Source organism: uncultured Polaribacter sp. (assembly GCF_947497695.1).
GTDB lineage: Bacteria > Bacteroidota > Bacteroidia > Flavobacteriales > Flavobacteriaceae > Polaribacter.
Map to the genome: position 1 here is coordinate 57672 of NZ_CANMHM010000001.1, position 115343 is coordinate 173014.

The window sequence follows — 115343 nt, forward strand, 5'->3', positions numbered from 1 at the left end:
TAAAAACCTTTTTGAGGTTGATGAGTTTATAGTTAATGGTTTTTAGTTGATGGTTTATGGAAAATTCTTTTTCTTAACCAACAACTAAAAACCAACAACCAATAACTACTTTTCTTCGTTAAAATATACTTTGTAATATTTCATTTTCTTTTCTTCATCATAGCCTCTTTCTAAATATTCTGAAGCTGCTTCTGGAGCATCGACATCTAACTTAATGTTGATGTTGGTATCTAATTTTATCTCTGTTTTTAATTTGTTTTTTTCTTTCTTTAAAACAACACCTGAAACATCAAAATTATTTCTAATTAACACATCGTTTAACTTTTCGAAGTGATTTTTATATTCATCAAATTTTTCTTTGTGCTTTTCCTCTTCAAAAACTTCGTCTTTAAAATTAGCATAATCTACTTCTTCATTTTCTTTAAAATAATCTACAGTATTTGCTAAAAAATTTCCTTGTTCATGCATCCCTAATTCTGGCTTTATCACTTCTTCAGAAAACTCTTTACACATTTCTAAATAGTTTTGTGTATGAGAATTGTAATCGTCTGCTAATTTTACAGACAAGAAATTTTTAACCCAATATTGTGCATCATAATTGTTATTATCTACAGAAAAAACAACAGTTCCTTCTTGGTCTGAAGTGTTTAAAACCAAACATCCTTTATCTAGCCTTTTTGTTGATATTCCTTTTTGAACAACAACATCAAAACTCTCATTATCATCTAAATAGGTTTGAAAAAAATCTACTTTATTTTCTATTTTAAAAACACCAATTGCTTCTGTTAAGATATCTTTGTATTCAATCCCTTCAATAAAAACAACCAACACATCGCCTGTTTTTATTTGTGCAGAGTTGGATTGTTCAAACAAATGATTTACGATACTTTTTGAATATTCTACAAAACTTTCTTCGTCTTTAAAAACTTCTGTAGCAAACTTATTTACATCATTTAAACGCACGTCTTCATGATTGGTAAAACGGTAACTTTTGGTTAAACTGCCAAATGGTTTTAATAGAAAACCTTTCATTAAATCGTAACTTTCTTGATCGAAACGAATTAAATCTTCAGAAAAAACATTTTGTCCGCTATTAAATTTATTGGCAACTTTATGTAAAATACATTTGGTAATTTCTGCTTTGGTTTTTCTAATCATCTTTTAAAATTTTTGGAACGTAAAAGTAAATAAAGTTTTTGTGTATTAATTCTTTTTCTTTTTTAAATTGATAAACATGGAATTAAATAATGAAAGATTCTAAAAATTGACAAGTAATTGTATCCCTAATTGAATCTTTCGACTCCGCTCAAGACAGGCTAACTGTTTGAGCTCTTTTTTGTCTTTTTAGGAAAAAAAAGCGAGTAGTGAAAGCAGTAAATAGCTTCAAAAAAACAACCTACAAATCTAACTTTATCTGTTCTGGCAGTAACTTAAATGTTTTTCTGTGGTACTTTGTTGCACCAAATTCTCTAATTCCATTTCTGTGTTCTTTGGTAGGATAGCCCTTGTTTTTTGCCCAATTATACATAGGGAATTCTGAGTGAATCTTAGCCATATATTCATCTCTATAGGTTTTTGCTAATACAGAAGCTGCTGCAATACTCAAGTATTTTGCATCACCTTTTACAATAGTTTTATGAGGAATGTTTGGGTATTTTCTAAACTTATTTCCATCTACAATAATAAATTCTGGTTGGGTTTTTAGCATTTCAATAGAACGATGCATACCAGTAATTGAGGCTTGCAAAACATTAATCTCATCAACCTCTTTTTGCCACACAAAAGCAACTCCAAAAGCAATAGCGTTCTTCTCAATAAAAGGTCTTAATTGCTCTCTTTTTTTTTCTGATAATTGCTTAGAATCATTTAAAAAAGGGTGGGTAAAATCTTTTGGCAAAATAACTGCTGCTGCAACAACAGGGCCACACAAACAGCCTCTACCTGCCTCATCTGTACCTGCTTCTAAAGTAAAACCACTATAATTTGATGCTAACATTTTACAAAGAAAAGAAAACTTTTTCTATTAATTTTTTATTGATGAACGAAGTTAAAAGTAAATTAAATAGTATTGATAATTCGTTAAATCTTAAAAATATAGTTTAATTAACAGATTTGATGATACTTATTATTGATTGTTTTCGTTAAATTATTTTACATTTGCCATTGCATAAGTTATCTATGAACAAACCTTTATTTTTTATATTAATACTTGCTTTTTTTGTTGTAAACACAATGTTTTCACAAAGAACTTTTAATCCTACTCAACAAGGAAATGGATTTAATGGTGTTGAAAATGATTCTATTAACAACTCAGGTGAAATTACTGTAACTTTATCTGGTAAAACTAAATATACAGATTATAAAATTATTTCTCACAAAAGGGATACTACTTTTATTGACACCACTTTAACCATACAAAAAGAGTACAAATTTAATTTTTTAAGAACTGATAATTTTGAATTATTAGGGTTTCATAATCAAGGGCAAACGTTTACTAATTTAGGGTATGATTATAGCAATGTTAAATTATTTTCTGATATTGGTTTTACTGCTAAACAATTTAATTATTTAGATATTGATGAGATTAAATATTACGAAGTACCAACACCAACTACAGAAATAACCTATAGAACTGGTTTGCAACAAGGGCAAGTTTTAGATGCAATTTTTACAGTAAACTTTTCTAGAAGATTAAATGTTTCGTTATCTTATAAAGGGCTTCGTTCTTTGGGTGCTTACAGAAGATCTTTGGCTAGTAATGTTAACTTTAGAGGTGCTTTTAATTATAGAACAGAAAATAATAGGTATGAAATTCGTGGGCATTTAACTTCTCAAAAAATTTTTAATCAAGAAAGTGGCGGTTTGCCAGCAACAGAAATTGAAAAGTTTACAAGCGATAATCCAGAGTTTGAAACTAGAGCAAGGTTAGATGTAAATTTAAATGATGCTGAAAACAACTTTGAAGGCAGAAGGGTATATTTTGATCACAGCTATAAACTACTTGCAAGTAAAGATACCATCAATAAAAAAGATTTTAGTAATTTAAAAGTGGGGCATGTTTTTACAAATGAAACTAAAGATTATAATTTTAACCAAACCTCAACAACTACTGCTATTTTTGGGAATGAAGGTGCTTCTGGAGCTAGAAATAACCAAGTAGAAAACACGATTACTAATAACGAACTGAATTTAGAATTTAATTCTAAATATGTACTTGGTCAAATTAAAGCAAAACTAAATATCACTAGTTATTCTCATGGATATGATACCATTTTAAATACAAATAGTGATATTTCTAAAATAAAATTAACTGGTAATGCTATTTCTGTTGGTGCAGATTGGAATGCTAGAATTAAAAACTTTCAATTAAATGCTACAGGGAATCTCTCTCCTGGAAATGATAGATTGTCTGGAAGTTTTTTAAAAGGTGAAGCTCTTTACAAAAAAGACAGTCTTTTTATGGTAAAAAGTAGTTTATTACTAAGTTCTAAATCGCCAAATTTTAACACTTTATTACACCAAAGTAGGTATGATGAGTACAATTGGTATAATGAATTTAATAATGTAAACACTAGAGATTTAGGTTTTGTATTAAATTCTAAATGGCTAAATGCAACTCTAAATTTAACCAATATTGATAATTACACTTATTTTGATGAGAATAATAGACCTCAACAATTTGAAGATCAGATTGTATATTTAAAAGCAAAAGTAAATAAAGAATTTAAGGTTCAAAAATTTGCTTTAGATAATACTGTAATGTACCAAAATGTAAGTAGCGGAAGTTCTGTCTTTAGGGTTCCTGACTTAGTTACAAGAAATACGTTTTACTATACTGATTATTGGTTTAAGGGAAAACCAATGTTGGTAAATATTGGACTAACTTTTAAGTATTTTACAGCATACCAAATGAATGCTTACAACCCATTATTAGCTGAATTTACGCTGCAAAACAATCAAGAAATTGGTTTTTCTACAATAGATGTTTTTTTTAATGCACAAGTGCGAAGAACACGTTTGTTTCTAAAAATAGACAATGCAACTTCTAGCTTTACAGAAAAAAATTATTTTTCTGCTCCTAATTATCCATATCGAGATTTTGTAATTCGTTTTGGATTGGTTTGGAATTGGTTTATTTAAAAGTAGAACCTAAATCCTTCCCAAAGGAAAACTTTTGAGTAAGTTTGAATATTATTTCTAAAATAAAAATCAATTATGAAATATGCTTACACCATACTTTATGTAGAAAGTGTTGTTAAAACTGTTGAATTCTATACAAAAGCATTTGGCTTCTCTAAAAAAATGATAACTCCAGAAAATGATTATGCTGAATTAATATCTGGCGAAACTACGATTGCTTTTGCTTCGATTGAATTAGGAAAATCGAACTTTAAGAGCGGAATTAATATAGCTAATACAAAAGATAAACCATTTGGAATTGAACTTGCTTTTACATCAGAAAAAATTGATGACGATTTTAAAAAAGCAATTGATGTGGGAGCAAAAATATTTGAGCCATTAACAGAAAAACCTTGGGGACAAAAAGTTGGGTATCTACTTGATAATAATGGTTTCTTAATTGAAATTTGTACGCCTATAAACTTAGGGGATTAACTTTACCAATTGGGTTTTATAATATCGTATAATAATCTAGCCTCTCTAAGGATGTTAAAACATTATGAAAAGTCATCGAAAAACTGAGACTGCAAAACATTATTAGACTTGTAATTGGTTAAAAACTATAAAAATATTGATGAAAAATCAACTTAAAAACAACTGGAAACTTTTTCTATTAGCAAGTTTCACTTTAGGGTTAGCTCCTTTTAATCCACCACATATTTTAGGAAAAATTAAATGGATTTTAGGAGGAAATGCTTTTTTTGGTGCAAATGCAATGCAATTAAAAGATTGGTTTGATGTTTTATTGCATGGAACTCCTTGGCTACTTTTAGTAATTTCTGTTGTTTTAAAGCTTTATGATTTAAAAATAAATAGAAATACTACATCTTAACGAACTGTTTAATTTTAATATTTAAAGCGGCAAATAACAATGTTGTAAACGGACTTAAATAATTAAAAACTGCATAAATAGCATAATCAACAACATCGACTCCTAATACTGAAGCTTGGTAAGCTCCACAAGTATTCCAAGGAATTAAAGCAGAAGTTACAGTACCAGAATCTTCTAAAGTTCTACTTAAATTTTCTGGCGATAAACCTTTGTCCTCATAAGCTTTTTTAAACATTTTACCCGGAATTACAATTGCTAAATACTGGTCTGATGCAACGATATTTAATCCTAAACAACTTACAACTGTAGTTGCAAACAAACCAAAAATAGAAGTTGCAATAGCTAATAAACTCTTTGTTATTTTTGCTAACGCACCAATTCCATCCATAATTCCGCCAAAAACCATGGCAGAAATAATTAACAAAATTGTCCAAATCATTCCATTCATTCCACCAGAAGAAAATAATTTTGACAATCTTTCATCATTAGTTTCTATCTGAATATCATTTAAAATTGAATTAAGAACCGCAGAAAAATTAGAACTTGATAACGTTGACAATACATCACTTTGAAAAATAAGAGCAAAAAAGGCCGCTAAAATCACACCAATCCCCAAAGCAAATAACGGTTTTGTTTTTAGTAAAATCATTACAATTACAAGTCCTGGAATAATAAACAACCAAGGTGAAATATAAAAAGTATTGTTTATTGTAGCTAATAAATTACTAATATCTGCATTTCCTGTTGTGTTTACTGTACTACTTAAAATTGCAAAAACAATTAAAGTAATTATAATTGTTGGCACAGTTGTAAATGTCATGTATTTTATATGTGTAAACAAATCTGTACCTGCCATTGCAGGTGCTAAATTTGTAGTATCTGAAAGTGGCGACATTTTATCGCCAAAATATGCTCCAGAAATTACAGCTCCAGCTATCATTCCTGATGATATTCCTAATGCACTTCCAATACCAACTAATGCAATACCAACTGTTGCAGAAGTAGTCCAAGAACTACCTGTTGCAATAGAAATTATTGCTGCAATTATTACTGAAGCTGGTAAAAATATTTCTGGACTTAAAACTTGTAATCCATAATAAACCATGGCAGGAATTATACCACTAACCAACCAAGTACCTGCTAAAGCACCTACTAAAAAAAGAATTAGAATTGGTACAAATACACTTTTACAGTTTTCCCAAATTTTTGCAATCATTTTTAATAAAGAAACTTTATTTAATAAACCTATAATTGATGCAACTGAACCTCCTATCAATAAAATGTACTGATTTGTATAACTACCAAGCCATTCTTGCCCATCAACAAAAAAAATATTGTACGCCAGCAAGCTTATTAAAATAATTATAGGTATTAAAGATTCAAAAAAGTTTAGCTCTTTGTTTTCTATAATTTTCTGTCCTTCAATTTTAATTACTGATCTATTTTTATGCTCTTGCATTTTATAAGGTTTATTCTATAATATTACAATTTTATTGATACTTATACAAAGTAAGAAATATAAGAAACAAAAAACACTCCAAAAGGAGTGTTTAGTATGTAATTTAAAAAAACATGGATATTATTCTATTATAAATTCTGTTCTTCTATTTAACTGATGTTCTTCTTCAGTACAAGGTACATCATCATAACAATTATTAACAAACATAGTTTCTCCATAACCATTATAAGTAATTCTAGAAGGATCTATCCCTTTAGATATAATATAATCTGCTGTTCTTTTTGCACGTCTTAAAGACAACCATTGGTTATATTTATAGTCTGCTCTAGAGTCTGTATGTGAAGCACAATTAATCTTTGTTCCTGGATTATTTCTAATAACACGTACTATATCATCTAAAATAAACTTAGCACTTGGTCTTAAATAAGAAGAGTTTAAATCAAAATAAATAGGCTCATGATCTATTACATATACTTGATTATTAGAATAAGTATCAACTGTATTAGAATTAGAGTAATTAGGTTGTTGTTTTACTATAATTTCTGGCGAATCTAAAAACAACGTTTTTTTAATTTTTGTTCTATCTTCTGTAGTTTTAAAACTGTAGGTTTCAGGTAAATATTGACTATGTTTAACGTTGATTGTATAGTCTTCTTTCGTTTCTAATTTAAAATTGAAAATTCCATCTTTAGTGGTTGTTGAAGTACCTATAATGCTGTCTTTGTTAACAAGTGTTACTTCTGCATTTTCTACTAAATCTAGTGTTTTTCTAACTTTTATAAGACCTTCAATTAGTAGTGGTCTAGGAGCTTTTTTAAACTTATAAATATCATCTCCACCTTTTCCTCCTTTTCTATTAGAAGAAAAATAACCTAATTCTGTTTGATCGTCTAATACAAAACCAAAATCATCTAAATTACTATTAATACCAAGTTGTAAATTTTCTGGTTCTGTAAAACCATCGTCAGTTTTATAACTTTTAAAAACGTCTAATCCTCCAAAACCTAAAAACCTATTTGAAGAAAAATACAAAGTATCTTTACTGTAAAAAGGGAATTGCTCTAATTGTTCTGTGTTTACACTTGTTCCTAAGTTTCTTGGGGTACCATAATTATTTGGACCATTGATATCTACTACAAATAAATCAAAAGAACCTATAGTACCTGGCATATCAGAAGAAAAATATAATTCTTTATCATCTTTACCTAATGCTGGATGCATTGCAGAGTAATCATCTCCATTAAATGGTAATTCTTTTACATTTTTCCAAACATTCCCTACAAGCTCTGCACTATAAATTTTTAAATGAGTTACTTTTTTGTTGTCTTTACCTTTTTTACCATCTAAATAATTATTTCTTGTAAAAAACATGGTTCTACCATCTTTTGTAAAGACTGCACTAGATTCGTGTAATTCTGTATTGATGGTCTTTGAAAAATTTTGAATATTTACCAAGTTTCCTTGATCATCAATGTCTGCTTGATACAAATCTAAATAAGGTTCTTTATTCCAATCATATACATCTCCTCCAGATCTTGTAGAACTGAAAATCAATTTATTTCCACGAAATCCACCCCCAAAATCAGATGCTGCTGTGTTGGTTTCTAGGTTTGAGATTGTATATACACTTTTAGCTTTTTTATCAAACACTAAGTTTGATTTCATCTCTTTAACATCAGTTCTTTCAATTTCCTCATTTTGATATTTACTAAACCAAAGATCGGCGTTATCATAATCTTCAATTCCTTTTAATGCTTGTGCATATCTAAAGTAATAAGCTGTTGCTGTAGTTGCTTCGTGCTTTGCCATTAATTCTGCATACCATTTAACAGCTTCTTCCATTTGGCTATTGTAATAGTAAGAATCAGCTAAATTCTCATAAACCGATTGAGATTTATTTTCTATTTTCTCAAAAAGTTTAATCGCTTTCTTGTACGACTTTTTTTGAAATAAACGATTTGGTAAGTCTAAATTTTGTGCTTTTACAGAAACCGAAAAAAGCAACAACCCTATAATACAAATTCTTATTTTGCTCATAATTAGTTTTTTAAAAAAATCTTGGAGATTTGTTAAATCCTTTGCTAAACACATTTAAATCATAGATTAAAAATAGCTCATGAGAACCATTACTAAACGTGTTTAAATTTGTTGATGTATAATCATAAGAATACCCAATTCTTAATTTATCATTTACTTTTATATTAAACATTGCAATAAAAGCATCGTTTAAACGGTAACCCAAACCAAACTCTACTCTATCATTATACAATGCGTTTACATTCATATCAACTATTAATGGTGCTCCTACTACTGCTTTGGTTAAAATACTTGGTTTTAATCTTAGCATTTCGTTTACTTCAAATACATAACCTGTAGTGAAGAAATAATGTCTTTCTTCTTCAATTTCATACAACCCATTTGTTTTGCTTAAATATTTTGTATTGATAAGGTTGGGTACAGATAATCCTACGTAAAAGTTATCAGAAAAATAAAAGGCTCCAGCACCAATATTTATAAAGTTGTTATTAATATTTTCACTAAAGCTTGGGTCTGAAGAAAATTGACCACTTTGAAGATTAAAACCGCTAAAATCTGTGTTAAAAAGGTTTACCCCTGCTTTTAAACCAAAAGATAATTTACTGGTATAACTTAAATCTATTTTATATGCAAAATCTACATTAAAATTATGTTCTTTTATAACATTTCCAATCTGATCTGTTTGCAAAGTTAAACCCACTTCTATGTTATTACCTAAAGGTGTGTGTGCAAAGAAGCTTCCAGAAGCAGGTGCTCCATCTATTCCAACCCATTGTTGTCTATAGATAAGCCCTAAGTTTAAAACGCCAGGATTGTCTGTAACGTAAGCAGGATTTACAACACTCATATTATACATATATTGAGTATATTGTACTTCTTGCTGCGACCAACTAAGGGAAGCTAACATACATAAAAAATAAAAAAATAATTGATTTTTCATACTTTAGGGGTAATTTAATAAATGATAAATTTATACGATTTTAAAAATTATGTTTTGTTTATCTGCTTAAATAGACTGTTCCTTGTTTTGGTTTTCTATCATTATTTTTAAAATCTATACTATAAAAGTAAACTCCTTGTGGCAATAATTCTCCTGAACCTTTTAACTTTCCGTTCCAAGGATCTTTATCAGCACCTCCTTCATAAACAATATTTCCCCAACGATTGTAAAAAGTAATGGTATAATCTGGAAATAATCTTAGAAGATTGTCTGTGTTGTAAACATCATTTATACCATCATCATTAGGTGAAAATCCGTCAAAAATACCTAAGTCATCATCAGAACAAGCTTCTAAATTTACTGGTAATATTAATGGAATTAAACTTTTACAGCCTTCTACATCTTCTGAATATGCATAGTAGATATTGCCAGTTATTAATGGTTCACTTAAATCGATAACATTTCCTGCTGGATAAACATCATCATACCAAACTATAGTAGTTCCTAAAGGTGCAACAACTCTATCATTTAAATCTGAAAGCGTATAGTCTCCATTTAACAGACAAAATTCTTCTGCATTTTCTACTGATAATGATGGAAGTTCTACACCAGTTACAGTCACTGAAATTTCTAAACGTGTTTCACTTTCACAACCATTTGCACTTACTTGCGTTGCAAAATAACTTGCACCATCTACTAAAGAAGTTGTGTTTTCTAAAGGAATTGTTGAATTTGCTGAATCATACCATCTTAAACTTGTTTCATTAACATCTAAACTATCTAAAGTAGGTGCATCAATACCACAAAATGCTTGAGTACCTATAATACTAGTTGTAGGTGCAGGAGGAATTTCTCCTATAATTACAGTAACCATTGCTCTTTGTAAATTTGCACAACCAAGAGCTGGATTTGCTTCTTGTGTTGCATAATAATCTTCTCCATCTACCAACACTTCTGTTGGATTTAAGGCAACTGTTGATGTTTCTGATTCATACCATTGTACATTGGGTTCTAAAGCAATTAAATTAGACACAATAGCATTATTTGCATTACAAAATACTTGAGTAGGTCCGTTTGTTGTTGGTGCCGCAGTAGAGACTACAATAACATCTACTCTTGTTCTTTCTTCACTTTCACAACCAGTTACACCACCGATTGTTTGTGTTGCATAATAATCTCCTGTAGTAAGTAAATCTGTATTATTTAATACTTCCGTTGATGTTTCTGTATCATACCATCTTATAGTAGTTCCTGTAATGTTTAAGTCTGCAATTGTTGCCAACTCATTATCACAAAAAGACTGACTTGTTGAAGTAGTTGTAGGAGGCTGAGTTGCATCTAAAACTACAGTAACCTCTAATCTTGTATTACTTTCACAACTCTCACCAGCTGTTTGAGTTGCATAGTAATTTTTAGCTTCTAGAATATCTGTAGAGTTTAATGGCACTGTAGCTGTTGCTGAACTATACCATTGTATACCTGTACCTGTAGCTTGTAAATCTGCAACTGTATTAATGTCATTTTCACAAAACGATTGTGTAGTAGAACTTGTGGTTGGTTCTGGTGCTACATCAAACGTTACTAATACTTCTAACCTTGTTGCACTTTCACAACCAGTTGTTGCATCTGGTGTTTGAGTTGCGTAATAAATATTTCCATCTATAAGTTCATCTGTTGGGTTTAAAGCAACGGGAGCTGTTGCTGAGCTATACCATTGTATGCCTGTTCCTGTAGCTTGTAAATTTGCAACTGTATTAATGTCATTTTCACAAAAAGTTTGTATAGCTGAAACTGTTGTTGGCTCTGGAACCGTTTCTATAACTACAGAAACTTCAAGTCTTGTATCACTTTCACAAGTATTTATATTACCTGTAATTTGTGTTGCATAATAATTCCCAGCAACTAACTCTTCTGCTGCATCTAAAGCAATTGTAGAAGTTGGTGTGGCATACCATCTTATATTTGGCTCATTTGCTTGTAAATCTGCTATAGTATTTACATCACTTTCACAAAAGGTTTGTATCGTTGAATTTGTTGTTGGTTCTGGCGCTTCATTTAAAACTACAGTAACCTCTAACCTAGTTGCACTTTCACAACTATTTATTGGTGCTTGTGTTGCATAATAAGTACCTGTAACCAATGGAGTAACATTATCTAAAGCATCTACAGATGTTGCTGTGGCATACCATATTATATTGGTTTCATTTACCTGTAAATCTGCAACTGTATTCACTTCATTTTCACAAAACTCTTGAGTTGTAGCATTGGTTGTTGGTTCTGGCACAGCTGTTAATTCTACCAAAACTTCTAATCTTGTTGCACTTTCACAACCAACTATTGCATCTGGTGTTTGGGTAGCATAATAAGTAGTATTATCTATTAGTTCTTGGGTAAAAGGTAAAGGAGTTGTTGATGTTTCTGAAGCATACCATTGAATACCTTCTCCTGTTGCTTGTAAATCTGCAACGGTATTTATATCGTTTTCACAAAAGGTTTGTGTAGCTGAAGTCGTAGTTGGTTCTGGAGGTGTTTCTAGTTCAACAAAAACCTCTACTCTTCCAATACTTTCACATAAGCCCTGTAATTCTGAAGCCCAATAACTTTTTTGATCTACTAAAAGCTCTGTAGCATTTAAAGGTTCTACAGCTGTTGCTGAAGGATACCATAAAACTGAGTTAGTGGCACTTTTTAACTGAACTGCTAAATTAGCGATGGTTGGCTGATCTGCCTCACAAAAGGTTTGCAAACTTTCTAAAACTATAGGAGCTCCTGGATCTTCTAAAACAACTGTTGTTGAAGAGCGTTCACTTAAACAAGTTCCATCTGTTTGTTCTGCCCAATAGGTAAAACCATTTTGCAGAGGATCTGTTGGTGCTAACTGATTACCACCAAACTGAGCATCAAACCACCTGATTTCATTACCTAAATCTCCCATTGCAAAGAGTACAGAAACTGTAGGTTCATCAATAGCACAGTCAATAATTCCATTAACTGTAACTGGTGGATTACACTGAGCAAAAATAGTTTGAATAGAGCTTAAACAGACGAAACAAAAGAATAATAATTTTTTCATAAAGGGGATAACTTAATTATAAACCAAAAAAAAATAATATTTTAGAATACGTTATACACAAAAATAAAGAATTAGGCAACTAAATAAATAAAATTTAAAAAAGTTAATAAAAAGTTATAAACGTATCAAAAACCTCGATTTTACTTACAATATATAACTTTAAACACCTGTTTATGAGCTAAAAATAAAAAATGTGTTGATAAAAAAATCTTCCATTTTAATGTATATATAAAAATAAAATGGTTCACTACATTTGTATTTATGGACTCATTAACGCAAATTATTCTTGGTACAGCTTGTGGAGAACTTGTACTTGGAAAAAAAATTGGAAACAAAGCATTGTTATTTGGTGCAATTGGTGGCACAATACCAGATTTAGATGTTTTTGTAGGAAGATTACTATATAATAATGAAATACAAGCAATGGTTTTTCATCGTGGTTTTATGCATTCAATAGTATTTGCAATTCTTGGTAGTTTTTTCTTTGGATGGATTACACACAAAATATATAACACAAAAAAAAGAACGAATTCTACAAATTTAAAAGATTGGATTCTATTATTCTTTTGGGCAATTTTTACACACCCACTTTTAGATTGCTTTACAGCTTATGGCACTCAATTATTTAACCCTTTTTCAGATTACAGAGTAGCCTTTAATACTATTTCTGTAGTAGATCCTTTGTATACAGTGCCTTTTTTAATTTGTATGTTAATAGTGCTCTTCTTTAAAAGAACAAATAGAAAACGTTTAAAATGGACTAAAGCAGGAATTTACGTTAGCAGTGTTTATCTGATTTTTACGGTTGGAAATAAGTTTTATATAGACACTGTTTTTAAAAATTCTTTTAAAAAAGCTGGAATTTCTTACCATCGTTTTTCTGCACAACCAACTATTTTAAATAATATTTTATGGTATGCTGTTGCAGAGAGAGATACTCAATATTATATTACTTTTTATTCCTTATTTGATAAAAGCAATATTACAGATAAAATTATTTCTATTAGTAAAAACCATGGTTTGTTAAATATGAAAGATGAAAACCTAAAAAAACTAGCTTGGTTTAGTGATGATTATTTTAATATTGAAAAAAAAGATAAAATTGGCACTTATAAATACATAGACTTAAGATACCCAATGATGAACCCTGATGATATAAATACCTCTGTATTTAATTTTACAATTTTCTTTAAAAAAAATGAGTGGGATATTTTACCCTTTAAAGGAAACGCTCCTAAAAAAGAAAATTTTAAGAAGTTTACTACACGTATAAAAGGTATTTAAACATGCAAACTATCCGCTATAAGTTTTTAGAACTCGTGTTAATTTTTATTGTAATACCAATAAGTTTTACATTCAACTATACCCCAATATTAAAATTAATAACTGGTGTTTTGGGTTTTACCTATATTCTATATGTTTTATTAAGAGTTAAAAAAATAAAACTTCACATTGATAAAAATATCAATTGGAAAAAATTTTGGAAAGATACATTTTTAAAATTTCTTGTATTTATTGTTGTTACTTCAATTTTTTTTTATGTAACAGATTAAGAAAATTTTTTTTAGTAGTATACAACAAACCTCTATTGTGGATACTCATTATACTCTTTTATTCTATATTTTCAGTATATCCACAAGCACTTATTTACAGAACTTTTTTCTTTCAACGCTATCAAAATCTATTTAAAAATAAGCTATTTTTTATTTTAATAAACGCCACTTTATTTTCATTAGCTCATCTATTATTTAAAAATACATTTGCACTATTTTTTACTTTTATTGGAGGTTTTTTATTTGCATATACCTATTACAAAACAAAATCAACATTACTTGTTTCTATTGAACATGCTATTTATGGTTGCTGGTTATTTATTATTGGTATGGGAAATATAATTGGTTTTCCTTCGTAACCCTTTTTCTTACATAATTATTTAGAGAGCTAAATAATTTATTCCTACTTTTTTATCAAGGCAATTCTTAAATTCTCATATTTAGCAATACTTCTTCTAAAGCTTCTATAATTTTTATACTCTTCTTTAGGATAAACACCTTCTTTAATTATTATTGTTTTATGATATTTAAAAGTTGTATCATTTATTTTGGTAAAGTTAACTTTGTAAGTACCAAAGTTGGTAGTAAGTATTTTTTCTGATGGTAAAATACTTAAAACATATCCTTTAGGAAGTTGAAACTCATATTCATCTACATCTTTATAACCTCTTTTAATTTTTAAGGGTAATTTTCTACTTCTATACCTTTTTGGCACAAAACTTTCTTGATTAAAAATATTTACCCTAAACAAATATTCTTGTTCATTTACAGTTGCATAATTATTGATATTGATTTTTAAATCCTCCTTAAAAACCACGTTTTCTTTATCATTAACCAAGTTTACATTTTCAATTTCTAAATTATTATTATAACTCCAAACACTCGATTTATATTTTTTAATCAACTCTTCTTCTGTATTTCTGTCATAGTAAGATTTATCATCATACTGCAATCCTTTTGAAACTCTTATTAAACTAGCAGTTAAACTACCATTTTGTTTTAATTGAATTTTAGCATTTATTTCTTGAAGATTTGTTTCGTTTTTATAAGCAGGTGTTCTTTTAATAACTCCTCCTTCTGGGGTTACAACCAGTACATTTCTATCATCTGTAAAATCGCCTAAAAAACCAAAAGGTATGGTTTGACTGGTACACTCTAACCAAATATCATTTCCGTTATTTGGTATATTTAGAATAATATGATTGCCTTGCATAGAAGAAAAACCTTTATCAATATCTCTTTTTTGTTGAGCATAAACTATTGTGTAATAAGAAGTAACACCAACAATATCTAACAAGGCTTTTGTGTAATTAGACAAGCCCTTGCAATCTCCATAACCAACTTTATCTACATCTAATGCAGCTATTGGTTCCCAACCTCCAATACCAACTTGCACACTTATATAACGTGTTTTATTCTGCACAAAATGATACACTAATTTTGCCTTTTCTATAGGATTATCTATTCCTTTAACTAAATCTAAAACTTTAGCTTTTGTAGTTTCACTAACTACATCTCTACCTTTTAATAGCTCATTGTGCATCCATTTACCAAACTCGTTCCAATTTGTATATTCGCCTGAAAAACCTTTTAAGTAAGAGCTACTTAAAGATATTTTTGCTTTGGGTAATATTTCTCTATAATGAATGGCATTATCTTCATAATCTAACGCTGGTTAGTTTGTTGTAGCATATTTTATTGTAGCAACTGTATTTTCTTTTTCAATAGCAAAATCCTTAAAATTAATTTCTTTTTGTCTCCAAGGAATTTCCTTTGGATTTTCTATCTGATAAGTACTTTTTTCAACAGAAATATGATATCCATTAATAGGAAACCAACTAGGTATAAAACCAGTTGTACCTGTTTTATATTCAGATTCAAAAACTAAAGTGTAAGGATAAGAAAGAGGTTTATAATCGATATATTTATACCTTGCATCTGAGTACAAAGTACCTCCACCAACTGCACTAACATCTAAAAAATCGTTCTCTTTATATTTTTTTATTTGATTCCCTAAAGCATCATAAATGTAGGCTGTAAGTGCTGTTATTTTGGTATCTTTATCATAGCTTGCTCTTATACGTGCATCTACATTGCCTGCACTATTTAAAACAGTAACTACTTCTCTTTTGTAAACCACCATTTTATCTACATCATCAATAGTAATTTCAGTAGCATTATCTCTCACAACAGCATTTGCATTCTTTTTTAATTCTGGTGGTATTAACAAAGAAGCGTAATTTAATTTTTGACTAAAAATTGAAATTACAGATAATAAGGAAAGTAAAATAGGTAGGTAAATAAACTTTTTCATACAATTTTAATATAGCTCTCCAAAGTTTAAAAAAAGAACATAAAAAAAGACTAAAAACAATAGTTTTAGCCTTTAAAATAAAAGTTGAATGATTTTAAAATTATGCTTTTGTTTTTACTACAAAAGAAATTTCCATTAAATCGTTTATAAATTTGTCTTTTAAAGCTGCATCAAACTTTTTAGAACTATATGTAATTCCAAAATCTGTTCTATCTACACTAAAAGTTTCGCTAGTAAAAGTTGTAACACCATTTTCTGATGAAATGGTTGCAGGTATTGTTATGCTTTTTGTAGTTTCTTTTAATGTTAAATTACCTGTAACATGTATTTTGTTTTCTTTGTTCTCTACATTTGTAATTACAAATTTTGCAGTAGGAAAAGCAGCAACATCAAAGAAATCTCCAGCAGATAAATGTCCTTTTAATTTTCCATTTCCTTCATTATCTTCAGGTATGTCTAAAACTTTAATAGTAGCCATATCAATGATAAAGTTACCCCCTTTTAAAGTTCCGTTATCTAAAACTAAAGAACCTTCTTTTAACATAATTGATCCATTATGAGTTCCTGTTGGTTTTGAACCTAACCAAGAAATTACAGAATTGGCAACATCTACATTGTTTAAAGCAGTAACTTTTTCTACTTTAATTGCCTCTTTAACTTCTACTTTGTCTTTTTTATTCTCTTTACAAGCAGTTAAAATAGTTGCAACTACTACTAATGATAAAATTATTTTTTTCATTTTTTTTATTTGATTATTAGTTAAATTAATATTTACACAACAAATATATATTATTTATTTTCCTTGGAAACTATTTTCTTAACATTTTCTGATAATATTAACATTTTAAAAAAATTACGCTTTTACTTTAGAATCTATAATAATGGTAACAGGACCATCATTTAACAACTCAACTTGCATGTCTGCACCAAATTGACCTGTTTGTACTTTTTTACCTAAAGAAATTTCTAACGATTTTATAAAAGTTTCATACAAAGGAATTGCTATATCTGGTTTTGCAGCTTTTATATAACTGGGTCTGTTTCCTTTTTTGGTACTTGCATGCAAAGTAAACTGACTGACAACAATTACTTCTCCATCAATATCAATAAGCGATTTGTTCATTACCTTATCTACATCATTAAAAATTCTAAGATTTGTAATTTTTCTAACTAAATAATCAATATCATCTTGAGAATCGTCAACAACAACACCTAACAAAACTAAGAGTCCGTTTTTAATAGTTGCAACTTTAGTAGTATTGATAGTTACACTTGCTTTTGAAACTCTTTGAATAACAACTTTCATAAGTTACTTGTTATCTTCTTCATTCCAAACATCTGTTCTAAAATGTTCAGTTTCATCTTCTCCGCTTAAAATTTGCAAATAACTTTTATAACGAGACCAAGAAATTTCTTCTTTTTCTAAAGCTTTTTTTACAGCACATTGAGGTTCTTTTGTGTGAATGCAATTATTAAATTTACAGTCTTGTTTTAAAGCAAAAAACTCTGGAAAATAATCTCCAAGTTCATATTTATCGATATCTACAACACCAAAACCTTTAATACCTGGGGTGTCTATAATTTTGGCATCAAAAGTTAAATCGAACATTTCTGCAAAAGTTGTAGTATGTTTTCCTTGGTTGTGTTGGTCTGATATTTCTTTGGTTTTTAAGTTTAAAGTGGGTTCAACAGCATTTACTAAAGTAGATTTTCCAACACCTGAATGCCCTACAAACATAGAGGTTTTACCAGTCATTAATTCTTTAACCTTATCTATATTTTTATTTTGGGTTGATGAAACTTCTACACAACGATAACCAATTGCTTGATAAATATCTTTTAGATATAAAATTTCTGCTTTTTCTTCTATTTGATAAGCATCTATTTTATTAAATACTAAAATAGTATCTATTCTATAAGCTCTTGTGGCTACTAAAAAACGATCTATGAAAGCAGTAAATGTTGGTGGATTATTAATGGTAATTAGCAAAAAAACTTGATCTATGTTTGCTGCAATAATATGTGTTTGCTTAGATAGATTTACAGATTTTCTAACAATAAAATTATCTCTGTCAAGTATTTTTTTAATAACGCCTGTTTCTTCATCTCCTTTTTTTTCTACATCGAAAACAACTTTATCACCAACTGCAATTGGGTTGGTACTTTTAATGCCTTTAATTCTGAATTTTCCTTTGATTCTACATTTGTAAAATTCTCCGTTATCAGATTTTACTTGATACCAACTTCCAGTAGATTTGTATACGATTCCTGTCATTAGTACAAAGATGCAGAATTAATATTGATTTGAGAAAAAAAGCCACGAATTCACGAATTTAAAAAAATAACGCCCAAAAATTTCCACACAGTTTGTCTTTTCGACCTTTTGGGAGAAATCACATAAAAATGCTCTTTTTTTGTTTTTAGCTATATGACTTTTCTTAATTTATTATACTTTCTGTTAGTTACTTTATGTGACTTCTCATTGCATTCGAAATGACAAGATTGGAGATAAAAAATACCTTACAGGTTTTAAAAAGCTATGAGGTCTGTGAGGTTTATAAAAGTAATTTTTAAGAACTTCCTTTTCTGAGTTGCAATACGCGTTAAGGATTGAAACGGCAGCTTTTTTATTTTTTTTCAAAATAAAAAACTATAGTGGAAAGCCTGACCAAGCTTTTTTTGCTTGGGAACGCCCAAAAAAAATACCTTCAAAATATAAAATATTGAAGGCATTTTTAGGTTATAATAGATACTGAAACTAGTTCAGCATTAGAATCTTAAAGGATTTTATCCGTTGATTACTTTTTCTTGGTGATTGATAGATTCTTGATGAACTGCTTTAAACATTTTTAAAATAAATTCTTCACTTAATCCTTTACTTTCCCCTTCTAAGATCATGTTTCCTAAAATCTCATTCCAACGTTTAGATTGTAAAACGGCTACGTTTTTGTCTTTCTTTAAGCCACCAATTTGGTCAGCAACTTTCATACGTTTTCCTAATAAGTCTACTAATTGACCATCTACAACGTTAATTTGAGCACGTAAATTATCTAATTCACTTTGGTATGCTGCTTCAGTGTTGGTTTCTTTTTTAACTTTTAAGTCTCTCATTATTTGCTTTAAAGAGTCTGGCGTTACTTGTTGTGCAGCATCAGACCAAGCATTTTCTGGGTCAAAGTGAGTCTCAATCATTAAACCATCAAAGTTTAAGTCTAAGGCAGTTTGACAAACATCAAAAATCATGTCTCTTTTTCCTGTAATATGAGAAGGATCGTTAATTAATGGTAAATCTGGGAATTTATTTTGAAACTCAATAGCCAATTGCCATTCTGGAGTATTTCTATATTTGGTTTTCTCGTAAGTAGAAAAACCTCTGTGAATAGCTCCTAAATTTTTGATTCCTGCAGTGTACAATCTTTCAATACCACCTAACCATAAAGCTAAATCTGGATTTACTGGATTTTTAACCAATACAATTTTGTCTGTTCCTGCCAATGCATCTGCAATTTCTTGCATGATAAAAGGCGATACTGTAGAACGTGCACCAATCCATAATAAATCTACATCATGCTCTAAAGCTAACTTTACATGGGCTGCATTTGCAACTTCTGTACAGGTTTTCATGCCTGTTTCTTCTTTTACTTTTTTTAACCAGTGTAAACCAATTTCACCAACACCTTCAAACATTCCTGGTCTTGTTCTTGGTTTCCATATTCCTGCTCTAAAATAGCTTACATCAGAATCTTTTAGTTCGTGTGCAATTTTTAAAACCTGTTCTTCGGTTTCTGCACTACAAGGCCCTGCTATTACTAGTGGATGCTCTAACTTCATATCATCCAACCATGTTCTTAATTCTTTTGTATTCTCCATTTTTCTACTTGTTTTGGCTTTTATTTTATGCCGTTTAAAATTTGTTTTATATAATTTGTATTCTCCATTTCGTTAAAAATTTCAGAGAAATTATCTTGTTGCATCAACTCTTTAAAGTGTTGTAAATTGTTAATGTACTCTTCTAATGTTTCAATAACATTACTTTTGTTTTGTTTAAAAATTGGTGTCCACATTGCTGGGCTACTTTTTGCCAAACGCACTGTAGATGCAAATCCTGAACCAGCCATATCAAAAATATCTTTTTCATTTTTCTCTTTGTTGATAACTGTTTTTCCTAACATAAATGCACTTATGTGAGAAAGATGCGAAACATACGCAATATGTTTGTCATGAGAAACTGGATCCATGTATCGAATACGCATTCCAATGTCTGTAAAAAGCTGTAAAGCTTGTTCTTGTAATTTAAAAGTTGTTTTTTCTACTTCGCAAATAATATTCGTTTTCCCTTTATATAAGCCAGAAATTGCTGCTGTTGGTCCAGAATTTTCTGTTCCTGCAATTGGATGACATGCTAAAAAATTACGCCTTTTTGGATGATGTTCAACTGCCTTACAAATTTCTTCTTTTGTTGATCCTGCATCAATCACTAAACCAGTATCAGCTATTTTGTCTAAAATAGTTGGTAATAATTTTACAGTTGCATCTACAGGAATTGATACAATAACTAAGTCTGCATTTTCAATATCATCTAAAGTTGCTTTTTTGTCAATTAGTTTTAATTCTAAAGCCTTGTTTAAGGTTTCCTCTTTTCTACTAATTCCATGAATTATAGTATTTGGATTGTTCTTTTTAATGTCGATAGCAAAACTACCGCCAATTAAACCAATACCAATCATGTATATATTTTTCATTTCTTTTACTTTTTGCTTTTAGCTTTTTGCTATTAGCTGTCGCACTCTTGCTAATGGCTAATTACCAACAGCTGAAAACCTATTAATTGCTTCTTTAATAACTTCTGTTGTTACACATAAAGAAAACCTGATATAACCTTCTCCTTGAGAACCAAAAATAGTTCCTGGTGTTATAAAAATATCGTTTTCATATAATACTTTATCTGTTACTTCTTCAGATTTTTTTCCTTCAGGAATTTTTGCCCAAACAAATAAACCTGTCGCATTTTTATCATAAACTGCATTTAATTTATCTGCCAATTGCCAAATTAGTTCTCTGCGTTCTTTATAAATTTTATCTTGTACTTTAAACCAATCATCAGATAATTGTAAAGCTTCAATAGCTCCTTTTTGAATTCCGTAAAACATACCAGAATCCATATTAGATTTTACTTTTAAAACTTCGTTGATATAATTTTCTTTTCCTAAAAGCATACCAACTCTCCAACCTGCCATGTTAAAGGTTTTACTTAAAGAGTTTAACTCTAAAGCAATATCTTTTGCTCCATCAACTTGTAAAATACTAATAGGATTTTCATTTAATATAAAACTATAAGGATTGTCGTTTATGATTAAAATATTGTGCTTTTTACCAAAGGCAACTAATTTTTGAAAAGTTTCTAATGTAGCATTTGCACCTGTTGGCATATTTGGATAATTGACCCACATAATTTTTATATTATCTACATCATCAGAAAACTCTTGATTTTCTATTTTATCTAAATCTGGCTGCCAATTATTATCTGCATCTAAATCATAAAAAAGTGGTTCTGCACTAACTAATTTTGTAACAGAGGTATATGTTGGATATCCTGGATTAGGAATCAATACTTTATCACCTTCATTTAAAAAAGCCATTGAAATATGCATAATTCCTTCTTTACTACCCATTAAAGGCAACACTTCACTTTCTGGATCTGAATCTACAGAAAACTTGTTTTTATAAAAAGTAGCAATTGCGTTTCTTAATTCAGGTAAACCTTGATAAGATTGGTATTTATGTGCATTAGCATCGCCTAAACTACCTTGAATTGCTGCTACAACTTGAGTTGGTGGTTGCAAATCTGGTGAGCCAATTCCCATATTGATAATTGGTTTTCCTGCAGCAAGTAAACTTCTAACTTCTCTTAATTTTTTAGAGAAATAGTATTCTTGAACGGTATCTAATCTTTTGGCAGCTTTAATCATTTTCTCCCATTTTTATAAGTCCCTAAAATCTTGAATTCTTCTGCCATTATTTCTATAATTGCTTTTGCTTTTTGATACTCTTTGTATTCATCAAAAGTAACATCTACAAAAAATGAATATTTCCAAGGAGTTTCTATCACTGGTAGTGATTGAATTTTAGTCAAATTCATTTTACAATCGCTCAACACATTTAAGATGGCTGCTAAACTGCCTCTTTTATGATTTAGTTGAAATTTTATAGATGCTTTGTTTACTGCTGTATTTTCCTTTGGCTCTTCAGTTTGTACTACTACAAAACGCGTAGAATTGTCTTTAATAGTCTGAATTTCATCTTCTAAAATTGCTAAACCAAAAATTTCTGCTGCTATTTTTGGAGCTATTGCTGCAATTCCTATTAAATTTTCTTTGGCAATTCTTTTAGCAACTTCAGCTGTATCTACATCTTCTACCATTTTAATATGCGGATATTTTTTAAAAAACTCCTTACATTGCAATAATGCCATTGGATGTGACCAAACTTCTTTGATATCTTCAATTTTCTGACCTTTTAAAGCCATTAAATGATGATGAATATTTAAATACTCTTCATCTGTAATGTGTAAATTATGCTTGTCTATTAATGCATAATTAGGAATAATTGAACCTGCAATAGTATTTTCTAGTGCCATTACGCCCAAATCTGCAGAACCATCTAACAAACTAGCCACCAAAGCATCAAAAGACATACACTCATTTAACTGAATGTTATCTCCATAAAAGTCTAAAGCAACTTTATGATGGTTTGAGCCTTCTGCTCCTTGTATGGCAACTATTTTACTCATTAATTAGGTAATATCAAAAAAAAAGTCTCGAAGTAAATTCGAGACTTTATATATTATGTATGGTTTAACAACATTTTACAAAGTCTCATCTCTTACTAAAAAAGTAAAAGTAAAAATAGAAACCAGTAAAATTGTTATTTAACATTTGTATTCTCTTTATTATAAGCTGCAAAGCTAAAGATTAATTTGAAATAAAAAAATTAAATATCCTTTTTTATATTAAAAATGATGAATTATTGAATATTTAGTGAAAAAACTGAAAAATAAACCTTGCTTTTAAGTATGTTGTTTCCAAAATACTTATTGATTATGCTATTTCAATATTCAGTTGTTTTCCAAGTCCTAACTCTATTAATTTATAATAAGTAGAAATCTGAATATCACTCAAACCACGTTCTATTCGTGATATATAGCTTTTTTTTGTTCCAGTTCTATCGGCAAGTTCTTCTTGCGTTAAATTTGCTTCTTTCCGAGCTTCTTTTAGCATAACTCCTAATCGAAAAGCAAGAGAGTCAGCATCAAATTTGTCACGCTTTTCAGTTCCTTTTTCCCCGTATGTTTGAATGAGTATTTCCTCAAAATCATTTACATTCCTCATAATTCGTTACTTTTGTCTTTTAAGTATTTATTTTTTAATTTCTCTGCAAGTTTGATTTCTTTTTTTGGAGTCTTTTGAGTTTTCTTAACAAAACAATTTGCAAGAACTACTAAGTTTCCTTCATCAAAAAAGCATAAAATTCTTATACTTTTAAATGTTGTTATCACACGTACTTCATAAATTCCGTCAGTATTTTCGAGAAACTTGAAAAATTTTTTCGGAACTTGTCTTTCAAACCTTACTAAATCTAAAACATATCCTATTTTTTCTTGAACTTTTTCGTCTTGAGCTTTATAAAATTTTGCGAAGTAATCTCTATTATCACATCACAAAGTTAACTAATTAGTTTACTAATTCAGGTAAAAATTAGAAAATATTAATTAAAAAACAAGTTTTTATTAAAAATTGAGGTTTTATAAACTAAGTCTTCCTGAAGAAAACTCAAAGTTTTGAGTGTATAAAAAAAAATATTTTATACAAAAAGTGATTTTAAAACAAATATTGTAAACAGTATTTAATTTATATTATTACTAAATTAATTATCTCCTCTACCCCTAAAAACCTCTAAACCACATTCTAAAAATTGAGCATAATCGTTTTTATCTGGAGTATAACCCACAGCTTGATTTAAAATTTCAGTTCCGTTTGAATTCAATAATACATAATAGGGCTGGGAATTTGTTTTGAAAAACTGCGTTTGAAAGTTTGCCCATTTATGTCCATAACTATCTAACTTTCTTGTTCCTCCGTTAATTCTGTTTACCAAAATTTGTTCTTCTTTTGGCAACGCTTTCTTATCATCAACATATAAAGAAATTAACACATAATCGTTTCTTAAATAATTATCAATGGTTGAATTTGGCCAAACATGTTCTTCCATTTTTCTACAGTTTACACAGGCATAACCTGTAAAATCTAATAGAATTGGTTTGTTTACTTTTTTAGCATATTCAATACCTGATTTTAAATCTTTAAAACAATCTAAATTATTTGGGCAATCGTTAGGATATAAAAAACTATACCCAACAGGAGGTGCTAAACCACTTAATAAGGTTAAAGGTGTAAAGGTATTTGTTTGTTTATTTACCCTAAACCCTGATGCTAAATAAATTACAAAAGAAGCCACCAAAATACCACCTGCAATTCTTGAGAATGATAATTTTTTGATTGGAGAATCGTGTGGGAATTTAAGCTTACCAAATAAGAATAAAGCCAAACCTGCAAAAATTAAAATCCAAAGAATTAAAAAAGGCTCTATTTTTAAAAGATTCCAATGGGCAACTAAATCTGCATTTGATAAGAATTTAAAAGCTAATGCCAATTCTAAAAAACCTAAAATTACTTTGGTTGTAGTTAACCATCCACCAGATTTTGGCAAGGCATTCATTAAATTAGGAAACATTGCAAATAAAGCAAATGGTAAGCCTAAAGAAACGCCAAAACCAGCCATACCAGCTGTTAATTGCCAAGCACCTCCATCTGCAGTTAAAGAACCTGCTAATAGTGATCCTAAAATTGGCCCTGTACAAGAAAAAGACACAATTGCAAGCGTTAATGCCATAAAAAAGATACCTACAATACCACCAGAAGTTTCTGCTTCTGTTGTTTTGTTTGTCCAGCTTGCTGGTAATGTTAACTCATAATATCCAAAGAATGAAAAGGCAAAAAACACAAACACCACAAAAAAGATAATGTTTAGCCAAATGTTGGTTGAGATTTCATTTAAAATATCAGGATTTACAGAATCTAACAAATGAAAAGGAATGCTTAAAATAATGTAAACTGCAAAAATAAAGAAGCCATATAACAACGCTTTAGAAATTCCTGAACGATTATTTTGTCCGTTTTTCTTGGTAAAAAAACTAACTGTTAAAGGAATCATCGGAAAAACACAAGGGGTTAATAATGCTAATAATCCGCCTAAAAAACCGAGTGCAAATATATTCCAAAGAGACTTCCCTCCTTTTTGTATTGTTGTAGCATTATTATTATTTATCTCATTTTCACATTTTTTTAAAGAAAACCCAATATCATCAGTATCCATTCCATAAAGAAAATTATTTACCCTTGAGTTATCAACTTTAGTTGTAATGTTTACAGCTGTTTTTTCTCCGTTTAAAGAAAATGTAAAATTTTTATCTATTTGTATGCAAGATTTTTTACAAACCTGCCCTGTTAAATTTAAAGTAACCTCTGTAACATCAGTATTATTTAGGTGTATTCTTTGTTTTAGTATACCTTTTTTCTTGAAAAATGTTTCCTCAACATCAAACATTTTGTTAAACTTTTTAAAGGTTTCGCTTTCTGTAGCTTTTCCTTTTAAATCAAACCCATTTGTGTCTGCTGCTTTTTTGATAATAATTGGTAAAGATCCATTTGCAGCAGTATGCTGAGAATATAAATGCCAATTTTGTTCAATATCTGCTTCTATGATTAAGTCATACTCATTATTAGAAATTTTTTCAACGGATTTTTTCCATTTTATTGGGTTGATGATTCCTTCTTGAGGATTAAAAAAATTACTGGTTTTATTAGAAATATCAAATATCAACTCAGTTTCTGTAGGTGCTAAACATTTAGTATCATCACAAACCATAAACTCAACAACTCCATTAATTGTTGATGTATCTGAAGTAATAGTAACTTTTTGTTGAAAAACAGCCGACTTTTCAAAGAATTTGATTTTCATTTCAAAAACAGGATCATCTACTGTAACGCCCTTTTCTTCTGTAGTGCTTTCTTCTAAAATAAAATTGTTATCAGAATTATTATAGGTAAATGTTGTGGGTATTGGCCCATCTTCTGGCACATTTTGCGAATACAAATGCCATCCTTTTTGTAAAGTTGCTTCTGATATAAGTAGGTATTCTGTGTCAGAAATTTTCTCTACAGATGTAGACCACTCAATAGGATCTTCAATTTGAGAATACAATCCGATACTAAAAGTTATAAATAAAAAAAATAATATGTTTTTCATAAGATAAAATCTATCACTGAGGATTTCTTAAAAGATGCTTTTAAGTGAGCATACTTTTACTTTTCAAATGTAATTAATTCAATAATACAAAAATTGATATTAGTTACATTTTAACAAAACATAGCCGCTTTTTTAACTTAAATAGTAAATTTTATTTCTGCCATTAATATTACAATATTATAATCATTTATTTTATTTAATAAATACATGTACATTTAGCTTACTAAACTTGTTTACCAGTTTTATCAAGTTGTAAAATATCAACTTTTATAGGGCAAGATTTAAAATTGGTTTGCATTTTTATTCGTTGTTAAAATATTTAATTTTTATAAAAAACTTCTTTAACACCTATAATTGTTGTAGTTTTTTATACTTTAAAGTTAGTGCTTAAGAAATTACAGTATCAAATATTACTGAGTATAATACTGCTATTAAAACGGCAAAAACTGGTACTACCATTATCTTAAAAAACGGTATTTGGAAAGACGTAAAACGTAACGCTTATGGAAAAAGAGAAAAAGGAAACCCGTTTTAATTAATGCAGAAACTCCTAGCAAAGTTATATTAAATAGCAATTCTACGTTAAATGTTTATTGCAATTATATAATTGTAAATGGACTTTGGTTTAAAGATGGAGATAATGCCATGTAAAATAATATAAGTAACTCTAATACCTATTTAATAAGCTACAATTCTATCATACTAAAGAATTGTGGCTTTTTTTGTGATAAAAAGAAAAAATATTCAATTTAGCTTCTATAAATATTTTATCTTAGAATCAGATTTTTAGCTTTAAATTTCCTCAGCTCAAATTAAGTATCTATATTTGGTAAACCAAATTGGTTTACCAATTTAACACGACCAATATTAATGTATTCTATTAAAGTTAAATACACGAATCGTTTTATGAAAAAAGCATTCTTAATTATCAATATATTTTTAACATTCATTTCTTGTAATCAAAAAATTACAAATGAAATTTTAGTAAGTGATACATCAGAATTAATAAAAGCAACAAAAAATACAAAATCTGGTGATGTTATAGTTATTAAAAATGGAACCTATAAAGATGTTGAAATTATTTTTCAAGGAAAAGGAACTGAAAAAGAACCTATCATTTTAAAAGCAGAAACTGCTGGTAAAGTTTTTATTGAAGGGGTTTCTAGTTTACAACTTAGTGGAAATTATTTAACGGTTGAAGGATTATTTTTTAGAAACGGATATTCACCTTCTAAAAATGTAATTGCATTTAGAACAAACGAAAAAGAGGTAGCAAATTATTCTAAAGTTACCAATTGTGTTATTTTAGATTTTAACAACCTAGAGCGTGATCAAGATAATCTTTGGGTACAATTATATGGTACTCATAATGAGTTAAGTAATTGTTATATTGCAGGTAAAACAAATGGAGGGCCAACAGTTAGGGTAGATTTAAAAGGAAACCAAAGTATTAGAAACTATCATAAAATTATAAACAATCATTTTGGACCTAGACCAAGAAAAGGTGGCGCTAGAGGAGAAACAATTCAATTAGGAAGCAGTTTTACTTCTATGAGCCCAAGTAATACAACTATTGCAAATAACTTATTTGAAGAGTGTAATGGTGAGGTTGAAATTATTTCTAGTAAAACAAATTTCAACTTAATAAAGAACAATGTTTTTTATAAAAGTGAAGGTTCTGTAGTAACGCGTCATGGAAATTACGCTACAATTGATGGTAATTATTTTATTGGTGATGGGGTAAACAAACAATTTGGAGGAATTAGAATTGTAAACACTGGTCACTGGATTATCAATAATTATTTTTACAATATTATAGGTGAAAATTTTAGAAGTCCATTGGCTGTAATGAATGGTATTCCAAAATCGCCTTTAAACAGATACAATCAAGTAACAGATGTTGTGGTTGCTTATAATACATACATAAACTGCAAATCGCCTTGGCAATTTGGTGTTGGTACAAACATTGCACAAGCAGCTGTTTTACCAAAATCTGAAATACGTTCTGCAAGGGCTTTAAGATCTATAGTTGCAAACAATGTAATATTTAATAAAAATGGTGATGAAAACCCAATTATTGAGCACGATAAAGCTGATGGTGTAGATTTTCAAAACAATATTATTAACAACCAAGGTGTAACATTTAACAATCCTGAAAGAATTAAGGAAACTGAATTTATATTGACAAAATTGAGTAACAATGTATACATACCTAAAATTCCAGATAATTTAAATGTTTTTGAAGGTTTTGGATTTGATACTATTAAAAATGATCTTTTTGGAAATTCTAGAGCAAAATCAAATTCTATTGGAGCAACTGTTAATAAAAAATTAGTAGATCCATCAATTTTAGATAAAACAAAATATGGTGCAAATTGGTATTCTAATATCGTTAAAGCTAAAGAACCTAATATTATTGAGGTTACAAACGCAAAAGGTGATTTAGCAAGTAAAATAACAACAGCTGATTCTGGAGATATAATTGCCCTAAGACCTGGAAAATACACTATATCAAAATCTTTAGTAATAAATAAAAAGATTACAATTCAATCTAAAAATAATGAAAAAGCAGAAATAGTTTTTACAGGAACTGAAAACACTCCTGCATTTGAGTTAAATCCTTATGGAATTTTAAACATTAAAAATGTGCTTCTTACAGGTAATGGTAAAAATCAAGCTTTTGCAAACTTAAAACAAAACATGTCTAATCACTTTGGATTAGCAGTTTCTGATTGTGAAATAAATAACTTCAATTATGTTTTAAAAGCCTACAAACAAACATTTGCAGAGAGCGTTACTTTTAAAAATACTTTAATCTCTAATTGTGAAAACGGTATAGAATTATCTGAAGAAACTAATGATAGAGGTGATTATAATACCGAATATTTAACCCTAGAAAATTGTACATTTAACAACGTAAAACAAAATGTGATTGATTATTATAGAGGTGGTTATGATGAATCTACAATTGGAGGAAACTTACTAGTTGCTAATAGTACATTTATTAATTGTGGAAGCAAAGAAAAAAATAGAATGCTTCTTAATCATAGAGGTATTGTAAATGTAAACATTACAAAAAACACCTTCAAAAATAATAAAGTACAGTTTGTTGCTATTTTATGGGGAGCTAAAAACAACGTTGAGTCTGAAAATACATTAATTAATTCTGGAAAAATAAAAACAGAAGAAAACTTAGTTATGAAATTGATGTACTAATAATTAAATTTTATTTTATACACTGATATCAAAGTTAAAAACGTATTAGTATAGCTAAAAATCTTTGTTATCCGTGTTTTTTTTTATAGAAGGTAAATTTGGCAAATATATTTCTACAAACAATCAAAGAAAAAAACTATTCTCAATTAAAAAACCTATTATTATCAACTAAAAGTCAATTTTAAAATATTTTATAAAAAAAATAAATACTAAATATTTGTTTGCAGTTTTGGTTAACCAGTTTGGCTCACTGAATTTACTTGCTCATTAATTGGTGAAAAAAGTAATTGATACTTCAAACCTAAAAAATAACAACTTGAACGTTTCAAACCTAGCTAAAGACCTGCATATCTTAAAAGTGATAAGTAACAAACTAGTAGGTTCTAGAAAGATAATTATTGAGTAATACTTTAATTGTACACTTTAATAAAAGTCCAATTAATTAAAAATGGACTTTGCTACGTTACTATTTTAACTTATAAATACTTTTTATTATAAAAAGTGTTAAAAACACTAATTTGTATCCTATTATTTTGTTAAAATACCAAATAACCTTACATTTGGTCTACCAATCTGGTTAACCAATTTTGAATTAGATTTAATATGAAAAAAAACACCTTAAAAATTGCAGGATTTTTCTTAATAAGTGTCTTAATTTTTTCTTGTAATAATACAAAAAGCACTAAAGATAAATCAAACAATAAAAATTCGCATCCAAAATTAATTTTAACAGCACAAGGTGTTAAAGAAATTAGAGCTCAATTAGGTAGTGTTCCTATTTTCGACAATACATTAAAAGCTGTAAAAGAAGAAATTGATGCAGAAATTGCAGCAGGAATTGAAACACCGATACCAAAAGATTATTCTGGTGGCTACACACATTCAAAACACAAACGTAATTTTGTTGTTTTACAAAAAGCGGGAGTTTTATATCAAATTTTAAACGATGATAAATACGCCAAATATGTAAAAGATATGCTAATGCAATATGAGGCAATGTATAAGACTTTGCCATTGCATCCTAAGACTAGATCGTATGCAAGAGGAAAATTATTTTGGCAATGTTTAAACGACTCAAATTGGTTAGTATATGTGAGTCAGGCTTACGATTGTATTTATAATTATTTATCCGAAGAAGAAAGAAATAAGTTAGAAACCAATCTTTTTAGACCTTTTGCAGATCATATTTCTGTAGACAGTCCACAGTTTTACCAAAGAGTTCACAATCATAGTACTTGGGGTAATGCAGCAGTTGGTATGATAGGTTTGGTTATGGATGATGATGATTTAATACAACGTGCTTTGTATGGAATTAAAGATCAAAAAATAGATAAAACTGCAAAAGATGATGATGGAGGTTTTATTAATAAAGATGGTAAAGCTGGTTTTTTAGCAAATATAGAAGAACCTTTTTCTCCTGATGGATATTACAATGAAGGTCCTTATTACCAACGTTATGCAATGTATCCTTTTTTAATTTTTGCGGAAGGTTTACACAATGTAAAACCCGAATTAAAAATATTTGAATACAAAGAAGGTGTACTTTTAAAATCAATCAATGCTCTTTTAAATTTAACAGATGCAGATGGTGAATTCTTTCCTTTAAACGATGGCCAAAAAGGAATGTCTTATTACACAGCTGCATTAGTTTCTGCTGTTAATATTGCGTATAAATTTGGTGGAAAAAACCCCGAATTATTAAGTATTGCAGAAAAACAAAACAGAGTTGTTTTAGATGATACAGGTCTAGCAATTGCAAAAGGAATTAAAGACGGATTAGCAAAACCTTTTACCAAAAAATCTATCAATTTATCTGACGGTAAAAACGGAGATGAAGGTGGTGTTGGAATTTTAAGAAACGAAAATTTAGAATTAGTTTTTAAATATGCTTCACAAGGTTCTAGTCATGGGCATTATGACAAATTATCTTTTTCTTTATATGAAAACGGAAACGAAGTAATACAAGATTATGGACTATCTCGTTTTGTAAATATAGAGCAAAAAGGTGGTGGTAATTATTTAAAAGAAAACAAAACTTGGGCAAAACAATCCATTGCTCATAATACACTTTCTGTAAATGAAGAGAGTCACTTTAAAGGAAAGTATGAAATTGGTAGCAAACATCATTCAAACTTATATTTTTATGATGATAAAGATGCAAACGTACAAATAATTAGTGCTACAGAAGTAAATGCATATTCTGGAACAGAAATGCTAAGAACCTTTGCTTTGATAAAAGATAAAGATTTTGAGAGACCTATTACAATAGATCTTTTCAAAATAAATTCGCCAACTAAAAATCAATATGATTTACCATACTATTATTTAGGCCATATCATGAAAACTAATTTTGAGTATGAATCATATACTCAATTAGAAACTTTGGGAACAAAAAATGGGTATCAACATTTATGGAAAGAAGCGTCTGGTAAACCATCAACAGATAATACTGTGTTTTCTTGGAAAAATAATAACATATTTTATACTTTAACCACTACTTCTAATAATTCTGATGATTTAATTTTAAGTAGAATTGGAGCCAATGATCCAGATTATAATTTACGTAAAGACCCAGTTTTTATTGTGAGTCGAAAAGAAACAAAAAATACAACTTTTGCTTCAATTATAGAATCTCATGGAAGTTATAGTCCTGTAAATGAACTTGCATTAAATGCTTATTCAAATATATCTAGCATAAAAATCATTTTAGATTCAGACAATTACACTGCAATTCAAATTGTAACTAAAAGTGATAAAATTAAGACGTTAATTATCTCAAATAAAGATAATTCAGAAAGCAAAAAACACAACATCAAAATAAACGATAAGGAGTATAATTGGAACGGTTCTTATTATTATAATTAAGTTAATTATCAAAAAAACAAGTAAAATGAATAGATTTAGTGAAAAGTACGTTTTAGCAAAAGACATAGAATGGGAAGAACTTGGTGGAGGAGTATCAAGAAAATTTTTAGGTTACGATAACCAAATAATGATGGTAAGTGTAAAATTTGATAAAGGTGCATTAGGTTCTCCACATCAGCACTTTCATACACAAGCTACTTATGTTGTTTCAGGTAAATTTGAATTTGAAATAGATGGGATAAAGCAAATTGTAGAAGCAGGAGATGGTGTATATATTGAACCTAATTTATTGCATAGTGCTATTTGTTTAGAAGAAGGTCAATTAATTGACACATTTAGCCCAGTAAGAGAAGATTTTTTAACTGGCAATGGTCCTTCTTATTTTGGTGATAAATCATAAATAAATATACTCACTATCATTTTTAATTTAACATTAATAGTGGATATGTGTTTTTAAATTAAAAAATAAAATAATATCTTCGTTAAATATTGTTTACAAATTATGAAATTAGATATAATAAAAAAATCAGAAAACCCTTCTACTCAAAAGGAAATTATATCTAAAATTAAAGAGTTCATAAACTTAAAAAACTTAGAACCAGGAGATAAACTTCCATCAGAAAGAATGCTTTCTGATAAATTTGAAGTTTCAAGAAGTAATATTAGAGAAGCAATTCAAAAATTAGAGTTTTACGGTCTCCTAAAATCGATTCCTCAAAGTGGTACTTTTATTGCTGATATTGGTGTTATTGCTCTTAATGGCATGATAGAGGATATTTTAAGACTTGATGAACCCGATTTTAAATCGTTAGTAGAAACAAGAATTCTACTAGAACTAAAAACGGTAAGATTAGCAGCTCTAAGAAGAACAGATGAAGATTTATTAAACCTAAACAAAGCTTTACTTGCCTATAGTAATAAAGTTAATAATGGTGAAGATGCAGTACAAGAAGATTTGTTATTTCATCTAGCTATAGCAAAAGCAAGTGGTAATAGTACAATGAATACATTTATGCTATCTATAATTCCAGAAATTATTACCAACTTTCAAAAACACCATGTTTGTGATGCAGGCTTAACAAAAAGAGGCATCACAGATCATCAAGCAATTTTTGATGCTATTAAAGAACAAAACCCACAATTAGCAAAGCAAAAAATGAAAGAGCATTTTAAAGAATTGTATAATTATTGTTATAATGTTTAATTAAACAAATTAAAATTTAAACTCCATTTACCAACCTTATTTGTAAATTTTCTAAAAATAAAATTTTAGATAGTAAGATTCTAATATAAAAACACTAAATTTGGTAAACCAATTTGGTAAACCAATTTAGAAGCGAATTTGAATCAAACAATATGAAAACTAAAGGATTAAGATGGTGGGTAGTAAGTTTAGTTGCTCTTGCAGCAGTTATTAATTATATAGATAGACAAGCATTTGGTGCTCTGTGGCCAGATATTGCCAAAGAATTGTTTCCAGAAATGACTTCTGATGAAACAAAATTGATATATGGTACTATATCTGCTGTATTTATAATGTCTTATGCTTTTGGACAAACAATATTTGGAAAAATATTTGACTGGATAGGTACTAGAATAGGTTTTGCTTTATCTATCGGTATTTGGTCTATAGCAACTATGATTCATGCATTTGCGCAAGGAATTTTAAGTTTTTCTATTTTTAGATCTATTTTAGGAATTGCAGAAGCAGGTAATTGGCCTGGTGCCGCAAAAGCAAATGCAGAATGGTTTCCAACTAAAGAAAGGGCTTTAGCACAAGGTATATTTAACTCTGGTGCAGCTGTAGGTGGTATTGTTGCATACCCAATTATAGGTCTTCTTTCTATTTACTTATCTTGGCAAGCCATTTTTGTTTGTGTAGGTTTGGTGGGTTTATTATGGTTAGTACCCTGGTTATTTATCGTTAAATCTTCGCCAGAAAAACATCCTTGGTTAACAGAAGAAGAAAAAACATATATCCTTACAGGACAAAGAACTGAAGATGATAAAGGAAATTTAATAGAAGAATACAATCCTCCAACCGCAGAATTATTAAAAAGAAAAGAAAGTTGGGGCGTAATTATAGCTTCTGCTGCCATAGACCCAATTTGGTGGTTGTTTATAGTGTGGATTCCTATTTACCTTAATGAAGTTTTTGGTTTAGATGTAAAAGAAATTGCATTTTCTGCTTGGGTACCTTATGTTGGTGCTATGCTAGGTGCATGGGCAGGTGGTCTTTTAGCCCAAAATAGATTATCAGCAGGTTGGTCTGTAAATAAAACACGAAAAATGGTAATAACTTTAGGTTGTTTAATGATGATTCCTTGTTTTATTTTATTGAGAACACCCGGAACTGCAATTAACGCAGTTATAATTATGGCTGTATTATTATTTGGATTTCAAGTAGCTATTGGAAACGTACAAACATTACCAAGTGATATGTTTAGTGGCAAAGTTGTAGGTACTTTATCTGGTTTTGCAGGTACAGCAGCCAAACTAGGTGCTTTTGGCTTAACCATATTAATACCATTATTAACCACTGGAGGTAATTATACACCTGCATTTTTAATTGGTGGTGCATTAGCAATTATAGCTTTGTTAGCCGTTTGGATTTTATGTCCTAAAATAGAGCCCCTAAAATCAAAAAATTAAATAAAAATTATTAAAGAATAAATTATTAAATATGAGTAATGCAAATAGTAAAGTAGCAGTAATAACAGGTGCTACAGGAGGTATAGGTTTTGAAGCAGCTAAAAGATTAGGTAAAGATGGTTTTACAGTAATTTTAAATGGTATAAATGATGAAGCTGGTGCTGAGAAATTAGCTGAATTAACTGCGACAGGAATTTCTGCAGAATATTATGGTTTTGATGTTACTAATGAAGATGAAGTAACAGCAAATATAAATACCATTGGAAATAAATACGGTAAAATAGATGTACTTGTAAATAATGCAGGTGGTTTAGGGGGTAGATCTCGTTTTGAAGAAATGACAACAGAATTTTATAAATCTGTAATGGCTTTAAATTTAGATTCTACATTTTATGCATCAAGAGCAGCCATTCCTTTTTTAAAGAAAAGCGATTATGCTTCTATAATTAATTATACATCAAATGCAGGTTGGAATGCTGGTGGACCTGGAGCAGGAATTTACGGAACATCTAAAGCAGCAGTGCATGCAATTACAAGAGCACTCGCTAAAGATTTAGCTGAATATGGTATCAGAGTAAATGCAGTATCTCCTGGTACTATTGATACTCCCTTCCATGCACAAATTAAATCAACCAAGCCAGAAGTTTTTGCATCTTGGGCAAATAGCATTATGTTAGGTAGATTGGGTAAACCAGAAGATGTAGCAGGTGTAGTTGCTTTTTTAGCAAGTAAAGATGCAGCATTTATAACAGCAGAAACGATTCAAATAGGAGGAGGCCAAGCATTAGGTATTTAATAAAAGTATTTTTGAGTTATTTTTATTGTGAAAAGCCGTTTTGTAATATTACAAAACGGCTTTTTTTTGTAAAATCTGTCTAAATAGATTAATCTAAAAAAAAATGTAATCTCTAATTAGAAAAAGGCTTTGTTTAAAAGTAAAATTTAACAGTTTGTTATTTTTATACACATTACTTTATGAAATAATTAACAAAATACTTTTTTATTATAAAATATGTACTTATATTTGGTAAACCAAACTGGTAAACCAAATAAATTAAAAATATAAACCTGCGTATGATAATAAAATTGAATTAATTATAAACAAAAAGGATAGGGGGCAACCTATCCTCTTTTAAAAAAAAACTTATCTGAAAAAAATTACAATTACCTCATAATTATCAAATAAATAAAAATAAAATTAGTAAATATTTATAATAAATACACTTCTTTTAATTTTTATTCTTCTTTGGTATTATATAAACCAAGTTTCATTTAGTAAATCTAAATGAATTACATTTTTAAACATAAAATAATATTATGAAATTAAAATTAAAAATGACATTATTAGTACTAATGTTAGTTAGCATTTCTATAAATGCACAAGAAAGTTATACCATTAAAGGTACTGTAATCTCTAAATTAGAAAATAGTCCACTTCCTGGAGTTTCTATTATCATACAAAATAGTCAAATAGGAACTGAAACAGATTTTGATGGTAAATATAGCCTTAAAGTAAAAAAAGGAGATGTTTTACAATTTTCGTATTTAGGTTATGCAACTCAAAACATAACAATTACAAATCAAAAGACTTTAAATGTTTCTATGCTAGAAGATTCGAGTGAATTGGATGAAATAGTTGTTGTAGGTTATGGATCTCGTAAAAAAAGTGATGTAACAGGTGCTGTTTCTTCTGTAAAAGCAGAAGAACTAAATGCTTTTCCTGTATTAGATGCTGCACAAGCACTTCAGGGACGTGCAGCTGGTGTTGTAGTACAATCTAATAATGGTGGTGAGCCAGGGGCTCCTATTAGCATTAAAATTAGAGGAAATACATCGCTTACTGCAAGTAGTGCTCCTTTAATTGTTGTAGATGGTTTTGTAGGGGCAAGTATGCCTCAAGCAAATGATATCCAATCAATGGAAATTTTAAAAGATGCATCAGCAACTGCTATTTATGGATCTAGAGGTTCTAATGGAGTTGTTTTAGTAACTACTAAAAAAGGTAGAAAAGGTTCTTTATCTGTAGAGTTAAATACAGTATATGCTACACAGAATACTTCGAATAAGTTAGATCTTTTAAATGCTAGTGATTTTGCTACATTTCAACAACTTAGAAACCCTTCTTATACTCAAGGAAGTGAAAATACAGATTGGCAAGACCTACTTTATGGGTCAGGTAGCACTGTAAATCATCAACTTTCCTTTTCTGGAGGAACAGATAAAATAAATTTTTACGCTTCAGGTAACTACTTTAACCAAGATGGAATTATATTAAATTCTGATTTCGAAAGATTGACTTTTTTAACTAATATAGATGCACAAGTAACTGATAAGTTAAAATTTGGAGCCAATCTTTTTGGAAGCAGAGGTACTCAAAATGGTGTTCCAACTCAGTCTACTGGAGATTCAGCCAATGGAGGAGGAGATGATGTTATAGGTTTAATATTTAGATTTGCACCTGATTTAGGAGTTTTTAATAGTGATGGAACTTTTACAGAAAACTCTGTTGGAGACCCTGTTGATAACCCTTTTGCTGTGGCTACAGAAAGAGTTAATAAAACAGTTTCTGATAGATATAGAGCTAATTTTTACGGTTCTTATGATATTATTGAAGGCTTAAATTTTAAAAGTACTTTTGGTTTTAGTACATTAAATGAAAATATAGGGACTTATGTACCATCAACTTTAACTCTTTCAGATCAAGGTAATGGAGGAAAAGCAACTATTTCAAACAGACAAAGTACTAATATATTAAGTGAGAATTACTTAACATATACAACAGAAATAGGAAAAGGTAAATTTACAGCATTGACTGGATATTCTTACCAAAAAACGAAAACAGAAAGATTTTCAGCAGGTTCAATAGGCTTGATTAAAGATAATTTTTCTTATCATAATTTAGCAGGATCTTCAGGTACTGTTGTTCCTACATCTTCTTTGGTAGAATCTGAAATTTTATCACAATTTGGTAGAGTAAATTATGATTATGACGATAAATATTTGTTAACAGCTACAGTTAGACGAGATGGAGCATCTAATTTTGCCGAAGATGAAAAATACGCAATTTTTCCTTCTGGTGCTTTTGGATGGAAAATTTCAAATGAAGATTTTCTTAAAGAAAATGAAACTATTTCTAACTTAAAATTAAGAGCTAGTTATGGGGTTACTGGTAATCAAGCAATTCCATCTTACTCTTCATTTGGTAGATTAACTGACGTACAAGGTTTAAGTAATGGATCTGTGGTTAGTGGTGTTGCACCAGACCAAGCAGCAAACGCAAATTTAAGATGGGAATCTTCTTTACAAACTAACATTGGAGTGGATTTAGGTATTTTGAATAATCGAATTTCTTTTTCTTTAGACTATTACAATATAGATACAAAAGATTTACTAATGCCAGACTTTGGGCAACCTCAATATTTAGGATACCAAACAGCAGCAGCTTTAGTAAATATTGGAGAAATTAATAATTCAGGTTTTGAATTTCAAATAAATTCTACCAACATTAATAAAGGAGATTTTAGATGGACTACAGACTTTAATATTTCAACCAATCAAACAGAAGTAGTAAAATTATTAGATGGTATAGATGTACGTTTAGATGCTTCTCCAAGTTACTTTAGTAGATCTGATACACATATTTTAAGAGAAGGAGAAACTCCAGGTGCTTTTTATGGATATAAATATATAGGAGTTTACCAGGGAGGAACTTTACCAGAAGGAACTGCAACATTTGCAGGAGGTGTAGCAGGAGATCCTTTATTTGCTGATGTTGCTGATGAAAGTGGAAATGTTAATGGTGTAATAGATACAGATGATCAAATGATTATTGGAGATCCAACACCTAATTTTACTTATGGTATTACTAATAATTTTACATACAAAAATTGGGATCTTAATGTCTTTATCCAAGGTTCTCAAGGTGGTGAAATATTTAATATGACTAACGTACAATTGTTTACTGGAGATGGAAATACAACTTATGAAAACTTTAATAATGCGTGGTCAACTTCAAATACAAATACTAACATACCTCGTGTAGGAAATAATAGTCCTAGAGAGTTTTCTTCACGTTTTATAGAAGATGGTAGTTACGTTAGATTAAAGAACATTGCTTTAGGATACAACTTACCAGAAAGTGTTTTAGAAAAATTAGGAGTACAAAATATTAGACTTGCTTTAAGTGCTCAAAACTTGTTAACTATTACAGACTACTCTGGTTTAGATCCAGAAGTAAATTATTCTGCAGGAGAAGCTGGTAATAATTCAAACAATACATCTGGTTTTGATTATGGAAATTATCCAGCATTAAGAACAGTAAACTTTAGTGTAAGCTTAAAATTTTAATAAATAATTTCAAAACAAATAAATATGAAAACATTTAAATACATACTCTTACTATTGATAAGTATATCAATAGTTGGATGTTCAGACTTAGAAGAAGAACCAGTAGGTTTATTGTCTCCTGAAACCTATTTTACAGATAAAGCATCTGTACAGATTGCTGTTAATGGAGTTTACACATTTGTTCATGACAGATTTTTTCTTGCAAGAGAGGCAGGAATGGCTTTAATGCTAAGAAGCGATATGGTTGGTATTTCTGATCAAGGAACAAGACAAGAGAGGATAGACCATGATAATTTCACTGATTTAGCAGATAATGGAAATACTAGAGTTGCTTGGCCAGCCATGTGGGAGATTGTTTCTTCTGCTAACTTAGCTATTTCTGGAGCTCAATTTGTAGAACTATCAGATGCTGAGATAAACCCTCTTGTAGCTGAAGCTTATTTTTTAAGAGCTTTTGCATATTACCACATTGTAAGGCAATTTGGATCGGTACCATATATTACAGAACCTGTTACAGACGTAGATGCAGCTAGTAATATTTCAAAAACTTCTGTAGATGATATTTATGCGGGTATTATTGCCGATTTAAAATTTGCTAAAACATGGTTGCCAGCCACTCAAGCATCTAGAAGTTTAGCATCTAAAGCTGCTGCAAGTGCATATTTATCTTCGGTTTATTTAACTAGAGGGCTTTGGAAAGATGCTTTTGATGAAGCTAAAGATATTATAGATAAGAAGGGTACTTATAATTTAGATTTAGAGCCTAACTATCAAAATCTATGGAACTATGCCACAATTAATAATTCTAAAGAACCTATTTTTAATTTAGATTATATTGGAAATGTCGGTATAGGTAATCCTAATACAGATTATATCGGCCCATTATCAGGTATTAGAGGGAACTCAGCTTATGCTCATGGGACAGGTTGGGCTGTAATGGCACCAGAAATTGAAGTTTATAATAGATGGAATGGTAGAGATTATAGAAAAGCAGTAAGTTTAGATACTACAATGGTTGATAATGGTGTAGTAAAGGATTTTACACAATTTAATAGTGTTGATGGAAGAAATCAGAACACTCCTTTTATTGCTAAATACAACAGAATGATAGGTGATGATTTTGGAGGAAGTGGTAGAGCTTCAGAACAAAACTATTTGCTAATGCGTTATGCAGAAGTATTATTAATCGCTGCAGAAGCTGCTGTAGAAATTGGAGATGATGCATCAGCAGTTAAATATATTAATGAAGTACGTGCTCGTGCTAGAAATGCTGCTGGAGTTGGTGATACTAATTACCCTCCAAGTGCTGAACCAGCAGATCATTCAGGTTCAGTTACTGTTAATGATGTCTTAGAAGAACGTAGACTTGAATTATCATTTGAAATGAAAAGATGGTATGATATTGTAAGAAGAGATTTAGGACCAACAGTTTTTAGTAGTACTGGTTTAGAGGGAGCAAAAGCACAATTTAATCCAGCTGACGATTACTTAATTGCAATTCCTGCAGATGAGGTTTTAAGAAACCCTAATTTAGGAAATTAAAATAATCTTAAAAGAATAGTTATTTGAATTAGTTTTTATTAGGATTTTATTCAACTTATTATTTAAGGTGAGTAAAATCCTATTTTTTTAAATTTAATTCAATTAAAATAATACTTAATAAATTATAAAATGAGTAAAACAGAAGGAAAAGTAGCTGTAATTACGGGAGCTACAGGAGGAATTGGATTTGCAGTAGCAAAAAGGTTAGGACAAGATGGATATACTGTTGTTTTAAATGGTATTGATCATGAAGCAGGGGCAACAAAAGTTAAGGAATTAGCTACTGAAGGTATTACTTCAGAGTATTATGGTTTTGATGTAACTAAAGATGAAGAAGTAACAGCAAACATCAATAAAATCGGGGAAAAATATGGTAAAATTGATGTGCTTGTAAATAACGCAGGTGGATTAGGTGGTAGATCTCGTTTTGAGGAAATGACGACTGAATTCTATAGATTTGTAATGGCCTTAAACCTTGATTCAACATTTTTTGCTTCAAGAGCTGCAATTCCTTTTTTAAAGAAAAGTGATAATGCTTCAATAATTAACTATACATCTAACGCAGGTTGGAATGCAGGTGGACCAGGAGCAGGAATTTATGGTACTTCTAAAGCAGGAGTTCATGCAATTACAAGAGCACTCGCTAAAGATTTGGCTGAATATGGTATTAGAGTAAATGCAGTATCTCCTGGTACTATTGATACTCCTTTTCATGCGCAAATTAAATCAACCAAGCCAGAAGTTTTTGCATCTTGGGCAAATAGCATTATGTTAGGTAGATTGGGTAAACCAGAAGATGTAGCAGGTGTAGTTGCTTTTTTAACAAGTAAAGATGCAGCATTTATAACAGCAGAAACGATTCAAGTTGGTGGTGGACAAGCATTAGGTATCTAATTTAAAATATCTCTAAATTTTTAAAAATCCTCTTTGTAATGAAAATTATAAAGAGGATTTTTTTTTTAAACACCTCCCATAAAATATAAAATTATACCTTTTTAGACTCACAAATATTTATGCAAAATTTCTAAATCCCACAACTTTTGGTATTGACCCTTTTTTGACTTGAACCTCAATTAAACCCATAAAAAAAAGCCTTATCAATGAAGATAAGACTTTTTTTGCTCCCTCTCTAGGACTCGAACCTAGGACCCTCTGATTAACAGTCAGATGCTCTAACCAACTGAGCTAAGAAGGAGTTTGCTTCACTTAAATTGTGATTAGCGAGTGCAAATATATATCTTTTTATAGTTCTAGCAAATATTTTTAAAAAAAAAATAAAAAAATATTTATCCTCTTTTTATTGCTAAAAAAAAAGAGGTTTAAACACAAATATTGTATTTTTGTGCGGTTTAATAGCTTATAACAAAAGCAGACACTATAATATGGATAAATTTTCGTTTCTAAACGCAGCACATACAGGCTTTATAGCTGATTTATATGATAAATATTTAGTCAACCCAGATACCGTTGAACCTAGCTGGAGAAGCTTTTTTCAAGGATATGATTTGGCAAATGAAAATTATTCTTTAAAAGAGGAAGATGAAGTTTCGTCAGAAATACCTCAAGAAGTTCGAAAAGAGTTTTTTGTTGTAGATTTAATTAATGGATATAGAACTCGTGGGCATTTGTTTACAAAAACAAATCCTGTTAGAGATAGAAGACAATACCAACCAACTTTAGATATTGAAAACTTTGGTCTATCAGAAAGTGATTTAGAAAAAGAATTTTCTGCCGGAGAAGTTTTGGGTTTAGGAAAAGCAACGTTATCTAAAATTATAGAAAACCTAAAACGTATTTATTGCGATTCTATTGGTGTAGAATACATGTATATGCGTAATCCAGAAAAATTAAAATGGTGGCATGAACGTCTTAATAAAAACGACAATCATCCTAACTACACCAATGAGGCTAAAAAGTATATTTTAGGCAAACTAAACCAAGCAGTAACGTTTGAAAGTTTTTTACAGACAAAATATGTAGGTCAAAAACGTTTTTCTTTAGAAGGTGGAGAAGCATTAATACCAGGAATTGCAGTAATATTAAGAGATGCTGCAGAAAAATTTGGTGTAAAAGAATGTGTTTTAGGAATGGCTCACAGAGGTAGGCTAAATACGTTGGTAAATATCTTTAAAAAACCAGTTAGAGATTTATTTAGTGAATTTGAAGGCAAGGATTTTGAAGATGAAGATATTGATGGTGATGTAAAGTACCATTTAGGTTTAACATTAAGTAAAACCTTTAGAGATGGTAACGAAATTAAAATGAATTTAGTTCCTAATCCTTCTCACTTAGAAACTGTAGCAGCAGTTGCAGAGGGAATTACAAGAGCTAAAATAGATAGAAAATACAATGGTGATTCTAGTAAAATATTACCAATCATAATTCATGGTGATGCAGCAATTGCTGGTCAAGGTATTGCTTATGAGGTAACTCAAATGGCAAAATTAAATGGTTATAAAACAGGTGGTACAATTCATATTGTTGTAAATAATCAAATTGGTTTTACTACCAATTATTTAGACGCTCGTTCTAGTACTTATTGTACAGATGTTGCAAAAGTAACTTTATCACCAGTATTGCATGTAAATGCAGATGACACAGAAGCTGTTTGTCATGCTATGGAAATTGCGTTAGAGTTTAGAATGAAGTTTGAGCAAGATATTTTTATTGACTTATTAGGATACAGAAAATATGGGCATAATGAAGGTGATGAACCTCGTTTTACCCAACCAAAATTATACAAGGCCATCTCAAAGCATAAAAATCCAAAAGATATTTATGCAGCACAATTACTTTCAGAAGGATCAATAGACAACTCTTATTTAAAAGAAATTACTACCGAGTTTAAACAAATGCTTGAAAGAGAATTTGATGAAGCTAAAAAAGTAGAAAAATCTATTGTTAGAGAATTTATGCAATCTACTTGGGAAGGATTTGAGCGTCAAGATCTTGAGGCAATGTTACTTGCTGATGACACAAAATACAACGAAGTAAAATTAAAAGAGATTGCAAAAGTAATTTCTACAGTGCCAGAAGGTGCAAATTTTGTTAGAAAAGCAGAACGTATTTTAGCAGGAAGAGCAAAAATGACGTTTGAAACAAATAGTTTAGATTGGGGAATGGCAGAAACTCTTGCCTATGGAAGTTTGATGGAGGAAGGATATAATGTTCGAATTTCTGGACAAGATGTAGAAAGAGGTACTTTTTCTCACAGACATGCTATTTTACGTGATGAAGTTTCAGAAGAAAGAATAAACTTATTAAATACTAACCCTAATAACAAAGGACAAATGACGATTTACAACTCGTTATTGTCTGAATATGGTGTGCTTGGTTTTGATTATGGTTATGCCATGGCAAACCCAAATACATTGACTATTTGGGAAGCTCAATTTGGAGATTTCTCTAACGGGGCACAAATAATGTTTGATCAGTATATTTCTGCTGCAGAAGATAAATGGAAATTGCAAAACGGAATAGTAGTACTACTTCCTCATGGTTATGAGGGTCAAGGTTCTGAGCATTCATCTGCCAGAATAGAACGTTATTTACAATTGTGTGCTATTGATAATATGACAGTTGCCAATTGTACTACACCTGCAAATTTCTATCATTTATTACGTAGACACATGAAACGTAATTATAGAAAGCCTTTAATTGTGTTTACACCTAAAAGTTTATTACGTCATACAAAAGCGGTAAATACAATTCAAGATTTAGCTACAGGAGGATTTCAAGAAATAATTGATGATACTTTAAACCCAAAGAACGTTACAAAACTAGTTTTTTGTATGGGTAAATTTTATTATGACTTATTAGAAGAAAGAGAACTTTTAGAAAGAGAAGACATTGCATTGGTTAGAATTGAACAACTATTCCCTTTGCATTTAGAAAAAATTCAAAAAGTTATTGATAGATACCCTAATGTAAAAGAATATATATGGGCACAAGAAGAACCAAGAAATATGGGAGCTTGGAGCTTTATGTTAGAACGTTTAGATTTAGTAAAACTAAATGTTCGTTCTAGAAAATATTATGCTGTACCTGCAGCTGGTTCTAGCACACGATTTAAAAAACGTCATAGAGGTGTTATAGATAGTGTTTTTAATGATAATGAGTAAGTTGCGTTAAGGATTGAAACGGCATCCTTTTTTTGACTGGTAAGGAAAAAAAAGATATAGTGGAAAGCCTGTTAAAACGCCCAAAAAATAAATAAAATACCTGCAAGAGTTTAAAAACCCTTTAGGATAAAAAGAATTTTAGATTTAAATAAATTAGAAAACCATGAGTGTTTTAGAAATGAGAGTTCCTTCTCCAGGAGAATCAATTACAGAAGTAGAAATTGCAACTTGGTTAGTTGAAGATGGAGATTATGTAGAAAAAGATCAGCCAATTGCAGAAGTAGATTCTGACAAAGCAACCTTAGAATTACCTGCTGAAGAAAGCGGAATTATTACTTTAAAAGCAGAAGAAGGTGATGCTGTAGAAGTTGGGGCAGTTGTTTGTTTAATAGACACAAGTGCTGCAAAACCAGAGGGCGATGCTCCAGTAAAAACGGAAGCTCAAAAAGAAGAAAAGAAAGTAGAAGTTACTGCTGCACCAAAAGCAGAAACATACGCAACAGGAACTGCTTCTCCTGCAGCTAAAAAAGTGTTGGCAGAAAAAGGAATTGCTGCAAACCAAGTAAAAGGAACAGGTAAAGATGGCAGAATAACCAAAGAGGATGCTGTAAAAGCGGTACCTTCTATGGGAACACAACCAGCAAATGGTTCTAGAGGGACAGAGCGTAAAAAAATGTCGATGTTGCGTAGAAAAGTGGCAGAGCGTTTAGTAGCTGTAAAAAGCGAAACGGCAATGTTAACTACTTTTAACGAAGTAAATATGCAACCAATTTTCGATTTACGTTCTCAGTTTAAAGAAGATTTTAAATCAAAACATGGAGTTGGTTTAGGTTTTATGTCTTTCTTTACTTTAGCGGTTGTAAGAGCTTTAAAATTATACCCTGATGTAAATTCTATGATTGATGGAGATTTCCAAATCAAAAATGATTTTCAGGATATTTCTATCGCAGTTTCTGGTCCTAAAGGATTAATGGTACCTGTAATTAGAAATGCAGAAAACTTATCTTTTAGAGGTGTTGAATCTGAAGTAAAACGTTTGGCAATTAGAGCTAGAGATGGTCAAATAACAATTGATGAAATGACAGGTGGTACCTTTACTATTACAAATGGTGGTGTATTTGGATCTATGTTGTCTACCCCTATTTTAAATCCTCCACAAAGTGGAATTTTAGGAATGCATAACATTGTAAACAGACCAATGGCAGTTAATGGCGAAGTTGTAATTCAGCCAATTATGTATGTGGCTCTTTCTTACGATCACAGAATTGTTGATGGTAGAGAATCTGTTGGTTTCTTAGTGGCTGTTAAAGAAGCTTTAGAAAACCCAGTAGAATTGTTGATGGATAACAACCCTATAAAAGCATTGGAAATGTAAAAAATATTTACATAATAATATAAAAGTCGTCTAAAATTCTGTTTTAGGCGACTTTTTTTTTGATATTTTTCTATTAATTTACACACCTATTTTTAGCTTGTTAAGCGAATTTAGTACTCTAGTTTTCTAATAAATTATAAAAATACATTTGGCGAACTTGTTTTTTAAATTTAAAGAGCAACAATAAAATATTTGTTGTAAATTTATATACTACTTTTAGTCTTTTTTAAATTAGCAACGTGTTCTTTTATATTATACAATAAACTTATATTTATGAAAAAATTAATCCTTTTATTTTTACTTTTAACCAGCATTACAACCTTTAGCCAAGAGCCTAAGCGTGAAAATATTCGCGGAAAAATTATTGTTGAAGGAAGTGACCTTGAAGGCATTACTATCTACAACCCATCTTCTAAAACAGGAACCATAACAAATGAAAAAGGTGAATTTGAAATTCTTGGAGCATTAAATGATTCTATTCAAGTTAGAGCTTTAGAATACAAAGCCTTTGATTTTGTAGTTAATAAAGATATTTTAGAAACAAAAAAAATGAGTGTTTTTTTAATTGAAGAAATTAACAAACTAGATGAAATTGTAATTTCTTCTAAAAAAATTACAGGAAATCTTAGCACAGATATAGATATTTCAAACAAATTTTTACCCAAAGGCAATACTCTTTATTTTGGTATAAAAAACGAAGCTCCTTTAAAAGCCTCTGAAAAGAATAATTTTAATGTTGGTGATCAAAATTTCCCAAACCAAACATTGGTAGATGGACTAAATATTATAAACGTGGTAGATCAATTATTAATACCACTTTTTAGATCTGAAGCACAAGACAAAAAAGAAATTACTATTCCAGAAGTTCCTGCTAAATCTATTAAATACTATCTTGGTTCAAAATTTTTAACAGAAAACTTTAGTATTCCAGAGCACTTAGTAGAAGAATTTATTAGATATGTTGAAGATGATACTTTTGATTTTGGCTTATTAAACTATGGTCACGAAATAGAATTTCTTGAAATTCTAACTAAAAAGAGTAATCTATTTTTAGCATCTAAAAAGAAAAAAGAAGAATAGAAATTATTCTTCAAAACACTTACAATGAAGAGACTCTCTTTTAAATGTTTTATTAGAAAAAGGAATCAAATAAAATTGTGTAGCATCTATAACACAATAAATTACCCTGCATAAAAAATGCTACAATGCCAAAAAACCCTGAATTAGAACTTGCTTTAAACTTCATCGAGAAAACTGATAGAAATGTTTTTGTAACAGGAAAAGCAGGAACAGGTAAAACCACTTTTTTACATCAGATTAAAAAAGAGTCTTTAAAAAGAATGGTAATTGTTGCACCAACAGGTGTTGCAGCAATTAATGCAAAAGGGGTAACGATTCATTCGTTTTTTCAAATGCCTTTTGGCCCAATTTTACCCAATCAAATTGCAAATACGTCTAATGCTCAGCGTAAGTTTAATAAAACTAAAATTGATATTATAAAATCTTTAGATTTAATAATTATTGATGAAATTTCTATGGTTAGAGCAGATTTGTTGGATGGTATTGACCAAGTAATGCGTCGTTATAAAAACAGAAATAAAGTATTTGGTGGTGCCCAAGTTTTAATGATTGGAGATTTACAACAACTTGCACCTGTTATAAAACCAAATGAATGGAGCTTATTACAGCAACATTACAATACCGTTTACTTTTTTAGTTCTAAAGCGTTTCAAGAAGCAAATGTAGTTTCTATTGAATTAAAACATATTTATCGTCAGAAAAGTGAAGATTTTATTAGAATTTTAAATGAAATTAGAACAGATACTTTGTCTGATAAATCTGCAAAAATTTTAAATAAAAACTACAATCCTACCTTCTCTCCTACTAAAGAAGATAGTTATATTACCTTAACTACACACAATAACAGAGCCAATTTAATAAACGATTCTGAGTTAAATAAACTAAAAGATAAAAGTGCTTTTTTTAAAGCGATCATTTCAGGAAAGTTTAACGAAAACTCTTTCCCTAATGCAGAAAATTTAGAATTGAAATTAGGTGCACAAGTGATGTTTATTAAAAATGATTCATCTAAAGAAAAACGCTATTTTAACGGAAAAATAGGAATTATAACTGCTATTTCTAAAGAATCAGTCACTGTTAAATGCCCAAATGATGCTGATGAAATTGTAAGTGAAAGAGAAACTTGGTCTAATATTAATTACTCTATTAATAATGAAACTAAAGAAATTAAAGAAGAGCTGATTGGTGCTTTTACACAAATTCCTTTACGTTTGGCTTGGGCAATTACTATTCATAAAAGTCAAGGATTAACGTTTGAAAAAGCAATTATAGATGCAGAAGCTTCTTTTGCACATGGGCAAACCTATGTTGCCCTAAGTAGATGTACAACTTTAGAAGGCTTGGTGTTAAAAACCCCTATAACAAGCAACGCAATTATTAACGACAGAACTGTAAGTCTTTTTAATGAAAGTGTAGAAGAAAATCATCCTGACGAAAGTATTTTAAATAATTCTGAAAAACATTTTCAATTAAATTTAATTGCTGAATTATTTGATTTTCAGCCATTTTTATATCCAATAACAAGAATGGTTGATATTTTTTACAAAAATAAAACAAGTATAAAAGGGGATGTTATTGATCATTTACAAACCATAAAAGATGATGGAGTTGTTGCATTAATGAAAGTTTCTAATAGCTTTAAAATTCAACTAGCACAAATTTCTGAAGATAATATCTTACCAGAAAACAGTTCTCAAATTCAAGAACGATTTACCAAAGCAGTCAACTATTTTTTAACACAAACAAAAGGAAATATTTTAAAACCTTTAAATACGATTCAATTTTCTACAGATAATCAAGCCGTTAAAAAAGATTTTACAAAACAATTTGATGCACTTCAAGAAAAGCTATTAGAAAAGCTTTATGCTTTACATAAAATGACAGAAGGTTTTAAAATAGAGCTCTATTTACATGTTAGAGCTAAAGCTGTTTTACAAAAATCTAATCCTGAAAAAAAGAAGAAAGTACTCTCTAAACGCGACCCAATTTTAGCTTTAAAATTACGTGAATTAAGAGACGGAATTAGAGTAGCAGAAAATATCGCTGCTTTTCAAATATTTACACAAGAAGCTCTATATGCAATGTGTGATCTACTTCCAAGAACAGAAAAAGAATTGCTAAATATTGTTGGAATGGGTAAAACTAGAGTTTCTAAATACGGAGAAGAAATTTTAGCACTCATTAATACATACTGTAAGGAAAACGGCATAGATAAATTAAATCAACAAAAAAAAGAGGCTAAAAAATCAACAAAACAAATCACTTTTGAGCTGTTTAAATCTGGTTTATCAGTAAAAGAAATTGCCAAAGAACGTAGTTTAACTTCTGGCACTATAGAAAGTCATTTGGCAAGTTATATTACAACTGGTGATGTAGATATTTTAGAATTGATAGACCTTAAAAAGTATAAAAAAATATCAAATGCTATTGAAAAAACCGAGTTTAAAAGCTTAACTGAACTCAAAGAAAAAGTAGACAAATCCTTTACTTTCATGGAGTTACGAATGGTTTTATTATCTATGGAAAATTAATTTAAAATATTTTTCGTAAAAGTGTAAGGTTTAGCAAAAAATCTTGTCTAATGTAAAAATATGATAGGAAACTTCTTATCATATCTTTTTCATAGCAATTTTTCCCACTTCTAATTTAGGAGTGGGTTTTTGATTTAAAACAATTTTTTTAGAAGCTATTTCCTGCCTTCCCAAGTGAGATAGAAAAGCATTACATCATCATGAAAAATGGAAATGCATTAATTGGTCTTTTTCATGGAATGTTTAAAAAAAATATTATGAGCTTTAATCTTGGTTGTAATAAAAGTGTCAACAAATTAGAAGAATTTGATGATGTAAGAATCATATAACAGTATCTAAATAAAAAAATTTCTGAACCTGCAAGTTTTTTGTTTTAGACTCAGATAGAAATGCTGTTTTGATTGATTGGCATGTGTAAGATTTAATGTGTAATTGTCATCGATTTGTTTAGTTTTCTATCGATAAGTAGCAAATATTTTTAGATGAAATATTGTTCTCAATTAACTATCGATAGGTTTAGTCAAATAAGGTTAATTAATTAACCTTATTTGACTTTTAACAGAATTAAACCCTCAAAAAACTCATTATAAGTAAGTTATATAAAAAAAATATAATCAAATAAGAAACTACTTCAAATCCTTTAACAATAATTGAATCGATTTATGACCATTCCATTCATTTTCATCTAAAGCATACACAATATCAAAATCATTTTGTACAAAGGCCATTTTATCACCTAAACCAAAACCAATTGAGTTGAACGTTTTTTTATTATCGCCCTGAAAAACGTTTAGTTTTAAATGAGTTTGCTCCTTTCCTACTCTTTTACCATAACCATTATCTCTTACACAGCTCGTTTTAAAAGTCGGTTTCATATTCATAGGGCCAAAAGGTGCCATTTGCTGTATAATTCTAAAAAACTTGGGTGTAATTTCTAATAAATCAATCTCTGCATCAATAGCAATTTCAGGAGTTAATAATTTTGTATCAATTGTTTTTGCAACAACCTCTTCAAACTTATTTTTAAAATTTTCATAATTTTCTGGTAACAATGTTAAACCAGCAGCATATTTATGTCCGCCAAATTGCTCAATAAACTCCTCACATTCATGCAAAGCATTATACACATCAAAACCTTTTACAGAACGTGCAGAAGCAGCTAATTTATCGCCACTTTTAGTAAAAACTAAGGTGGGTCTATAATATTTTTCAATCAATCTAGAAGCAACAATACCAATAACCCCTTTGTGCCAATCTTCTTGAAAAACTACAGATGTAAATTTATCTTCTTCATTATTATCAATAATTTGAATTAAAGCTTGGTCTGTAATTTTCTTATCTAAATTCTTTCTATCTGCATTAAATATTTCAATTGCAGCAGCAAACTCAATTGCAGCCTCTAAATCCATTTCTGTTAGTAACTCTACAGCATAATTGCCATGTTTTATTCTACCTGCAGCATTAATTCTTGGTGCAATGGTAAAAACAACATCTGTAATAGTGAGTTCCTTTTTTTTAGCTTGATGAATAATTGCTTTAATTCCGTTTCTTGGTTGAGTATTTATTACTTGTAAACCAAAATAGGCCAAGATTCTATTTTCGCCATTCATAGGAACGATATCTGCAGCAATTGCAGTAGCAACCAAATCTAAATAAGGGACAAAATATTCTATGGATTGATTTCTAGAAACGCCCAAAGCTTGAATGAGCTTAAAACCTACTCCACAACCACAAAGTTCATCAAAAGGATAGTTACAATCTTCTCTTTTTGCATTTAAAACAGCTATTGCTTTAGGTATTTCATCTCCTGGTTTATGATGGTCGCAAATAATAAAATCGATATTTTTTTCTTTAGCATACGTAACTTTATCAATGGCTTTGATACCACAATCTAAAGCAATAATTAGTGAAAAATCATTATCATGTGCAAAATCGATTCCTAAAAAAGAAATACCATAACCTTCTGCATATCTATCAGGAATATAAGTTGCAATATTTGTGTGAATTGTTTTAAGATAAGAAGCCACTAAAGAAACTGCTGTAGTTCCATCAACATCATAATCACCAAAGATTAAAATATTTTCATCATTGGCAATTGCTTTTTCAATTCTTGCAACTGCCAAATCCATATCTTTCATTAAAAAAGGATCATGAATTTCATCTAAATTGGGGCGAAAATAGTTTTTAGCTGCCTCAAATGTATCAATATTTCTTTGACATAAAATTTGGGCGATTGTTTTATTTACTTGAAGTTCTTTTGCTAATTTTTCTACTTTTTCTTTTTCTGGTTGTGGCTTTAACGTCCATCTCATAGCAATTTATTTTTTGAACATAAGATACAATATGTAGTTGAATTATTTAAATTTTATAATTCGTGTAAGAAAATTTCAGTTTCAACCTCAGCAAACTGACGAAACATTTCCATCACTCCACAGTATTTATCAACCGATAAATCTACCGCTTTTTTAATTTTATCTTCCTTTAAATTATTTCCAGTAAAATGATAATCTACTTTTACTTTGTTGTAAAATTTAGGATGCTCATCTGTTAATTCTGCTGTTATTTCAATTTTAAAATCTGCTGCTTCTGCACGCATTTTTTTTAATAAAGAAACAATATCCAAACCAGAACAACCTGCTAAAGAAGCTAACATTAATGCTTTAGGCCTATACCCTTCTCCTTTTCCTCCACTTTCTTCTCCTGCATCCATAAAAAGATTAATTCCACTTGGATTATCAGATTCGAATTGCATATTTTCTTTCCAGGTAGTTGTTACGATGTTTGTAGCCATTTGTATGTTAATTTTTAATAATTGATATTTATAATGCCCTTACAAAAGTAAGAACAATAATAAACTTAAAGATATAAAAAAAAGAATAGATTATTAAAGCTTTGCTAAGGCAAGTCTATAAAGTTTAGTTCAAAATAGCGGCAACTTTTTTTTGCAATTCAGGAATTACATTTTTCTCAAACCAAGGGTTTTTAGTTAACCAAAAACGATTTCTTGGTGATGGATGAGGCATCACAAAATACTTTGGTAAATATTCAGGATAATTGTCTACCGTTTCTGTGAGTGTTCTTTTCGCTTTGTCTTTTAGGTAATAATTCTGTGCATACATTCCTATTAGAATAATCATCTCAAGCTTTGGCATTTTATCAAAAAGAGATTGATGCCAAAGTGGTGCACATTCTTTACGTGGTGGTTTATCGCCACTTTTCCCTTTTCCAGGATAACAAAAACCCATGGGTACAATTGCGAATTTTTCTACATCGTAAAAATCTTTATCAGAAACGTTGAGCCACTTTCTTAATTGTTTTCCACTGGCATCGTCCCAAGGAATTCCAGATTTATGAACCTTTGTTCCTGGAGCTTGACCAATAATTACAATTTTAGAGTTTTTATGACCAGTAACAACAGGATTTGCACCCAAATCTAAATGTGGTTCGCAAATTCTACATTGTTTTATTTCTGATAAAAGTTCTTGCATTTTTTATACATAAAAGCGAATAAATATAGTTCATTATTGTTATTTAAAATAACATAAAATAACCTATAGTGTTATAATAAATAACACTTTTGCCTTATTTCAATTTTAAAGCTTCACTTTCAAAAGACAAACCCTCAAAACCAAACTTCATAAAATTACGAATATTTTGATGAGAAGTTCCGTTTTTATCTTCTAAAACATTTTTATAATGTTCGCCAAAACAAAATAAGGTTTCTTCTTTTGTCAGTTTTTGAATTTTTGCAAATGCAAACAACTTACAAGAACCAGAATTTTCTCCTGCTTTGTTCTCAATTTCTCCGTTTGTAAAAGTAGTTGGAGTAAAATTATAGTTTTCCTCTATTACCTGCATAGTTTCTGCAAAATTAATTGCTGTTGGATTTGATTTTAATTTTGTTTTGAATTCTTGAATAATCATGTAATAAAATTGTAAAATGATGAATTAAATATATTTTTTGTCGACTATTTTACCATAAATCATGTACTTCTGGCTTAATAAATGTATTGTAAATATTATTTACTTGTTTCAATTGTTCTTCAGAAATTAAACTTGCTTGACTTGTGTTTAAATTAGAAAATAATTGATCTACACTAGATGCACCAGGAATTACACAACTCACTTCATTAAAAGACAATATCCATTGTAAAGCTTTGTGTACAAGGTTTACATCATTATTAAAAACTGTTTTTAATGCTTCAACAGCTTTTAACCCTAAACTGTAATCTATACCAGAAAAAGTTTCTCCTTTATCAAAAGCAGCTCCTTCACGATTAAAAAATCGGTGATCATCTTTATCAAAAGTGGTTGTTTTACTAAATTTCCCAGTCAATAATCCACTTGCTAAAGGAACACGAGCTATAATACCAACATCTTTCTTTTTTGCTTCGGTAAAAAAAGTTTCACTTGGTTTTTGACGAAACATGTTAAAAATAATTTGAACAGTGCTAACACCTTCAAATTCTATTGCTTTTAAAGCTTCCTCAACTTTTTCTACACTTACTCCATAATTTCTAATTTTACCTTCTTTTGTTAAATCATCAAACAAACCAAAAATTTCTGGACGATTATAAACTTCTGTTGGAGGACAATGTATTTGCATTAAGTCAATTCTATCAACTCCTAAATTAGATAAACTTTCTTCTACAAACTTTCTAAGTGCAGCAGTTGTGTAAGATGCATTTGTATGAGGATTTAATTGACGACCACATTTTGTTGCAATATAAACCTCTTCTGAACGTGAACGAACAATTTTACCCACAGCTTTTTCACTTAATCCTTCACTATAAACATCTGCAGTATCAATAAAATTGACGCCATTATCAATAGCTGTATTGATAATTTTTTCTGCATTTTTAGAACTAAAATCACTCCCCCATTTTCCACCAACTTGCCAAGTTCCTAAACTTATTTCTGAGATGTTTAAGTTTGTTTTTCCTAATTTTCTGTAGTTCATTTTGTAATTTTTAATAGTGTCTTTTAAAATTATTTTGATGATTTCCCCTCAACAATCACAACAATTTCTCCTTTTGGAGGTTTATTTGTATAATGAGCCAACACTTCTGTGGCAGTTCCTCTAATGGTTTCTTCAAACATTTTTGTTAATTCTCTACTTACAGAAACTTGTCTTTCTGCTCCAAAATATTCTATAAAATGACCTAAAGTTTTTACCAATTTGTGAGGCGATTCATAAAAAATCATCGTTCTTTTTTCTTCTGCTAACAACAAAAAACGAGTTTGTCTTCCTTTTTTTACGGGTAAAAAACCTTCAAAAACAAACTTATCGTTTGGCAAACCAGAATTTACCAAAGCAGGTACAAAAGCAGTTGCACCAGGTAAACAATCTACCTCAATATTATTTTCTACACAAGCTCTTGTCAACAAAAAACCAGGATCTGAAATTGCAGGTGTTCCAGCATCAGAAATTAAAGCACAGGTTTCTCCGTTTTGAATTCTTTGTACAATTCCTTTTACAGATTTATGCTCATTATGCATGTGATGACTGTGCATTTGAGTAGAAATTTCAAAATGTTTTAATAATTTTCCACTTGTACGTGTATCTTCTGCTAAAATAAAATCGACTTCTTTTAAAACACGAATTGCTCTAAAAGTGATGTCTTCTAAATTACCAATTGGCGTTGGTACTAAATATAGTTTGCTCATTGTTTTTAGTAATCATTTATCAATTATCAGTGATCAAAAAGAAAGTGATATTTTGATTTTAATAAAAAGTATTGAAAAAATTCTACTTCTTCAATATTACAAATTTACAAAGAATAAGACGGATTCTGCGTTACCGATTGAAGCATTTGTTTGAGCTCTTTTTTATTCTTTTTCGGAATAAAAAAAGCGAGTGCGAAAAGCGGGGCATTTCTTAGAAGAAATGAACGCCCAAAAACCCCATATTAAATAGAATTTGTTTAATTTTGCAACCTAAATTTCAGATATAAATGTATAGAAGTCATTCTTGTGGCGAGTTAAGAGATTCGCATATAAATACAGAAGTAACCTTAGCTGGTTGGGTACAAAAAAGCAGAGATAAAGGGTTTTTAATTTGGGTAGATTTACGTGACAGATATGGAATTACACAGTTAATTTTTGATGAAGAACGCACGCCAAAAGAAATGATGGACAAAGCAAAATCTTTGGGTAGAGAGTTTGTAATACAAGTTACAGGTACTGTAATTGAGCGTGAAGCTAAAAATGCTAAAATGGCAACTGGAAATGTTGAAGTATTGGTTTCTAAATTAGAAATTTTAAACGCCTCTGTAACACCACCTTTTACTATTGAAGATGAAACTGATGGTGGAGAAGATATTAGAATGAAATACAGATATCTTGATATTAGAAGAAATCCTGTTAAAGACAGTTTAATTTTCCGTCATAAAGTGGCAATGGAAGTACGTAAATACTTGTCTGATCAAGAATTTATAGAAGTAGAAACACCTTATTTAATAAAATCTACTCCTGAAGGAGCAAGAGATTTTGTAGTGCCTTCTCGTATGAATGAAGGTCAGTTTTATGCCTTACCTCAAAGTCCACAAACTTTTAAACAGCTTTTAATGGTTGGAGGAATGGACAAATATTTTCAGATTGTAAAATGTTTTAGAGACGAAGATTTACGTGCAGACAGACAGCCAGAATTTACACAAATTGACTGTGAAATGGCGTTTGTGGAACAAGAAGATATTTTAAATATTTTTGAAGGATTAACGCGTCATTTATTAAAAGAAGTAAATAATGTAACTGTAGATAAATTTCCAAGAATGTTGTATGATGATGCAATGCGTTTGTATGGAAATGACAAGCCAGATATAAGATTTGGAATGGAATTTGGCGAGTTAAATGCAGTAACACAACACAAAGATTTTGGCGTTTTTAATTCGGCTGAATTGGTGGTTGGGTTTGCTGTTCCTGAAGGAAATAAATTTACAAGAAAAGAAATAGACAACATTATTAAGTGGGTAAAACGTCCTCAGGTTGGTGCTTTAGGGATGATTTATGCTCGTGTAAACGAAGATGGAACGTTTAAATCTTCTGTAGACAAATTCTACGACCAAGAAGATTTGGCAAAATGGGCAGAAATTACGGGTGCAAAAACTGGGGATTTAGTCTGTGTTTTATCTGGTGAAACCAATAAAGTTAGAGCTCAATTATCTGCTTTAAGAATGGAATTAGCAGAGCGTTTAGGTTTGAGAGATCCTAAAGTATTTGCACCTCTTTGGGTAATTGATTTTCCACTATTAGAGTTAGATGAAGAAACAGGTCATTATCATGCAATGCATCATCCTTTTACTTCACCAAAACCTGGGCAAATGGAATTGCTAGACACCAACCCTGGAGCTGTTAAAGCAAATGCGTATGATTTGGTGTTGAACGGAAACGAAATTGGTGGTGGTTCTATTAGAATTCATGACAAACAAATACAAGCAACCATGTTAAAGCATTTAGGTTTTTCTGAAGAAGATGCCAAAGCTCAATTTGGTTTTTTAATGGATGCTTTTGAGTATGGTGCTCCACCTCATGGAGGTTTGGCTTTTGGTCTGGATAGATTGGTAGCAATTTTAGGCGGACAAGAAACAATTCGTGATTTTATTGCCTTCCCAAAAAATAATTCTGGACGTGATGTTATGATTGATGCTCCTGCATTTATTGATGATGAACAATTGAAAGAATTGAGTTTGAAGTTGGCTATTGAAGAGTAAATTACACTGTAAAACTAAATTGAATCAGTTTCTTATAAAACAATTAAAATCTTGTTCTAAATATTAGAACAAGATTTTTTATTACATTTAATATTTTTAAAACGAGTTTAAAAAACTCTTTTTTACAAAGTATGCCAAAAGCAAAAAACATATTCAGAAAAATAATCATTTGGAGATATAAGCATATTTCTGAACGTCAATTTGTATATATTTTAAGTATTCTTGTTGGTTTTTTAGCAGGACTTGGTACAGTAACATTAAAAAATATTACGCATTACATTCAACTTTTATTATCCGTAGATTTTTTAAAAGAATCTAAAAGTTCTTGGTTTTTTATATATCCAATTATTGGTTTACTAATTGTTGCAATTATTAAAATAACTTGGTTAAAAAAACATATTGGTCATGGTATTTCTACCACACTTTATGCCATTTCTAAAAGAAAAGGAATCATACCAAAATACAATATTTTTGCAGCATTAATAACCGCTCCTTTAACGGTTGGTTTTGGTGGTTCTGTAGGTTTACAAGGACCAGCAGTAAGTGCAGGTACAGCTTTGGCATCTTACACTTCTCAGTTGTTTCACATGACTACAAAAACCAGAATGCTATTAATTGGTTGTGCAACTGCAGGTGCTATGTCTTCTATGTTTAAAGCCCCAATTGCAGGTATTATTTTTGCTTTAGAAGTATTTAGTTTAGACATTGCTTTTGTATCATTAGTCCCTTTATTATTAGCCTCTGTTGCAGCCATTGTAACGTCTTATCTTTTTTTAGGTTCTGATGTTATATTAGGTTTTGAACTGAATGAAAAATTTCAAATTAGCGAAATAGGTTTTTACGCAATTTTCGGAATCTTTACTGGAATTATTTCTGTCTATTTTTCATTCATCTATTTTGCCATCAGAAAGTTTTTTTATCAGTTTAAACAACGTTTTGTCCGCTTAATTATTGGTAGTATCATTATTGGATTTATTTTATATGCAATGCCATCTTTATACGGAGAAGGTTATGGCTTAATCAACAATTTATTAAAAGGAAATCATATTACAGCTATTGGCAATACTCCTTTTTCTTTTGACCAAGATAATATTTGGGTTGTAATTTTACTGCTGTTATTGATTACCTTTTTTAAAGCAATTGCCATGAGTACAACTTTTGCTGCTGGAGGAGTTGGAGGTATTTTTATTCCTACTTTAGTAATGGGGGCTGCTTTAGGAAACGCTTTTTCCAAAATTATTAATAATATGGGTTTAGGCTTTCAGGTTTCTGAAGCAAATTTTACTTTAATTGGTATGACTGGCTTAATGGCAGGTGTTTTACACGCCCCATTAACAGCCATTTTTTTAATTGCAGAAATTACTGGAGGATATGATTTATTTGTTCCCTTAATGTTCGTTGCAGCCATTTCGTTCTCTTTTACTAAATATTTTATATCAAACTCAATTTATACATATAAATTAGCACAAAGAGGCGAACTCATCACACATAATAAAGATAAAAATGTGTTGATGATGATGCAAATTGAAGACCTTATTGAAAGGAATTTTAAAACGGTAACTCCAGAAATGAAATTAGGCGAAATGCTAAAAAAAGCAGTTGCCAAATCATCAAGAAATATTTTTCCTGTTGTCGATAAAAAAAATCAATTTTTAGGCATTATATTGTTAGATGATATTCGCTCTGTTATGTTTGATTCTGAGCTTTACAACAAAGTAACCATAGAATCTTTTATGAAAACGGCTCCAGAAATTATTCATGAACATGATTCAGCACAAGTAGTGATGGAAAAATTTAAAGTAAGCGAAGCATGGAATTTACCTGTTGTAAAAGAGGGGGGTTATATTGGCTTTATCTCTAAATCTAAATTATTAACAGCTTACAGAAATAAGTTGGTTGAAGTAACATCATAAACAATATATTTTATAAAATGGTTATTCAACTATTTAAAATTAATCCCATGGTTCTATATTAATTTCTAACTGTTTTTGACTAGTTATGATTGCTTTAGAGCGTTCTTCTACTTCTCCTATTTTAAGGCAAGAAAATAATAAAAAACTAATTTCTAAATCTTTTCTATCTAAAAGTTGAAGTTTTATCGTTTTTTGAAAATTTTTATGTGTAAAAGAAGCGTCTATTTCAGCAATTTTATCTCCATTTTTAAAAATAGAAAACCTCTTCTTATAATGAATTTTAATAGTATAAGTTTGGTTTTCTATAATTATAGAATAGATTGTTTTTTTATTATTTTGAGATGTAAGTTCTTTTAAAATACCATTTTCATTTTTAATGGTAAATACCATCTTCCATTTCCAAAATTTAAATTTCTTAGTAATATGGTATACAATTTCGTCTTTAGAGTTAAAAACTTCAGAACCAAACTTTCCAAAATCCATAAACCATTTAGAAGTATATAATTTTTCTTCGGATAAAAAAACATCTAAAGTATTATTAAAATGTTTTAATGTATATGTTTCAGTATTCATTTATATTATTTTTCTTTTAAGAAATTTACAACGAGATCAGGAAAATCAGTAAAAACACCATCAACATTTGCAGCTATTAAAAATGTTTCCATCATTTCTTCAAAGATAGTAAAGTCATCTAATTGATCGGCTCTTAAAGTGTAAGGATGTACTTTTAAATTAAATTGATGTGCATCAGAAACTAAAGTTGTAAACTTCCATTCTCCATCAACTTTCTTATCTAAAATTTGCTTGTACCAAGGTCCTATTCCATCTGCATAAGTGGCAAAATGTTGTAAGTTTTTAGCTTCCTCTTCAAATTCTATCAATTGCACCAAAAATAATTCTGATTTTAAATCTTTTCTAATTCGTTCTAATTCTTTGGTATCAAAACATTGTAAAATACAATTGTCTTTTTTGGTTTTATAACCATAATCATACAAAGTTTTTAAAACAATTTCAGTTAGGTTTTTTCCTTCTTTTTGATGAAATTTAGGTTCTTTAATCTCTGGATAAATTCCTATATTTTTACCTGTACTTTTATTTAAACCTTGAATCAATTCAATTTCTTCGGCAAAAGAATGCAATTTAAAATTCCCTTTTCCTTTTGGAAAACGGTTTGGGTAAAATTGCTCGCCAGTTTTTGGGTTAAAACGTTCTGTAACTTTTAGTGTTTGCAACTCGTCATAAGTAAAATCAATCACATAATATCTATTGTCGTTTCTTTTTCTATTTGCAAATTTTGTTGCGACATCTGTTACATCATCCAAATAAATATCATGTATAACAATAGGCACATCATCTTTACTCAACACCAAATCTTGCTCAATAAAATTTACATTCATGGCATAAGCCATTGCTTTGGCTTCCATTGTATGTTCTGGTAAATAGCCAGAAGCACCTCTGTGAGCAATTACTATTTTAGTGTTCATTTTTTCTGATTTCACTTTGGGTTTACAAGAAATTAAAGAAAATACAACCAAAAATAGTGAAATTGACTTCATTTCATATTTTATTTAAAAATTAAAGACAGACTTTTTGTAATTTTACAAAATGAAATTAGCGTTAAAAATAATGTTTACTATCTTTTTAGTTTGGATGATTGTTGCCATTTACTTATTAAATATAGAACATGTTAAAGCAAAAATTGTGATGGGTTTTGGTCTATTTTATTTAACTTTTTTATACATGCCCATATTTATTTATTACAGATACAAAGATGGAAAATACAAGAAGTATATTTTAAATGATGAAAAATTAAGAAAAGCTTTTAATCAACAAGGAAAAAATTAAGCTTCTTTTTTTAGATACAAATACACAGGAAAATGGTCTGAAAAACCACCTTTATACCAAGGACCAATGTAAGTTCTAAAAGGACTGCCTTTTAATTTGCCTTTAAATACTTTTAGCCATTTTTTATTAAAAACTTCTGCATATTTAAAATGATGTTTCTCTTTTTTAGTCTCTAAAAAATTCTTTGTTATTATAATTTGATCAAACAGATTCCATTTACCATTATACTTTAAGCTACCTAAAGCATCTCTATCTAATAATTTTTCCATTGGGTTGTAAAGATCTTCTTTAACCAAATATTCCTTTACACTTTTACAGGTTGGATCATCATTAAAATCGCCCATAATTATAATTTTTGCATCGTAGTTTTTTGCCTGAATTGTATCAATAATAGTACTTGCCAACTTTGCAGCTGCTATTCTTTTAGGTTCAGACTCTGGTATTCCTTCTCTTCTAGAAGGCCAATGATTTACTAGAATATGTACCAATTCTCCGTTTAAATTTCCATAAACCACTAAAATATCTCTAGTATAATCTCTTTCTCCTTCATCATCTTCTAAATACAAAGGGAAATGTTCTGACCCAAAAATTTCAAAGAGTTGCTTGTTGTATAAGAGAGCAACATCTATACCTCTATCATCTGGCGAATCATAATGCACAAAACCATAGTGATGATTTTTTAAATTTTTAGAATTAATCAAATCCTTTACAACTTTAGCATTTTCTACCTCTACTAGACCAACAATTGCTGGCAAATATTTAGATTGCTTTAGCCCTAATTGAGAAATTACAGAACCTAACTTGGTTATTTTGTCTTTGTAACGTTTATAACCCCATTTTCTTTTTCCATCTGTTGTAAAATCATCGTCAAATGTATTTGGATCATCTTTTGTATCAAATAGATTTTCTACGTTGTAAAAGGCAACAGTAATTGTATTTTCTTTTTTATTAAACCACAACATCCTTAAATTTTAATTGTAAAAGTACTAAAATTAAGAATTGTTTTAACCAATTTAGGAACCAATCATTATTAAAACAAAAAACAATTAAAAAACTCATAATCAATAACTTAATATATTTTTAGAAATGTTTCTAATTATGATAAGCGTTAAAAAAAAGTTAATAAATAGTTTTACTTACTTTTTTAATAGTAATACTTTTATATTTGTTAAATACACTTTTACTATGAAAAAACTAATCTTTATATTTTTAATGTTTTTTGCTAGCATACAAATACATGCTCAAATAGATGAAAATCAAACGGGTGCTTGGTATATGTATTTCTACAACCATCAATTTAAAGATTCTCAATGGGGAATTCAAGGAGATTTTCAATATAGAGATTGGCAAATTTTAGGAGATACAGAACAACTTTTATTAAGATCTGGTGTAACCTACACGCCAAAAGATTCTGGAGTTATATTTACATTAGGTGGTGCAAATATTACTACTGGTGTTTTTGGCGATTCAGAAGATACATCAAACGAAAACAGAATTTATCAAGAAGCTTTAATTCCGCAAAAATTAGGCAATCGTTTTTTAATAACACATCGTTTTCGATATGAACAACGTTTTGTAGAAAATCAACATTTTAGAACAAGATACCGTTATAATTTATTTATAAATGTTCCCTTTAACAGTAAAAGTTTAAGTGCAAAAACAATTTATGGTGCATTTTACAATGAACTTTTTATAAATGGAGAAAGAAATATTGGAGATAATAACACTGTAGAATTTTTTGATAGAAATAGAACATATGTAGGTTTGGGATATGTTTTAAACCCAAAAATTAGGTTTCAAATGGGCTGGATGAAACAAACCACAAATAATTGGAGTAAAGGACAGTTGCAGTTCAGTATGCATCACAATTTTTAATATTAATTTTAAATACAGTACTTATGAAAAATTTAATTAATTATTTTGCGATTATAATAGTATCACTATCAGTTATTTCTTGTAATACTGATAAAAAAACAACTGTTGAAAAAACAACTGTTGTAGAAGTTGCTGCACAAAACCCAGTTAAAAGTATTTTAACTGCCGCAGAACAAGCAGATTTAAATCCTGATGAGATTATTGTAAGACTTAAAAAAGGAAATGAAAACTTTGTGAATAACAATCTAACACAAAGAGATCATTCATCACAAAGAAGAGAGGCTATGATTGGTCAGTATCCAAAAGCAATTGTACTTTCTTGTGTAGATAGTAGAGTGCCAGTAGAAGATGTTTTTGATTTAGGTATTGGCGACATTTTTGTAGCAAGAGTTGCTGGTAATATAGAAAATAGAGACATTGTTGGTTCTATGGAATTTGCCACTGCTGTTGCAGGATCTAAACTAGTTATTGTTATGGGGCATACAGCTTGTGGTGCCGTAAAACATGCTATAGATAACACAGATGCTGCTTCTATGGAAATGAATTCACTACAGAATTTGTTGGATGAAATAAAACCTTCTGTTGCACTGGTTAAAACAGATGGAGAAATATCTTCTAAAAATGAAACATTTACAACAAATGTAATTCATCAAAATGCAATTAAAACGGTAGAAGATATTAGAATTGCTTCACCTAAAATGGCAGCATTAGAAAAAGAAGGTAAAATAAAAATTGTTGCAGCGGTTTACAATATGTCTAGTGGTAAAGTAGAATTTATTTAAGAGTTTTCATTAAGTTAATTTTGGTTGATTAATTTAGATTGTTGGCATCAAAAAATAATTTTTGGTGTCAACTTTCTTTTTACCTTTGTAGCTTATGATAGATCAAAAAGAAGCCATATCCGAAAAAGCAGTGTTAATCGGAATTATATCTCAGCAACAAGATGAAACGCAATCTACTGAATATTTAGACGAATTAGAGTTTTTAACAACAACTGCAGGAGGAGTTGCTGTAAAGCGTTTTGTACAAAAAATGGAAAAACCAAATCCTAAAACTTTTTTAGGTGCTGGTAAATTAGATGAAGTAAAAGCTTATATCATTTCTAATAAAATTGGTACTGCTATTTTTGATGATGAATTATCACCTGCTCAATTACGTAATATAGAAAAAGTTTTAGATTGTAAAATTTTAGATAGAACCAACCTTATTCTAGATATTTTTGCTCAAAGAGCACAAACTAGTTCTGCTAAAACTCAAGTAGAACTAGCACAATGTCAATATTTATTACCTCGTTTAACAAGACTTTGGACCCACCTTGACAAGCAAAAAGGGGGAATTGGAATGCGTGGACCTGGAGAAACAGAAATAGAAACTGACAGACGTATTATTAATGATAGAATTGTTCTTCTAAAAAAGAAGCTAAAAACCATCGATAAACAAATGGCTGTGCAACGTAAAAACCGTGGTAAAATGGTACGTGTTGCATTGGTTGGTTATACCAACGTTGGTAAATCTACCTTAATGAATGTGGTTAGTAAAAGTGATGTTTTTGCAGAAGACAAGTTGTTTGCAACCCTAGATACTACTGTTAGAAAAGTAGTGATTAAAAACATTCCTTTTTTAATGACAGATACTGTTGGGTTTATCAGAAAACTACCTACACAACTAGTAGAATCTTTTAAATCTACTTTAGATGAAGTTAGAGAAGCAGATTTATTGCTACATGTTGTAGATATTTCACATCCAAATTTTGAAGATCATATTGCTTCTGTAAATAGCATTTTATCAGATATTAAATGTGCAGACAAACCTACTTTAATGGTTTTTAATAAAATTGATGCATATCAGCATGAAACCATTGATGAAGACGATATTGTTACAGAAAAAGGAAAAGAACATTATACGTTACAAGATTGGCAAAAAACTTGGATGAACGATAAAGAAGTAGCTTCTATATTTATTTCTGCTTTAAACAAAGAAAATTTAGAAGATTTTAAAGAAAAAACGTACGAAGAAGTGAAAAAGATTCATATTCAACGTTTTCCTTACAATGACTTTTTGTATTATGAGTATAAAGAAGAATAATCATACAATTTAATGATTTAAAAAAAAATGAAATATTTGTATATTGCATCTCATACAATTTATATAAGTTATGCAAAAAATAGTCATTTTTTTAGTACTCTCTACCCTACTTTTTAACAATAGTTTTTCACAGCAAAAAAACTACAGAACTACTGTACTGAATAACAACAGTAACTATTTTGAAATTGTAAAACAAAAAAGAGCAGAACTAGCTCCTCTAAAAAATAAAACAGATAGAAGAAGTAAAAAAGCACTAAAACAATTTGAGAGATGGGCTGCTTTTTGGAAAGATAGAATTACACCAAATGGAAATTTTGTACCCCAATCTTTTGCCTATAAACAATTTGAAAAAGAAAAAAAACGCTATACAACCTATAAATCTAAAACTGCAGTTACAAGTGCTGCAACAAATTGGTCTTTTATAGGTCCTGCAACACAACCCAATTCATCAGTATCATTTTACCCAGGAATGGGAAGGTTAAACACCATTGCCTTTAATGGTACAGACACAAATACCTTATATGTTGGCTCACCTTCTGGTGGTGTTTGGAAAACAACAGATGCAGGAAACACCTGGTCTCCAAAAACTGATTATTTAGCAAATATTGGCGTTTCTCATCTTATAATTGATCCTAATAACACCAATATTTTATATTTAGCAAGTGGTGATGCAGATTTTATTCACACAAGATCTATAGGTGTATACAAATCTACAAATGCTGGAGATAGTTGGTCATTAACTGGTCTTAAATATCTATTAACAGAAAACGGAATTATTAGCAAGTTATTAATCGACCCAAACAATAGTAATATTGTTTTTGCAACAACCAGAAATAGCATCAAAAAAACAACAAACGGAGGAACAACTTGGACTAATGTTTTTACAGAAAATGATGCTATCTTTAATGATATTGCATACAAAATTGGAAGTAGTACAATAATATATGCAACTTCTAGGGCTGGTAAATTTTATTCATCAACAGATAATGGTACAAATTGGTTTTTAGTTTCAACACCTTCTAATAGTAGATTAGATTTGGCATTAACTGCAAATGATACCGATTTAATTATGACCTTAGATGAAGCTGGTAAAATTAGAAAATCTACAGACGCAGGGGTTAGTTGGACTGAGGTTAGTACAATTGCAAATTACAATTCTCAGAATGCATTTAACATGGCACTAGCCATTTCCCCCATTGATAAAAATTTAATTTTAGCAGGTGGTGTAGATGGTTGGCGTTCTAAAGACGGTGGTGCAACTTGGGAAAGATATTTAGACGGTTATTGGGAAGAAGGTTTGCCCTATTTTTATGTACATTCAGATCATCATGACATGGTTTTTGTACCAGGAACAAACAGTATTTTTTCTGTAAATGATGGAGGTATAAACAAAGGAGACGCCTCTTTAGATACCAATTGGACAGATTTATCTTCAGGTTTGGCAATTACACAATATTATATGATTTCTGGAACTCCACAAAATACAAATCTATTAATAATGGGAGCTCAAGACAATGATATTGCTGTGTATGATGGCACAAACTTTAAAGGCCAACATGCAGGTAGTGATGGTGTAGAAGGTTTATGGGATTATTCAAACTCAGACATTGCTTGGATGTGCAGTCAAGAAGGTTTTATGACAAGAACCTTAGATGGTTTTGCTACTTCTGTTGCACTAGATATCCCTGAAGGCGCTCCTTTTGTTTGGGAGGTAGAAATTCATCCAACAATACCCACAACAATTTTTGCAGGTTTAGATGATATTTATAAATCTACAGATAGAGGAGATAATTGGACAAATTTAAACTCTGGTGTAGGTACAATTGAATACATTTCTATTGCACCCTCAAATGCAAATACAATTTATGTTTCTGGAGAAAATGGAGAAGTTAAAAAAACAACTAACGGAGGTACTTCTTGGTCAGAAATTACATTGCCACAAAGTGGTTTTGTAAAAAGTATTGAAGTGCATCCAACAAATCCAACAGAAATTTACATTGCATATTCTGGTTACCAAAATGGTAAAGTATATAAATCTATTGATGGTGGAGATAATTTCACAAACATTACAGGTTCTTTGCCAAATATACCTACACATCAAATTCGTTACAAAACAGGTTCTACAAACGATGAATTGTTTTTAGCAACAGATTTAGGTGTTTATTACAGAAATAACATACAAGCAGATTGGGTTCAATTAGGTACAGGTTTACCTAACGTAATTGTAAGTGATATTGCAATTGATTATGAATCAGAAAAATTAAGAGTAGCAACTTTTGGAAGAGGCGTTTGGGAAATTTCTATCACTAATACTGCTTTAGGTATTGATAATAATCAATTAGCAAAAAATGCAATTAGCTTATATCCTAACCCAACAAATAACAAGAATTTTAGTATAAAACTAAATAATTTAGAAGGTAAAAGCAACATCTCTGTTTACAATGTAATTGGTAGTGTCGTAAAAACTTTCAGCTCTGAAAACCAAGAAGAAAAAGTTGATTTATCTGATTTTTCTAGAGGATTGTATTTTGTAAAGGTTACCAATAATGGAAAAAGTATTACTAAAAAAATACTTGTAAAATAATATGAAAATATTTTCATTCCTTTTAATGACCTTAGTATTGATGAGTTGTAAAAATGATATCGAATTAGTTTCTGCCACTAAACAAAAAGTAATTCCTGGTCTAAAAAGTGTTGGTTCTTATTCTAATTATATATTTAAGGTTGATGTGAAATCTGATACGAACATTGTTATACATAAAATTTTAATTGTTGAAGATGGAAGCGTTTTTAACCCACAACCAAGAATTAAAAAAGAAAAGACAGCTGCTTATATTGATAAAATAACAGAAAAAGGAACCTATTTTATTGAAGGATCACTCAGAAAAGGGAAGTTTTCTTTGGATGAAAAAAGTAATTTAGACACTTCTAATGATAAAGCGATTATTTATTACACGCTAAATGAATCAGAAAAAAAAGTTGAAATAAAGTCTTTTATCAAAAAAATAAAAACGAGAAGATAAAATTTAAACACATTATTTTATAGTATTTATTTCTTTTTGAATAGCGTAAATAAAGTTGTAAAAATTATGATTCGCTAAAATAAACTTTATAACTATGAGTACTAAGCCAGAAGAATTAAATGATTATTTAAATAATCATTATATACATAGAAGTAATTGGTTAAGAGCAGCTGTTTTAGGTGCAAACGATGGAATTTTGTCTACTGCAAGTTTAGCTATTGGAGTTGCTGCTGCAAGTGATTTAAGAGCACCTATTATTTTAGCTACTTTGGCTGGTTTAGTTGCTGGTGCTTTATCTATGGCTGCAGGAGAATATGTTTCTGTTAGTTCACAAACAGATATTGAAAATGCGGATATTGAAAGAGAAAAAATAGAATTAGAAGAAACGCCAGATATTGAGCTACAAATGTTGGCAAAAATTTACGAAAAGAGAGGTCTTAAAAAAGAAACTGCCTTAATAGTTGCAAAAGAATTTACTGAAAATGATGCTTTAGCAGCGCATGTTAGAGATGAATTAGGTATCAATGAGATTAGCCAGGCAAATCCTATTCAAGCTGCATTAGCTTCTGGAGCAGCTTTTACTATTGGAGGACTACTCCCTTTTTTAGTCACTCTTTTTCTCCCCTTAAAAAGCATGGAATACACTATCTATGGTTTTGCCATAATTTTTCTAATGATTCTTGGAGCATTATCTGCTAAAGCAGGAGGCTCAAGTATTATGAAAGCTGTTTTAAGGGTTACTTTTTGGGGCACTATTACCATGGGTTTAACAGCTTTAGTTGGATATTGGTTTCATATTAATATTACATAAAATTAGCTTTCAATTATAACTACTTTTGTTATATGAGCATAAAAGGAAAAGAAATAAAAAATTATAAAATAATAATTAGCCAATTTGTAAATCACAATGAAAATTAATAGTCACTATTTATTAATCTTATTTCTTAGCTTACTATCAACAAGTATTTTCTCACAGAATAAAGAAAATTTTCCCAAAACAGGTGTTTTTTTGTCTTTACCAGAAAATTTATACATTGTAGAAGGAAATAGATTAGAAATATTTAAACATTCTATTATAAATGCCATCAATCCTGATAATTATTATTTAGAAGCAACAATAATAAATGGTGAACCAAAAGGATATTTTTATGATAGGGTTTATATTTATGATGCCCAGATTGGAGATGCTGATATGACAATTCAGTTTACTATAAAAAACGATAAACTTGAGATTATAGATACCCAAAAAAGCATCATACATGTTGTAGAAAAAGCATCTAATCCACTAGCTAACAAAACAGTTTTACTAATAGGAGATAGTTTTACCCAAACAGACGTATATCCTAATGAATTATCAAGACGTTTAAAAGAAACAGGAGGATTACCTATTGCTGATGAACTAGAGAACCTAACATTTATAGGAACTAATAATTTTGACGGATTGCCACGTGAAGGTTGGAGTGGCAAAAGTTGGAGTCACTTTTTAAGTAACAAATCACCTTTTTACAACCCTAAAACAAAACAAATAGATTTTGAAAATTATTGTAAAGTGAATGGTTATAAAGGTATTGACTATGTAGTAATATTGTTAGGCACAAATGACTTTTCAAATAACACCATTATTTCTAGTCTTTTCAACAAATTAATATCTTACAATCCAAACATAAAAGGAATCGTAACTGGTGTTATAACACCTACTCCTTTTGGAGGTGCAGGAAGTGAAGGAATACACACCAACCAAACATACTTTAAGGGAGTTGTTAATTCTTTAGCTTATAACAGAAAATTAGAAACTTTGGTAAAAAACAATTATAAAGCTACATTTGTTTTTGCTGATATTTTACCTTCATTAGATACTCAAAATAATATGCAATTTGCTAAAGTTCCATCGAGCTTTAGAAACCAAACAACTTTAGTAAAACAAGGTACAAATAATGTTCATCCAGCTAAAGCTGGATATTTGCAAATTGCAGACATAATATATAATGCATTTGTAACTTTTTTACAATAAAACGGAGACTTTAATAACACGTGATTAAAAAATAAGTATAACAGGAAATAAGCGAAGTAGTTTTTTTACTCTATCTTTCCATCATCAACAGCACCCATTTTTTTAGCTCTATTTTCCCAAGATTTTCTGGCATGAGCTTGTAAATCTGCAACAGAGTCAGATTCATCCATAATTTCTAAACCTAATAAAGTTTCTATAACATCTTCTTGAGAAACCAAACCACTTACAGAACCATATTCATCTACAACTAAAGCAATATGTTCTTTTTCTTTAATTAATTTATCAAACAAATTTGCAATTGATAAATCTCTACTTGTAACGATAATGTTTCTTTTTATAGAAGCTAAATTTTGTGCTCCTTTGCCATTAATCATGGCCTCTAATAAATTATCTTTTAAGAAATAACCCGTAATTTCATCTGGGTTTTCTGCAAAAACAGGTATTCTTGAAAAACGTAAATTTTTATGATTGTTATAAAAAGTCTCAATTGTTTCTGTTTCATCTGCAATTTCTAAAACAGATCTTGGAGTCATTACATCATTAACCTTAATCTCTTTAAAACCTAGTAAGTTTCTGATTACTTTACTTTCATTTTTTTGAAAAACACCGTCTTTTTCAGCCATATCTGTCATTACCAAAAAACTCTCTCTACTTAAAATACTTCCATGTCCTTTACCCCCAATTAATTTTGTTGTTAATTGTAATAACCACAAAAAGCCAGTCCATTTTAATGGAAAAATCATCACTTTTAGTGCTTTAGAAGTAAAATTTGCTAATTGCTTCCAATACGTTGCTCCTATTGTTTTAGGTATAATTTCTGAAGCTACTAATATTAAAATAGTCATTATAGTAGATACTACACCTACCATTAAATCTTCAGTAATTTTTATACCAAAAAATGTTTTAACAGAAGAACCATACATTTCTGCGTAGGCAACTTTTGCTTGCACACCTACTAAAATTGCACCAACAGTATGTGCAATTGTATTGATTGTTAAAATAGCAATTAAGGGTTTGTCTACATCTTTTTTTAAGACTTCTAAATCGGTAGCAAAATCATGTCCTTCTTTCTTTTTTAGGTTGATAAAAGTTGGCGTAATACTTAACAAAACTGCCTCTAGTATAGAGCATAAAAATGAAAAGAAAATTGAAACAGTAGCAAAAATTATTAAAAGTGTCATTAATAGAATTTTAAAGTGTAAAAATACATAAAATAAAGGCTATTAAATATGATGATATCGTTAAAATAAATAAAGCCTCAAGAATTTATTCTTGAGGCTTTATAAAATAATATGTATTTAAATTATAAAGAATAGCTTAAACCAAATACCCAATAAGATTGTATTTTATTATCGGCGTCTTTGATATCAGTTACCCCTTGAAAATTTGCTGCTTCTTGTTTATTATCACGCAAACCTAACTCAAAACCAAGTCCAATTCCTTTCCAAACTGTATAACCAAAAGAATTTGTAAAAGTCCAGTTAGATAAATCTCCATCTTCATAACTTTGAAAGGTAGAAAAATTAGACTTTACACTTAGTTTACCGTATTTTTTAGTATAATCAGCTACAATTTTTGCTCCTAATGAAGAATTGAAAATTGGACTACTGTTACTAAAAACAAAATTGTAATTTCCTGGGTGTATTACAACTACTAAATTGTCTGTAGGTGTCCAAGTAGCACCAACACCTAAATCTAAAAATCCAGGGTTGTTAAAATTGTCTATAATAGTTGTTCTATATTCTGCCAAACCAGAAAGAGCCCATTTTTTGTTTAATCTTTTACCATAAAGTGAACTCAGTGTAAAAACATCTGTTGCAGTTTCAAAGTCACTACTATCAAGGTTGCTATTTCTATCATCTAACTTTACCCAACCTAAATTGATTGTTGCTGAGTTTCTCCAAAAATAATCTGCTTCAATTAAATTAGCAAAACCATTTACAGTTATACCAATATTACCTGCATCTGCATCAGGTGCAACTCTAGAATACCAGTTGCTAAAACCAGATAAATTTGCACCAATGGTACCAAAAGCACCTTTTCTCCATCCTGGTAGTGCATCAATTTTTGCTTGTAAAGCATTTACTTCTCCTTGTAATTCTGCAATTTTAGCTTTTTTTGGAGCTTGTTCTGCTTTTAGTTCTTCTGCTGTTTGTGCATTCATTGAAATACTAATGAATAGCATTAAAAATAAGATTGATAAATTTTTCATTGTTGTGTTTTTAAATTTTAGCGTGCAAACTTACACTTTTTAATTTAGACAATAAAAAAACTAATAAGTCACTTTTTCATGAAAACTGTAATTTAAACCCAAGCCAAATAATTCTCTAAACTGAATTCTACTAGAAGCATTATCGTCAATAATTGTATGAAAAGTCATTTGCATTTTAATATGCTTATTTACTTTAAAACGAATATTTGCTTGATAATCTGTATCTAAGTTGCCAACATTTGCTAAATAATCTGTGTAAACTGTGAGTATATTTTCCATTTCAATGTTTTCCATTAAAATAAACTTATAATAACCAGACAAATTAAAACCTAAACTAAATGCAGTATTTTCTCCTTCTTCCACCCCAAACTTCCCAGAAAAATTATCGTTTACAAAAGTATATCTAGCAGTTGCTGGTGCAATATTAAAGTTGAATTCATCAGATTTTTTTAATAGCATACCAGGTCCAAAAGTTAAATAGGCAGGAGATAAAAAATCAGAAACTTTAATATCTTTCTTGTAATCGAAACCTTTTGTGTATTGTGTTCTAAAGTTGCCAATAAAGGATAAAAACCAATAATTAGCCGTTTTTAAACCAAAAAGAGTGTTCAATTCAAAACGATCATTGGTTTTTCTAAAACCTTGCTCACTTAAATGACTCATTCCATAACCTGTTAAAAGTCTAGAATCCCAATTAATATTATTTTTCTTGTAATTAAAGTCGTAATTAACATTTAAGTCTCCTGCAACTGTATCTTCTCCTCCAGAAGCCCAATTAGAAAAAGAAGATTGATTAAACACAAAAGCAAACCTTCCATGAATTTTCCATTTAGGTTTAGGTAGAGTGTCTTTTTTCTTTTTTTGAGCAAAAAAAGAAGTAGAAGTAATGAGTAATAAAAGAAGTAAAAGTCTTCTCATTTTAAAAAAATTAAACAAAAAATATACTTAGATAATACTATTTTTTAGATTTATATAAAGGTACTGTAGAACAAGCTTCACCAAACATTATTGATCTTGCTATGGGTTGTAGTTTTTCAATTAAAAAAGCATAAGCAGATGCAGGTATTGGTTTTTCTGCACAACCTTTTATAATTACTGGTGCATTTGCATATTCTTTAAAATCTACAAAACTTAATAATTCTTGGTAAATAACAGTCTCTAACAACTCTAAATTACCAATAACAACCTTATTTGCAAAAGGTGTTATTTCTGATGCAACCAACATAAAAGCCCATGAAGGAATAATAGCATCTACAGAGCAAGTAATTGCAACAAAAGAATTTTTATATTGAGACCAATCGTGGTTTTTTACAGACGTTCTAAAGTCTGTTTCTTTTAAAATTAACTCTTGAAACAACCAATCTTTAACATCAAATAAAACTCTTTTCTCTTTAGGATAAATTTCTTCTAAATCGAAGGTTTTTAGTTTGCTGTTAGCTACTCTATTTACAATTTCTTCTTTCATATTTCAGTTTCAACGTTTTAAAGTTTCAAAGTTTTCAATTTTAACTCATCACTCAAAACTCAACATTCATAACTATTTTAAAGCATTCCTAATTCTAACTTTGCTTCTTCACTCATCATTTCATTTGTCCAAGTAGGATCAAATGTAATCTCTACTTCACACTCGTTAATCTCTTTTAATGTTTTTATCTTTTCCTCTACATCTCTTGGTAAACTTTCTGCAACAGGGCAATTTGGCGATGTTAAAGTCATTAGTATTTTTGCATTGTTTTCTTCAGAAACAAAAACATCATAAATTAAGCCTAACTCGTAAATATCTACTGGTATTTCTGGATCATAAATAGTTTTTAAAACATTTACAATTTTATCTCCTATCTCTTCTAACTCTTTATCTGTCATATTGTTTATTTTTCAAAAGGATTTAAACCTGTTGTGTTTTTAATCTTATTATTTACTTTACACTTTAACAAGCTCAGTGTAAAATTAGTTGTAGCAATTAAATTTCAGCCTTTTTAGTCTAAGTCTGTCGAAAACTATTTTTAATTTGCTAATTTACTTTGTTGCCCAATTGCATACATTTTAATATACTTAATCATAGAAACCAATCCATTTGCTCTTGTAGGACTTAAATGCTCTTTTAAACCAATTTGATCAATAAAATCTGTATTTGCAGCTAAAACATCTGCAGGTTTTTGGTTAGAATAAACACGTAATAACAGTGCTACAATTCCTTTGGTTAAAATAGCATCACTATCTGCAGAAAATTTAATTTTGTCATTCTCTAGCTCAGAAAATATCCAAACTTTAGACTGGCATCCCTTTATTATATTTTCATCTACCTTATTTTCATCAGCAATAATTGGTAAGGATTTACCTAATTCTATAATATATTCATAGCGTTCCATCCAATCGTCAAACATAGAAAACTCATCAATAATTTCTTCTTGTATTTCTTTGATAGTCATTTTTAAAACTTATTTTTGCAACATCATAAGATGTTTTAAATTTAAAAAACAAAATTACGACAAAAAAAGTATTTTTAATGCTTGTAAAATAGATTATTAATATCGGTTAATTGGTGTTATTTATTTCTAATTAACGTAAAAAAACCTTCCTTTTTGAGGGAATAAAACAGAAAATGAACAAATTATTAGCAGTAGGTACCGTAGCTTTTGATGCTATTGAAACTCCTTTTGGAAAAACAGATAAAATATTAGGTGGTTCTGGCACTTATGTAGCCTTGGCTGCAAGTCAGTTTGGAGTAGAAACAGGGGTTGTTTCTGTAGTTGGTGCAGATTTTCCAGCATCTTATTTAGAAATGATGCATGCAAAAGGTATTAATACTGATGGAATTGAAATAGATAAAAATGGAAAAACATTTTTTTGGAGTGGTAAATATCATAATGATATGAACTCTAGAGATTCTTTAATTACAGAATTAAATGTTTTAGAAACTTTTACTCCTGTTGTACCTGATAATTTTAAAGATGCTGATATTTTAATGTTAGGAAATTTACATCCTTTAACACAAGCATCTGTGATTGATCAAATGGCAAAAAAACCAAAATTAATAGTTTTAGATACTATGAATTTTTGGATGGATATTGCTTTAGAAGATTTACATACCGTTTTAAAAAGAGTTGATGTAATTACCATTAATGATGAAGAAGCTCGCCAATTAACAGGTGAATATTCTTTGGTAAATGCTGCAAAAAAAATCCATACTATGGGACCAAAATATGTGGTAATTAAAAAAGGAGAACATGGAGCTTTGTTATTTAATGAAGGAAAAATGTTTTTTGCCCCTGCTTTACCTTTAGCAGAAGTTTTTGACCCTACAGGTGCAGGAGATACTTTTGCAGGTGGTTTTTGTGGCTATTTAGCAAAAACTGAAGATATTTCTTTTGAAAACATGAAAAATGCTGTAATATACGGCTCCAACCTTGCCTCTTTCTGTGTAGAAAAATTTGGTACAGAACGTATGGAAAGCCTTACAGCTGATGAAGTTAAAAAACGTTTATACGGTTTTAAAGCATTAACACAATTTCAGATATAAATTAACTATTAAAAATCCGCGTTTAAAAATGCGGATTTTTTATTACAACCATAATAAAAAAATTAAACATCAATGAGCGACGCTATTAAACACGAATGTGGAATTGCACTTGTTAGATTAAAAAAACCATTACAGTTTTATAAAGATAAATATGGTTCTGCTTTTTACGGAATCAATAAAATGTATTTGTTGATGGAAAAACAGCACAATCGTGGACAAGATGGTGCAGGTTTTGCTAGTGTAAAATTTAATGTAGCTCCAGGAACTAGATATATCAGTAGAGTTCGTTCTAATCAATCACAACCAATACAAGATATTTTTGGGCAAATTAACGAACGCTTAAATGGAGTTTTAAAACAAAACCCAGAAATAAAAGACGATGTTGCTTGGCAAGAAGAAAACATGCCTTATGTTGGTAATTTATTTTTAGGGCATGTTCGTTATGGTACTTTTGGTAAAAATAGCATAGAAAGTGTGCATCCTTTTTTACGTCAAAGTAATTGGAAACACAAAAACTTAATTGTTGCAGGTAACTTTAACATGACAAACTCTAACCAAATGTTAGAAGAGTTAATTGAATTAGGTCAGCATCCAAAAGAGTTTACAGATACTGTAACTGTGATGGAAAAAATTGGCCATTTTTTAGAGGATGAAGTGGGTAAATTATATCAAAAAGCAAAGAAAAAAGGATTTAGTAAAAGAAATGCCTCTTCGTTTATAGAAGAAAAATTAAGTATTAAAAAAGTATTAAAAAGATCTTCTAAAAACTGGGACGGTGGTTATGCAATGGCTGGTTTAGTTGGCCATGGAGATGCTTTTGTTTTAAGAGACCCAAATGGAATTAGACCAACTTATTTTTATGAAGACGATGAAGTAGTAGTAGTTGCATCAGAAAGACCAGTAATACAAACTGTTTTTAATGTAAAAATTGATGAAGTGCAAGAACTTGAAAGAGGGCATGCACTAATCATTAAAAAAAGTGGGGTTACTTCGATTAAAAAAATAATAGAACCCAAAGAAAATAAAGCCTGTTCTTTTGAACGTATTTATTTTTCTAGAGGTAGTGATGCTTCCATTTACGAAGAACGTAAAAACTTAGGGAAATTTGTTTTTCCACAAATATTAAAATCAATAGATAGCGATATTTCTAATACCGTTTTTTCTTTCATTCCAAATACCGCAGAAACTTCTTTTTATGGAATGACAGAAGCTGCAGAAGATTTGTTAAATCAACAAAAAACGGCAAAAATTTTAGCTGGAGGCACAAAACTATCAGCAAAAAAAGTTACTGAAATTTTATCAGAAAGACCTCGTTTTGAAAAGATAGCCATTAAAGATGCAAAATTAAGAACCTTTATTGCAGATGATAGTAGTAGAGATGATTTGGTAGAACATGTGTATGATATTACTTATGGTGTTGTAAAACCTACTGATAATCTTGTTATTATTGATGATAGCATTGTTAGAGGAACCACTTTAAAGAAAAGTATTATTAAAATTTTAGATAGATTAAGTCCTAAAAAAATAGTGGTTGTTTCTTCTGCTCCTCAAATTCGTTACCCAGATTGTTATGGAATTGACATGGCAAAAATTGATGGTTTTATTGCTTTTAATGCAGCCTTAGAGTTATTAAAAGATACCAATCAATATCATATTGTTAAAGATGTTTACAATAAATGTAAGGAGCAACAAGCCAAAGACGATACAGAAATTGTAAATTATGTAAAAGAAATTTACAAACCTTTTAAGGCTGAAGAAATATCTGTAAAAATAGCTGAAATGTTAAAAACAGCAGATATTAAAGCAGAGGTAGAAGTAATATATCAATCTATAGAAGGCTTACATAAAGCATGTCCAGAAAATCTTGGAGATTGGTATTTTACAGGTAACTACCCAACTCCAGGAGGAATGAGAGTTGTTAATCAAGCTTTTATTAATTTTTATGAAGGGAATGATAAGAGAGCCTATTAAAATACTCTTTTTATTAATTTTTTTATTAAACCTTAAATCCATACCTATTAACTAAAAACAAGGTCATGTTATCTAATATATAAAGAAATAGTGGACTTAATTTTTATTTTTGTAATACCCCCTTTTTTCAAATTACAAATAAATTATGATCAAATTTTTAGCAAAAATACTTTTACAAAAAATACTATTTTTTACCCTTTTTACGCTAAGTATAAGCTCTACAGCTCAAAAAGGACCTGGAGGAATTGGAAATACTGATGGTTTATCAAGCCTAGTTTTATGGACAAATCCTGATGATATTATCGAAGTAGATGATGCCGCATTTGCAGGATGGGATGATTTATCTGGTTTTAGTTCAGATTTAACACAACCTACAACTATACTCCAGCCAAAAATAAAAAAGAACCTTCTTAACGGATATGATATTGTTCGATTTGATGAAACAGTTGCTTCAATTGCAGCAGATGGAAAAAGACTCCAAAAAACAAATTTTACAAATTTCCCTACCACTGCAATTTCTGGTTTTTATGTAAATAAGACAGCAGACGCGAGTAGTGATGGTGTTCTATCTTATGCTTCAACTGCAAGTAATAATAATTTTCTAATATTTAATAGTGATAACCTACAGATATATAGAAATAACCGTCGAACTTATAATTTAGAAGCAAACACTAATGTTTGGAATATTGTTGGATTTGGATGGAACAGTGTTGGAGGAACTTCTAGAATGTCTCTAAATGGCACAAATAGTATTACTGTTAGTGCTAACCAAAGCGGAACTCCAATTACAGCAGGAGGAGATTTAGCTTTAGCTGGAGAACAAGATGGTAATAGTGGCTCTCCTTATTCTTTTGACCCTAATCAAGCACATCAAGGTGATTTTTCTGAAGTAATTATTTTTAATACTTACATCACTGATGTAGAAAGAATAATAGTTGGTAATTATTTATCTGCTAAATATGACATTGTTTTAGATGCTTCAAAGAATTTTTATGATGAAGATACATCTGGTGAAGATTTTGATTTTAATGTTGCAGGAATAGGACAAGCATCAGATGGAAGTAATCACACCGATTCTCAAGGAACAGGAATTATAAAAATAAATACACCAAGTTCTTTAAGTGATGGAGATTATTTATTTTGGGGGGAAGATGTAAAAGATGCAAGTTATAATTTCTCTTTATCTTCAGATTACAACCAAGTTTTAGATACCAAATGGAGAGTTAGTAAAACAAATGATTTAGGAACAGTTTCAGTTTCTATAGCTGGTTCAGATTTAGATTTTGCTGGTAACACTCCTTGCTCTATTCAATTAATCATTGATAATGATAGTGATTTTTCTTCACCAACTTCAACGATTACTTTTACAGAAAGTGGCGGTATTTATACAGCAACAGGTGTACCATTTACAGACAATGATTATTTTACAATTCAATACCAAGATTTAATTGTGGTAGATGATACTCAATTTTACAATGGCTCAGGGAATTCTAATGTACCAAATACCAGTAACAATTGCTACAAACTTTTAGTAAAAAGTTCTTCTGATGGAAGTTTCCCTTTAACAGAAGATGCAAATGTTAGAGAAATTGCAGTAGAATCTGGAGGTATTTTAGCAGTTAATTCTGGTTTTAAATTACAAGTTGCCAATGGTATTGCTAATGATGGAGAAATTCGGTTGGTAGGTACTTCTCAACTAGTACAAACACACACAGGTACAAATTTAAACACAGGTTCTGGATCGCTTTATGTAGATCAAACTGCAAGCACTGGTAATGTGTATAATTCTGGTTATTGGTCATCACCAGTAAGAAAAACAGGAACAACTGTTGGTACAGATTTTTCTATTGATGATATACTAAAAGATGGCTCTATACCAATTGCTGCAACACCAACTTTAGGAGAAGCTATTGATATTGATTTTATTGCAGGTTTTGACGGAGACAATAGTAGTACACCTATAAAGATTAGTGATAGATGGTTGGCTACCCTTATAAATGCACAAGAATTTACACTAATAGACGCTACAGATGCAGTATTAAAACCAGGTTTAGGATGGAACATGAAAAGTACAGGAGCCTCTTTTACATTTAAAGGAATTCCTAATGATGGTATTTACACAGCCTCAATTTCAGAAGACAATTACAGTTTATTGGGCAATCCTTACCCTTCTGCTTTAGACTCAGAAAAATTTATTACAGACAATTTAACAGAAATTGTTGGTACCATTTATATTTACAATAGTGGTGTGGCAGATAACTCTCATGTTAGAAGTGAATATACAGGTAGTTATGACACCATAGTTTTGGGTATTACAACTGGTGATGCTTTAAATTTACCTATCGGACAAGCTTTTATTATCACCAGAACAGATACTGGTTCTGGAACTGCAACCTTTCAAAATTCACAAAGAACAGGTATAGATGTAAGTGCTACACCTGCAATTATTGCAAAAACAAGAAATACAAATAGTTTTCCTATTTTAAGATTAGGTTTTGAATTTGATGTAAACCAAAACCAAACTTATAAAAGATCGTTAGTTGTGGCTTTTAGAGGCTTAACAGCAAGCTTTGAAAATGGTTATGATGGAGAAATGTTCGATCAAAAACCTAGTGATTTAAGTTTAAAGATTCAAGATAGTGAAAGCCCTTTTGTAATATCTAGTATCGAAGATTTTAATGAAGATTTAGAAATCCCTCTAAAATTAGTGTTAGACCAAAATAGAGCAGCAACATTTAAAATTAATGCTTTAGAAAATTTTGACCCCGTAACTATTTATTTGAATGACAGACTAGAGAATAAATTCTATACTTTATCAGAAGAAGGAGTGATTTTAAATTTAAACCAAGGCACTTATGAAAATCGCTTTTTTATCACTTTTAAAAATAATACACTATCAACTTTAGAACCTAAAATCGATTCAAATTCTATTAAAATTATTTCAAAAAAGGATAAAGAAGTAGTCATCAACAACCCCTCTAGTTTATTTTTAAAAACCTTAAAGGTTTATGATTTATTAGGTAAACAAATATTAGATACTAAATTAGAGACTCTTAAATCTCAAATAAATCTAGATTTAAATAATAATTCTTCATCAATTTATATAATAGTTTTAGAGACAAATAATGGTGTAATTAGAAAAAAAATAATCCTTCATTAAAACTAATTTATTATTTAATAAAAATTTAAAGTTGTATTTTTTACAAACACTAGTGTGTTTAAAAGATTGGTTATCAGTTATTTTTTATTGATATTTGTAGTGCTAACTAAACTATCTTTTCATTATTTTTAATAATGTTTGACTATAACCAGATTTTATACACACTAGAAAACCCAAACAAAAATGGCATTTTAATTTTTGTTATTGGCTTTTTATTTGCACTATCTTTTTATCATATTTTGTTGTTTATACAAAATAAAGACAAAGTCTATTTTTACTATGGCTTATACACTTCTTTAATTTTATTAGCATACTTAAACCTTATATCTACAGGTTTTTTTGCACTAATTGTAAAACCTTTTTTACCAATTTTAAATTCTTTTGAAGTTTTTTTAAAGTGGTTGTTTGCTGCTGTCTATTTTATTTTTGCATTTGAATTTGTAGAATTAAAAAAGTATTCTAAAAAATGGTACAAAATCATTTTTTATTCCATTTATGGGGTAATAGCAATTGGGTGTGTAATTCAAGTAATATCTTTAATCATAAAAGATATATCATATATATTTAATTGTTATTTTCTAGTATATATTCCTGTAATATCTATTATTTCATTTATAGGTTATTACATGCTTTTTAAAATGAACCATCCTCTAAAACACTATATTATTATAGGTTCGTTGGTTTTATTTGTTACCTCTATTATTGGAGCTGCAATTTCTTTTTTAGAATTATTACCCCTAGAAAACAGGTTAAGAGATAGTATCTTTTATTTTGGTGTAATCATAGAAAATATTTTCTTTTCACTTGGGCTAGGACATAAACAAAAGTTAATTTATGAAGAAAAAAATAAACAAAAAGAATTAAGGTTACAGGCTATTTTAGAGGCTCAAGAAACAGAAAGAAGTAGAATTGCTAGAGAATTACATGATGGCGTTGTACAAGAAATTGGAAGTGTTATTTTAAAATCTAGACATGCTTTATCTAAATTGGATTTGTTACATACTAACGAATCTCAAGAATTGTTAGAAAGCTTAGAGAATTCTAATAAAAACCTTAGAACTATTTCTCATCAAATGATGCCAATAGCTTTAAAAGAACTAGGTATTTCTTCTGCAATAAATGATTTATTAGAAAATAGTTTAACTTATTTAAACATTAAACATACTTTAGAACTTTTTAATATTTCTGAAAGGTTACCAGAAAAAATAGAAGTTACTATTTATAGAGTTCTTCAAGAATTGATTCATAATATTACAAAACATAGTAAAGCAACAGAAGTTAATGTTCAATTATTTAAATCAAATAATCATATTATTTTAATAGTAGAAGATAATGGTGTTGGTTTCAACGCTAAAAAAAGTAAAAAAGGGATTGGTTTATTAAATATTTCTAGTAGGCTAAATATGCTAAATGGAACTGTTAATTTTGAATCTAGCAATAATAATGGTACTTTAATAACCATAAAAATACCTGTAATATAATGCCTATAAAAATTTTAATAGCAGATGACCATCCTTTAATTGCAGAAGGGATAAAAAATGTTTTTGAAAATAAAGAAGATTTTCAAGTTGTTGCTGTTGTTAATAATGGTAAAAAAGCTATCAACTTTATAGCACAACATTTAGTAGACATTGTGCTATTAGATATCAATATGCCAATTATGGATGGAATTGAGTGTGCTAAAAAAATTACATCCGAATTTAAAGAGGTAAAAATTGCAATGCTTTCTATGTATCAAGAATCTTCTCTCATAAAAAATTTAATAAAGATTGGAGTGAAAGGATATATGTTAAAAACAATCCCTAGTGAAGAGCTTTTAAAGGCAGTTAAAAATATTTACAACGGTAAAGAATATTTTAATACAGAAGTAACCAAAGCATTGCATTCAGAAAATTCATCAAACTTAGAGCAATACTATAAAAGATCTCCTCTTTTAAAAGAATTAACTACTAGAGAAAAAGAAATTATTAAATCTATTTCTCAAGGAAACACAAATGTTCAAATTGGTAAAAAACTATTTATAAGCCCAAGAACAGTAGATACCCATAGAACAAATATCATGCGTAAATTAGAAATACATAATATGGCTGCTTTGATTCGTTTTGCATTTCAAAATGGGCTAACCTAATAAAACACTAAATAAATTGTTTTAACATACATTTAAGACGTTATTTTTATGGCTTTCATAGATTTATCAAAATCTAAACTAAAAGAACAATGACCTCAAAAAAAATACTTACGAAACTACTTTTAGTTACTTTTATATTTGGTTTATCTTCAGAAATGAGTGCTCAATTCTGGAAAAAAAAGAAAAAAGTAGCTACTAAAGAAACACAAAAATCAAAACCAAAAAAAGGAGATTTAAAACCTTATAATAAAGTAGTTACTAAAGATTTTAAAACGGACGATGGGTTGTTTAAAGTGCATCAAAAAGAAAGCACCTATCTTTTTGAAATTCCAGATTCACTTTTAAGAAGAGAATTATTAATGGTTACAAGAATAGCTAAAACTGCTTCTGGAATTGGTTTTGGAGGAGGTAAAACAAACACACAAGTATTACGTTGGGAAAAGAAAAATAAACAAATATTATTACGTGTTGTTTCTCATGATGTTGTTGCAGATACTATTTTGCCAGTACATGAAGCAGTTGTAAACTCTAACCTAGAACCTATTTTATTTTCATTTCCTATTAAAGCAATTAGTAAAGACTCTACAGCAACTGTAATTGATGCAACCTCATTATTTTCTACAGATGTGAAACCTTTGGGTTTTCCAGACTCTTACAGAAAAAAATATCAGGCATCAAGAATGGACAAAACACGCTCTTATATAGAAAGAGTGAGCAGTTATCCTCAAAATATTGAAATTAGACATGTAAAAACCTATTTTGCTAACAAAGCACCATCTAACAGTGCTATGGGTTCTATAACTTTAGAGATGAGTAATTCTATGATTTTATTACCTAAAACACCTATGAAACGTAGATATTTTGATGAACGTGTTGGTTGGTTTGCAAGAGGTCAATTAGATTATGGTTTAGAAGCTCAAAAAAGTAAAACGGTTACTTATTTAGATAGATATAGACTAGAAGTTAAAGATGAAGATATTGAAAAATTTAAAAGAGGCGAACTCGTAGAACCTAAAAAACAAATTGTTTATTATATAGATAGGGCAACTCCAGAAAAATGGGTTCCATATCTAATAGAAGGTATTAACGATTGGCAAGTTGCTTTTGAAGCAGCAGGTTTTAAAAACGCAATTATTGCCAAAAGAGCACCTTCTAAAGAAGAAGATCCAGAATTTAGTCCAGAAGATATTCGTTATTCTGTAGTTCGTTATTTAGCATCTCCAATTCCAAATGCAAATGGACCTCATGTAAGTGATCCTCGTTCAGGAGAAATTTTAGAATCAGATATTAATTGGTATCACAACGTAATGTCTTTATTACACAATTGGTTTTTTATTCAAACAGCAGCCATTAATCCTGATGCAAGAAGTAACAGTTTTAAGACTGAAACTATGGGAGAATTGATAAAATTTGTTTCCTCTCATGAATTAGGACATACCATTGGATTGCCACATAATATGGGAAGTTCTTCTGCTTACCCAGTAGATTCTTTACGTTCTGCTACCTTTACTAAAAAATATGGTACTGCACCTTCTATTATGGATTATGCTCGTTTTAACTACATTGCTCAACCAGAAGATAAAGGTGTTTCTTTAATGCCAAATATTGGTCTGTATGACAAATATGCAATTGCTTGGGGATACAGACCCATTTTAGATAAAACTGCCGAAGAAGAAAAGCCTATTTTAGATTCTTGGATACTAAAACATGCAGGTAACCCAATCTATAGGTTTGGACACCAACAAGCAAGTGGTGTTGTAGACCCTAGCTCTCAAACAGAAGATTTAGGTGATGATGCTATAAAAGCATCTATGTATGGAATTAAAAATTTAAAAAGAATTTTACCTAATTTAGAAGAATGGACTTCTGAAAAAGGCGAAAATTATGAAGACTTAGCCAATATGTATGGCCAACTATTAGGGCAGTTTGATAGATATATGGGCCATGTAACTGCAAATATTGGTGGCGTTTATGAAAATTTTAAAACAACTGACCAAGAAGGTGCAGTGTATACACATGTAAACAAAGCTAAACAAAGAGAAGCCTTACAATTTGTAATAAATAACTTGTTTAAAACACCAGTTTGGTTGCTAGATAAAAACATTTTTAGCAAAACAGAATTTTCTGGTTCTGTAGAAAGAGTTAGAGGTTTACAAGCAAAAACACTAAACAATATTATAGACGCTGGTAGAATGGCACGTATGATTGAAAATGAAACTTCTAATGGAGCTAATGCCTATTCTCTAATTCATATGATGAGAGATTTACGTAAAGGTGTTTGGAGTGAAATTTATAAAACTAGCTCTATTGATACCTATAGAAGAAACTTACAAAGAGCATATTTAGATCGTTTAGATTATTTATTAAATAATGCAAAAGATCAAAGAGGAAAAAATAGTGGTTACATTAAAAATACGGGTATAACCATCAATCAGTCTGATGTGAAATCTGTTGCAAGAGGCGAATTAAAACGTTTACAACATGATGTAAAAGTGGCTTCTAGAAGAGGGAATACATTAACAAGATATCATTTACAAGATGTAGTAGATAGAATTGATACTATTTTAGATCCTAATTAAAATAGCTTTTACAATTTTTAAGCCCCTTGCTATTTTAAATTAGTAAGGGTTTTGTATGTATACAATGCTATAAAAAGTACACTATCTTTGCAACTCAATATTTTTCATGAGTCATACACTTTTATCTTCCTATTTACAAAATTCTCTTATCAATTTGCGAACTCAACAGAAATACGTTAAATTTGAAATATGGAAATAAATATTCAAAATGCCAAAATTGACCTAATTCAATGGCTAACTACTCTTGAAGATAGTTCCTTGATTAAAAAAATTATGGAATTGAGAAAAAATGAAACAGAAGATTGGTGGAATACGACTTCTGATGCTGAAAAAAAATCTATAGAATTAGGAATTTCAGATGCTGAAAATGGTCATTTAAAATCAAATTCTGAAGCTAAGAAAATATATGGAGAATGGCTATAAAATTCTTTGGACAGACCACGCTTTAAAAGAATTAGCAGATACTTACGAGTATTTGAAAATACATTTTTCAGAACGAGAGTTAAAAAGACTCTCTACAGAACTTCACAATACTTTAAATTTAATATCACGAAATCCATTTCTTTTTCCATTATCAGAAAATAAAAAAGTTAGAAAAGTGGTTATTAGAAAATTTAACACAATGTATTATCGCGAAAAGCAAAATCACATTGAAATTCTTTCATTTTTTTCTAATAGACAAAATCCTAACAAAAGAAAAATATAAAATTAAGAGCAAGCTAATATCACAAAATAAATTCCGCTACACGTTTAAAAACTACCCTATCTTTGCAGCTCAATATTTTTTATGAGTCACACACTTTTATCATCTCCTTTACAAGGTTTTACAGATTATAAATTCAGAAATGCGTTTAACCATTTTTTTGGTGGAATAGATACTTTTTATTCGCCATATATTCGTTTGAACGGAAAAATGGTCATTAAAAACTCGTATCAAAGAGATTTACTTCTTGAAAATAACAACACATTAGAAGTTATTCCCCAAATTATTACCAATGATGTGGATGAATTTTTATTCGTTTCTAAATACGTAAGAGAATTAGGTTATAATGAATTGAATTGGAATTTAGGTTGTCCTTATCCTATGGTTACAAAACGAGGAATGGGTTCTGGTTTAATTAGCGATGCTAAAAAAATAGATAACATTCTGCATCAGGTTCATAATGAATCTGACATTTTAGTTTCTATGAAAATGAGAATGGGATATGAAAACCCTGAAGAAATTTTAGATGTTTTGCCTATTTTAGATAAATATCCTCTTAAAAACATCGCCATTCATGCAAGAATAGGGAAGCAATTGTATAAAGGAGGAACAGATTTAGATTCTTTTCAAAAATGTTTAGACAATACTAAACATAAAATGTATTATAATGGCGATATTACTTCTGTTGCTGCTTTTAAAAAACTACAACAACGTTTTACTACAATAGATCATTGGATGATTGGTAGAGGCTTAATTGCAGATCCTTTTTTACCAAGTATGATTAAAAGTAATACTACAACATATCCAAAAAACAGGTTTGATATTTTTAATGAATTCCACGATCGTATTTACCAAGAATATGATGCTGCTTTATCTGGACCAACACCTATCAAAATGAAAATGTTAGGTTTTTGGGAGTACTTTTCTCAAAGTTTTTCAAATCCACAGAAAACCTATAAAAAGATTAAAAAAGCAAGCAATGCTAAAAAATACGAAATTGCTGTGAGAGAAATTTTGAAAGAAGCAAAAAACGGATAGTTATATTCTTTATCACTAATCTGGATAATAACTCCACTTACCAAATTTATGATTGTAATAATGCGTTGTTCCTTGAGTACCAATATAATATTGCAACACAAAGTTTTGTTGGTTAGCAGTACGATAAGAAAAATGCTTTGCTAATTTTTGTTTTTTAAACTCATATTCCAAAATATTCTCTGGAAAAATTTTATTCAATTCTTTATAATTATAAACGAATTTACGTATTTCTAAAGCTTCTTTTTTAAGTTCAGACCATTTTATGAACAACACAACTTTATAGGGAATTACTATACCCCCAATTATCAATGCTATAATATAAGCTATAATTTTTAGTCTAAAAAAATAACATAAAACCGGAATTATATTTAACAAAAATATAAAAACAAACAGCATTTGTTTTACCTCACCTAAAGTGTAGTAGTAATAGTAACAGGCAATTATTTCTAGACATAGTAAGATTAAAAAGATAATCTTAAACAAGCTATCTATTTTTTGGTTTAGATGAAATCTCATAAAAATTAAACAAAAAACAGCGTAAAATATTGCTCTTTAGCATTAATAATACTACAATTTATCTATAGAACTTTCCTTATTAAAATCAATCAAAACATTGGCTATCACAGCATCAATTCTTTCTTTATTAATATCATATTTAAGACTAATTCCATTTTTCTCTGGAAATTGTTCTATAGTAACTGTTGTAGAAGGAAACGCAAAATCGACTCCTAATTCTTTCGCTAATTTTACAATAGCAATGTGTAATCTATGTTTAGAAGATTGTTCAATTCCCCAAGCCAAACTTTTAAAATACACATTTACCATAATTAATAAAGCAGAATCTCCAAAACCAGTAAACTCAACATTATAAGAATCTGATCGTGTTTCTGGGTGAGCAATAATAATTTCTCTAACTCCTTTTACAAAGGCTTCTATTAACTCTGGTGGTGTATCGTAACGCAAACCTAAGTTGGTGTTGTAACGTCTAAAAAGTCTTAAACCCTTGTTATTAATCACAATTTCAGATAATCTACTATTGGGTATTTGAAATACAGAGGTATCTGCAGCACGTACTTGTGTAGATCTAAAACCTACTTTTTCTACAGTACCTACAACTTCTCCTGCTTCAATCCAATCTTCTATATGAAAAGGTTTGTCGAGAAAAATCATAATAGTACCTATTAAATTTTTCACAGTGTCTTGTGATGCTAAAGCAAATGCCAAACCACCAATAGTTGCCCCAGCTAACATGGTTGTTGCATCCACTCCAAAAAGAATTAACAATCTAAATAAACCAACAACAATAACTATTCCTGTTAAAAAACTATGTAAAATGGGTACTAATTGGTCATCTAATCTGCCATGAGTTCTTTCTGTAAAATCCCCATAAATTTTCATTATAACTTGTACTAATTTTAAGAAAACGTAAATCCAAAAAACAGTTTCTGCAATATTTAATACTAAAAACACAAATGTATTGGTAGTTAAACCAAATTGTAAAGAAGGAAAAACTTTATCTACAAATGCAACTGTTGCCAGTAAACTTATAGGATGTGCTAACTTTTTTAATACTTTATTGATTTCTAAATTGGTGTTTTTTGTAATTTGATGCTGAATTTTTAATAAGATAAAAAAGGCGATTCTTTTTACAATTAAAAAAATAAGATATCCTAAAACAAGCATTAACAGTAAACCAATACACTGCCAAACTTCTAAACCAAGTATTTTTTTATGACCATAAGTAGGTATAAAGTCTTGTAATTTTTGAACATACCAAGGATAGACTTCTTTATATAAATTGTCTATAGCAGAAACAGTTTCTGATGAATAATACCAATTCCCTTCTATTTTTTCTACATAAATCTGAGGCATTCTTTGAGGGAACAATACATACCTTGCATACGTAGCATAACCAATAGTATCTTTATAATTAGGGTTTGTAGGTATTTTATTTACATCTACAAACAAACCTTTACCATCTAAAACTTGCTTTATTTTGATGGCTTTTTTAATTGCCTTTTCTTCAGTAAGTCCTAAAATAGTTTTTGCTGCTTTTTTAGGTTGATAAGAATCTGACTGCAAAAAATACAAATGCGTGTATACTGTAGCATTAGGATTTTTTAAATTTACGTAAGTAGAATCTATTTGAGCATTTGCTACAAATGAAACAAAAAATAATAGCCAAATTAAGGTACGCATTCTAATTTTGTTAAATTGATGTTAATTGAAATGCAAATTTAAACCTTTTCATTTTTTAAGTGTCAAAGAAGTACAATTAATAATTAAAACAAATAAAAATGAAAAACATAGTAACAGTATTAGTTTTAGTATTCGCATTTACATTTACTACACAAGCACAAAAAAAAGGAGGAAAACCTTCTGCTGAAAAAATGCTCATGAAAATGACAAAAGATCTTAACCTAACAGAAGATCAACAAAATCAGATTAAACCTTTATTGGTTGAACAAATAGCCGATAGAAAAGCTGCTATGGAAAAAAGGAAAGCTTTCCAAGAATCTGGAGAAAAACCATCTAAAGAAGAACGTAAAGCATTTAGAGAAGAAAGAATGACTAAACAAACAGCTATGCACTCTAAATTAGCAAACATTCTTAACGAAGAACAATTGGCTAAGTTTGATGCTCAAATTGAAGAAAAAAAAGAAAAAGCAAAAAATAGAATTAAAAAAATTAGAGAATAAAGTAATCAACTTTTCTAATTTTAGTTTGATTAAATTTTAAAAAGTTCGGTTTCTTAACAGAAACCGAACTTTTTTTTAATTAACTATTAGCTGTTAAAAACTTGTTAAACAGTTTTTTTGTATTAAACCCTTTTTCTTTTTATGAGTCAAAGAAGTATATAAAAAAACATTTAAAATAAAGATAGATGAAAAATTTAGTAAGCATTTTAGTATTGGTATTTGCAATAACATTTACTACACAAGCACAAAAGAAAAAAGAATACAAAAGACCTAAGTTAACAACAGAACAACACACCAATTTAGCTATAAAAAAAATGACTTTGGCTTTAGATTTATCTGAACAGCAACAGAATGAAATAAAGCCAATTTTAATGGAAAAGATGGCTGAAAGAAAAGCTGCTATGGAAAAAAGAAAAGCCTCTAAAGAGGATAAAAAAAGACCTACAGCAGATGAAATGTATGCAATGCAAATGCAACGTTTAGACAACCAAATTGCAATGAAAAGTAAAATGAAAAGTATTTTAAATAAAGAGCAATTTGAGAAGTTTGAAAAAATGCACTATAAGAGAAATAAAAAAGGAATGCATAAAAGGAAAGGAAAAAAAGGTAGTAAAAAATATAAAGGAGAAATGCAAAATCAAAATCCTGAATAATAGTAAATTGAATTAATTTTGGTTAGTTATTTGATTGATAAAACCCGATTTCTTAATTGAAATTGGGTTTTTGTTTTTATAACGAATTTGCGTTAGGGATAGAACGACATGTTTGAGCTCTTTTTTGTTTTTTCAAAAAAAGCGAGTAGTGAAAGCCCGACCTTTAGGGAACGCCCTAATATTATTCTTTAAACCAACTTGAGTATTTTAAATAATTGTTGGCAATTCTGTCGATTTCTCCAGAAATAAGTTCTTGCGAAATATCTTTTACTTTTTTGGCAGGAACGCCTGCATAAATACTTCCACTTTTTACATGCGTATTTTTGGTAACCACTGCTCCTGCTGCAATAATTGAGTTAGATTCTACCACACAATCGTCCATAATTATAGCACCCATGCCTACTAAAACATTGTCTTGAATTGTGCATCCATGTACAATTGCATTGTGCCCAATAGACACATTATTGCCAATTGTTGTTGGCGATTTTTGGTAGGTTGCATGAAGCACTGCACCATCTTGAATGTTGACTTTATTCCCTATTTTAATATAATGGACATCGCCTCTAATTACTGCATTAAACCAAACACTACAATCTTTACCTAATGAAACTTCACCTACAATTGTGGCGTTTTCTGCAATGTAACAGTCTTTTGGTATTTGTGGATGCTTCCCTTTTACTGGCTTTATAATTGGCATGTTTTATTGTTTTATTAAACCTTACAGATTTTAAAAACTTGTGAGGTTTGTGAATTATTTAAAATACGAAAGTAAATTACTTTTTTTAGAAGCAGAAACTAAAATTTCTTTTCCGTTAGAAACAATGACGCTTCCTCCTTTTCCTTTTTTATATTTTGTAATTGCATTTACATTGACCAAATACGATTTATGGATTCTAGCAAATGTGTATTCTTTTAAAGCTTCTTCAAAATACTTTAAAGTTTTGCTTACCAATTTCTTAGAATTTGCCAAATGTATTTCTGTATAATTATCATCTGCTTTGCAGAAAACAATGTCATTAATATCTAAAACTTCAAAACCATCTTGTTGTGGAATGGTAATTTTACCTAAGGCAGAATTTGTTTTAGGAGTTAATATTTGATGCTGTAATTCGTTTTCTTTTTCCTTAATTTGAGTAACAATATTTACTGCTTTTATCAACTCATCTATAGAAATTGGTTTGAGTAAATAATAACTGGCATGGTTGTTTAAAGCTTCTATTGCATAATGATCATAAGCTGTTACAAAAACGGTTTCAAAGGTTCTGTTTGCTACTTTTTCTAACAAATCGAACGCGTTACCAAAAGGCATTTCTACATCTAAAAATACCAAATCTAATTCGTGTTTCTGAATTAAATTATAGGCTTCTTCTATGTTTTCTGCTTCGCCTAACAATTGAACATTTGGGCAGTATTTACCAATGTAATTGCGTAGAATGTCTCTACTTATTTGTTCGTCTTCTACAAGGATTGCTTTTAATTTCATATATTTTGGGTTGTTCTTGCACAGAGATACACGAAGGTTTCATTTAATATTTTGACACAGATCTCATAGGTTTTCACGGAGTAAAATGTTTTTTTTTAAAAATTCTCTGAAAAACTCAGCGTCTTTCTCTGTGAATCTCTGTGTGATAACTACTTCTTCTTCAATAACAATTCCACTTTTGTACCTTCTCCGTTTTCTAAAACATCAGCTACTTTTACAGAAATACTGTCTTTGTACATATCGTTTAAAATAGCTATTCTATTTTTAATGGTACTCATTCCTTTTGATTTTTGTTTGAGTTGATTATTTGTTTTTAATTCTTGCGATTTTTTTCTTCCAATTCCATCATCAACAATAATTACAGAAACGGTTTCATCATTTTTTTTAGTGATTGAAATGTCTAAATTGCCCATCTCTTTTCTGTATCTTAATCCATGCCAAATAGCGTTTTCTATATAAGGTTGTAATAGCATTGGTGGAATTGAAAATTGCTCTAAATTAATGTTTTCATCTACAGAAATAGTGTAATTAAACTTATCTTTAAAACGATTGTGCTCTAACTTTACATACAATGTTAGCAATTCTATTTCTTTTGTTAAGGGGATAAAATCTTCATCAGAATTTTCTAAAACGGAACGCATTAATGCAGAAAATTCAGATAAATATCGGTTGGCATTCCGTTCATCATTTACAGCAATAAAACTGTTTACAGAATTTAAAGCATTAAAAATAAAATGAGGATTCATTTGAGAACGCATCGATTTTAATGCCAATAAATTATTCGCTATTTTTTGCTGTTTGATATTTCTAAACATAAAATATGCCAATAAAATCATCAATAAAAAACCACCTACTAAAGAGTAAATAATAAGGCGTTGTCTTTGGTTGCTTTCTTCAGATAATTTTTGGTCTACATAAGCCAAATTAATTTTACTTTCTGCTAATTCTTTGTCTTTGTCCAAACTCGAAATTCTATTTTGATTGTCGGAAATTTTCTTAGAAAAACGTTTTACCTGTTGTATTTCTTGCTCTTTTTGGAGATAAGATTCATCTACCAATTTTACATAATCTTGGTAACTTTTTAAAGCTTTATCATAAGCACCAACAGTTGCATAGACTTCAGATAATTTTCTGGTCGCATCTTTTTCAATGATAATATCCTTTTTGAAATCAGCATCTTTTATACTCTTTTCTAAAAACGGAATTGCCTTTTTATAATCTTCTTTTAAAATATATGCATTTCCTATTTTGTAATTTATTTCTTGCGAAGTAATTATTTTTGGTTCTAATACGTCTTCTTTTTTTATCGTTTTATTTTGGGCTGCTTTTACAAGACTCTCTTTTCTTAATTTAATTTCATCATCAAATTGATTGGATTTATTGTAATAATCTGCCACTTTTTCTTCTTCTTTTAAAGCACGACTTACATTTTCTTTAGCTGCTAAATCTAAAGAATTTTTATACTGAATATTGGCTTGTGTAATATTTCCTTCGGATGCAAAAACAGTTGCCAACTTAGAGTTTAAATCTGTTATTTTGGGTGTTACTAAATTTTCTTTGGCAATTGCTAAAGCTTGTTTATAATTATCTTTTGCAGCGTTGTATTTTTTTACAGCAAAATCGATATCTCCTAAACCTTCTAAAACTATAATCTTTTCATAATTACTAAGGTTTTTTTCTAACAAATCTAAATAGGTTTGTTTATTGGCAGTATAATCCTTCAATAAAAACTGAGCATTTGCTAAAGCAATTTTTGTGGTGTTACTCTCTCTAATTTGATTCGATAATTTATAATTATTTACTGCTAAATCATACTGTTTCCAATATAAATACACATCTGCTAATGTTTTATAGGAAGCTGCATTTCGTTGCTTTATTTGATTATTTTTTAAGCTTTTTTCTACAAAAGACAAACTTTTATCAATATCTTTTTTCTTATAAAATTTTGCAGAATCTAAATATTGATGATAAAAATCTAATTCTTTAGACACAGATTTACTTCGAGAATATTTACGAATTGTTGATACTTTATCAGCAGAAAAACCTTCTACTAAAATTTTTATTTCTTCGTTAGATTGTATGGTATAATAAATTGTTTCAAAATCTGGATGAGTAACTCTAAGCTCATTCCCTACTCTCGCTTTTACAATATAACAACCTCTAATTTGATGGTAATAAAATTGTTTTTCATTTACAAAAACCTCCGCATTTTTTATAGAATTTCCAGTGTTTTTATCTTCAACCTTTACTTTTATGCTAAATGTATTTGTTTGATAATCTACACCTATTTCTTGGGCAGAAACAGCTACAAACAAAAACATAAACAGATAAATAAGGTGTTTTTTTAAAATCATTTTTAAATTATATGTTGTAAACATACACACAAAAAAGCATCCAAAAAAATGGGTTTTCCTTTAATATTGCTTTTATAGCTATTAAAAATAGTGCTTCCCTAAATCAAATACCTTTTCACTCATTCAAAAGTAGGTTTCACTCATTATCGATTTTTTATGAATTAAGTTGGTGTTAATATTGATCTATCAAACCAAACTTTTAATCATTTATATAATCTAAAAAAAAACTTATCATGAAAAATTCAGTATTAAAAGTTGTAACAATTTTATTCTTATTTGTAACCACAAGTTATTTTGCAGCAAACAAAATATCATCAGAAAAAATTAAAAACCAAACTATTAAAGTTGCCTTATTGTTAGATACCAGCAATAGTATGGATGGATTGATAAACCAAGCAAAAGCCCAACTTTGGGAAATTGTAAATGAACTTTCTTATGCAAAATATGGCCTACAAAAACCAAATTTAGAAATTGCTTTGTATGAATATGGAAATTCTAATTTACCCTCTAGAGAAGGATTTATTAAACAAGTATTGCAGTTTAGTAATGATTTGGATAAAATATCAGAAAAACTATTTTCTTTAACTACAAATGGAGGAAATGAGTTTTGCGGACAAGTAATAAAAACGTCTTTAAATGAACTTAGTTGGGGAGAAAATAAAGACGATTTAAAAATTATTTTTATAGCAGGAAACGAACCTTTTACTCAAGGAAAAATCAATTATAAAGATGCTATTATAGATGCAAAAGAAAAGAATGTAATTATTAATACTATTTTTTGCGGTAATTATACTAACGGAATTTCTGGCATGTGGAAAGATGGAGCAACTTTAGGTGGTGGTGATTATATGACCATCAATCAAGATAAAAAAATTGTACATATTGTTACTCCTTATGATAATGAGATTATTATTCTAAACAAAAAATTGAACAACACCTATATTTATTATGGTAACAAAGGCTATTCTAAATATTCGAATCAAAGCAGACAAGATAAAAATGCAGCCTCTTTAGATGAAGTTGTCATTGTAAAAAGAGCGGTTAGCAAAAGTTCTCGTTTATACGATAATTCAAGTTGGGATTTAGTGGATGCTGAAAAGAAACAAAAAGTAGATTATAAAACCATAGAAAAGAATAAACTCCCAAAAGAGCTGCAAAATAAATCGGAAGCTGAAATTAAAAGCTATGTAAAAACCAAAGTAAATGAACGTGCAAAAATTCAGCAAAAGATTAAAGAATTAGATGAAAAAAGAAGGAGTTTTATCGCCAAAAAACAAAAAGAAGGCACCAAAAAAGATGAATTGAATAACGTGATGATGAATGCTATAAAAAGACAAGCAAAATCTAAAAATTATACTTGGTAAAAATAGCATTGTAATTGGTTATTCCACAGAGTTACTCGGAGAATTCCACTGAGATTCACAAAGAAAACCATTAAATTTTCTCTGTGAATTTCTGTGCGTTTACTCTGTGAATGTTTGTGTTACAACGTTCACTAAGAATTTTAAACCTCCATAGAAACCACCAAACCTTCGTTACTTCTTACATTAAAAACAGTTTCATCTTCAAAAATTAAATACTGCCCTTTTATACCTACTAACTTACCTGTATAACTGGGTGTTTTTATCAAATTTAAACTTTTAGGTTTCAAGGGATATTTTAAAACTGGAAAATTGATATGCGTTTCAGCATTGTTTTCTATAAAATACTCTTTTGCTTCTTCTGGGATAAATTCTTTTAATTTATCTCGCCATTCTATTAAATTAGCATCTTCAATATCATTTTTTAGCATTTTACGCCAATTGGTTTTATCTGCAACATGCTCTTTTAAAGCAACTTCTGTAATACCTGCTAAATATCTATTGGGTACTTCTACAATTTCTAAGGCTTCATGTGCTCCTTGATCTATCCAACGAGTTGGCACTTGTGGCTTTCTAGTAACCCCTACTTTTACATTGCTTGAATTTGCCAAATACACAATATGTGGTTTTAATTGTACTGATTGTTCGTAGGCTAAATCTCTATCTTCAATACCTAAATGTGCTTTACTCAATTCTGGCTTCATAATCCAATCACCAGCATTTGGAGTTTCAAAAAAACACGATTTGCAAAAACCTTGTCTATAAATTTGCTTTTCTAAACCACAGTTTAAGCATTCATAAGTAACAAAATTGATGGTAATTTCTTTATTGATTAACTGATTCATGTTAATGAAATCAGTTTTCATATCTAAATAATACTGAATTTCTGCTGCTTTTTCAGTCAACATTTTTTTTAAAACTCCTTGATACTTCATATAAAAGATTTTAGTATTTTTATCGAACGATTTAAAAAAAGTTATCTTAAAATCGAACTAAACAAATTTACGAATTTCTATGGCGTTTCAAATTATCAATTCTATAATTTCTTGGTTTTTAAAGAAACGAAAACATCAAATAGAGTTATTTTTAAAATATCCTATCGATGTACAAAATGAAGTACTTGTAAAACTTTTAAATACGGCTAAAAATACCGAATTTGGACTAGAAAAAGGGTTTTCATCTATTAGAAATCATAAAGATTTTTCTGAGAAAGTGCCTATTCAAAAATACGAAACTTTTGAACCTTTGATTGAGCGTTGTAGAAAAGGAGAACAAAACTTATTTTGGCCTACAGATATAGAATGGTTTGCAAAAAGTAGCGGCACAACCAATGCTAAAAGTAAATTTATACCTGTTTCTGAAGATGCTTTAAAAAATTGCCACATGAAAGCTGGTAAAGATATGTTGTGTAATTATATTAACAACAATCCTACAACACAATTGTTTACTGGTAAAGGTTTGCGTTTAGGTGGTAGCTCTGAAGTGTATCAAGATAATGGTTCTTATTTTGGTGATTTATCTGCAATTATTATAGAAAATATGCCTTTTTGGGCAGATTTTAGCTCAGCACCTAGCCAAGAAGTTGCTTTAATGAGCAATTGGGAAACAAAAATGGATGCCATTATTGATGAAACAATCAATGAAAATATTACCAGTTTAGCAGGTGTACCTAGTTGGATGCTCGTTTTATTAAATCGGATTTTAGATAGAACAGGAAAAGATAACATTTTAGAAGTTTGGCCAAATTTAGAGGTCTATTTTCATGGAGGTGTAAACTTTAACCCCTACAGAGAACAATACAAAAAAATGATTCCTAAAGCAGATTTTAAATACTATGAAATCTACAATGCCTCTGAAGGTTTTTTTGCAATTCAAGACATTAATAATTCTAAAGAATTGTTGTTAATGTTAGATTATGGTATTTTTTATGAATTTATACCAATGAGTGAGTATAAAGGCGAAAACTCTAAAACAATTACTCTTGCTGATGTTAAAAAAGAAATAGACTATGCCTTAATTATCACTACAAATGGTGGTTTATGGCGTTATTTAATTGGAGATACGATTCGTTTTACATCTTTAAATCCCTATCGAATAAAAATTACGGGACGCACAAAACATTATATAAATGTGTTTGGTGAAGAATTAAATATAGAAAATGTAGAAGATGCTTTAAAACTAGCATGTGATAAAACAAAAGCTACAATTGCTGATTATACTGTTGGCCCAATTTTTATGCAAGGAAAAGAAAAAGGCGGACATGAATGGATGATTGAATTTATTGAAAAACCAAGCTCTTTAGGTTATTTTTCTGAAATGTTAGACAATGCTTTAAAGTCTATAAATTCTGATTACGAAGCAAAACGTTATTTAAACATAACGTTAATGCCTCCAAAAGTTCATCAAGCAAAAGAGGGTTTATTTTATAGTTGGTTAAAGAAAAACAACAAATTAGGTGGGCAACACAAAGTGCCAAGGTTGTCTAATACTAGAGAATTTATTGAAGAATTATTAAAATTATAGAATGAACACATTTTTTGAGCAAAACAATGTTTATTTATTAGAAAACCCAGAGCTTGCAGAAGCTTTTCAAAATATAATGACTTACCAAAAATACCCTAAACATACTATTCTGCATGAAGCTGGTAAAGTTTGTAACCATATGTATATTATAGTTTCTGGTATTTCACGTGTTTTTTATTACAAAGAAGATAAAGATATTACTTGTTATTTTGCAGCAGAAAAAGAAACGATGACTGCTATAGATAGTTTTATACAGCGTACTAAAAGTAAATACTTTGTAGAAGCATTAGAAGATTTAGAGGTTTTTAAAATTGCACACTCAGACTTAGAAAACTTGTTTGAATCTAACCCAAAATACGAACGTTTTGGTCGTTTATTTTTACAACAACTTTATATAGATTTGGTTGAAAGAATAGACGATTTACAACTACACACAGCACAAGAACGTTACAAAAAATTATTAGCAAAAAAACCTTATTTATTTAAGCGTGTTCATGCAAAACATATAGCTTCTTTTTTAGGAATGACTCCAGAAACTTTTAGTAGAGTTAGAGGAAATGATCATAAAAATGATTAATATTCTTTTCTTGACAATTGTCAAGAAGAGTTTATTTTTTATAAAATACTTTTGTTGAATAAACAAAGAGTAATGACCATTTTACAAAAACTTCAACAATTTTATAAAGAGAATAATTTTAAAGATGATGGATGTGTAAGTGATGATTTTTTTGAATCAAAATTTAAATTAACCACTTTAAAAATACCTAATTCTCAATTTAGAAAAGATGTAATTCACATACACAATATTCAGCATATTTTATACAATTGTGATACCACTTGAAAAGGAGAAGCATTTATTGCTAGCTGGAAAATAGGCTCAAAAATGTGGAAACACTTCCTCATTGGATTTATGAGCCTTTGTGCAATTCTTTTTTTCTATTTCCAGTAATCATTTTAATCACTACTACATTTTATTTACTATGAAAAAAATATTAATTATTAATGGGCATCCAGACAAAGAAAGTTATTGTTTTGCAATTCATGACGCTTACAAAAAAGGAGTTTTAAATTCTAAAGCAGAACTTCAAGAAATTTATATTCAAGATTTAAACTTTAATCTTAATTTAGAATTTGGTTATCGAAAAAGAACTGAACTTGAACCTGATTTATTAGCTGCACAAGAAAAAATAAAATGGGCAAATCATATAGTTTGGATTTATCCTGTTTGGTGGGGTTCTTACCCTGCAATAATGAAAGGGTTTATTGATAGAGTTTTTCTACCCGGTTTTGCATTTCAAAAAAGAGAAAATTCTGTTTGGTGGGATAGATATTTAACAGGAAAATCTGCTAGAGTAATTTCTACATTAGATCAACCTGCTTGGTATTACAATTGGATAAATAAAAAACCAAGTCATGCTGCAATAAAAAGGCTAACTTGTGATTTTGTGGGCATAAAACCAGTGAAATTTACAACGATAGGTTCTTTACGTTTGTCTAAAGATTCGTACAGAGAAAAATGGTTAGAAAAAGTTAAAAAATTAGGAAAACAAAATAAATAAGATGATTACAACTACCCTATCAATAATACTTTCAATGCTCTTTTTATTTTTTGCAAGCATCCACTTTTATTGGGTTTTTGGCGGAAAATGGGCATTAGAAAAAGTGATACCAACTAAAACAAACATAGAAAACACCAAATTAATTCCAAAATTTGCAACAGTAATTGTAGCACTTATATTTTTAATGTTTAGTATTATTTATTTAATAAAATCTGGGTTCTTAAATATTCAACTACCAAATTGGATAACTAATTATAGCTATTACATCATACCAATACTTTTTTTATTAAGAGCTATTGGAGATTTTAAATATGTAGGATTTTTTAAAAGTATAAAAAAAACAACATTTGCAAAGTGGGATCGAAAATTATTCTCTCCTTTATGTCTATTTATTAGTATAGCAGGATTTTTAATCGTTTTATTAAACTAAACCTTACGCTCTACAACATAATCTATCATAGTAATTAGAGAACTTTTAAACTCAGATTCTGGGTAACTATCTAAAATTGATAGAGCTCTTTGTTTATAACTATTCATTTTAGTGGTTGTATATTCTATACCTCCATTTTGTTTTACAAAAGCAATTACCTCTTTAACGCGTTTTTTGTCTTTATTATGTTTTTTTATAGAATTAATTAACCAACTTTTTTCTTTTTTAGAACAATTGTTTAAAGTGTAAATTAAGGGTAACGTTAGTTTTTGTTCTTTGATATCAATTCCTGTAGGTTTGCCAATTTTTTCATCAGAATAATCAAACAAATCATCTTTTATTTGAAAAGCAATACCAATATATTCTCCAAATTTTCGCATTTGTTGCACAGTATCATTTTTTGCACCCACAGATGCAGCACCAATGCCACAACAAGCAGCAATTAAAGTTGCTGTTTTTTTACGTATAATATCAAAATAGACTTCTTCTGTAATGTCTAATTTTCTTGCTTTTTCTATTTGTAACAATTCTCCTTCACTCATTTCTCGAACTGCAATAGAAATCAATTTTAGCAAATCAAAATCTTCATTATCAATAGATAAAAGCAGTCCTTTAGAGAGTAAATAATCGCCCACTAAAACAGCAATCTTATTTTTCCAAAGAGCATTTAATGAGAAAAAACCTCTACGTCTGTTACTATCATCAACCACATCATCATGTACTAAAGTTGCTGTGTGAATCAATTCTACTACAGATGCTCCTCTATAAGTACGTTCATCAAAACCCCCATCAGAAACCATTTTTGCTACTAAAAAAACAAACATTGGGCGCATTTGTTTCCCTTTTCTACGAACAATATAATACGTTATTCTATTTAAAAGCGGTACTTTAGACAACATAGAACTTTTAAACTTTTCTTCAAAGAGTTCCATTTCGTTTTTAATAGGGAGCTTTATAAGTTCTGTTGGTTTCAATTGCTGTCTTAAATTTAAGTAACAAAGCTACAAAAAAGAGAGCTAGCAACATCAAAAACCATAATCATTATACAATTGTCTAAAAAATAAAATATATGTTATATCTTAGATTCTTAATTTATTAAAAATGAAAAAAATTACTTTATTACTTTTATTAAGTATTCTTAGCCTAACAATCAATTCTCAAACTATTCTTTGGTCTTCTGATGCTAGTGATTATGAAAATTTTCCAAACATTGATAGTGATGGTGATGGACATAATTGGGAGGTTCATATTGATAGTTATGAATATTTAGGCTTTAATCCTGGACCTAGTTTTTTTTCTGCTTCTTATGATAATATTGAAGAAAACCCAAGGCCTTTAACGCCTGACAATTTACTTGTTACCCCTATAATTGCAGTGCCTAGCAATGCAAAAACAATCACTTATAAAATGAAAGTTGCTGCTTTAGATCCTAATGATTTTGAAGAAAAATTTGCGGTTCTTGTTTTTGATGATGATGATATTGAGGCTGGTGAGTTTTTAATCTATGAAGAAATACTTACAGAAGGTGGTGAAGGTACTGCAAAAGAAATTAGTGTAACCCTAGAAATTGAGCTTGCCTTTGCTGGCAAAAACATCCGTTTTTATGTAAGACATTATGATTGTACTGACGAACTAGCATTGATAGTAGATGATTTTGAAGTGTCTTATTCAACAACATTATCCACAGAAGATACGCTTCAAGAAAAAATAAGCATTTACCCAAATACAGTGAAAGATATTGTTACAATCAATACCAAAAAAGCAATAAGTGCTATTACAATTACAAATAATTTAGGCCAAAAAATAAAGGAAATTGAACAAAAAGACATTCTTAATAATACCATTAATTTAAATGATTTGTCTAAAGGAATGTATTTTATGACAATTAAAATTGATAACAAATTGCAATCTTTTAAAATTTTAAAACAATAAAAAGGTATGCAAGACATTCATTTTCCTATTACTTTTGAGTTTAAAATAACTACGTTAGCCAATGATTTTACTGCAAAGGACAAAACTGGTAAAACAATTGCTTTTGTGCGTCAAAAAATGTTTAAACTCAAAGAAGATATTAGTGTTTTTAATGACGACACAAAGTCTCGTTTAAATTATAGAATTAAGGCAGATACTTGGTTAGATTTTTCAACTGCGTATTCTTTTTACGATACTAAAGACAAAGAGTTTGGTAAAGTAGTAAGAAAAGGATGGAAATCTTTATGGAATGCTCATTATGAAATTATCAACGAGCATCAAAAACAGCAATATGTTATTAATGAGAAAAATCCGTGGATTAAAATTTTAGATTCTTTATTGGGCGAAATTCCTGTTTTAAGTTTTTTTACAGGCTATCTTTTCAACCCTACTTATTTGGTAAAAAACACACAAGGAAAAACAGTTGCTGAGCTTAAAAAATTAAAATCTTTCTTTGGTAAAAATTTTGAAGTTTCTAAAATTGGCGAATTAGATAATAATGACGATGATAGAATACTACTAGCCTTAATGATGTTTGTTTTATTAGAAAGAAGAAGGGGATAAAATAGGGTTATGAAGTATAATAGGGGTTGGCTGTAATAAAGAAAATATAACACAAAAAAAATAACAGATGAAAAAGTCACTACTAATTTTAATTTTGCTTGCAGGAAATTTGACAATTGCACAAACAATTATTAGATATAAAATGCCTCAAGGTCACGTTATTTCAAAAGAGAATTTTGATAGAATAATAAAAGGTATTGAAAAACAACATTTTGAATATAAAGTGATTGACAGTATAATTAAAAAAGACACTTTAACTCGAATTATTGATATAAAACCTGAAGGATATTTTAAAACAAAAGAGAATAATGAAAAATTTAATCCTCACGCACGATTTGAAAAAAATAAAGGATTAAAATTCAAAATTTCTGAATTTTACAATTATGAAGGAAAAAAAATACTTGAAAATAGACTAATTGGCAAACCTACAATTATTAATTTCTGGTTTATAGGTTGTGCACCTTGTGTTAAAGAATTACCTTATTTTAAAAAGCTGAAAACTAAATTTGAAAATAAGTTAAATTATTTGGCAATTACGTTTGACAGTAAATCAAAAGTCGATGAGTTTCTTACAAAAAATGAATTTGATTTTTTACACATAACAGATTCAAAGAAACAAATTAATGATTTAGGAATAAATGGCTATCCTTTGACATTTATACTTGATAATGAAGGAAAAATAAATGAAATATTTGGAAGTATACTTAATGATTCTGAATATAAGGAAATAATTGAAATAATTGAAAAAAAATTACTGTAGCCAACAACTTATATAATTTATTGCTTTTTTAGGCTCACTTGCGAAAGTTCTCACGAACTTTCTTGGTTCGAGTTTTATTAAGTTACTTTACTGTTTAAAACACGCAACTAACCTTACACAAACAGGTTAACAAATACTATTAAAATTTTATCGTTGTAACAATCTAAAATTACAAAATATATCTAAGCCCATAAATAGCAACAACAGGTGTTATCGCTAAATTAAAACTTAATTTTTTTGCTAATTTATAGTCTAAATTGATGCCTCCTAAAGGGTTAATTTGACCTGTAAATAAAAAGCTATTTCGAAAAGGAATGGTTTCTACATCTTGTAGTTTTCCATGATAACCATACATAAATCCAAAACCATATTGCATAGAAAAATTTTCTGTAAAAGCTATTTTTCTTTTATATAGTGCTGTTAAACTTGGCTCTCCAAAAGAGTTGGTAAACCTTGCAAGCTCAAAACTTTTATAATTAAAACCTACATAATATACTTCATTAAACTGCAAAGCTGTATAATGTGTACCAAAAGGAAGTATAGTTACAGAAGTTTCCAATTCTTCTCCTTTTAATTTGTTCCAAAAAGTTTTTTCTTGGGCTTTTAAGTGTAAGGTAGCAAAGAGTAACACACTAAAAATAATGATCTTTTTCATATTGATTTTTTTATGTTTTATTAGCTAATTGTCCACAAGCAGCATCAATATCTTTACCTCTACTCCTTCTCACATTTATGGTAATATCATGCATTTCTAAATTAGAAATATAATTATTAATGGCTGATGAACTTGCTTGTTGAAACTCCCCATCATCAATTGGGTTGTATTCTATTAAATTAATTTTACAAGGCACTGCTTTGCAAAAATCTACCAATGCCTTTATATCTTCTTTTTTATCGTTAATTCCGTCCCAAACAATGTACTCGTAAGTGATTGCTCGTTGTGTTTTTTTGTACCAATATTCTAAAGATTCTTTTAAATCTTTTAACGGAAAAGTGGTGTTAAATGGCATTATTGAGGTTCTGACTGAATCTATTGCAGAGTGTAATGAAACCGCTAAATTGAATTTCACCTCTTCATCTGCCATCATTTTTATCATTTTAGGCACGCCAGATGTAGACACTGTTATTCTTTTGGATGACATCCCTAAACCTTCAGGAGAGGTAATCATCTCAATAGATTTTAGTACGTTTTTATAGTTCATTAGAGGTTCTCCCATTCCCATAAAAACAATATTGGTTAGTTTTTTATTGTGATACAATCTACTTTGTTTGTCGATTACCACAACTTGATCGTAAATTTCATCTGGGTTTAAATTACGCATTCGTTTTAAACGTGCAGTTGCACAAAACTTGCAATCTAAACTACAACCTACTTGGCTAGATACACAAGCTGTTGTTCTTTTTTTAGTGGGAATTAAAACAGATTCTACAATTAAACCATCGTGTAATTTGATACCGTTTTTAATAGTACCATCTTCACTTTTTTGCATAGAATCTACCTTGATATGGTTAATAACAAAGTTGGCTTCTAACATTTCTCTAGTTTGTTTAGAAATGTTGGTCATGGCATCAAAAGTATGTAAAGACTTGCTCCAAAGCCATTCATAAACTTGGTTACCTCTAAAAGCTTTGTCGCCATTTTCTACAAAAAAATCGCGTAATTGTTCTTTGGTTAAGGCTCTTATGTCTTTCTTTTTCATTGGTTTAAGCTTTAGGCAATAGGCTTTACGCTATAGTCTTTTGCCTAAAGCTTATTGCCTAAAGCAAAATATTATATAATTAACATTGCATCTCCATAAGTAGAGAATCTGTATTTTTCTTTGATGGCTACTTTGTAAGCTTCCATTACAAAATCATATCCTCCAAAAGCTGCTGCTTGCATTAATAAGGTAGATTTTGGCATATGAAAGTTGGTTATCATTGCTGTTGCAATACTAAAATCGTGAGGTGGAAATATAAATTTATTGGTCCAGCCATTGTAAGCATTTAACTCCCCTTTAGAAGAAACGGAAGATTCTATGGTTCTCATTACAGTAGTACCAACTGCACAAACTCTTCTTTTTTCTTTTTTTGCTTTGTTAATTTTGGTGGCAGTTTCATCTGATATAATAATCTGCTCAGAATCCATTTTATGCTTAGATAAATCTTCAACTTCAACAGGACTAAAAGTACCTAAACCAACATGTAATGTAGTTTCTGCAAAATCTACTCCTTTAATTTCTAAACGCTTAATTAAATGTTTAGAAAAGTGTAAACCTGCTGTTGGTGCTGCTACTGCACCTTCATGTTTAGCATAAATAGTTTGGTATCTTTCATCATCTATAGCTTCTACCTCTCTACCAATTTCTTTTGGCAGTGGAGTTTGGCCTAATTCTAACAATTTTGCTCTAAAATCGTCATAAGGACCATCAAATAAAAAACGTAAAGTTCTACCTCTAGAGGTTGTATTGTCTATAACTTCTGCTACTAAACTATCATCTTCACCAAAAAATAATTTATTACCAATTCTAATTTTTCTTGCTGGGTCTACTAAAACATCCCACAATCTATTTTCTGCATTTAGCTCTCTTAATAAGAAAACTTCTATTCTTGCTCCTGTTTTTTCTTTGTTCCCAAACATTCTTGCAGGAAAAACTTTGGTGTTATTTAAGGTCATTATATCTCCTTCATCAAAGTAATTTATAACGTCTTTAAATAATTTATGTTCTATGGTTTGCTCTTTTCTATTTAACACCATTAAACGAGATTCATCTCTATGTTCTGCTGGATATTGAGCTAAAAGTTCTTCTGGTAATTCAAATTCAAAATTTGATAGTTTCATATATATCTTTGCTTATAAAGTTTGCAAATATACGATATGGAAATAGGCGTTGTCAAGTGTTTGACAGTTTAATTTATAGTTTATCTATTTTAATACCAATTTGTTGCATATCGTCCCAAAATTTTTGATACGATTTTGTAACTACTTCAGCATTTAATATTTGAATAGGCACTTTAAATGCCAAAGGTGCAAATGCCATTGCCATTCTATGATCGTTGTAAGTTTTTATAGCAATATTTGGGTTTATTGTTGATGAAGTTTCTAAATGTAAACTTTTATCTGTTACAGAAATTGTAGCACCTAAGTTGGTTAATTCATCATTTAAAGCAACCAATCTGTCTGTTTCTTTAATTTTTAAAGTATGTAAACCTGTTAAATTACAAGCAATGTTTTCTGCAAAACAAGTTACTGCAATGGTTTGTGCAATATCTGGTGCGTTTTTTAAGTCGATTTCTAAAACGTCTTTATTTGTTTCTTTTACTTTTTTTAGTGTGATAAAATTCTCGCCAAAAACAGTTTCTACTCCAAAATGCTGATAAATTTCTGCCAAACAAGAATCTCCTTGAAGGCTTTCTTTTTTGTAGGCTGATAAAGAAATTTGAGACCCAATGTCTGATAAAGCTGCAATTGAATAAAAATAACTTGCAGATGACCAATCAGATTCTACAACAACAACTTGTTTTTTTATTGATTTTTTAGGAAGCACTTTTATAAAGTTTCCTTTAAAACTGGTATCAATGCCTAATTGATTCAATAAACTCAACGTCATGTTTATATAAGGTACAGAAGTAATTTTACCAACCAATTCTATTTCTAATCCGTTTTCTAATTTTGATGCAATTAGCAACATTGATGAGATGTACTGGCTACTAACGTTTCCGTTAATTTGTACTTTATCTGTAGTTATTTTTGTGCCTTTAATTCTAATTGGTGGATAGCCTTCTTTGGCTTCGTAAGTAATATTTGCACCTAAATCTTTTAGGGCATTTACCAAAATTTCAATTGGTCTGTTTTGCATTCTATCAGAACCTGTTAAAACAGTTTCTCTACCTTGTTTTACAGCAAAATAAGATGTTAAAAAACGCATTGCTGTACCTGCATGACCAATATTTACAGTTTCATCATTCGTAGAAAGTGCATGTTGCATGTGTACAGAATCGTCTGAATCTGATAAGTTTTCTATAGAAAGTTCTGGAAATAAATTTTGAAGAATTAACAATCTATTGGATTCACTTTTAGAACCAGAGATTGTTATTTTCTCATTCACTTTTTTATCTGCTACAACATTTAATAATATATCCATTTCCTGAATTCTATAAATTGGTTTTATGTAAATATTTGAAAAATATAATATTTAGACCTCACAGGTTTTGAAAACCTGTGAGGTCTTTTTACGTTCCGTTTTTTCAATTGCCAAAGTTACTACTCAAAAGAGTTTTGACAAAGTTTCTTTGTAATAAAATATAAGTGGTAAAATCGAATCTATAAAAAAACCACTGATTTACCAATTTTTATTGACGTTGTCATTCCTGCGAAGGCAGAAATCTATAACTAAGCTGTTTTGGATTCCTGCCTTCGCAATAATGACAGACTTATTATTTTAGACGATTCCTTTTAAAAAAATTCGTGAATTCGTGGCTAAAAAAATTAAGAATCAATTGAAATTTCACTTTTCAAATCCAATTCAATCGCATTTTCTAAATCTTGTAAATGCTGTTTTCTAACTTTTAATTTGGTTTCAGCATGTGCTTTCTTATTTAATTTAGCAAACATCCCTGCTACTTTAATGGCTGTTGCTAACACCTGATTTTCAGGAACAATCCTATCTAAAAACCCTGCTTTTACAGCATCTTTAGGATTATAAATTTCTGCATTATTTACACTTCTGTTTAAGTATACTTTACTCAAACGAGAATTTGCAATCGCAATACCTGCATTGTGCATTGTCATGCCAATTAATACCTCATTAAAGCCGATTTTAAAATCGCCTTCTGCACCAATTCTATAATCTGCAGAAAGTAATAAAAATGCACCTTTTGCAATTGCATGACCAGAACACGCAGTAATTATAGGCTGAGAAAAAGCCAACATTCTTAAAGATAATTGAGAACCTTTTGTTACCAATTCTTTAGCTGATTTTGCCGATTTTGTCATCACTTTTAAATCAAATCCACCAGAAAAAATTCCTTTTTGACCTGTAAGAATTACTACTTTATTTTCTTTTTCTGCTTGATCCAAACCTGCATTGAATCCTGCTATAACTTCATTCGAAATTGCATTTGCTTTTCCGTTATTAATTGTAATTATTGCGTAATTTTCTGCTGATGTGTAGGTAACAAATTCGTTCATTGTTTTGATTTTTGAAACAATTTACAATAAAAATCAACACTTTTTAAATTTTAAATATTTTTTGGGCGTTCCCTAAAGGTCGGGCTTTTCGTTACAATCTTTTTTTTCGTACCTCAAAAAAAGGATTTCCACTGCAATCCCTAACGCAACTTGATAACTAATAATAAACCTTAAACCTATCAACTAAAATTCAATAATTATTAATTGTTTAAATTTGCCAAAAAAGGAAGAAATAAAAAACACTCCTTTTATTTTAGAGGATATAAAATTTATGAAAAACATTAAAAAATTCTTTCTTCAATTTCAGCAAAGTTTTTCTCTACTATTTCTTTTAAAATGGACTTTTATCTGTTTGCTAATTGGTGCATTTACAGGTTCTGCATCTGCTATATTTTTATGGACTTTAGAATGGGCAACCAATTACAGAGAAGCAAATGTTTGGATTATTTGGCTGTTACCAATTGCAGGTTTAATCATTGGTTTGTCTTATCATTATTATGGAGAAAGCGTTGTAAAAGGAAATAATTTGTTGTTAGAAGAATATCATGCTCCTAAAAAAGTAATTCCTTTTAAAATGGCTCCTTTGGTTTTTATAGGAACTATTCTTACACATTTATTTGGTGGTTCTGCTGGTAGAGAAGGAACTGCAGTACAAGTTGGTGGTGCAATTGCAGACCAGTTTACTAAAATTTTTAAACTCAATAATTTAGATAGAAAAATTATATTAATCTGTGGAATAAGTGCAGGTTTTGCATCCGTTTTTGGAACACCTTTGGCTGGTGCAATTTTTGCATTAGAAGTGATGCTTATTGGACGCATAAAGTTCGATGCTATTTTACCAAGTTTTTTAGCAGCCGTTTTTGCCAACTATTTTTGTGGTGTTTGGCAAATTTCTCATCATACACATTATACAATTTCTACAGTTTCAGAATTAACTCCTGCAACTATTTTATGGTCTTTATTGGCAGGTATTATTTTTGGTTTGGTAAGTCTATTATTCTCAAAATCAACTCACTTTTGGGGTAAATTATTCAAAAAAACAATTAAATATCCACCATTAAGACCTGTAATTGGAGGTATCATTTTAGCAATTGTTGTCTATTTAATGCGTACTACAAAATACATTGGTTTAGGTGTGCCAACTATTGTAGATGCTTTTCATATCGACTTAAATTCGTATGATTTTTTCTTAAAACTACTTTTTACTTCTTTTACTTTGGGTGCAGGTTTTAAAGGTGGGGAAGTAACCCCGTTATTTTTTATAGGAGCTACTTTAGGAAACGTTTTAATATGGTTTATACCAATGCCAATGCCATTATTAGCAGGTATGGGTTTTGTAGCCGTTTTTGCAGGTGCAACCAATACACCTATTGCTTGTACAATTATGGGTATTGAATTATTCGGAATAGAATCTGGTGTTTTTGTTGCTTTAGCTTGTACAACTTCTTATTTATTTTCTGGTCATTCTGGTATTTATGCTGCTCAAATTATTGGCAGTCCAAAAAATTTATTTTTTAAGAATGAAAAAGGACAAACGCTTACAGAAATTGAAAATAAAAAGAGTAAAAAAAATATTTATCATGAGAAGAATTAGACTCAACTCTTTAGAATCTACCACATAGAAAAATAGAAACATAGTCTATGTTTCTATGTGGTAAAAAAAGAAGATTTATAATACAAACTACAATTTAATCTCATCAACATCAACCCAATTTTTCTTTTCAACTACTATCCCTTTGTCTAAAATAACAACACCAGGGTTTGCTCTAACCATAGTTTTTAAAGTAGTTTCATCACAGAATAAAAAATCGAAAGGTAAATTGTATTTCTCTTTAGCTAGAAGTAGATCATCAGTAAAAGAAGCAGAAACTCCATAAACTGTATATCCTTTTTGTATTGCTTTTGTAGTAAAATCTTTAATAGCAGGGAATCCATTTACATCAGCTTTGTCTAAACTGTAAACAATTACCAACATCACTTTTTCTTGCTTTAATAACTCTGGTGCTAGATCTGCTTGCGTATCTTCTAACATAAAATCATGAACTGGTGGTATGCTACCATCTTCTGGATATTCCATTCCTTTAGGTATACTTTTACCAATTGCATAGGCTCTAAAATCCATTAAAGGTAAATGTGTTAACACATGTTGCACAACATATAAGAAGATTCCTAAAGATAAAAAAGTAATTATTTTTGTTATTTTACCGCTAAAAATAGGTTTAATAAGATTTACTTTTATCACTAAAATGATAATTAAAGCAATTAAAATTACGTTTTTATAGAAAGTTTCCCAAGTAGATAATTTTATAGCATCACCAAAACAACCACAATCTGTTACTTTATTATAATAAGCAGAATACCAGGTTAAAAACAAGAAAATAAGGGTTAATAAAAATAAACTCCAAACTGTGAATTTTGGTTTATACCCAATTAAAATCATGACTCCTAATAATATTTCTGCTACAATTAAAATAATTGCAAAAGGCAATGCATAAGGAATTAAAAACTCCATATTTAAAACATCTTCAGCAAAATATTCTTGAAACTTGTATTGAGATCCTATAGGATCTACCAATTTTACAAAGCCCGAAAAAATAAATAAGGCTCCTACTATTATTCTTGCAATTTGAACTAAAAATTTCATAATTATTCTTTTTATTATATAAACTTAATAAACAAACTTGTATTTGAAACTAACAAATTACTGCGTTTTTCTAAATAACGACCACTCTGCTACTTTAAAATTTTCTCACTTTAAAAACTTTTTAACTACTTCTCTCCCAAATGAATCATCGCAAAAACGGCATAATTAATCATGTCTTGGTAATTTGCATCAATCCCTTCAGAAACCAATGTTTTGCCTTTATTATCTTCTATTTGTTTTACGCGTAATAATTTCTGCAAAATTAAATCTGTTAAACTAGATACTCGCATTTCTCTCCAAGCTTCACCATAATCATGATTTTTGTTTAGCATTAATTCTTTGGTAATTTTACTATGATGATCATACAAAACAGTAGCTTGTTCTGTATTTAAATCAGGGTTTTCTACTACCCCTTTTTCTAACTGAATCAATGCCATTATAGAATAATTGATAATACCAATAAACTCAGATTTTTCTCCTTCATCAACCTTTCTAACTTCATTTTCTTGTAACTGACGAATTCTTTGTGCCTTAATAAAAATTTGATCTGTTAATGATGGTAAACGTAAAATTCGCCACGCAGAACCATAATCAGACATTTTTTTTATAAATAAACTCCTGCATTCTTCAATTACAGCATCGTATTGTTTTGAGGTATCTTGCATTTTCTTAAAAAAAAGTATTTCATCAAAAATAGTAAAACTTAAACGCATTTCATTTATTTTTACAATGAATTTAATAAAGTATTCATGAACAAGATTGTTGTTTTTTGTGGTTCTAGTTTAGGTTTTAATCCTGTTTACAAAAAAGCTGCTGTAGAATTAGGAAATTATTTTTCAAAAAATAAAATCAGTTTGATTTATGGTGGTGGAAAAGTTGGAATGATGGGTATAATTGCTGATACAATTCTTGCTCAAAATGGTGAAGTAATTGGCGTAATACCTAAATTATTAGAAAAAGAAGAAGTTGTACATGCAGGAGTTGAAGAAATGATTGTTTGCAAAAAAATGAGTGAACGTAAAGTAATTATGAGCAAATTAGCTGATGGCTACATAACTCTTCCAGGAGGTTTTGGTACTTTAGATGAACTTTTTGAAGCACTTACTTTAAACCAACTACACATAGAACAAAAACCAGTAGGCCTTTTAAATGTAAATGGTTTTTTTGATGCCGTTTTACTACAATTAGACAAAATGGTTGCAGAAGGCTATTTAAAACAAAACAACAGAGATTTATTATTAGTTGCTACCTCTGTAAACGAGTTAATGAAAAAAATGGACAATTATAAAGCAACTAAAATTAGCCACGTAATAAATAAAGTAATACGTTAAATGACAATAAATTGCAAGGGAACTTTAGTAGATCTTTCCACTCCAAAAGTGATGGGAATATTAAATATTACACCAGATTCTTTTTTTGATGGTGGAAAATATAAAAACGAGACTGACATTCTAAACCAAGTTGAAAAAATGTTGCTAGAAGGTGCTACTTTTATAGATGTTGGTGCCTATTCTTCTAGACCTGGTGCAAAACATATTGCACAAGAAATAGAACTGCAAAGAATTGTTCCTGTTATCAATTTATTAATTAAAAACTTTCCAGAAATTATTATTTCTGTAGATACCTTTAGAAGTAAAGTTGCACAAGAAACTATAAAGGCAGGAGCAGCCATTGTAAACGATATTTCTGGTGGTAAAATGGATGATAATATGTTTGCAACAGTTGCCAATTTGCAAGTGCCTTATATATTAATGCACATGTTAGGCACACCACAAAACATGCAAAAAAACCCTGTTTACAAAGATGTAACTCAAGAAATCATTTCCTTTTTTGCGGCACAAATTCATAAATTACATCAACTAAAACTAAATGATGTTATTATAGATGTTGGTTTTGGTTTTGGTAAAACAATCCATCATAATTTTGAAATTTTAAAGAATTTATCGCTTTTTAAAAACTTAGACGCACCAATTTTAGCAGGAATTTCACGTAAATCTATGCTGTACAAAACCTTAGATATTTCTGCCCAAGAGGCACTAAATGCTACCACTTCTGCAAATACAATTGCACTTTTAAATGGCGCAAATATACTACGAGTGCATGATGTAAAAGAAGCTGTTGAGGCTGTGAAAATTGTGAAACAAATATTATAATTACTCACAAAACTTGTCATTCCTGCGTAGTCAGAAATCTATAATAATTTTTTTTAGAAGCTACTTCCTGCTTTCACTACTCGCTTTTTTTATTCTGAAAAAGAATAAAAAAGAGCTCAAACAAACCGTTCAATCAGGGCTAAACTTATTTGCCAACTCTTGTCATCAGTAATTTTATTAGTACTTTAGCTTAAAACCAATCAATTTTTATGTTCGATTTTATACAATTTTCTACATTAGATATTATAGACATTGTTTTAGTAGCAACACTACTTTACTATATTTATAAATTACTAAAAGGTACTGTTGCTATAAACATTGTAATTGGTATTGCATTAATTTTTGTAATCTGGAAAATAACACAAGCTCTAGAAATGAAAATGTTAAGTGGCATTTTAGGCTATTTACTTTCTGGAGGTGTGATTGCATTAATTATTGTATTTCAACAAGAAATAAGAAAATTTTTATTAATGATTGGTACTACCAATTTTACCACTAAAAGAAGTCTTTTAAAACAACTAAAATTTTTACAAACAGAAATTACTTCAGATATAGATACAGAAGTTATTTTAGAAGCTTGTAAAAACATGGCAAAAACAAAAACAGGTGCTTTAATTGTTATAGAACGTACAAATGCTCTAGATTTTTTAATAAATACGGGTGATGCTATGAATGCTTCAGTTAATGAAGCAATTTTAGAAAGTATTTTTTACAAAAATAGCCCTTTACACGATGGAGCCATAATTATTAGAGATAATTTTATTAT

The 115343-nt window shown here is 29.5% G+C and carries 100 protein-coding genes, 1 tRNA gene and 2 pseudogenes (2 of these 103 cut by a window edge); 55 read left to right on the top strand and 48 right to left on the bottom strand.

Going from position 1 to position 115343, the window contains the following annotated elements; genetic code table 11:
* Positions 1-46 carry the end of a lipoyl(octanoyl) transferase LipB gene (gene lipB, locus Q0731_RS00235; protein ID WP_299058530.1) on the top strand. It extends 665 nt beyond the left edge of the window, so 46 of the gene's 711 nt are visible here — the last part of the coding sequence; the start codon falls outside the window, past its left edge; it ends in the stop codon at positions 44-46.
* A 59-nt stretch (positions 47-105) separates the two neighbouring features.
* Here lipB and Q0731_RS00240 read toward each other — a convergent pair whose 3' ends face one another.
* On the bottom strand, positions 106-1158 hold the full coding sequence (locus Q0731_RS00240) for a nucleoid-associated protein (RefSeq protein WP_299058532.1): 1053 nt from the start codon (positions 1156-1158) through the stop codon (positions 106-108).
* A gap of 238 nt (positions 1159-1396) precedes the next feature.
* A complete protein-coding gene (locus Q0731_RS00245) occupies positions 1397-1996 on the bottom strand; it encodes a ribonuclease HII (protein WP_299058534.1) in 600 nt (199 codons plus the stop codon).
* Positions 1997-2178: 182 nt separating this feature from the next.
* On the opposite strand from Q0731_RS00245, the gene Q0731_RS00250 reads away from it, so the two are divergent.
* From Q0731_RS00250 to Q0731_RS00260, 3 genes are all read left to right on the top strand, one after another.
* Entirely contained in the window at positions 2179-4140 is a 1962-nt protein-coding gene (locus Q0731_RS00250) for a putative porin (RefSeq protein ID WP_299058536.1), read from the top strand.
* A gap of 75 nt (positions 4141-4215) precedes the next feature.
* Entirely contained in the window at positions 4216-4614 is a 399-nt protein-coding gene (locus tag Q0731_RS00255; RefSeq protein WP_366915390.1) for a VOC family protein, read from the top strand.
* A gap of 139 nt (positions 4615-4753) precedes the next feature.
* The gene (locus tag Q0731_RS00260) at positions 4754-5011 is read left to right on the top strand and encodes a hypothetical protein (RefSeq protein ID WP_299058538.1); all 258 of its coding nucleotides are present in this window, start codon (positions 4754-4756) and stop codon (positions 5009-5011) included.
* On the opposite strand, the gene nhaC is transcribed toward Q0731_RS00260, so the two are convergent.
* The 4 genes from nhaC to Q0731_RS00280 form a co-directional block, all read right to left on the bottom strand.
* Complete coding sequence (nhaC, locus tag Q0731_RS00265) at positions 5001-6470, bottom strand: Na+/H+ antiporter NhaC (RefSeq protein ID WP_299058539.1); 1470 nt, start codon at positions 6468-6470, stop codon at positions 5001-5003. The genes Q0731_RS00260 and nhaC overlap by 11 nt on opposite strands.
* A gap of 120 nt (positions 6471-6590) precedes the next feature.
* Positions 6591-8507, bottom strand: a complete 1917-nt coding sequence (locus Q0731_RS00270) for an OmpA family protein (RefSeq protein ID WP_299058541.1) — start codon at positions 8505-8507, stop codon at positions 6591-6593.
* 10 nt (positions 8508-8517) lie between these two features.
* Positions 8518-9447, bottom strand: a complete 930-nt coding sequence (locus tag Q0731_RS00275; RefSeq protein WP_299058543.1) for a type IX secretion system membrane protein PorP/SprF — start codon at positions 9445-9447, stop codon at positions 8518-8520.
* Positions 9448-9505: 58 nt separating this feature from the next.
* Positions 9506-12520: a gliding motility-associated C-terminal domain-containing protein gene (locus Q0731_RS00280; RefSeq protein ID WP_299058545.1), complete on the bottom strand. Its 3015-nt coding sequence runs from the start codon at positions 12518-12520 to the stop codon at positions 9506-9508.
* Positions 12521-12781: 261 nt separating this feature from the next.
* Here Q0731_RS00280 and Q0731_RS00285 point away from each other — a divergent pair, with 261 nt between their 5' ends.
* Complete coding sequence (locus tag Q0731_RS00285; protein ID WP_299058547.1) at positions 12782-13804, top strand: metal-dependent hydrolase; 1023 nt, start codon at positions 12782-12784, stop codon at positions 13802-13804.
* A 304-nt stretch (positions 13805-14108) separates the two neighbouring features.
* The gene (locus tag Q0731_RS00290) at positions 14109-14432 is read left to right on the top strand and encodes a CPBP family intramembrane glutamic endopeptidase (protein ID WP_299058549.1); all 324 of its coding nucleotides are present in this window, start codon (positions 14109-14111) and stop codon (positions 14430-14432) included.
* Positions 14433-14476: 44 nt separating this feature from the next.
* On the opposite strand, the gene Q0731_RS00295 is transcribed toward Q0731_RS00290, so the two are convergent.
* From Q0731_RS00295 to Q0731_RS00350, 12 genes and pseudogenes are all read right to left on the bottom strand, one after another.
* Positions 14477-15616 (bottom strand): hypothetical protein, encoded by a 1140-nt coding sequence (locus tag Q0731_RS00295; protein ID WP_299058551.1) that lies wholly within the window; start codon positions 15614-15616, stop codon positions 14477-14479.
* Positions 15617-15748: 132 nt separating this feature from the next.
* Positions 15749-16387 carry a DUF3857 domain-containing protein gene (locus Q0731_RS00300; protein ID WP_299058553.1) on the bottom strand — a complete coding sequence of 213 codons (639 nt, stop codon included), beginning with the start codon at positions 16385-16387 and terminating at the stop codon, positions 15749-15751.
* A gap of 100 nt (positions 16388-16487) precedes the next feature.
* Positions 16488-17126, bottom strand: a complete 639-nt coding sequence (locus Q0731_RS00305; RefSeq protein ID WP_299058554.1) for a YceI family protein — start codon at positions 17124-17126, stop codon at positions 16488-16490.
* Positions 17127-17240: 114 nt separating this feature from the next.
* On the bottom strand, positions 17241-17693 hold the full coding sequence (gene dtd / locus Q0731_RS00310; RefSeq protein WP_299058555.1) for a D-aminoacyl-tRNA deacylase: 453 nt from the start codon (positions 17691-17693) through the stop codon (positions 17241-17243).
* Positions 17694-17696: 3 nt separating this feature from the next.
* Positions 17697-18662 (bottom strand): ribosome small subunit-dependent GTPase A, encoded by a 966-nt coding sequence (gene rsgA / locus Q0731_RS00315; RefSeq protein ID WP_299058556.1) that lies wholly within the window; start codon positions 18660-18662, stop codon positions 17697-17699.
* A 512-nt stretch (positions 18663-19174) separates the two neighbouring features.
* On the bottom strand, positions 19175-20257 hold the full coding sequence (locus tag Q0731_RS00320) for a bifunctional 3-deoxy-7-phosphoheptulonate synthase/chorismate mutase type II (RefSeq protein WP_299058558.1): 1083 nt from the start codon (positions 20255-20257) through the stop codon (positions 19175-19177).
* Between the two features lie 20 nt (positions 20258-20277).
* Positions 20278-21129, bottom strand: a complete 852-nt coding sequence (locus Q0731_RS00325) for a prephenate dehydrogenase (protein WP_299058560.1) — start codon at positions 21127-21129, stop codon at positions 20278-20280.
* A gap of 57 nt (positions 21130-21186) precedes the next feature.
* Positions 21187-22356 carry an aminotransferase class I/II-fold pyridoxal phosphate-dependent enzyme gene (locus tag Q0731_RS00330; RefSeq protein WP_299058562.1) on the bottom strand — a complete coding sequence of 390 codons (1170 nt, stop codon included), beginning with the start codon at positions 22354-22356 and terminating at the stop codon, positions 21187-21189.
* The gene (locus Q0731_RS00335; protein ID WP_299058564.1) at positions 22353-23177 is read right to left on the bottom strand and encodes a prephenate dehydratase; all 825 of its coding nucleotides are present in this window, start codon (positions 23175-23177) and stop codon (positions 22353-22355) included. Before Q0731_RS00335 ends, Q0731_RS00330 begins: the two co-directional genes overlap by 4 nt.
* A 307-nt stretch (positions 23178-23484) precedes the next feature.
* Positions 23485-23775: a helix-turn-helix transcriptional regulator gene (locus tag Q0731_RS00340; RefSeq protein WP_299058566.1), complete on the bottom strand. Its 291-nt coding sequence runs from the start codon at positions 23773-23775 to the stop codon at positions 23485-23487.
* Positions 23772-24062 (bottom strand): annotated as a pseudogene (locus Q0731_RS00345) (type II toxin-antitoxin system RelE/ParE family toxin); the annotation flags it as partial. The pseudogene Q0731_RS00345 and the gene Q0731_RS00340, both read right to left, overlap by 4 nt.
* 248 nt (positions 24063-24310) lie before the next feature.
* Positions 24311-26752 carry a thioredoxin family protein gene (locus tag Q0731_RS00350; protein ID WP_299058568.1) on the bottom strand — a complete coding sequence of 814 codons (2442 nt, stop codon included), beginning with the start codon at positions 26750-26752 and terminating at the stop codon, positions 24311-24313.
* Between the two features lie 409 nt (positions 26753-27161).
* Between Q0731_RS00350 and Q0731_RS13165 the strand changes: the two are divergent.
* The 10 genes and pseudogenes from Q0731_RS13165 to Q0731_RS00395 all read left to right on the top strand — a co-directional run bounded on the left by Q0731_RS13165 (position 27162) and on the right by Q0731_RS00395 (position 42268).
* Positions 27162-27403: pseudogene (locus Q0731_RS13165) on the top strand (chondroitinase-B domain-containing protein).
* Between the two features lie 255 nt (positions 27404-27658).
* A complete protein-coding gene (locus Q0731_RS00355; RefSeq protein WP_299058570.1) occupies positions 27659-29968 on the top strand; it encodes a chondroitinase-B domain-containing protein in 2310 nt (769 codons plus the stop codon).
* A 603-nt stretch (positions 29969-30571) separates the two neighbouring features.
* The gene (locus Q0731_RS00360) at positions 30572-32833 is read left to right on the top strand and encodes an alginate lyase family protein (RefSeq protein ID WP_299058572.1); all 2262 of its coding nucleotides are present in this window, start codon (positions 30572-30574) and stop codon (positions 32831-32833) included.
* A gap of 25 nt (positions 32834-32858) precedes the next feature.
* Entirely contained in the window at positions 32859-33233 is a 375-nt protein-coding gene (locus Q0731_RS00365) for a cupin domain-containing protein (RefSeq protein ID WP_299058574.1), read from the top strand.
* 102 nt (positions 33234-33335) lie between these two features.
* Positions 33336-34037, top strand: a complete 702-nt coding sequence (locus Q0731_RS00370; RefSeq protein ID WP_299058576.1) for a FadR/GntR family transcriptional regulator — start codon at positions 33336-33338, stop codon at positions 34035-34037.
* Between the two features lie 152 nt (positions 34038-34189).
* Entirely contained in the window at positions 34190-35485 is a 1296-nt protein-coding gene (locus Q0731_RS00375) for an MFS transporter (RefSeq protein WP_299058578.1), read from the top strand.
* Between the two features lie 31 nt (positions 35486-35516).
* A complete protein-coding gene (locus Q0731_RS00380; protein WP_299058580.1) occupies positions 35517-36281 on the top strand; it encodes an SDR family NAD(P)-dependent oxidoreductase in 765 nt (254 codons plus the stop codon).
* 539 nt (positions 36282-36820) lie between these two features.
* Positions 36821-39832 (top strand): TonB-dependent receptor, encoded by a 3012-nt coding sequence (locus Q0731_RS00385; protein ID WP_299058582.1) that lies wholly within the window; start codon positions 36821-36823, stop codon positions 39830-39832.
* 24 nt (positions 39833-39856) lie between these two features.
* Entirely contained in the window at positions 39857-41374 is a 1518-nt protein-coding gene (locus Q0731_RS00390; RefSeq protein ID WP_299058584.1) for a RagB/SusD family nutrient uptake outer membrane protein, read from the top strand.
* Positions 41375-41503: 129 nt separating this feature from the next.
* On the top strand, positions 41504-42268 hold the full coding sequence (locus Q0731_RS00395; RefSeq protein WP_299058585.1) for an SDR family NAD(P)-dependent oxidoreductase: 765 nt from the start codon (positions 41504-41506) through the stop codon (positions 42266-42268).
* A gap of 227 nt (positions 42269-42495) precedes the next feature.
* Here Q0731_RS00395 and Q0731_RS00400 read toward each other — a convergent pair.
* Positions 42496-42569 (bottom strand) — tRNA-Asn (locus Q0731_RS00400).
* A gap of 187 nt (positions 42570-42756) precedes the next feature.
* On the opposite strand from Q0731_RS00400, the gene Q0731_RS00405 reads away from it, so the two are divergent.
* From Q0731_RS00405 to Q0731_RS00425, 5 genes are all read left to right on the top strand, one after another.
* On the top strand, positions 42757-45495 hold the full coding sequence (locus tag Q0731_RS00405; protein ID WP_299058587.1) for a 2-oxoglutarate dehydrogenase E1 component: 2739 nt from the start codon (positions 42757-42759) through the stop codon (positions 45493-45495).
* Positions 45496-45658: 163 nt separating this feature from the next.
* The gene (gene odhB, locus Q0731_RS00410) at positions 45659-46870 is read left to right on the top strand and encodes a 2-oxoglutarate dehydrogenase complex dihydrolipoyllysine-residue succinyltransferase (RefSeq protein WP_299058588.1); all 1212 of its coding nucleotides are present in this window, start codon (positions 45659-45661) and stop codon (positions 46868-46870) included.
* Between the two features lie 273 nt (positions 46871-47143).
* On the top strand, positions 47144-47950 hold the full coding sequence (locus Q0731_RS00415) for a carboxypeptidase-like regulatory domain-containing protein (protein WP_299058589.1): 807 nt from the start codon (positions 47144-47146) through the stop codon (positions 47948-47950).
* A gap of 125 nt (positions 47951-48075) precedes the next feature.
* Positions 48076-50481: a helix-turn-helix domain-containing protein gene (locus Q0731_RS00420; RefSeq protein ID WP_299058591.1), complete on the top strand. Its 2406-nt coding sequence runs from the start codon at positions 48076-48078 to the stop codon at positions 50479-50481.
* A gap of 200 nt (positions 50482-50681) precedes the next feature.
* Positions 50682-50810 carry a hypothetical protein gene (locus Q0731_RS00425; RefSeq protein WP_299058593.1) on the top strand — a complete coding sequence of 43 codons (129 nt, stop codon included), beginning with the start codon at positions 50682-50684 and terminating at the stop codon, positions 50808-50810.
* Positions 50811-51107: 297 nt separating this feature from the next.
* On the opposite strand, the gene recJ is transcribed toward Q0731_RS00425, so the two are convergent.
* The 6 genes from recJ to rsmI all read right to left on the bottom strand — a co-directional run bounded on the left by recJ (position 51108) and on the right by rsmI (position 56148).
* Positions 51108-52793 (bottom strand): single-stranded-DNA-specific exonuclease RecJ, encoded by a 1686-nt coding sequence (gene recJ / locus Q0731_RS00430; protein ID WP_299058595.1) that lies wholly within the window; start codon positions 52791-52793, stop codon positions 51108-51110.
* Positions 52794-52846: 53 nt separating this feature from the next.
* Positions 52847-53272 carry an OsmC family protein gene (locus tag Q0731_RS00435; protein WP_299058597.1) on the bottom strand — a complete coding sequence of 142 codons (426 nt, stop codon included), beginning with the start codon at positions 53270-53272 and terminating at the stop codon, positions 52847-52849.
* A 124-nt stretch (positions 53273-53396) separates the two neighbouring features.
* Positions 53397-53969 carry a uracil-DNA glycosylase family protein gene (locus Q0731_RS00440; protein ID WP_299058599.1) on the bottom strand — a complete coding sequence of 191 codons (573 nt, stop codon included), beginning with the start codon at positions 53967-53969 and terminating at the stop codon, positions 53397-53399.
* Between the two features lie 94 nt (positions 53970-54063).
* A complete protein-coding gene (locus Q0731_RS00445) occupies positions 54064-54405 on the bottom strand; it encodes a HopJ type III effector protein (protein WP_299058600.1) in 342 nt (113 codons plus the stop codon).
* Between the two features lie 49 nt (positions 54406-54454).
* Positions 54455-55441, bottom strand: a complete 987-nt coding sequence (locus Q0731_RS00450) for an aldo/keto reductase (RefSeq protein ID WP_299058601.1) — start codon at positions 55439-55441, stop codon at positions 54455-54457.
* Between the two features lie 29 nt (positions 55442-55470).
* Positions 55471-56148 (bottom strand): 16S rRNA (cytidine(1402)-2'-O)-methyltransferase, encoded by a 678-nt coding sequence (gene rsmI / locus Q0731_RS00455; RefSeq protein ID WP_299058603.1) that lies wholly within the window; start codon positions 56146-56148, stop codon positions 55471-55473.
* A 287-nt stretch (positions 56149-56435) separates the two neighbouring features.
* Between rsmI and aspS the strand changes: the two genes are divergently transcribed.
* Both aspS and Q0731_RS00465 read left to right on the top strand, forming a co-directional pair.
* A complete protein-coding gene (aspS, locus tag Q0731_RS00460) occupies positions 56436-58190 on the top strand; it encodes an aspartate--tRNA ligase (RefSeq protein WP_299058605.1) in 1755 nt (584 codons plus the stop codon).
* Positions 58191-58321: 131 nt separating this feature from the next.
* Entirely contained in the window at positions 58322-60103 is a 1782-nt protein-coding gene (locus tag Q0731_RS00465) for a chloride channel protein (RefSeq protein ID WP_299058607.1), read from the top strand.
* A 39-nt stretch (positions 60104-60142) separates the two neighbouring features.
* Here the strand turns inward: Q0731_RS00465 and Q0731_RS00470 are convergent, their stop codons facing one another.
* Positions 60143-60676: a hypothetical protein gene (locus Q0731_RS00470; RefSeq protein WP_299058609.1), complete on the bottom strand. Its 534-nt coding sequence runs from the start codon at positions 60674-60676 to the stop codon at positions 60143-60145.
* Between the two features lie 5 nt (positions 60677-60681).
* Positions 60682-61659, bottom strand: coding sequence for a glycerophosphodiester phosphodiesterase (gene glpQ, locus Q0731_RS00475; protein ID WP_299058611.1), 978 nt, complete (start codon positions 61657-61659; stop codon positions 60682-60684).
* Positions 61660-61708: 49 nt separating this feature from the next.
* Here glpQ and Q0731_RS00480 point away from each other — a divergent pair, with 49 nt between their 5' ends.
* Positions 61709-61948, top strand: a complete 240-nt coding sequence (locus Q0731_RS00480; RefSeq protein ID WP_299058613.1) for a hypothetical protein — start codon at positions 61709-61711, stop codon at positions 61946-61948.
* Here the strand turns inward: Q0731_RS00480 and Q0731_RS00485 are convergent.
* Entirely contained in the window at positions 61945-62910 is a 966-nt protein-coding gene (locus tag Q0731_RS00485) for an endonuclease/exonuclease/phosphatase family protein (protein WP_299058615.1), read from the bottom strand. The two genes, Q0731_RS00480 and Q0731_RS00485, sit on opposite strands and share 4 nt — an antisense overlap.
* Positions 62911-63133: 223 nt before the next feature.
* Between Q0731_RS00485 and Q0731_RS00490 the strand changes: the two genes are divergently transcribed.
* The 7 genes from Q0731_RS00490 to Q0731_RS00520 all read left to right on the top strand — a co-directional run bounded on the left by Q0731_RS00490 (position 63134) and on the right by Q0731_RS00520 (position 70942).
* Positions 63134-63823: a DUF2490 domain-containing protein gene (locus tag Q0731_RS00490; protein ID WP_299058617.1), complete on the top strand. Its 690-nt coding sequence runs from the start codon at positions 63134-63136 to the stop codon at positions 63821-63823.
* Between the two features lie 23 nt (positions 63824-63846).
* Positions 63847-64605, top strand: coding sequence for a carbonic anhydrase family protein (locus tag Q0731_RS00495; protein ID WP_299058619.1), 759 nt, complete (start codon positions 63847-63849; stop codon positions 64603-64605).
* A 94-nt stretch (positions 64606-64699) separates the two neighbouring features.
* A complete protein-coding gene (hflX, locus tag Q0731_RS00500) occupies positions 64700-65908 on the top strand; it encodes a GTPase HflX (RefSeq protein WP_299058621.1) in 1209 nt (402 codons plus the stop codon).
* Positions 65909-65978: 70 nt separating this feature from the next.
* Positions 65979-68492, top strand: coding sequence for a T9SS type A sorting domain-containing protein (locus tag Q0731_RS00505; RefSeq protein WP_299058623.1), 2514 nt, complete (start codon positions 65979-65981; stop codon positions 68490-68492).
* A 1-nt stretch (position 68493) separates the two neighbouring features.
* Entirely contained in the window at positions 68494-68931 is a 438-nt protein-coding gene (locus Q0731_RS00510) for a hypothetical protein (protein ID WP_299058625.1), read from the top strand.
* 94 nt (positions 68932-69025) lie between these two features.
* Positions 69026-69742 carry a VIT family protein gene (locus Q0731_RS00515; protein ID WP_299058627.1) on the top strand — a complete coding sequence of 239 codons (717 nt, stop codon included), beginning with the start codon at positions 69026-69028 and terminating at the stop codon, positions 69740-69742.
* A 198-nt stretch (positions 69743-69940) separates the two neighbouring features.
* Positions 69941-70942, top strand: a complete 1002-nt coding sequence (locus Q0731_RS00520; protein ID WP_299058629.1) for an SGNH/GDSL hydrolase family protein — start codon at positions 69941-69943, stop codon at positions 70940-70942.
* A gap of 65 nt (positions 70943-71007) precedes the next feature.
* Here Q0731_RS00520 and Q0731_RS00525 read toward each other — a convergent pair whose 3' ends face one another.
* The 6 genes from Q0731_RS00525 to Q0731_RS00550 form a co-directional block, all read right to left on the bottom strand.
* The gene (locus Q0731_RS00525) at positions 71008-72123 is read right to left on the bottom strand and encodes a CNNM domain-containing protein (protein WP_299058630.1); all 1116 of its coding nucleotides are present in this window, start codon (positions 72121-72123) and stop codon (positions 71008-71010) included.
* Positions 72124-72245: 122 nt separating this feature from the next.
* Entirely contained in the window at positions 72246-73154 is a 909-nt protein-coding gene (locus Q0731_RS00530) for a DUF3078 domain-containing protein (RefSeq protein ID WP_299058631.1), read from the bottom strand.
* A 60-nt stretch (positions 73155-73214) separates the two neighbouring features.
* A complete protein-coding gene (locus tag Q0731_RS00535) occupies positions 73215-74072 on the bottom strand; it encodes a DUF3078 domain-containing protein (RefSeq protein ID WP_299058633.1) in 858 nt (285 codons plus the stop codon).
* Positions 74073-74109: 37 nt separating this feature from the next.
* A complete protein-coding gene (locus Q0731_RS00540; protein WP_299058635.1) occupies positions 74110-74619 on the bottom strand; it encodes a DUF2480 family protein in 510 nt (169 codons plus the stop codon).
* Between the two features lie 77 nt (positions 74620-74696).
* On the bottom strand, positions 74697-75017 hold the full coding sequence (locus Q0731_RS00545) for an iron-sulfur cluster assembly protein (RefSeq protein ID WP_299058637.1): 321 nt from the start codon (positions 75015-75017) through the stop codon (positions 74697-74699).
* A 140-nt stretch (positions 75018-75157) separates the two neighbouring features.
* Positions 75158-75583 (bottom strand): SufE family protein, encoded by a 426-nt coding sequence (locus tag Q0731_RS00550; RefSeq protein ID WP_299058638.1) that lies wholly within the window; start codon positions 75581-75583, stop codon positions 75158-75160.
* A 173-nt stretch (positions 75584-75756) separates the two neighbouring features.
* Between Q0731_RS00550 and Q0731_RS00555 the strand changes: the two genes are divergently transcribed.
* The 9 genes from Q0731_RS00555 (at position 75757) to Q0731_RS00595 (ending at position 88253) form a co-directional block, all read left to right on the top strand.
* Positions 75757-76674, top strand: a complete 918-nt coding sequence (locus Q0731_RS00555) for a PfkB family carbohydrate kinase (RefSeq protein ID WP_299058639.1) — start codon at positions 75757-75759, stop codon at positions 76672-76674.
* Positions 76675-76746: 72 nt separating this feature from the next.
* Entirely contained in the window at positions 76747-78645 is a 1899-nt protein-coding gene (locus Q0731_RS00560) for an amidophosphoribosyltransferase (RefSeq protein ID WP_299058640.1), read from the top strand.
* Positions 78646-78790: 145 nt separating this feature from the next.
* On the top strand, positions 78791-81805 hold the full coding sequence (locus tag Q0731_RS00565) for a T9SS type A sorting domain-containing protein (RefSeq protein WP_299058641.1): 3015 nt from the start codon (positions 78791-78793) through the stop codon (positions 81803-81805).
* Positions 81806-81939: 134 nt separating this feature from the next.
* Positions 81940-83286 carry a sensor histidine kinase gene (locus tag Q0731_RS00570; RefSeq protein ID WP_299058642.1) on the top strand — a complete coding sequence of 449 codons (1347 nt, stop codon included), beginning with the start codon at positions 81940-81942 and terminating at the stop codon, positions 83284-83286.
* Positions 83286-83933: a response regulator transcription factor gene (locus Q0731_RS00575; RefSeq protein WP_299058643.1), complete on the top strand. Its 648-nt coding sequence runs from the start codon at positions 83286-83288 to the stop codon at positions 83931-83933. The genes Q0731_RS00570 and Q0731_RS00575 overlap by 1 nt, the downstream gene beginning before the upstream one ends.
* A gap of 89 nt (positions 83934-84022) precedes the next feature.
* Positions 84023-86512 (top strand): zinc-dependent metalloprotease, encoded by a 2490-nt coding sequence (locus tag Q0731_RS00580; protein ID WP_299058644.1) that lies wholly within the window; start codon positions 84023-84025, stop codon positions 86510-86512.
* A gap of 273 nt (positions 86513-86785) precedes the next feature.
* Positions 86786-86935 carry a hypothetical protein gene (locus tag Q0731_RS00585; protein WP_299058646.1) on the top strand — a complete coding sequence of 50 codons (150 nt, stop codon included), beginning with the start codon at positions 86786-86788 and terminating at the stop codon, positions 86933-86935.
* Positions 86919-87218, top strand: a complete 300-nt coding sequence (locus Q0731_RS00590) for a type II toxin-antitoxin system RelE/ParE family toxin (RefSeq protein WP_299058648.1) — start codon at positions 86919-86921, stop codon at positions 87216-87218. The genes Q0731_RS00585 and Q0731_RS00590 overlap by 17 nt, the downstream gene beginning before the upstream one ends.
* An 81-nt stretch (positions 87219-87299) precedes the next feature.
* Positions 87300-88253, top strand: coding sequence for a tRNA-dihydrouridine synthase family protein (locus tag Q0731_RS00595; protein ID WP_299058650.1), 954 nt, complete (start codon positions 87300-87302; stop codon positions 88251-88253).
* Between the two features lie 15 nt (positions 88254-88268).
* Here Q0731_RS00595 and Q0731_RS00600 read toward each other — a convergent pair whose 3' ends face one another.
* A complete protein-coding gene (locus Q0731_RS00600; protein ID WP_299058652.1) occupies positions 88269-88526 on the bottom strand; it encodes a hypothetical protein in 258 nt (85 codons plus the stop codon).
* 294 nt (positions 88527-88820) lie between these two features.
* Complete coding sequence (locus Q0731_RS00605; RefSeq protein ID WP_299058654.1) at positions 88821-90452, bottom strand: mechanosensitive ion channel family protein; 1632 nt, start codon at positions 90450-90452, stop codon at positions 88821-88823.
* A gap of 98 nt (positions 90453-90550) precedes the next feature.
* On the opposite strand from Q0731_RS00605, the gene Q0731_RS00610 reads away from it, so the two are divergent.
* Positions 90551-90952 (top strand): Spy/CpxP family protein refolding chaperone, encoded by a 402-nt coding sequence (locus tag Q0731_RS00610; protein WP_299058656.1) that lies wholly within the window; start codon positions 90551-90553, stop codon positions 90950-90952.
* Positions 90953-91137: 185 nt separating this feature from the next.
* Entirely contained in the window at positions 91138-91605 is a 468-nt protein-coding gene (locus Q0731_RS00615) for a hypothetical protein (protein ID WP_299058658.1), read from the top strand.
* 181 nt (positions 91606-91786) lie between these two features.
* Here the strand turns inward: Q0731_RS00615 and Q0731_RS00620 are convergent, their stop codons facing one another.
* The 3 genes from Q0731_RS00620 to Q0731_RS00630 form a co-directional block, all read right to left on the bottom strand.
* Positions 91787-92302 (bottom strand): gamma carbonic anhydrase family protein, encoded by a 516-nt coding sequence (locus tag Q0731_RS00620; protein WP_299058660.1) that lies wholly within the window; start codon positions 92300-92302, stop codon positions 91787-91789.
* 54 nt (positions 92303-92356) lie between these two features.
* The gene (locus Q0731_RS00625; protein ID WP_299058662.1) at positions 92357-93088 is read right to left on the bottom strand and encodes a LytTR family DNA-binding domain-containing protein; all 732 of its coding nucleotides are present in this window, start codon (positions 93086-93088) and stop codon (positions 92357-92359) included.
* Between the two features lie 149 nt (positions 93089-93237).
* Positions 93238-95442 (bottom strand): histidine kinase, encoded by a 2205-nt coding sequence (locus Q0731_RS00630; protein WP_299058664.1) that lies wholly within the window; start codon positions 95440-95442, stop codon positions 93238-93240.
* 233 nt (positions 95443-95675) lie between these two features.
* On the opposite strand from Q0731_RS00630, the gene Q0731_RS00635 reads away from it, so the two are divergent.
* Complete coding sequence (locus Q0731_RS00635; RefSeq protein WP_299058666.1) at positions 95676-96806, top strand: vWA domain-containing protein; 1131 nt, start codon at positions 95676-95678, stop codon at positions 96804-96806.
* A 140-nt stretch (positions 96807-96946) separates the two neighbouring features.
* Here Q0731_RS00635 and Q0731_RS00640 read toward each other — a convergent pair whose 3' ends face one another.
* Positions 96947-97738, bottom strand: a complete 792-nt coding sequence (locus Q0731_RS00640; RefSeq protein ID WP_299058668.1) for a DUF2797 domain-containing protein — start codon at positions 97736-97738, stop codon at positions 96947-96949.
* A gap of 79 nt (positions 97739-97817) precedes the next feature.
* Between Q0731_RS00640 and Q0731_RS00645 the strand changes: the two genes are divergently transcribed.
* The 5 genes from Q0731_RS00645 to Q0731_RS00665 all read left to right on the top strand — a co-directional run bounded on the left by Q0731_RS00645 (position 97818) and on the right by Q0731_RS00665 (position 101315).
* A complete protein-coding gene (locus Q0731_RS00645) occupies positions 97818-99326 on the top strand; it encodes a GH3 auxin-responsive promoter family protein (RefSeq protein ID WP_299058669.1) in 1509 nt (502 codons plus the stop codon).
* A gap of 1 nt (position 99327) precedes the next feature.
* Positions 99328-99903 carry a Crp/Fnr family transcriptional regulator gene (locus Q0731_RS00650; RefSeq protein ID WP_299058670.1) on the top strand — a complete coding sequence of 192 codons (576 nt, stop codon included), beginning with the start codon at positions 99328-99330 and terminating at the stop codon, positions 99901-99903.
* Positions 99904-99957: 54 nt separating this feature from the next.
* Positions 99958-100167, top strand: a complete 210-nt coding sequence (locus Q0731_RS00655; protein ID WP_299058672.1) for a hypothetical protein — start codon at positions 99958-99960, stop codon at positions 100165-100167.
* Between the two features lie 139 nt (positions 100168-100306).
* The gene (locus Q0731_RS00660; protein WP_299058673.1) at positions 100307-100885 is read left to right on the top strand and encodes an NAD(P)H-dependent oxidoreductase; all 579 of its coding nucleotides are present in this window, start codon (positions 100307-100309) and stop codon (positions 100883-100885) included.
* Position 100886: 1 nt separating this feature from the next.
* Entirely contained in the window at positions 100887-101315 is a 429-nt protein-coding gene (locus Q0731_RS00665; protein ID WP_299058675.1) for a DUF3995 domain-containing protein, read from the top strand.
* On the opposite strand, the gene Q0731_RS00670 is transcribed toward Q0731_RS00665, so the two are convergent.
* Entirely contained in the window at positions 101312-102289 is a 978-nt protein-coding gene (locus Q0731_RS00670; protein ID WP_299058677.1) for a polyprenyl synthetase family protein, read from the bottom strand. The genes Q0731_RS00665 and Q0731_RS00670 overlap by 4 nt on opposite strands.
* Before the next feature lie 127 nt (positions 102290-102416).
* On the opposite strand from Q0731_RS00670, the gene Q0731_RS00675 reads away from it, so the two are divergent.
* From Q0731_RS00675 to Q0731_RS00685, 3 genes are all read left to right on the top strand, one after another.
* Positions 102417-103247, top strand: a complete 831-nt coding sequence (locus tag Q0731_RS00675) for a T9SS type A sorting domain-containing protein (protein WP_299058679.1) — start codon at positions 102417-102419, stop codon at positions 103245-103247.
* A 6-nt stretch (positions 103248-103253) separates the two neighbouring features.
* Entirely contained in the window at positions 103254-103850 is a 597-nt protein-coding gene (locus tag Q0731_RS00680; protein WP_299058680.1) for a hypothetical protein, read from the top strand.
* Between the two features lie 67 nt (positions 103851-103917).
* Entirely contained in the window at positions 103918-104610 is a 693-nt protein-coding gene (locus Q0731_RS00685) for a TlpA disulfide reductase family protein (protein WP_299058681.1), read from the top strand.
* A gap of 169 nt (positions 104611-104779) precedes the next feature.
* Here the strand turns inward: Q0731_RS00685 and Q0731_RS00690 are convergent, their stop codons facing one another.
* The 5 genes from Q0731_RS00690 to Q0731_RS00710 all read right to left on the bottom strand — a co-directional run bounded on the left by Q0731_RS00690 (position 104780) and on the right by Q0731_RS00710 (position 109780).
* Positions 104780-105265, bottom strand: coding sequence for a hypothetical protein (locus tag Q0731_RS00690; RefSeq protein ID WP_299058683.1), 486 nt, complete (start codon positions 105263-105265; stop codon positions 104780-104782).
* A 10-nt stretch (positions 105266-105275) separates the two neighbouring features.
* Complete coding sequence (gene rlmN, locus Q0731_RS00695; protein ID WP_299058684.1) at positions 105276-106310, bottom strand: 23S rRNA (adenine(2503)-C(2))-methyltransferase RlmN; 1035 nt, start codon at positions 106308-106310, stop codon at positions 105276-105278.
* A gap of 71 nt (positions 106311-106381) precedes the next feature.
* Positions 106382-107431, bottom strand: a complete 1050-nt coding sequence (gene queA / locus Q0731_RS00700; RefSeq protein ID WP_299058686.1) for a tRNA preQ1(34) S-adenosylmethionine ribosyltransferase-isomerase QueA — start codon at positions 107429-107431, stop codon at positions 106382-106384.
* A 73-nt stretch (positions 107432-107504) separates the two neighbouring features.
* Positions 107505-108734, bottom strand: coding sequence for a 3-phosphoshikimate 1-carboxyvinyltransferase (locus Q0731_RS00705; protein ID WP_299058687.1), 1230 nt, complete (start codon positions 108732-108734; stop codon positions 107505-107507).
* A 344-nt stretch (positions 108735-109078) separates the two neighbouring features.
* Complete coding sequence (locus Q0731_RS00710) at positions 109079-109780, bottom strand: crotonase/enoyl-CoA hydratase family protein (protein WP_299058689.1); 702 nt, start codon at positions 109778-109780, stop codon at positions 109079-109081.
* A 271-nt stretch (positions 109781-110051) separates the two neighbouring features.
* Here Q0731_RS00710 and Q0731_RS00715 point away from each other — a divergent pair, with 271 nt between their 5' ends.
* Positions 110052-111374, top strand: a complete 1323-nt coding sequence (locus Q0731_RS00715; RefSeq protein ID WP_299058691.1) for a voltage-gated chloride channel family protein — start codon at positions 110052-110054, stop codon at positions 111372-111374.
* A gap of 87 nt (positions 111375-111461) precedes the next feature.
* On the opposite strand, the gene Q0731_RS00720 is transcribed toward Q0731_RS00715, so the two are convergent.
* Both Q0731_RS00720 and Q0731_RS00725 read right to left on the bottom strand, forming a co-directional pair.
* A complete protein-coding gene (locus Q0731_RS00720; RefSeq protein ID WP_299058693.1) occupies positions 111462-112424 on the bottom strand; it encodes a BT_3928 family protein in 963 nt (320 codons plus the stop codon).
* Between the two features lie 125 nt (positions 112425-112549).
* Positions 112550-113089, bottom strand: coding sequence for a DUF1599 domain-containing protein (locus Q0731_RS00725; protein ID WP_299059405.1), 540 nt, complete (start codon positions 113087-113089; stop codon positions 112550-112552).
* A gap of 84 nt (positions 113090-113173) precedes the next feature.
* Here Q0731_RS00725 and Q0731_RS00730 point away from each other — a divergent pair, with 84 nt between their 5' ends.
* The 3 genes from Q0731_RS00730 to cdaA all read left to right on the top strand — a co-directional run.
* A complete protein-coding gene (locus Q0731_RS00730; RefSeq protein ID WP_299058695.1) occupies positions 113174-113755 on the top strand; it encodes a TIGR00730 family Rossman fold protein in 582 nt (193 codons plus the stop codon).
* Positions 113756-114577, top strand: a complete 822-nt coding sequence (gene folP, locus Q0731_RS00735) for a dihydropteroate synthase (RefSeq protein WP_299058697.1) — start codon at positions 113756-113758, stop codon at positions 114575-114577.
* A 209-nt stretch (positions 114578-114786) separates the two neighbouring features.
* Positions 114787-115343 carry the 5' portion of a diadenylate cyclase CdaA gene (cdaA, locus tag Q0731_RS00740; protein WP_299058699.1) on the top strand. It continues 220 nt past the right edge of the window, so only the first 557 of its 777 coding nucleotides appear in the window; its start codon is at positions 114787-114789; its stop codon lies beyond the right edge, outside the window.

What these genes read in the sequence shown, in the direction of transcription:
- Q0731_RS00240 (WP_299058532.1), bottom strand. Translation starts at nt 1,158, where the DNA reads ATGATTAGAAAAACCAAAGCAGAAATTACCAAATGTATTTTACATAAA.
- Q0731_RS00245 (WP_299058534.1), bottom strand. Translation starts at nt 1,996, where the DNA reads ATGTTAGCATCAAATTATAGTGGTTTTACTTTAGAAGCAGGTACAGAT.
- Q0731_RS00250 (WP_299058536.1), top strand. Translation starts at nt 2,179, where the DNA reads ATGAACAAACCTTTATTTTTTATATTAATACTTGCTTTTTTTGTTGTA.
- Q0731_RS00255 (WP_366915390.1), top strand. Translation starts at nt 4,216, where the DNA reads ATGAAATATGCTTACACCATACTTTATGTAGAAAGTGTTGTTAAAACT.
- Q0731_RS00260 (WP_299058538.1), top strand. Translation starts at nt 4,754, where the DNA reads ATGAAAAATCAACTTAAAAACAACTGGAAACTTTTTCTATTAGCAAGT.
- nhaC (WP_299058539.1), bottom strand. Translation starts at nt 6,470, where the DNA reads ATGCAAGAGCATAAAAATAGATCAGTAATTAAAATTGAAGGACAGAAA.
- Q0731_RS00270 (WP_299058541.1), bottom strand. Translation starts at nt 8,507, where the DNA reads ATGAGCAAAATAAGAATTTGTATTATAGGGTTGTTGCTTTTTTCGGTT.
- Q0731_RS00275 (WP_299058543.1), bottom strand. Translation starts at nt 9,447, where the DNA reads ATGAAAAATCAATTATTTTTTTATTTTTTATGTATGTTAGCTTCCCTT.
- Q0731_RS00280 (WP_299058545.1), bottom strand. Translation starts at nt 12,520, where the DNA reads ATGAAAAAATTATTATTCTTTTGTTTCGTCTGTTTAAGCTCTATTCAA.
- Q0731_RS00285 (WP_299058547.1), top strand. Translation starts at nt 12,782, where the DNA reads ATGGACTCATTAACGCAAATTATTCTTGGTACAGCTTGTGGAGAACTT.
- Q0731_RS00295 (WP_299058551.1), bottom strand. Translation starts at nt 15,616, where the DNA reads ATGCACAATGAGCTATTAAAAGGTAGAGATGTAGTTAGTGAAACTACA.
- Q0731_RS00300 (WP_299058553.1), bottom strand. Translation starts at nt 16,387, where the DNA reads ATGAAAAAGTTTATTTACCTACCTATTTTACTTTCCTTATTATCTGTA.
- Q0731_RS00305 (WP_299058554.1), bottom strand. Translation starts at nt 17,126, where the DNA reads ATGAAAAAAATAATTTTATCATTAGTAGTAGTTGCAACTATTTTAACT.
- dtd (WP_299058555.1), bottom strand. Translation starts at nt 17,693, where the DNA reads ATGAAAGTTGTTATTCAAAGAGTTTCAAAAGCAAGTGTAACTATCAAT.
- rsgA (WP_299058556.1), bottom strand. Translation starts at nt 18,662, where the DNA reads ATGACAGGAATCGTATACAAATCTACTGGAAGTTGGTATCAAGTAAAA.
- Q0731_RS00320 (WP_299058558.1), bottom strand. Translation starts at nt 20,257, where the DNA reads ATGGAGAATACAAAAGAATTAAGAACATGGTTGGATGATATGAAGTTA.
- Q0731_RS00325 (WP_299058560.1), bottom strand. Translation starts at nt 21,129, where the DNA reads ATGAAAAATATATACATGATTGGTATTGGTTTAATTGGCGGTAGTTTT.
- Q0731_RS00330 (WP_299058562.1), bottom strand. Translation starts at nt 22,356, where the DNA reads ATGATTAAAGCTGCCAAAAGATTAGATACCGTTCAAGAATACTATTTC.
- Q0731_RS00335 (WP_299058564.1), bottom strand. Translation starts at nt 23,177, where the DNA reads ATGAGTAAAATAGTTGCCATACAAGGAGCAGAAGGCTCAAACCATCAT.
- Q0731_RS00340 (WP_299058566.1), bottom strand. Translation starts at nt 23,775, where the DNA reads ATGAGGAATGTAAATGATTTTGAGGAAATACTCATTCAAACATACGGG.
- Q0731_RS00350 (WP_299058568.1), bottom strand. Translation starts at nt 26,752, where the DNA reads ATGAAAAACATATTATTTTTTTTATTTATAACTTTTAGTATCGGATTG.
- Q0731_RS00355 (WP_299058570.1), top strand. Translation starts at nt 27,659, where the DNA reads ATGAAAAAAGCATTCTTAATTATCAATATATTTTTAACATTCATTTCT.
- Q0731_RS00360 (WP_299058572.1), top strand. Translation starts at nt 30,572, where the DNA reads ATGAAAAAAAACACCTTAAAAATTGCAGGATTTTTCTTAATAAGTGTC.
- Q0731_RS00365 (WP_299058574.1), top strand. Translation starts at nt 32,859, where the DNA reads ATGAATAGATTTAGTGAAAAGTACGTTTTAGCAAAAGACATAGAATGG.
- Q0731_RS00370 (WP_299058576.1), top strand. Translation starts at nt 33,336, where the DNA reads ATGAAATTAGATATAATAAAAAAATCAGAAAACCCTTCTACTCAAAAG.
- Q0731_RS00375 (WP_299058578.1), top strand. Translation starts at nt 34,190, where the DNA reads ATGAAAACTAAAGGATTAAGATGGTGGGTAGTAAGTTTAGTTGCTCTT.
- Q0731_RS00380 (WP_299058580.1), top strand. Translation starts at nt 35,517, where the DNA reads ATGAGTAATGCAAATAGTAAAGTAGCAGTAATAACAGGTGCTACAGGA.
- Q0731_RS00385 (WP_299058582.1), top strand. Translation starts at nt 36,821, where the DNA reads ATGACATTATTAGTACTAATGTTAGTTAGCATTTCTATAAATGCACAA.
- Q0731_RS00390 (WP_299058584.1), top strand. Translation starts at nt 39,857, where the DNA reads ATGAAAACATTTAAATACATACTCTTACTATTGATAAGTATATCAATA.
- Q0731_RS00395 (WP_299058585.1), top strand. Translation starts at nt 41,504, where the DNA reads ATGAGTAAAACAGAAGGAAAAGTAGCTGTAATTACGGGAGCTACAGGA.
- Q0731_RS00405 (WP_299058587.1), top strand. Translation starts at nt 42,757, where the DNA reads ATGGATAAATTTTCGTTTCTAAACGCAGCACATACAGGCTTTATAGCT.
- odhB (WP_299058588.1), top strand. Translation starts at nt 45,659, where the DNA reads ATGAGTGTTTTAGAAATGAGAGTTCCTTCTCCAGGAGAATCAATTACA.
- Q0731_RS00415 (WP_299058589.1), top strand. Translation starts at nt 47,144, where the DNA reads ATGAAAAAATTAATCCTTTTATTTTTACTTTTAACCAGCATTACAACC.
- Q0731_RS00420 (WP_299058591.1), top strand. Translation starts at nt 48,076, where the DNA reads ATGCCAAAAAACCCTGAATTAGAACTTGCTTTAAACTTCATCGAGAAA.
- Q0731_RS00425 (WP_299058593.1), top strand. Translation starts at nt 50,682, where the DNA reads ATGAAAAATGGAAATGCATTAATTGGTCTTTTTCATGGAATGTTTAAA.
- recJ (WP_299058595.1), bottom strand. Translation starts at nt 52,793, where the DNA reads ATGAGATGGACGTTAAAGCCACAACCAGAAAAAGAAAAAGTAGAAAAA.
- Q0731_RS00435 (WP_299058597.1), bottom strand. Translation starts at nt 53,272, where the DNA reads ATGGCTACAAACATCGTAACAACTACCTGGAAAGAAAATATGCAATTC.
- Q0731_RS00440 (WP_299058599.1), bottom strand. Translation starts at nt 53,969, where the DNA reads ATGCAAGAACTTTTATCAGAAATAAAACAATGTAGAATTTGCGAACCA.
- Q0731_RS00445 (WP_299058600.1), bottom strand. Translation starts at nt 54,405, where the DNA reads ATGATTATTCAAGAATTCAAAACAAAATTAAAATCAAATCCAACAGCA.
- Q0731_RS00450 (WP_299058601.1), bottom strand. Translation starts at nt 55,441, where the DNA reads ATGAACTACAGAAAATTAGGAAAAACAAACTTAAACATCTCAGAAATA.
- rsmI (WP_299058603.1), bottom strand. Translation starts at nt 56,148, where the DNA reads ATGAGCAAACTATATTTAGTACCAACGCCAATTGGTAATTTAGAAGAC.
- aspS (WP_299058605.1), top strand. Translation starts at nt 56,436, where the DNA reads ATGTATAGAAGTCATTCTTGTGGCGAGTTAAGAGATTCGCATATAAAT.
- Q0731_RS00465 (WP_299058607.1), top strand. Translation starts at nt 58,322, where the DNA reads ATGCCAAAAGCAAAAAACATATTCAGAAAAATAATCATTTGGAGATAT.
- Q0731_RS00470 (WP_299058609.1), bottom strand. Translation starts at nt 60,676, where the DNA reads ATGAATACTGAAACATATACATTAAAACATTTTAATAATACTTTAGAT.
- glpQ (WP_299058611.1), bottom strand. Translation starts at nt 61,659, where the DNA reads ATGAAGTCAATTTCACTATTTTTGGTTGTATTTTCTTTAATTTCTTGT.
- Q0731_RS00480 (WP_299058613.1), top strand. Translation starts at nt 61,709, where the DNA reads ATGAAATTAGCGTTAAAAATAATGTTTACTATCTTTTTAGTTTGGATG.
- Q0731_RS00485 (WP_299058615.1), bottom strand. Translation starts at nt 62,910, where the DNA reads ATGTTGTGGTTTAATAAAAAAGAAAATACAATTACTGTTGCCTTTTAC.
- Q0731_RS00490 (WP_299058617.1), top strand. Translation starts at nt 63,134, where the DNA reads ATGAAAAAACTAATCTTTATATTTTTAATGTTTTTTGCTAGCATACAA.
- Q0731_RS00495 (WP_299058619.1), top strand. Translation starts at nt 63,847, where the DNA reads ATGAAAAATTTAATTAATTATTTTGCGATTATAATAGTATCACTATCA.
- hflX (WP_299058621.1), top strand. Translation starts at nt 64,700, where the DNA reads ATGATAGATCAAAAAGAAGCCATATCCGAAAAAGCAGTGTTAATCGGA.
- Q0731_RS00505 (WP_299058623.1), top strand. Translation starts at nt 65,979, where the DNA reads ATGCAAAAAATAGTCATTTTTTTAGTACTCTCTACCCTACTTTTTAAC.
- Q0731_RS00510 (WP_299058625.1), top strand. Translation starts at nt 68,494, where the DNA reads ATGAAAATATTTTCATTCCTTTTAATGACCTTAGTATTGATGAGTTGT.
- Q0731_RS00515 (WP_299058627.1), top strand. Translation starts at nt 69,026, where the DNA reads ATGAGTACTAAGCCAGAAGAATTAAATGATTATTTAAATAATCATTAT.
- Q0731_RS00525 (WP_299058630.1), bottom strand. Translation starts at nt 72,123, where the DNA reads ATGACACTTTTAATAATTTTTGCTACTGTTTCAATTTTCTTTTCATTT.
- Q0731_RS00530 (WP_299058631.1), bottom strand. Translation starts at nt 73,154, where the DNA reads ATGAAAAATTTATCAATCTTATTTTTAATGCTATTCATTAGTATTTCA.
- Q0731_RS00535 (WP_299058633.1), bottom strand. Translation starts at nt 74,072, where the DNA reads ATGAGAAGACTTTTACTTCTTTTATTACTCATTACTTCTACTTCTTTT.
- Q0731_RS00540 (WP_299058635.1), bottom strand. Translation starts at nt 74,619, where the DNA reads ATGAAAGAAGAAATTGTAAATAGAGTAGCTAACAGCAAACTAAAAACC.
- Q0731_RS00545 (WP_299058637.1), bottom strand. Translation starts at nt 75,017, where the DNA reads ATGACAGATAAAGAGTTAGAAGAGATAGGAGATAAAATTGTAAATGTT.
- Q0731_RS00550 (WP_299058638.1), bottom strand. Translation starts at nt 75,583, where the DNA reads ATGACTATCAAAGAAATACAAGAAGAAATTATTGATGAGTTTTCTATG.
- Q0731_RS00555 (WP_299058639.1), top strand. Translation starts at nt 75,757, where the DNA reads ATGAACAAATTATTAGCAGTAGGTACCGTAGCTTTTGATGCTATTGAA.
- Q0731_RS00560 (WP_299058640.1), top strand. Translation starts at nt 76,747, where the DNA reads ATGAGCGACGCTATTAAACACGAATGTGGAATTGCACTTGTTAGATTA.
- Q0731_RS00565 (WP_299058641.1), top strand. Translation starts at nt 78,791, where the DNA reads ATGATCAAATTTTTAGCAAAAATACTTTTACAAAAAATACTATTTTTT.
- Q0731_RS00570 (WP_299058642.1), top strand. Translation starts at nt 81,940, where the DNA reads ATGTTTGACTATAACCAGATTTTATACACACTAGAAAACCCAAACAAA.
- Q0731_RS00575 (WP_299058643.1), top strand. Translation starts at nt 83,286, where the DNA reads ATGCCTATAAAAATTTTAATAGCAGATGACCATCCTTTAATTGCAGAA.
- Q0731_RS00580 (WP_299058644.1), top strand. Translation starts at nt 84,023, where the DNA reads ATGACCTCAAAAAAAATACTTACGAAACTACTTTTAGTTACTTTTATA.
- Q0731_RS00585 (WP_299058646.1), top strand. Translation starts at nt 86,786, where the DNA reads ATGGAATTGAGAAAAAATGAAACAGAAGATTGGTGGAATACGACTTCT.
- Q0731_RS00590 (WP_299058648.1), top strand. Translation starts at nt 86,919, where the DNA reads ATGGAGAATGGCTATAAAATTCTTTGGACAGACCACGCTTTAAAAGAA.
- Q0731_RS00595 (WP_299058650.1), top strand. Translation starts at nt 87,300, where the DNA reads ATGAGTCACACACTTTTATCATCTCCTTTACAAGGTTTTACAGATTAT.
- Q0731_RS00605 (WP_299058654.1), bottom strand. Translation starts at nt 90,452, where the DNA reads ATGCGTACCTTAATTTGGCTATTATTTTTTGTTTCATTTGTAGCAAAT.
- Q0731_RS00610 (WP_299058656.1), top strand. Translation starts at nt 90,551, where the DNA reads ATGAAAAACATAGTAACAGTATTAGTTTTAGTATTCGCATTTACATTT.
- Q0731_RS00615 (WP_299058658.1), top strand. Translation starts at nt 91,138, where the DNA reads ATGAAAAATTTAGTAAGCATTTTAGTATTGGTATTTGCAATAACATTT.
- Q0731_RS00620 (WP_299058660.1), bottom strand. Translation starts at nt 92,302, where the DNA reads ATGCCAATTATAAAGCCAGTAAAAGGGAAGCATCCACAAATACCAAAA.
- Q0731_RS00625 (WP_299058662.1), bottom strand. Translation starts at nt 93,088, where the DNA reads ATGAAATTAAAAGCAATCCTTGTAGAAGACGAACAAATAAGTAGAGAC.
- Q0731_RS00630 (WP_299058664.1), bottom strand. Translation starts at nt 95,442, where the DNA reads ATGATTTTAAAAAAACACCTTATTTATCTGTTTATGTTTTTGTTTGTA.
- Q0731_RS00635 (WP_299058666.1), top strand. Translation starts at nt 95,676, where the DNA reads ATGAAAAATTCAGTATTAAAAGTTGTAACAATTTTATTCTTATTTGTA.
- Q0731_RS00640 (WP_299058668.1), bottom strand. Translation starts at nt 97,738, where the DNA reads ATGAAGTATCAAGGAGTTTTAAAAAAAATGTTGACTGAAAAAGCAGCA.
- Q0731_RS00645 (WP_299058669.1), top strand. Translation starts at nt 97,818, where the DNA reads ATGGCGTTTCAAATTATCAATTCTATAATTTCTTGGTTTTTAAAGAAA.
- Q0731_RS00650 (WP_299058670.1), top strand. Translation starts at nt 99,328, where the DNA reads ATGAACACATTTTTTGAGCAAAACAATGTTTATTTATTAGAAAACCCA.
- Q0731_RS00660 (WP_299058673.1), top strand. Translation starts at nt 100,307, where the DNA reads ATGAAAAAAATATTAATTATTAATGGGCATCCAGACAAAGAAAGTTAT.
- Q0731_RS00665 (WP_299058675.1), top strand. Translation starts at nt 100,887, where the DNA reads ATGATTACAACTACCCTATCAATAATACTTTCAATGCTCTTTTTATTT.
- Q0731_RS00675 (WP_299058679.1), top strand. Translation starts at nt 102,417, where the DNA reads ATGAAAAAAATTACTTTATTACTTTTATTAAGTATTCTTAGCCTAACA.
- Q0731_RS00680 (WP_299058680.1), top strand. Translation starts at nt 103,254, where the DNA reads ATGCAAGACATTCATTTTCCTATTACTTTTGAGTTTAAAATAACTACG.
- Q0731_RS00685 (WP_299058681.1), top strand. Translation starts at nt 103,918, where the DNA reads ATGAAAAAGTCACTACTAATTTTAATTTTGCTTGCAGGAAATTTGACA.
- Q0731_RS00690 (WP_299058683.1), bottom strand. Translation starts at nt 105,265, where the DNA reads ATGAAAAAGATCATTATTTTTAGTGTGTTACTCTTTGCTACCTTACAC.
- rlmN (WP_299058684.1), bottom strand. Translation starts at nt 106,310, where the DNA reads ATGAAAAAGAAAGACATAAGAGCCTTAACCAAAGAACAATTACGCGAT.
- queA (WP_299058686.1), bottom strand. Translation starts at nt 107,431, where the DNA reads ATGAAACTATCAAATTTTGAATTTGAATTACCAGAAGAACTTTTAGCT.
- Q0731_RS00705 (WP_299058687.1), bottom strand. Translation starts at nt 108,734, where the DNA reads ATGGATATATTATTAAATGTTGTAGCAGATAAAAAAGTGAATGAGAAA.
- Q0731_RS00710 (WP_299058689.1), bottom strand. Translation starts at nt 109,780, where the DNA reads ATGAACGAATTTGTTACCTACACATCAGCAGAAAATTACGCAATAATT.
- Q0731_RS00715 (WP_299058691.1), top strand. Translation starts at nt 110,052, where the DNA reads ATGAAAAACATTAAAAAATTCTTTCTTCAATTTCAGCAAAGTTTTTCT.
- Q0731_RS00720 (WP_299058693.1), bottom strand. Translation starts at nt 112,424, where the DNA reads ATGAAATTTTTAGTTCAAATTGCAAGAATAATAGTAGGAGCCTTATTT.
- Q0731_RS00725 (WP_299059405.1), bottom strand. Translation starts at nt 113,089, where the DNA reads ATGCAAGATACCTCAAAACAATACGATGCTGTAATTGAAGAATGCAGG.
- Q0731_RS00730 (WP_299058695.1), top strand. Translation starts at nt 113,174, where the DNA reads ATGAACAAGATTGTTGTTTTTTGTGGTTCTAGTTTAGGTTTTAATCCT.
- folP (WP_299058697.1), top strand. Translation starts at nt 113,756, where the DNA reads ATGACAATAAATTGCAAGGGAACTTTAGTAGATCTTTCCACTCCAAAA.